Genomic DNA, 108932 nt, shown 5'->3' with positions numbered 1-108932 from the left:
ATCATGAGCTCAGCCCTTCTTCGCGCCGAGCGACGCGGCCCACGGGTGGTAGAGGTACGCCATCGAGGCCGGCGGGCCGGTGAGCTTGTCGCTGAGGGCCAGGGCGGTGGGCGTCTGTGCCACGGGGATCCAGACGGCGGCGTCGGCGAAGCGGCGCTGGATGTCGACGACCAGTGCGGCCCGCTCGGCGTCGTCGAGTGTCCGCTTGGCCTGTTCGACCTTCGCGTCGTAGGCGGCGCTGTGGAATCCGACCCAGTTGTTGGAGTCGCCGGAGACGCCGTTGTCGTAGAAGCCCACGGGGTCGCTCTTGGAGATGTACCAGTCGGCGACCAGCACGTCGATGTCGGCGCGGGCGGACCTGTCGCCGTAGAACTCGCCGTACTCGGCGGAGGGCACGGTCTTGATCCGGGCCTTGAGGCCGATCTGCTGGAGGGCGGCGCGCACGCCGTTGGCGATGACGAGGCGTCCCTGGGTGCTGTCGGTGCCGATGACGATCGGCCCGTCGGGCCGGTGCGCGGCGTTCTGGACGAGTTTCCTGGCCCGGGCGATGTCGGCGGAGGTGGGCGAGGCGGGGGCGCCGGTCAGGTTCTCCTGGGCGGCCGAGAAGACGGACTTCTCGTAGCCCCAGGCGCCGGAGCCGACGGGAGTGGCCCACGGCTGGGCCAGGCCGCCGTAGCCGGACTTGGCTATGCCGGTGCGGTCGAGGCTCAGGGAGAGGGCCTTGCGGATGTCGGGGTCGGCCAGTCCGCCGCGCTCGGTGGGGATGAGGTCGAGGGTCGCGGTGCTGGGCCCGAAGTGCAGGTCGATGCCCTTCTTGCCGTCGAGGGCGGCGGCCGTGCCGACGGAGTCGGTGTAGGCGCCGTCGGCCGCGCCGGTGCGCAGGGCGTTGACCATGGCGCTGTCCTCGGCCCAGCGGAAGACGACCTTCCGGGTCAGTGCCTTGTCGCCCCAGTAGTCGTCGTAGCGCTCCAGGGTGAGGGAGTCGCCCGACTTCCAGGAGGCGAGCCGGTACGGGCCGCTGCACGCGTCGGCCTGGCCCGGTGTGCCGAAGTCCTTTCCTTGCTCCCGCACCCGCTTGTGCTGGTAGACGAGTCCGGCGTCGCCGGCGAGCGCCTTGGTGAACAGGGCGTCGGGCTCCTTGAACGCGACGGTGATCTCGTGGGCGCCGGTCTTCTTCATGGACGTCACGTTCTCGAACTCGTCGGCCTCGGACATGTCCGGGTCCGCGTGCCGGCGCAGGCTGAACAGCACGTCGTCGGCGGTCATGGCGGAGCCGTCGTGGAAGGTGACGCCCTCGCGCACGGTCAGGACCAGGGTCTTGGCGTCCGGCCGGGCGGCCTTGTCGACGAGCCACGGCCGCACGGTCATGTCGGGCTGCAACTGGTACAGGCGCTCGCACACGTTGGTGAGCACCGTGCGGCCCGCGCTGCCGCCCTGGGTGTCGAGGTCCAGGGAGTCGGGTTCGTCCTCCAGCAGCCAGTCGACGCCGTCCACCTCACCGGTGGCGGCGGCCGTGGTCGGGGTGAGCTCCAACTGGGCCACGTCACGGCCCGTGTCCCCGGATCGGCCGGTGTCGGCGCCGCTGCAGGCGGTGGCGAGTACCGTCAGGCCCGCCAGCCCGAGGGCGGCGATCGAGGTCTTCAACTTCATACGGTGGCTCCTGAGCGGGAAGGGTGGTGCGGAGACTGCTCGTTTCTGGGGGGAGGGGTTCTCGGTGACCTTCGATCCGGTCTAATGGGGGGCGTGGGGGCCGTCGTAGAGGTTCCAGGGCAGGTGCTGGTAGTCGCGGTCGCAGGGGGTGCCGGCGGTGACGTGGTAGTCACCGGAGGTCAGGTCGACGCAGGACGAGACGAGTGTCTGCCACTGCCGTACGGGCGACCTGCGCGGGTCGGGATGGGTGCACAGGGACTCGGGGAAGCCGAGGTGGTCCGACATGGCGTACTGGATGGTCTTGCGGGACTCGTCGGGGCCCGTGGAGTCGCGCAGCCGCCGCAGGCCCTGCTCGGCGCGGGGCACCCGGACCAGGGAGTCGGCGGCCAGCGGCCGGTAGTCGGCGGCGAGAGCGGCGGGGATGCCGGCCTGGTAGTGGTTGCCGTGCACCAGCAGGCCGTCGGTGGGATACATCCAGCGGTGTCCGGCCGGGGTGGTCTCCACGTCGATCGCGAAGCCTTCCCGGCAGGTGAGCAGCGCGTTCCCGGCGATGTGGGCGCGGGTCCGGCTCAGCACGCGCAGGGCGTCACTGATGTTGGACTGGTCCAGCACGCTGCGGCGGATCACGGTCTGCGGCAGTCCGACGGTGTCGTCGAAGCGTCCGCCCAGTCCGTTGGCGTTGAGCGCGATGCCGGCCGAGTTGGCGCCCTGACGGCCGATCTGACCGGCCTCCACCTGCATGACGAGGGTCGGCTTCGGGGGCTGGACGACGCGCAGCATCACGACGGTGCCGGTCACCGCGGCCCGCCAGTCCCAGTTCTGTCCGGCCCACACATGGCCGTCGCCGCTCGCCGGTCCGTAGGCCGCGAACGAGGTGCAGCCCTCGGCGGCCTCCTCGTCCTCGGAGAGCCGGCTGAACGTGGAGTCGTAGATGACCTCGCCGCGCGCGTTGAGCGCCAGTACGTCGAGCAGGCCCACGCCCGCTCCGTCGGCGATCCCCTGCATCTCCTCGACCAGTTCCGGGGCGTGGTCGCGCACCGGCTCCAGCCAGAGCCGGGCGCGGGCCGTGACCTGGTCCCAGGAGAGGCCGGACGCCTCACCGAAGGCTTCGGTGTAGTAGCCGACGGCCTCACCGATGCGGGAGCGCACCGCTTCGCCGTACTGCCGCCCGCGTTCCGTCGGTGTCCCGGAGATCTCTATGACCGGCAGGGCGTGGTGCATGACAGGACTCCTCGGGAGGCAACGGTGCTGTAACATCCATTCCAAAGATGAACATCATTGGAACAAGCTGCTCAGAGCGTAACCAGGAAACCGAGTAAGTCAAGAGGCGTAATGGATGTTCCAGAGGCTGGCAGTGTGGGGCCGGGCGGGCTGGCCCGTCTGCGGACCGCGATCCGAGACCTGTGGGAAGAACTTTCCACGTCCGAGCGCACCGTCGCCCAGTACCTCGCGAGTGCGCCCGCGGAGCAGATCATGTTCGCCAGCGCCCAGCAGCTGGGCACCGCAAGCGGCACCAGCAACGCCACCGTCGTCCGCACCCTGCAACACCTGGGGTACGCCGGGCTCCCGGCCCTCAAAAGGGAACTGGCCGCGGACTTCACCGCTTCACAGGCGCCCGAGGTCCGGCTCAAACAGCGCATCTCCCACGTGGGCCAGGACCTGGAGAGCATCTGGGGCGACGTGTTCGACGAGGCGCAGGAACGCATCGAGCAGGCCAGACGCCTGACCGGTACGAAGTCCTTCGAACGGGCCGTCGAAGCGCTGGCCTCGGCCCGCGAGGTCCTCTGTTACGGCGTCGCCGCGTGCGAGTTCGGGGCCCGCCACCTCGCCCTGTCCCTGGGCCGGCTGGGGCGCCGCGCCCGGTTCAGCGGGGCCACCGGGTTCGCCTTCGCCGACGACCTGCTGCCGCTGGCCCAAGGCGACGCGGTGGTCGTCTTCCAGCCGGCCCGGCACCTGCACGAACTGACCGTGCTGGTGGAACGGGCGCGTGCGGTGGGGGCCACCACCGTCTTGGTCACCGACGAACTCGGCGAGACGTTCGGTGACCGCGTCGACGCCGTGCTCACGGCGCCGCACACGCCCACCGGGAACACCAACGAGTCCCTGACCGGCCTGCTGGTCGCCGACGCCCTGCTGCTGGCCCTGACCACCCTGGACGAAACGCGCGCGGTCGAGCACTCGCATCAACTGACGGCTCTGCGGGAGCGGTTGGTACCGCCCCACCGGTGACGCGGAGGAGCCGACGGCCACCGCGGGCGGCCGTCGGCTCTTCGAAGCGGGGCGCTGACGCCCCTTGGCGGTCAGGTCAGTTCGAGTTCACCAGATCGTGCGCCGGTACGGTCACGGTCCGTGCGTCCGGCTTGCCGCCGAGCACGATCTTCCGCAGCGCGCTGTTGTTGTCGAGGCTGGTCTCCTTGAGCCGCTTCTCGGGGTTGGCCAGCACCTGGATGTAGTACGTGCCGTTGGGTACGTCCGTGATGTCGAAGGACTGGCCCGGCAGGTCCTGCGAGTACGTGTCGCCGGAGCCGACGTCGAGCACCTCCCGGACGGAGATGGAGTTCTCCTCGCCGCAGGCGGTGGACAGGTCGGTGTTGTACGGGTGCCAGTTGGCGTTCTTCACCGTGTAGTCGATCGCGTCGGTGTTGGCCAGGCAGAACGCCTCCTTGCCGCTGCGCACGGCCTCCTTCTTGTCCGCCTTCAGCAGCCGGTAGCTGGCGAAGTCGGTGAAGTGCCAGTGCACGTGTCCCGGACGCGGGTCCCATTCCATGGTGCCGGTCGGGGTGTAGCCGACCTGCTTGCCCTTGGCGTCGTAGAAGTACTGGTAGGCGTCCATCTTGGGCTTGCCGGGCGACCGGAAGCCGTCCACCACCAGTTGCGCCGGACCGGCGTTCCACACGTTGGCGCTGAAGGCCAGGTAGTCCTTGCCGGGGATGTCCTTCTCCCCGTCGGTGACGACGATGCCGTAGGCCGGCAGCGAGCGCAGGTCGGGCTTGGGAACGTCCGGCACGGCGGGCTTGCCGGCCGGTCGCTTCGCCAGCGGCTGGAGCGCCGGGGCCTTGCGCGAGCCGTCGGTCTGGCCTCCCTTGTCGCCGACCGCCATGGAGCGTGCGGTCTGCTGCTTCTTCAGCGCCCACGGCAGGGCGGGCGGTGCCGCCTTGAGCGGTCCGTGGCCCACGTTGTACGAGGGGCTCGCCCCGCTGGTGACCGGCGCTGCGGCCTGGGCGGGTGTCGGGGCGTGCCCCGGCCCGTGGCCCGCGTGTCCGGCCGGGGCCTGGTGGGCGGCTTCGTGACCGGCGTGCTCGCCCGCCGTCGCGGACCGGGGCGCGGCCGACCGGGCGGCATTCTGGTCGTCCTCGTAACTCCGCTCCACCACGGTCACCTTGACGCTGGCGGGCTTGTTCGCGATGCCGAACAGGTCGCGGTACTTCTTGGCGACCCCGACCTTGGCGGTGTAGGTCCCGGCCGCCAGCGCGACGGGCTCGGTGTAGGAACCCGCGTAGGTGTTGGCCGCCCACCCCTTCTCGACGCCCCACACCGAACCGAGCGTGAACGGATTGGTGGAGCAGCTCTCCGGATACTTGGAGGTGGCGGGCGCGTCGGGGCGTACCCGGCCGCTGGCGTTGTTCGGGCAGAAGTCCTCGGTCCGGTTGAGGACCTTCTTGCCCGACTTGTCGGTGACGGTGATCTCCGCGAAGCCGGGCAGCCCGGAGAAGTCCTTCACCGTGCCCTTGGGCAGGGTCTTGGCCTTGGCCTTGCCGCCCTCGTACACGGTCTGGGTGACGGTCACCGGGTCCTTGTAGGACTTCCGGGTCACCTTCAGCTCCAGCGGCCTGCCCTCCGCGGTGAGGTAGGTGCCGAGGTCGAGGTAGACGCCCGGATCCTCCTTCCAGGAGGTGAGCGTCAGTGAGTTGGTCGCGGCGATGAGGCTCAGCTTGGGCCCTCTCGCCGCCTTCGCCGGCTCCGCGGTGGCGGCCACGAGTCCGGCGGTCACGGCCATGGCGGCGACGGCCGTGGTGCCTGCGAGCAGTGGACGCCGCAGCCTGGTGGTGCGCGTTCTGGTCATCGATCCCTCGTCCTTCAGGTGCTGGGGGGTGCGGTGGGAAGGAAGCAGGCGGGCACGTTGCTGTGCCCGCGCTGTGAGAGGGAGCGGCCGGATGCTCGGTTGTCCAGAAGGTGCGAAACCGTGGGAGGTTGGCCGGATCGCTGTGTGGTGGACGAAATCAGGCTGAAGTCGGGGATACGGGCCGCCTGACGGCACGCCGTGCGGTAAAAGGCGTGGCCCGCGCCGACCGGGCACCGGCCGCGCCAACCGCGCGGGCCTGTGTGGCTCGAACGACTGACGACTAACGACTCAGGGGCAGTTCGGCGATGCCCTGCCAACCCGTGCGGGTAAGGCCGACCACATGCAAGGTGTTGACCTCCGTGGTGATCGGCAGGGCGGCGGCGGTACGGCGGGCGATGTCGGCGGCGGCCTGCGGGGCCGCGTCCAGGGCGACGGTGACGTGCACGGGCGGACGGGGTCCGAACCGGCCGCCGTAAGGGACCTGCGCCGGAAATGCCGCGCGGACGGCGTCGGCCGCCCGGCTCAGTTCGGGCACCGGGACACCGACGAACCCGCCGGTTCGTTCGACGGCGGCCAGCCTGATGGGGACCGGGCCGGCCGGTAGGGCGACCCGCAGCCGGTGCAGCTGCGCCTCCTCGACCTCGTCGGCTGGCAGCCAGGGATAGAGCAGCGCCGCGTGCGCGGGCACGCCCGGTCGCACCACCAGCCCGTCCACCTCGGCGGCCAACCGCAACAGCGGCTCGGCGTCCGGCAACAGCGCCAGCACCGCCGTCGTCCCTGTCCGGATCATCTTCTCCCTCTCCCCCGCGCCGCCTGGTCCCCCGGTCGAGCCGACCCTACGGCTTCCGGAGTGGCTGGCGCATGGCTGATCGCACCACCCTGGGCTCTGGAAGCCCCGGGTCAGAGGGTGCGTTCGAGTGGATCGAGCTCTACGTCACCGACAGTGGATTTCCCACGGCTTGCGATGATGTGCGGGAACACGACGGAGTACGGATGGCTCAGCCACGGTGCTGGGCCTGGTAAGGGGAATGAGATGGCCAAAGCGGTGCGGGCCTCACTCGGAGAGATGTGGATCACGTGCCAGGTCTGCAAGAGCGATCTCTTCCGCGAACGGGGCGTGAAACTCAACAGCACCGGCGGAGAGTTGTTCAATCTGGCCTGGGCGGATGAGAGCGCCACGGGGCTGATCTGCCTGCGTTGCGGTTTCGTACACCTCTTCGTCAATCGGCAGATACAACTGCACCGGGCCAAGGACTGAAGGCAGGCGCGGCTGCGGGTCGGCGTCCGACCGCGTCACCGCGCGCCTCCCGGACGACGGAGTTGTTCACTTCGGCGGAACCGGCCGCTGAACGACTTCGGCGCTGGTGCAGTCAAGGGGACGGACACTTCCGGCAGGCGCCCCGGCCGACGGCCGCCAAGCTCGTTCCCGCCCGGCACCGGCGAGGTCAGGCGCGGCGTGCGGTGTCGCCCAGGTGGGCCACCGCCGTCCGCCAGGCGGCGGTCACCGCGGTCCTGGCCCGTGCCGTCCGCGCGGCGTGGTCACCGGTCAGCTCCAGCGGCGCGCCCACATGGACGTGCAGAGCGGGTCGGCGTACGGGCGCCGTGACGAGACCTGCGAGTTGCTTGGCCGCGCGGCCCGAGACGACCCGGCGGGCGCCGGCCTGTCCCACGGGCACCAAGGGGGCTCCGGTGCGCTCGACGAGCCTGGCCAGGCCGCTGCGGAAGGGCCCGGGAGGTGCCTCCCCGGCGTCCCTGCGGCGGGGCAGGCCGCCCTCGGCGTAGATGAGGACCAGCCGCCCCCGCTCCAGGGCATCGACTGCCGCGTCCAGCGCGCCTGCGGCACGCCGGTCGCCGCGCACGACGGGTATGTGTCCTTCCCGGTCCAGGGCACGGCCGAGGACCGGGATGCGCCACAGCCCGGCGGCCGCCATGACGACCGGTTCGCCGCCGAGCCGGCGAAGGGCGGCGATCACCAGGGCCGGGTCCGCGAGGGACGTGTGGTTCGCGGCGATGATGCTGCCCGGCGCGAGTTCGGCACTCGGGTCGGCGGTCAACGACAGACGGCCGACGGCGGGCACCAACAGATCCGCGATGCGGCTGAGCATGAGCAGTCTCCCGGTCCAGGCGATGCAGGTCCTCATCGTCGGTGGCGGGGGCCGGTGTCGGCATGAGTCGTCGTACTCATCCTCGGCCCTCGCGGACCGTCCGCACCGGCGGGGTACGGGCTATGCGCCGCCCTCGCCGTCGCCGTCGCCGTCGCGCAGGGAGTGAATCATGCTCCGCAGGCTGCGGAACGCGCTCGCCTGCTCGGCCTCGGTCATGCCGGCCAGCATTCTCACCTCGACGGACCGGACCGCTGCGGTCGCCTTCTCCAGGCTCCGTCGGCCGCGCGGCGTGAGTCGCGCGGGCAGAGCCTTCCCGACGGGCGCCTCCGCGGGCCTGGTCACGTAGCCATCCCGCTCCAGGGTCTGGAGCAGCACGTTCATCGTCTGCCGTGTCACGAACGCACCACGCGCCAGCTCGGAGTTCGACAGGCCCGGCCGTTGGGCCAGCAACTCGAGGCAGGAGTAGTGCGTCACGCTCATCCCGAGCGGCCGCAGCACCTCCTCCATGGCTGCGCGCAGGGCGCTCGAAGCCTCTTTCAGCAGGTAGCCCAGCGATTTGTCCAGGTCGATGCCGGCACCGTTTTGACTCATGTCAGTATTCTGACATACCTTGGCCCATGTCAGAAAACTGACACGATGACAAGGAGCACCACCATGCCCGCCACCGGCCCCGACTTCATCTCGCTCCAGGTACGCGACCTCGATACCTCACAGGCGTTCTACGAGCAGTACCTCGGCCTCGTCCGCTCGCAGGCCGGACCTCCGCACGCCGTCGTCTTCGAGACGAAGCCGATCGCGTTCGCGGTCCGCGACATCGCGCCCGGCACCGACCTCGCCTCCGTCGCCCAGCCCGGCATCGGTGCCGCGATCTGGCTGCACGCCACCGGCGTCCAGGAGATCCACGACGCCCTCGTCGCCGACGGTCACACCATCGTCTCCGCGCCGGTCGACGGCCCCTTCGGCCGGACGTTCACCTTCGCCGACCCCGACGGCTACCACGTCACCCTCCACGACCGCGCCTGATCGCCCCGAGGCACCGCCACGTGCCCGCACCCCCGCCGCACGCCACGCCCGGCGCGCTCGGTCGCGTAGCCGTCGGGCCGCAGGGGGCACCGTTCACCCAGAGACCGGGCGGCGCGCTTTCAGACCGTCGATGAGCAGGCCCAGCCCGTACTCGAAGTGGCGTTCGAAGTCCGTGCTGGCCAGCGCGGACACGGCGGCGTGCAGGTGCGGGTACGAGCCGTCCGTCACCGCGGAGCGCAGCAGCCCGGCGGCGCCCGGTCCGCCGTTCTCCTCCGACCGGGCGGCCTGCTCCTCCAGGGTGTGGCCGACGGTGAAGTTCGACAGCGCGTAGAGCGTCCGGGCCGCGTCGTCCGCGCGGAAGCCCGCGTCGAGCAGGACGCCGACCAGTACGTCCGAAAAGCCGAGGACGTTGCCTCCCGTCGGGTGGGTCCCGGCGAACACCCGCGCGCCGTCGCGGTGATCGAGCAGCGCCGTCCGCAGGGCGCGCGCGAACTCCGCGACCCGCTCGCCCCACGGGGCGCCGTCGGTCGCCAGGACCTGCTCGGTGACGCCCTCCATCATCTGCTCCGACATGGCCGTGAGCAGGTCCTGCTTGGTGGCGTAGTAGCGGTACAGCGCTCCCGCCCGCACCTCCATCGCGTCGGCGAGACGCCGCATGGTCAGGGCGTCGAGGCCCGACTCGTCCAGCAGTTCCAGTGCGGTGCGCAGGGTGCGGGGACTGTCGATGCGCGAGGGGCGCCCCCGCGGCCGGGTTGACGAGGAATTCATGCCTCCCATTATAGTGAACAGCGTTCACGTGAACACCGTTCACTAATTGCGTGAGGCAAGAGAGGGCGATCCTCCATGAAGAACGACGTGATCATTGCGGGCGGCGGCCCCACCGGACTCATGCTCGCCTGCGAGCTGGCCCTGGCGGGCGTGCGGACCCGGATCCTGGAGCGCCGCGTCGAGCCGCAGCGCGATTCCCGGGCGCTGACCCTGCACCCGCGCAGCGTGGAGCTGCTGGATCAGCGGGGCCTGCTCGACCGGTTCCTGCCGCTCGGCCGCGCGGTCCCCGGCTGGCACTTCGCCCAGCTTCCGACGCGGCTCGACTTCTCCCGGCTCGACTCCCGGCACGGCTACACGCTCTTCCTGGCCCAGGCCCGCACCGAGGCGCTGCTGGCGGAACGGGCGGCCGAGCTGGGGGTGCGGATCAGCCGCGGCCACGAGGTTGTCGGCGTGCGGCAGGACGAGGACGGGGTCGAGGTGGAAGTACGGGGGCCGGAAGGCGTCGAGACCGTCCGGGCCCAGTACGCGGTCGGCTGCGACGGCGGACGCAGCGTGGTGCGCCGGGCCGCCGGCATCGGCTTCCCCGGCACCGACGAGACGCTCACCGGAGTCCTCGGCGACTTCGCGGTCATGGACACCGGCCCCGCGGCCCTGGACGCGGCCCGGGCCGCGGGCGTGCTGGTCGCACCGCTGGAAGGCGGCGTCACCCGGCTGGTCCTGGTGGATCCGGAACGGATGCGGGTGCCGTCCGCAGAGCCGGTCGGCCTGGCGGAGTTCCGCCAGATCCTGCTCCGGATGTGCGGCACCGACCTCGGCGTCGCCGACCCCCGCTGGCTCTCCCGTTTCGGCAACGCCACCCGGCTCGCGGACAGCTACCGCGCGGGGCGCCTCCTGGTGGCGGGGGATGCCGCCCACATCCACTTCCCCGCCGCCGGCCAGGGCCTCAACACCGGCCTCCAGGACGCCGTGAACCTCGGCTGGAAGCTGGCCGCCGCGGTCCAGGGCTGGGCCCCGCCGGACCTGCTCGACAGCTACGACGCCGAGCGCCGCCCGGTGGGCCGCGGGGTGACCGAGAACACGGAGATCCAGACCCTGCTCATGGAGCTCACCCTCGTCCCCCGGTACCAGCGTCCCGCCGCCGCCCTGCGGGGCCTGATGGACGAACTCCTCGGCCAGGAAGAGGTCAACCGCACGCTCGCCGGCCGGGTCTCCGCACTGGACACCGCCTACCGTCCCGCGGACCCCGACGCCGGCCCCCTGGCGGGACGACCGGTGCCCGACATCTCGCTGACGGCCGCGGGCTCGTCCGCCACCCGGGTCTACGACCTGCTGCACACCGCCCGGTTCGTCCACCTCGACCTGGCTCCCGGCCCCACGCCGACCGCCGGTCCGGAACCCGACGCGCGTGTCACCACCGCCCTGGTGACCGGCTACGACGACCACCCGGACCTGCGCGGAACGACCGAGATCCTCGTCCGCCCGGACGGTCACGTCGCCTGGACCACCCGCACCACCGACCCGACCGCGCGCCGCACCGAGCGGCTGACCGCCCTCACCCGGGCACTCGGCCGCCGGCGCCCCCTCGGCGCGTGCCCTACCCGTTGAGGCGCCTGCCGATCGCGAGGAACGCCTGGACGAGGGGGACCTGAGGGACCGCCGGGGAGACCACCTGGGAGGCGTAGTGGACGACGACCAGGTCCAGGGCGGGTGAGACGAACAGGCGTTGGCCGTGGATGCCGCTGGCCATGAAGGATCCGTAGGGGTCGTTCAGGATCCACCACAGGTCGTGGTACGAGAGGGTGGCCGGTGAGTCGGGCGGTGCCGCGGGAAGGCGAACGCGGCGCGGATACCCGTCGGGGACGCCCTCGACGACGGCGGTCACGGCTTCCGGCACGATCTGACGGTCGCCGACGGCACCGCCGCAGCGGACGAGTTCGCCCAGGCGGGCCACGTCGCGCGCGGTGGCGCTGAAGCCGCCGCAGGCCGCCTCCGCCCCGTCCGCGTCGACGAGGTAGTAGGCGTCCTCCTCCGCCCCGATGCGGGACCAGATCATCTCGGACATCAGCGCCGAGGTGCTCAGGCCGGTGATCCGTCGCAGGACCTCGGCGAGCGCCTCGACGTTGCCGTTCTCGTAACGGAACTCCGTGCCGGGCTCGCCCGTGGCCCTGGCGGTGGCGAGGTGTTCGCGGATGGTCGCGGGCCCCGAGTAGCCGTAGGGGCGCAGTCGCGGAGCGAGGACGGCGAAGTAGCGCTGCGCCTCCAGGGCCTTGTCGTAGGGGCGCCCGGCGTAGCTCATCCGCGTGCCCATGTGCAGCAGGTGCTCGACCTGGGCGTCGCCGAAGGCGGTGCCGGACAGTTCGGGCACGTACGTGGTGACCTGGGCTCCGCGGTCGAGGTGTCCTTCATGGGCCAGGGTGGCCGCCAGCAGACCGAGGTAGGACTTGGCGGCCGAGGCGTTGAAGTGCGGGACGTGGGCCTCGTAGCCGTGCAGGTACTGCTCGTGGACGAGCCTGCCCCGGTGCAGCACGAGCAGGGCGTCCGTCTCGGCCTCGGCGAGCAGTTCCGACAGCGTGAGCGTACGTCCGTGGGAGCCGGTGACGCTGAGGTCGTCGAGGGCGCCGGGTGGCGAGGCGGGCAGGTCACCGGGGCCGCCCGGGCCCCGCCAGACGCGGCGGCTGGGCATGATCTCCCGGCCTGCCGTCGTGTGTCGTCGCGCCCAGGCCGAGTCCGTGAATCCTCGTGCCCACACAAGGTCCGCCAGTGGGTCCGTGCCGGTCACGTGTCGCTCCGCTCGTTCGGGATCAGCTCATCACGAGATCGATACCGTACACGGTGTTCGGAAACGGAGGAAGGGTGGGACCGCCGGTGATGACTACTGGGGTCCGGCGCCCTGCCCCCCGGGGAGGTCGACGGCCCCGGGAGCGTCCACCGGGGTCAGGCCCGTGGCCCAGACCCTTCCGTAGACGGACAGGTCCCGCAGGTGGGCGGTGATCTGCTCGGCGGTGTACCCCGTGTCGTTCTCGACCCACCAGCTCAGCACCGAGATGAGTTCGCCGGTCCAGGCGCGGGCGACGATGCCGAGCGGGATCCTCGGCTCCACGCCGAGCTGTCCCGCCCGGTCGCGGAAGGCCATCTCGGCGTGCGTGCGGATGAGTTCGGTGAACTCCCGCAGTGCCCGCCCGTCGCCCTCACCCCGCAGGATGACGCGGTAGACGTCCCGTTCCTGGGTGGCGTGTTCGAAGATGTACTTGACCGGCAGGCCGGTGAAGCCCTGGGCGTGCGCCTGGCGAACGGCCGGCAGCAGACGCTCGCGGTCCTGTGCGAGGTCGCGGACGATGCCGACGAGCAGATCCTCCTTGTCCCGGTAGTGCGCGTAGAAGGTGGCCCGGCCGATGTCGGCCCGCTCGGTGATCTCCTCGACGGTGATGGCCTGGAACCCCTTGTCCAGCACCAGTTCGACCAGGGCCTGACGGAGCGCGGCGCGCGTCCGCCGGACCCGGCGGTCCTCGGGCTTCATGTCCACTTCGATTCCTTCTCGTCACGACCGTTGACCTGACCCTAGCGCTGCCCGTACGTTGCCCGACAGCGAGATTGATACTGAACACATTGTTCCGAAACTCTGGAGGTGGCGATGAACCTCGGTCGCTACGTACGCCGGACAGCCGAGCACCACCCGGACGCCGAGGCGGTGGTGTGCGGACCGGTCCGCCTGACCTATGCGGAACTCGACGACCACAGCGACCGGCTGGCGGCCGCGCTCACCGGTTCGGGCCTGAGCCGGGGCGAGCGCGTGGCGACGCTCGCGGCCAACCGCGCGGAACTGGTCGTCACGGAAGTGGCGCTCTACAAGGCGGGTCTGGCCCGGGCGCCGGTCAACGCCCGCCTCGGCGAGGGCGAAGTCGCCCATCTCCTGCGGGAGTCCGACGCCCGTGTCCTGCTCACCGATGCCGCACACCTGGAGACGGCACGGCGGGCCGTACCCGGTTCGGGTGTGAAGGCCGTCATCGGCTACGACGGTCCCGCCGACCTCGGTCCCGGCTACGCGGAGACCCTCGCGGCCGCCTCCCGGGAGGCCGTCGACGTGGAGTGCGCCGAGGACGACATCGCCGTCCTGCACTTCACCTCGGGCTCCACCGGGAAGCTCAAGGCGGCCGTGCAGACGTACGGCAACCGGCTGGCCCTGCTGCGCAAGTCGGTGATGAACCAGGCCACCCGGGTCGGGGCGGGCGACCGGCAGATCCTCGCCGGTCCCGTCACCCACGCCTCCGGCATGCCGCTCATGGGCATCTTCTTCGCCGGCGGATGCGCCGTCGTGCTGCCGCGCTGGGACGCCGCGGAGTTCCTCGCCACCGTGGAACGGGAACGCGCCACCCACGCGTTCCTGGTCCCGACCATGGTCAACACCGTCCTCGCGCTGGAGAACGCCCGCGACCACGACCTCTCCAGTCTCCGCCATCTGCTCTACGGCGCGGCACCCATGTCACCCGCCCGGGTCCGGGCGGCCTGGGACCTCTTCGGCCCCGTGCTCGGCCAGGGCTACGGCTGCGGCGAGACGACCTCCGGCGTGCTGTTCCTCTCCGCGGAGGACCACCGCCGCGCCGTCGAGGGCGAGGACGAGGAACTGCTGCTGTCCTGCGGCCGCCCGCTCGCCGAGGCGGAGGTACGGATCGTCGACGACAGCGGCGTCCCGGTGGCGGACGGCGAGGTCGGCGAGATCGCCGTCCGCGGGCCCGACGTCGTTCCCGGCTACCACAACGAGCCGGAACTGACCGCGCGGAGCTTCCGCGACGGCTGGTTCCTCACCGGCGACCTGGCGCGGCGACGCCGGGACGGCTACGTCTTCATCGTCGACCGCAAGAAGGACATGATCATCTCCGGTGGCTTCAACATCTACGCCGTCGAGGTGGAATCCGTCCTCCACCAGCATCCCGGCGTCTTCGAGGCCGCGGTCGTGGGCGTCCCCGACGAGCAGTGGGGCGAGGCGGTCAAGGCCGTCGTCGTCCCGCGGGCAGGGGTCACGCTCGACGCGGAGGAACTGATCGCCTTCTGCGCCGAACGCCTGGCGCGCATGAAGAAGCCCCGCTCCGTGGACCTCGTCGCCGCGTTGCCCCACAACCCCAACGGCAAGATCGACCGCCGCGCGATACGCGACACCTACTGGTCCGGCGCCGAGCGCCGCGTCCACTGAACAGGGAACACCCCCATGCCCTACACCCTCACTCCCCGCTACGACGACAACCCCCGCCTGGAGGAACTGGTCGGCCGGCTGCGCGCCTATCTGACCGACGAACTCCTCCCCTACGAGCGGGCACACGGCATCACCCCCGAGAGCAGGCTGGACCGGCCCACCCTGGAAGGCGTCTGGAAACGCAGCGCCGAACTCGGCTTCTACGGCATCAGTCTGCCGCCGGAACTCGGCGGCCAGGGACTGAACTTCACCGAACTGTGTGCCCTGAAGGAGGAACTCACCGCCTCCGGGGCGGCCTTGTCCCACTCGGTCCTCGGCGACATGGGCGGACCGCTGCGCGTCGGCGCGATCGTGAAGTACGCCACCGACGAGCAGCGGGAGCGCTATCTCCTCCCGGTCGTCCGCGGTGAGCGCGCCTGCTGCTTCTCCCTCACCGAACAGGACGCGGGTTCGGACGTACGCCGCATGCGGACCACCGCGACGCGCGACGGCGACTCCTACGTGCTGAACGGGCACAAGGTGTTCAGCTCCGCCGCCCCGTTCGCCGACTTCGCGGTCGTCGTCGCCCGGATGGCGGACAGCGAGGAGACGTACAGCGCCTTCCTCGTCGACCTGGACACCCCCGGCTGCCGTGTGCTGGAGGGCGCCGTGCCCATGTCGGGCCAGCGGATGGAAGGCGACCTGGTCTTCGAGGACTGCCGCGTCCCCGTCGCGAACCTGCTGGGCGAGGTCGGCCAGGGGCTGCGCATCGGCATCGGCCGCATCACCCTGAACCGGCTGCTCCACTGCCCCTCCCTGATCGGTGCCGCCCGGCGCGCCTGGGACCTGTCCGTCGCCCACGCCAAGACCCGCGTCGCGTTCGGGCAGCCGCTGCTGGCGCTCCAGGCCATCCAGCACAAGCTCGCCGACATGGCCACCGACCTGTACGCGGCCCGGTCGATGGTCCTCGCCACCGCCGCGAAGGCCGACCGCGGGGAGAACATCGCGGTGGAGGCGAACATGTGCAAGCTGTTCACCGCCGAAGCGTGCTTCCGCACGGCGGACCAGGCCGTGCAGATCCACGGCAAGGACGGCCTGACCCGCGGTCACGAGGTGGAGCAGATCTTCCGGTCCCTGCGCATGTTCCGGATCGTCACCGGCACGACCGAGATCCACAAGAACGCCATCGTCAAGGCACTCGTCTGACCGGCGCCCCGGGGCGGCCGTCCGAGCCGGCACTCCCCGGGGCCTGCTCGGCCCGCATCCGCAGGAGTCACCATGGCACCCCAACCCTCCGCGCCGCCCGCCGACCGCTCGGCGCGTCGGCCCGTCGCCCGTCCGCTCGACCGCCGCCGGGCCTGGCTGGTGACGGCCATGATCGTCACCTTCATGGTCATCAACTTCGCCGACAAGTCGGTCCTCGGCCTCGCCGCCGTCCCGATCATGGACGAGTTGCACATCAGCAACAGCACCTACGGACTGATCTCGAGCTCCTTCTACCTCTTGTTCAGCCTTTCCGGACTGGTCGTCGGATTCTTCTCCTCCCGGATCTCCAGCAGGACCATGCTCTTCGTCATGGCACTGCTGTGGGCGGTCGCTCAGCTGCCGGTGCTGGCCGTGGCGGCCGTCCCGACCCTGATCGCGGGCCGCGTCCTGCTGGGTGTCGCGGAAGGCCCGGCAGCCTCGATGTCCATGCACGCGCTGTACAAGTGGTTCCCGCCCGAGCGGCGCGGGCTGCCCTCGGCTTTGCAGATCGGCGGCGCCGCGATCGGCACGCTGGTCTCCGCGCCCGTACTCACCTGGCTCATCACGGACTTCGGATGGCGGTCGGCGTATGCCGTCCTGGCCGTCGTCAGCCTGCTGTGGGCGCTGGTGTGGCGGCGGACGGGCCACGACGGGCCGTACGACGAGACACGTCCGCCACGAGCCGCCGATCCGCGGCCCGTGAAACACCTGCCCTACCGCCGGCTGCTGCTCACCGGCACCACGGTGGGCAGTATCGCCGGCGCCTTCGGAGCCGCCTGGGCCCTCGCGCTGGCCCACGCCTGGCTGCCCGCCTACCTGAGGACCCAGCTCGGTCTGGGCCCCCAGACGGTGGCGACCGCCATCAGCGGCATCTCCGCCCTCAGCCTCGTGCTGCTGCTGACCGTCTCGCCGCTCATGGACGCCCTCAAGGCACGCGGAGTGTCCAGCCGCTGGTCCAGCGGTGCCGCACAGGGAGCCTCGGTATGTGTCGCCGGCTGCGCCATGGCCGCCTTTCCCTTCACCGACGGGGACGTCGTCCGCCTGCTGCTGATCGGGGTGGCCTTCGGCACGGTCGCCGTCGCGATCCCCTTGCACTACGTGACCGTCGCGGAGGTCGTTCCGGCGGCCCAGCGCGGTGCCGTCTTCGGCATCGTCGCCGCGACGGGCACCCTCCCCGGCCTGATCGCGCCCTTCGTCACCGGCCACCTCATCGACGCGGCGGACACCGCGTCCTCCGGCTACACGACCGCGTTCCTCATCGCGGCGGCGGTGATGCTGCTGGCGGGCGCCTCGGCCATCGCCGCCATCCGGCCGGAGCGGGACGCGCGACGGCTCGGCCTGCTCCGCCCCGCGACCGACCCCGAGAAGGGCGCACCCGCATGAACCCGATGAACCGGCGCGGCTTCGTCGCCGCCGCGGCGGGCGCCGCCGCGGCGACCGTACCGCTGAACCCGCAGGCGTCCGAGGCGTCCCCCGGCCCCCGGTCCGCCACAACCCCGTCCCCCACCCACACCGGCGGTCTCCCCTACGACGACCGAAGCGACTTCGCCGACGCCGACCGCGGCTTCATCGCCGCGTACACCGGCGGACCGATCACCACACCCTCCGGCGGCACCGCCTGGGACCCCGACGCCCACCGCTTCCTCGCCGACGCCACCGGGACCCCGCCCGCGACCGTCGACCCGAGCCTGTGGCGCCAGGCCAGGCTGCTGTCCCGCCAGGGGCTCTACGCGGTCACGGAACGGATCTACCAGGTCCGCGGCCTGGACCTGTCCAACATGACGATCGTCGAGGGCGACACCGGCATCATCGTCATAGACCCCCTGACCTCCGCGGAGACCGCGGCCGCGGCACTCCGGCTGTACCGCGTCCACCGCGGCGACCGCCCGGTCAAGGCCATGATCTACACCCACCCCCACGTCGACCACTTCGGCGGCTGCCGGGGCGTCCTGCCCGACGGCACCGACGGCACACCCGTTCTCGCGCCGCGGGGTTTCATGGAGCACGCGGTCAGCGAGAACGTCTACGCCGGTCCCGCCATGTCCCGCCGTGCGGGCTACATGTACGGCTCCAGCCTGCCCGCCGACGCCGCGGGCCAGGTCGGCTGCGGCCTCGGGCTGGCGGTCTCCACCGGCACCGTCGGCCTGATACCGCCCACCCGCTCCATCGAGGCCACCGGGCAGGAGGTCGTCCTCGACGGGGTGCGGATCCGCTTCCAGATGACTCCCGGTACGGAGTGCCAGGAGGAGATGAACTTCCTCCTCCCCGATCTGCGGGCGGTGTGCATGGCCGAGAACGCCACCCACACGATGCACAACATCCTGACCCTGCGCGGCGCCCAGGTCCGCGACGCGCACGCCTGGGCGGGATACCTGACGGAGTCGATCGGCCTCTACGCGGGCGCGGCCGACGTGGCGTTCGCCTCCCACCACTGGCCCACCTGGGGCAATGACGGCATCGTCGCCCTGCTCACCCGGCAGCGGGACCTCTACGGCTATCTGCACGACCAGACCGTCCGTCTCATCAACCAGGGCCTCAACGGCACCGAGATCGCGGAGAGCCTCCGCCTCCCGCCGCAGCTGGAGCAGGTGTGGGCCAACCGTGGCTACTACGGCTCCCTCAGCCACAACGTCAAGGCCGTGTACCAGCGGTACATGGGCTGGTTCGACGCCAACCCCGCGCACCTGTGGGAGCATCCGCCGGCCGAGGAGGCGCGGCGGTGGGTCGAGTCCCTCGGCGGGCAGGCGGCCGTACGGGCACGTGCCCGGCACTACAGCGACCGGGGCGACCTGCGCTTCGCCGTGACGCTCCTCAACCACGCCGTCTTCAACGACCCGGCCGACACCGGGGCGAGGCGGCAACTCGCCCTGCTCTACATCCGCTTGGGCCGGGCGGCCGAGAACGCGGTGTGGCGCAATTTCTACCTCACCGGTGCCCAGGAGCTCCTGCACGGGATCAAGCCGGTTCCCAAGCCCACCACGGGACCCGATCTGCACCGGGCCCTGACGGTCGGACAGCTCGTCGACGGTCTGGCCGTACGTGTCGACGGACCCGCCGCGTGGTCGCTGCGGCTCGCCCTCGACTGGCACATCGGTGATGTCTACTGGCACCTTCGGCTCGCCAACGGTGTGCTCACCTGGACCAGCGACGCGAGCCCCGCCCCGGACACGGCTCTGACCATGACGATGACCAAGGAGCAGCTCCTCGCGGTGCTCGCGGGCAAGGGCACCGACGGCATCACCATGACGGGTGACCGTTCACAACTGGCGCAGCTCTTGTCGGTCCTGGACACTCCGGACCACCGCTTCCCCGTCGTCACTCCCTCCTGACGATCGCCGGGGCCCGCGGTGACGACCTGCGCGACGGCGGCGCGCACCCGGGCCCCGTCGGTGACGGACACGACCTTCCGGGCGTCGGAGGTCACGGTCACGGACGTCCGCCCCCGGGGCCGGGGGTCAGTACGGCCACGCTGGTGTCGTCACGCAGGGGGCGAGCCGCGCTGCCGGCGTCCCGCAGGACGACCGCGGCCACCAGGGCCGGGTCGTGGGCTTGGAGCGCGGGGTCGTGCGGCGGCTCCCACCGGCTGGGGAGCCCGTCGCTGTGCAGGACGAGCAGGCTGTCCGCCTGCCACGCCTCCTCGTGCACGGGCACCCGCGCGGGGAAGTGCGCTCCGACGATGCCCGGGTGGGACGTGAGGGAGCGCCAGGAGCCGTCCGTGCGGAGCCGGGCGCCGGTGTTGCCGACACCGGCGAAGGAGAGCCGGCCCCTGCTCTCGTCGAGCTGCGCCACGCCTACGGCCGCGCCTCGCGTGTCGTGCAGGGCGGCGTGCAACTGCCTGAGGATCTCGGCCGGTGACCGGTCGGCGGTTACGTGCAGCGCGTGGACGGCGGCGGTGGACGCCCGGGCCGCCGCTTCGCCGTGCCCGAGTCCGTCCGCGAGCATCAGGGTGAGTCGCGGGCCCGAGCGCACCCAGGCGAAGGAGTCTCCGGAGTGCTCGGCGTGGGCGAGTGAGGTGTTGACTCCCCCGGCCCGGGCTCCCGTGGCGGAGCGGACCGGCCGGGACCGGCGGCCGGCGGATGTCACTGACGCGTTGATGCGCGCCATGGCCACGGTGCCTCGGCCCGGTCGGCTGTGGAGGTCGAAGTCGCCGGCTATGCGCAGGCAGGTGCCCAGGCCGGCGCCGAGGGAGACGGCGGAGGTGGTGTAGCCGTCCCGCAGGGTCGCCTGGATGTCGTCGATGCCGGGGCCGTGGTCGAGCGAGATGATCTGCACCTGCGGCACGGTCTCCGCGAGGGTGTCGGAGGGGCCGGTCAGATTGATGATGATGCGTCCGCCGTTGGCGTGTTTGACCAGGTTGGTGGCCAGTTCGGTGGTCACCAGGGCGGCGACCGCCGTGGCGTGCGCGTCCAGGCCGCTGGCGGCGCAGGCGGCTTCCACCGCGACGCGGGCGTCGCGGACCCGTGTGCTGTCCTGGAGCGGGATGTCCCAGACCCTGCTCATGATCCGCCCGTACGGGCGGAGGGGAGGGCGGTGACCCAGTCGGTGAGGGTGACGGTGGTGCCCTGTCCGGGACGGCTGTCGAGGGTGAATTCCTGGACGAGCCGCTTGGCTCCGCTCAGGCCGAGGCCCAGGCCGCCGCCGGAGGTGTATCCGTCGGTCATGGCCAGCTCCAGGTCCGGGATTCCGGGGCCCTCGTCCGTGAAGGCCAGCCGCAGTCCGCGGCGGACACCGTCGTCGAGAGGTGTCATCTCCACGTGTCCGCCGCCGCCGTGCACGAGTGTGTTGCGGGCCAGTTCGCTGGCCGCGGTCACCAGCTTCGTCTGCTGGACCAGGCTGAAGCCGAGGCCGGCAGCGGCCTGGCGTACTTCGTGGCGGACCCAGGCCAGGTCCGCGTCCGAGCCGATGTGCAGACGTGTCGTCGAGGCGGATGGGGCATGCATCACGCACCCCCTTCCGGGTGAACGTGGGGAGCGGGCCGAGGGCCTCGTCCCAACAGGGCCACGGCCGCTTCGACGTCCAGGGCCGTCACCAGGCCGGGCAGGGTCAGACCCAGCTCCACGAGGGTGATGGCCACGGCAGGACGCATCCCGGCCAGGACCGTGCGGGTGGCCAGCAGGCTCGCGGCCGCCGCGATCTCGGCCAGGACGCGGCCGAGGAAGGAGTCGACGATCTCCACGCCGGAGATGTCGATCACCACACCTGCGACCGGTGCCGTGCTGGAGGCGATGCGGTGGGCCACGTCGTCCTGCAGTTGTTCGGCCGCCCCGTCGTGCAGTTCTCCCTGCAGCGTGACCAGCAGGACATCCCCCAGCGCGAGCACCGGCACGTGCACCGGCACCGGCGGGGAGGTGGAGAACCCGGTCACGGCGCGCTCGCTCCCCCGACCGCCCGTGGGGAGACGACGATGCCCTGCCGGGTGAGGGCGTGCGCCAGGGCGTCGGCCAGGGAGGCGCGGGTGGTGATCGACCCGAGGTCGATGCCGAGGTGGACGATGGTCTGGGCGATGGCGGGCCGGATTCCGGAGACGATGCATTCGGCCCCCATGAGACGGGCCGCGGCGACGGTCTTCATCAGGTGCTGCGCCACGAGCGAGTCCACGGTCGGCACACCGGTGATGTCGAGGATGGCGTACCGGGCCCGCTGGGCCACGATCGCTTCCAGCAGGTTCTCCATCACCACCTGGCTGCGGGCGCTGTCCAGGGTGCCGATCAGCGGCACGGCGACGACGCCCTCCCACAGTTGGATGACCGGGGTGGCGACCTCCAGCAGTTGCTCACGCTGGCGAGCGATCAGCTCGTCGCCGGCGTGCACGGTCGTCTGCATCACCACGAGGCGGAGCGTGCCCATGAGAACGGTCAGCGCCAACAGGCTGGCGTTCGCCTGCTCGACGGAGCGCTCCTCGAAGTCGGCCCGCAGCAGGGCACCGACCGGCTCGCGCAGGCCGGCGATCTCCTCGGCGATCTGCGACGGGCTCTGGCCGGCCCGGCTGCGGGAGGCGGACATCCGCCCCAACTGGTCTCTCACGGCGCTGTAACCGGGCGCCGTGACGTCCTCCAGCCGCCCGGTGCGGGCCACGTCCGCCAGGGCGTCCACCACCGCCTTGCCTGCCTCGACCGCCTCGTCTCTCGAGACCGTGAAGACCGTGCGGAACAGTGCGGCGTCCGCCCATCGCTGGGCGATCTGCTCGCGTCGGCGTTCCAGGAAGGCGCCCAGCTCCTGCGCCGTCTCGGGGGCCGTGTCGTGCTCCGCCACCTGCATCGTCTCCCTGCTGCGTCCTGTGGCCCGCCGAATGACGGGCCATCCGGCAATTATTGCCGGATGACAAACGTTAGCGTGACGGAATGAGCCGAACAACACGCGATCGCCACAACTGGCCGGACCCGGCCGTCAGCCGTCCCGCCTTCCGTGCCAGTCCAGACACACGACCAGGGCGTCGTCATCCGGCACGGCCTCGCCGCGGTGGCCGGTCAACTCCCGCAGGATGGCGCGCGGCACCTCCGCGGCGGGCAGCAGCCGGGTCGCGTGGATGGCCCGGGCGAGGGCCACATCGCCGTAGGTCTCTCCCTTCGGAGAGGCCACCGCGTGGACGCCGTCGCTGACGCAGACGAGGCGGTCACCGGGCTCCACGTGGAAGTCCTGCACCACGTAGTCGGTCTCCTCGAACATGCCCAGAGGCAGCTGGGCCTCGAAGGACACACGTTCCACCTTGCCGTCCCGCAGCCGCAGCAGCTGGGGGGAGCCGGCGTCCACCACGCTCGCCCGGCCGGCAGCCAGGTCGAAGTCGAACATGAGGACGGACAGGTAGCAGCGCCCCTGGTAGTGGGCGTAGACCGCCTGATCGGCCAGTGCGGCCTGGTCGGCGATGGAAATGCCGGCGCGGCGCGCGTTGCGCAGGGCGTTGATCACCAGGTTCGTCAGCAGGGACGCCTCCACGCCCTCGCCCATGCCGTTGGTGACGTACAGCATCAGATGGTCGGCGGTGGCGGACCAGTCGAAGTTGTCGCCGTAGATGGCGTAGGCGGGCTCCAGCTGAGCACCCAACTCGTACTCGGGACGCGAGCTGGAACGGCCGGGCAGCAACTGCCACTGCATCTCGGCGGCCAGGGTCAGCCGGTCCCTGCGCCGCGCCTGGAGGTACAGATCGGTGTCGCGTTCCGCCACCATCACCTCGTGCCCCAGCACGGAGGCGATCTCGGCCAGTTCGGACTCCCGCTCCCGGGCGGGGTCGGCCCCGGGCAGCGTGACGCTCAGCACGCCGAGCCGGTCGCCGCGCACACTGACCGGAAGATGCAGGCGCGCCCGCCCGTCCCCGGTGTCCTCGCGATAGGGCTCCTGCGAGCCGAAGGCCCGCCCGGCGGGACTGTTGTGCACCGACACCGGCTCCATGGTGTGCGGGAGCACCGACACCGGCTGAAGCACGGTCAGGCCGTAATCCGCCATGAACAGCTCGACGTCCTCCCCACCGTACTGGTCGGCCAGTACGGCACGGATGGCGTCGAGCAGCTCGTGCGGAGCCGCCGTACGCAGAGCGCGCTCGGCGGCTACGAATCTGTTCATGATGGGATAAACACCTATCTTTCGTCCTACAACGAAACACGTCTCGCTCACGGAGTGGCATCGGTCGCCCCGGACCGTCTGCGCTCGGCGAGCGCGCCTAGTACGCTGGCAGGCACCCCAGCGCCTGCGAGAGTGTGATCGTGACTGCCTTCCGCCGCCCGGAGCCCGACGAGGTCGCGCGTGTGACCACGACGGCCGTCGAGCTGCTGGAAGTCGTGTGGGGCCGGGCCTCCACGGCGCCCACGTCCGCTTCCCAGCTGCGCGTGCTGCACATCCTCGAGCACCACGACGGCATCAACCTGCGCACTCTTGCCGAGTCCCTCGCCTCCACGCCACCGTCCACCAGCCGACTGTGCGACCGCCTGCACGCGGCCGGATTCGTCGAGCGGGTGACGCGTCCGGAGGACAGGCGTGAGGTGCGGCTGCACCTCAGCAGCCGAGGCCGCGCCTTCCTCGCCGACCTGCGCACCCGAAGGGAGAAGGAACTGCGGAAGGTACTCGCGGACATGCCCGCCGCCAAGCGAGTGGCCCTGCTGGAAGGGCTGGAGGCGTTCTGCGACAGCGCGGCAGCGCAGATGCACGATGACGTGACGGACTCCGACAGCCGCACGGCCTGACCCAGCGCTCGCAGCATCTCAGGTCCTCTCCCCTCATACCCGGCACCCCCTGTCCTGACCCCGTCTACCCGCTCGAAGCGAGTTCTGCCGCGACTGTGTGCCATATCGCTCACTTCGGTGACGGACCGGCCGTTCCGGCGGTGCTCCGCACGGAAAGCGCGGCGCTGCCGTGCCGCCGGAGATGCGCCCGTACGGGTGAGCCTGCTCAGGACGTGATGGGGCAGGCGCCCCCGATGGGATTCCTCGAAAGCGAACGCTCCATGGAGCAGTGGGTAAGGAACGTGTGGGGCCGCCTGTCACCGGCTCGGCAGCCGCACGGCGAGGCCCTGACGACGTTATTGCGGCAGTGCGACGAGAACGCCCTGATCGTCGGTCGGCAGCGCGTCGTGGCACCCAACGCCTACGTCATCGAACTGCTTCCGCAGACCCACCGCCTGATCTCGGACAGCCCGGTGCCCGTGGCGCCCGCGCTCGCCGCCCACGTCCGCCGCCATGCGGCCGAGCGGGGGTACACCTTCGCCGGCCCCGTCACGGTTCGCCTGTGCCCCGCGCCGGACGACCGTACCGACCGGTTTCGCGTGCACAGCCGTATTGCTCCGGCGAAAAGGCGATGAGGCGATGAGGCGATGAGGCGCTTCAGGACGGAATCCGTGAACGCGAACGCGGAAGCCTGTGCCCGACTGAAGGCGTAGCCGGTTCCAGGGGTCAACCATCCAATGCCGCCGGGGAGATGTCCCTCGTCGGCCGCGGAAAAGCATGATGCGCATACGCCGCAAGAGGGCGTTACGGGTTGAAATGCCGTCGGGCGGGCACACGCTGGGCCTGCCGGCACAACCGATCAGGACCGGGTGGTAGTGCATGACCGACACCGACACCACACGTACCTTCACCCCCGGGTTTCCGGTCCGTACCGAAGGTGACAGCCCTTGCGGCATCGCTCACGCTCGTGACGTCACTCGTGCCTTCGTCGACGGACTGGACCCGGCCCCGGCCGCCGAGACGGTGGAGACTCTCGTCCTCGTGGTCTCCGAGCTCACCACCAACGCCCTGCGTCATGGCGGCGGCCGGTACACGCTCGAACTCACGGCGACCGCCGACGCGCTCAACGCCGCCGTCAGCGATCCCGACCCCGCGCCCCCACGGGAACGGACCCCCGACCTCGACGGGGGCACCGGCGGGTTCGGATGGCCCATGGTCCGCCGCCTCACCAGCAGGATCGGCGTCACCACGGTCCCCGGACGGGGCAAGACCGTCCACGCCCGCCTGCCGCGCCGGCCCAGGGCCGGCGACTCGCTGGGCTGACCCGCGGCTTCCGGCCGTCCGGGCGAGGCGTGGCGCCGACGGTTCGGCGCCTCCGTGCCGCTACCTTCAAGGGGTAGAAACCGGGGCATTACGGTATGTCTCCGGGGATGGCTCACCGTTGGGAGGCTGGCGTGGCCGTCATGCATCATCTGGCCGCGACGCCGTGGCAGGCCGCCGTACTGGCCGTGGACAAGGTCTCCGAGGGCGACCTCGCCGCGGCCCGGGCGCAGATGGGGTTCTCCCTCGCCTGGCACATCGTCGTCGCGTGTCTCGGTGTGGGCCTGCCCGCGCTCACGCTGATCGCCGAGTGGTACGGCATCCGTACCGGAAACCCCGCCCACCGGCTCCTGGCGCGCAGGTGGGCTCGTGCGATGGGCGTGCTCTTCGCCGTGGGCGCGGTGTCCGGCACGATCCTCAGCTTCGAGATGGGGCTGCTGTGGCCGGGCCTGATGGGGACGTTCGGGCAGGTCGTCGGGCTGCCTTTCGCCCTGGAGGGCATCGCCTTCTTCATCGAGGCGATCTTTCTGGGCATCTACCTCTACGCCTGGGACCGCCTCCCGCCCCGGCGGCACCTGCTCACCGGGCTGCCGATCGTGGTGGCGGGTGTCGCCTCCGCGTTCTTCGTGGTCTGCGCCAACGCCTGGATGAACCAGCCCCGTGGCTTCGTGCTGCGCAAGGGGAAGGTCGTCGACGTGGACCCCTGGGCCGCGATGCTCAATCCCGCGAGCCCGCCGCAGACCGTGCACATGATCCTCGCCGCGTTCATCGTGGCGTCCTTCCTGACGGCCGCGGTCTACGCGGTCGCCCTGCTGCGGGGCCGCCGGGACGCCTACCACAAGGCGGGGTTCTACATCCCTTTCACGCTGGGAGCGGTGGTGACGCCCTTCCAGCTCGTCGTGGGGGACTGGGCCGCGCGGTTCCTGGCGGAGTTCCAGCCGGCGAAACTGGCGGCGATCGAGGGGGTGTTCACCACCGGTTCGCACGTGCCGCTGACCCTCGGCGGCATCGCGCGTGACGACGCCCTGCGCTACGGGCTGGAGATCCCCAACGGCCTTTCCCTGCTGGTCGGCTACTCGCCGGAGACCGTCGTCCAGGGCCTGGACAAGGTACCCCGCGACCAGTGGCCGGCGGTGACGGGCGTGCACTGGGCGTTCGACGTCATGGTGGGGATCGGATTGTTCCTCCTGGCCCTCGGAGCCTGGCTGTTGCTCTCCTGGTGGCGCGGACGCCGGTCCCGGGGTGAGCTGCTCGACCAGCGCGGGTCCCGGCTGTTCCTGACACTGGCCGCGATCGGCGGTCCGGCCTCGGTGATCGCGCTGGAGAGCGGCTGGTGCGTCACCGAACTCGGGCGGCAGCCCTGGATCGTCTGGGGAGTCATGAGCGTGCGTGATGCCGTCAACCCGGCGCCGGGGCTCATGACCGGACTGTGGCTGGTGCTGATCGTCTATGCCGGCATGACCGTCGCGACCGTCTATGTGCTCCGCCGCCTCGCCAAGGGCACCGCCGTGCCCCTGGCACCGCAGGAACAGGACGTCGAGAGCTACCCCGTCGTATGACCGGTCCCCGGCCTCCCGGCGCTCCGCACCGCCCGCCGCGCCCCGAGCACTCCCCCGCCCGCTGCTTCCACCACCCGAACCCCTTCTCGCGCCGCCCAGTCGGCCAGCACCGGAGGTGACCGTGCTCGCAGACACGGCTCTTGCTGTCATGTGGGTGGGCCTCACCTGCTACGCCCTGTTCGGCGGGGCGGACTTCGGGGCCGGCGTGTGGGACCTGCTCGCCGGTGGTTCCCGGCGCGGACTGCCCCAGCGGCGCCTGATCGAGCACAGCATCGGCCCCATCTGGGAGGCCAACCACGTATGGCTCATCTTCGTGATCGTGCTGCTGTGGTCGGCCTTCTCCCCCGTGTTCGCCGCCGTCATGTCCACGCTCTACCTGCCGCTGACGCTCGCTGCCCTGGGCATCATCGCGCGCGGGGCCGCCTTCGCTTTCCGCAAAGCGAGCACCGAACTGTGGCAGCAGCGGCTGTTCGGGGCCTGCTTCGCTCTGTCCTCGCTGATCACGCCGTTCTTCCTCGGCGCCGTCGCGGGGGCGGTCGCCTCCGGACGGGTCCCGCCGGGACTCGCCGCCGGCAACGTGATCACCAGCTGGCTCAATCCGACGTCTGCCCTCGGCGGCGTCCTCGCGGTCACCACCTGCGCCCATCTCGCCGCGGTGTACCTGTGTGCCGACGCCGCCCGCGCCGGCGAGCGGGCGCTCGCCTCGGCCTTCGCCCGTCGCGCCGTCATCAGCGGCCTGGTCAGCGGTGCCGTCGCGGGCGCCGGTATCGCCGTACTGCACGCCGACGCCCCCGTGCTCTTCCACGGGCTGACCCACCGGGCGCTGCCGCTGGTCGTCGTGAGCGTCGTGGCCGGTCTCCTCGGCCTCGCCCTGCTGCACCGCAACCGCTTCGTGCCGGCCCGTCCCGTCTCGGCGCTGGCGGTCGCCGCGATCATTTGGGCGTGGGGCGCGGCGCAGTACCCGGCGATGCTGGTCGGCGGGACGACGGTCGAGCAGGCCGCTTCGGACGGTGCGGTCCTGGCGGCCTGCCTGGTGGTACTGGCCGTGGGAGCCCTCCTGCTCGTCCCCTCGCTGTGGCTGCTGTACGCCACGTTCCAGCGGCGCGCACCTGCCGCCGGGCCCGGCTCCTCCCCCTCTTCCGAGGCGTCGAGCGACTGAGCGACTGAGCGACTGAGCGACTGAGCGACAAGATCAGTCCACGTCGGGCAGCTGGTCCCGTTCCAGGGCCTGCATGGCGTGCGACGCGTTGAACGGCAGGATCGTGACCGCCACGTGCGGCAGTTGCTCCAGCGCTCTGGACATCTTCTCCCCCGTGCCCCGGTGGAGGAGTTTGCCGAGGGCGTTGGCGTACATCCGCCGGGGCACGAGCACCGTCAGGGACGTGTCCCCGTCGTCCGTGGTTCTCACGGCGAGTTCCCGCATCGCGTGACGGAGGCGGCGGTCGGGGCACGCCACCACTTCCAACTCGACCGAGGTCGCGGACGTGGACGCCCAGCGAGCGGACAGCCGGCGCGCGTGTGCCTCGTCGATGGCGAAGTGGACCGCCCTGACGTTGTCGGGCCGCAGCTCGTGGGCGTACCGCAGGGCTTTCAGAGTGGCCAGGTCCAGCGTCTCGACCAGCACGAACACCCGGTGGCGGCGCGTACGCGGCCGGTCCGCGCCCACGGGCAGCCGCTCCAGGGCGGCGGCCTCGCGCCGGTACTCGCGGTTGATCCGGATCAGTACCCAGACCCCGAGTGGGAAGACCACGACGACCAGCCAGGCGCCCTCGGTGAACTTCGTGACGGCGAAGATCAGCACCACGGCGGCGGAGACGACCGCCGCCAGCGCGTTGACCGCGATCTTCACCCGGCGCTGTGACTCGCGCCTGCGCAGGTGGTAGGCGGTGAGACCGGCCCCTGCCATGGTGAAGGCGGTGAACACGCCGATCGCGTAGAGGGCCACCAGCTTGTCCACGTTGGCGCCCGTGCCGAGCAGCAGGGCCAGCGAGAGCGCGGAGAGCGTGACGATGCCGTTGGAGAAGGCCAGCCGGTGCCCGCGCCGGGTGAGCACCCGCGGCAGGAACCGGTCCTGTGCGACGAAGCTGGCCAGGTACGGAAACCCGGTGAAGGGCGTGTTGGCACCCGTGTAGAGGACGAGCGCGGTCGCCAGCTGGACGAGGACCAGACCGATCGTCCCCACGGTGCCGTTCCCGAAGGCGAGCCTCGCCTCCTGTGCGATGACGGTCGGGGTCCCGTCGGTGTACGGGACGGCGTGGGTGAAGTGGGCGAGGGTGGAGACGCCCAGGACCAGGACGGCGAGCACGCAGCTCATGGCGATGAGGGTGTGCCGGGCGTTGCGGCCCTGTGGTTCGCGGAAGGCGGAGATGCCGTTCGAGATCGCTTCGAGTCCGGTGAGGGAGGAGCCGCCGTTGGCGAAGGAACGCAGCACGATGAAGAGCGACGCACCGTAGAGCCAGCCGTCGCCCGGGGTCCCCAGAGGCACGACGCCGGGAGCGTTCAGGTCGGCGTGCGGCAGCCCGCCGCTCAGTCCGCGCACCGCCGCGACGACGAAGACCAGGCCCATCGCGGCGACGAAGAGGTAGGCGGGCAGCGCGAACATCCGGCCCGCCTCGCGCACCCCGCGCAGATTCCCGAACCCCAGCAGCACGATCACCGCCACGGAGACCGGCAACTGGAGGTGATCCAGCCCCGTCCAGCCGTTGCCGACGAGATGGGCGAGTGAGATCAGCGCGCTCGTGCCGGCCGACACCTGGACGGCGACAGTGACGATGTAGTCGACGAGCAGGGCCACCGCGGCGACTTGCGCGATGTTCGGCCCGAAGTTCTCCCGGGCCACCACATAGGAGCCGCCGGCCCGGCTGTAGATCGTGACGACATCGCTGTAGCAGAGTGTCAGCAGCAGCAACACCAGCAGAATCGCCCCGGTCACCGGCATGACCAGCGTGAACGCGGCCGCTCCGGCGACCGGCACGAGGACCCGGAGCATCTCCTCGGAGCCGTAGGCGGACGAACTGATGCAGTCGGAGGCGAGCACCCCGAGGGCCGTCCGGTTGCTCAGTTTCTCCTCGGTGACACGTTCGGTGGTGAGCGGCTTGCCGAGCAGACGCCGCTTGACGCGGTACATCGGCCGATCGAGAGTCATACGGCCATGAGACCGGGTGGCCGGTCCGGAACCGGGTAGACACCACCGGCAGGCACCACGCGCCTACGCCCGCTCAGCGGGTGGGCAGGGCGGTGGGACGGAGGCGGAGGGTGCCCTCCCGCGTGTCATTCCGCCGTCTCCTTCGCCTCGTCCGCGGCGTCGCCGGCGCGCAGCGCCACCAGGGCGTCCGCCTGGGAGAGTCCGCTCTCCTCGACCACGCCGCGCACGCTCTGCGCCTCGCGCACGAGGGCGAAGGCGACCCGTCCGCCGGAATCCGTCCGATAGCCGTAGACGGCGGGCCGTGGCAGGGAGTTGTAGGAGAAGTGCGAGGAGAAGTAGTACGCCCCGGTGTCGTACAGCGCCACCACGTCGCCCGGCTCGACGGCCGGCAGCTCGCGCCCGGTCGCCGTCAGGTCGCCGGCGAAACAGCACGGGCCCGCGACGTCGACGACCTCGGTCGGGCCCTGCTTGGGACGGCCCGTGGCGTCGAACACCCCGACGCGCAGCGGCCAGGCGTCCGGCATGAAGACCGTGCGGGTGGCCACCTGGGCGCCGGCGTGCGTGACCGCGATCCGCCGGCCGCCGGCCGTCTTGGTGTATTCGACGATCGAGCCGATGGTGCCGCTCTTGGCGAGCAGGGAACGGCCGAACTCCGTGATCAGGGCATAGCGGCCGTCGAAGAGGCCGGGTACGGCGGTGCGGAGTTCGGCGACGTAGTCCGCGTACGTCGGGCGGTCGTCATCGCTGTCGAAGTCGACGGGCAGGCCACCGCCGATGTCGAGTCCGGTGATCTGGGCGCGGTCCAGTTCGGTGTTGATGCGCTCGGCCAGTTCGTACGCCGCCCGCACCCCCTGGGCGATGAGCGGCAGCGGGCAGCCCTGGGAGCCCACGTGGGCGTGCAGCCGGTTGAGCCACGGCCGGCGCGCGAAAGCCTCGATCACCGCGTCGACGGCTCCCTCGTCGCGCAGTGCGACGCCGAACTTGGAGGTCGCGGTGGCCGTACTCATCGCACCGATGGCACCGGCGCCGACCTGAGGGTTCACTCGCAGCCCGATGGGCCCGGAGGCCTCTCGGCCGGCCAGCAGGCCGTCGACGCGGGCCATCTCCTGGAAGTTGTCCAGGTTGATCGCGATTCCGTGGGCCAGGGCGAACTCGAGCTCCTCGACCGTCTTGGCGGGGCTGTCGAAGACCAGCCGGTCGTAGGTGAACCCGGCCGCCAGTGCCTGCTCCAGTTCTCCGGGTGAGGCCACTTCGCACCCCATGCCCGCCTCCGCGAGCAGCCGCAGCACGGGCACCAGCCCGCACGCCTTCGCCGCGAACGTGTGCTGTACCGCGGCCGGTCCCTCGAACGCCTCGTTCAGCGCCTCGACGGCGGCAAGCACACCGTCGACGTCGAGGAGACCGACCAGGGGCGCCCGCGGGCCCAGCAGGCCGTCCTCGACGGCCCGGGCGAGGGCGGCTTCACGGGCGCTGCCGCGCTGGTGGGGGGAACCGGAAGTCACTGTCAACACACTCCAGACGCGTCGGTCGTGCACGGCGCTCGTCGGGCGGCCGGCCGTTCTGCCTTGCACAGCTTCGTTCCGCGGAACCCGCCGCGTCTTCGTTCGGTGCGACCACGGTCGAACCAAAATGCTGTGCATCACCACAGTGAGATGATCAATGTCCCGGGCCGCGGTCTCACCCCGTGCGCCGCGCCAGCCGCAGTCCGATGTCCGCCAGGAGCCGTACGGTCGGGTCCGCCAGGTCGATGCCGAACAGCTCCCGGGCCCGCCGCAGCCGGTACCGCAGGGTGTTCGGATGCACGTTCAGACGACCGGCTGCCGTGCCCGTGTCACCGAAGGCGTCGATGTAGGCGGCGACCGACGCGCCGTACTCCGAGCCGTGCGCCCGGTCGTGCTCCACCATCGCGTGCACCGGACCCGACAGGTTCTCCCACAACGGCGCGATCCGGTCGAGCACCCGCAGCGCGGACACCTCGGGAACCAGCTCACCGAACGCCGCCACCGCGGACACCACGTCCGCGGCAGGCAGCCGCGCGGCCCGCTCCCCCAGCACCCGCACCACCAGCTCCGCGGCCTCGCGCGACGCGGGCAGCTCCGACAGGTCGGACGTCACCGGGCCGACGCCCGCGAACACCACACCGCGCGGCACCGAGCGAGCCGCCGCCAGCAGGGCCCGCGCCGGGTCCCTCTCCTCCTCCCCCGCCGGAAGCAGGACGTACAGCCGTCGCCCCGACCGCGCCGTCGCACAGCCCGGCCGGTACGCCGCGGCCTGCAGCGCGAGCACGTCCAGCACCCGCTGCTCGGCGGCTGCTCCCGCTGTCCCGTTGGGCGCACCTGCCAGATCCCGGCCGTCGTAGGCCTCCGCGACCATCACCGTGTACGGCCGGCCCGGCGCGACCCCGGCTTCGTGCGCGACGCGGGCCGCCTGCCCGCTCCCGTCGAGCAGGGCGTGCACCGCGCCCTCGCGCGCCCTGGCCGCGGCCCGGCCCCAGGTCTGGTGGTGGGACAGATGCGGCACGGCGGCCCGCGCCGCCGTGTGCAGCGCCGCCGCCGCGTCCTCGGCCAGCGGCCGGCCGTCGGCGGCGGCCCAGAGCGAGCCGAGGACCTCCGACCCGTGGCGCACCGCGACGGCCAGCCGTTCCGCGTACCGGTCGTCGGCGGGCAGACGTACGACGCCGTCGGTGCTCCACAGGGCCTGGAAGAAGCCGCTCTCGCGCAGTTCGTCCACCCGCCAGCGCGGGACCTCCTGTCCGAGGATCGTCAGCCTGCGCATCGGGTCCGGCTCATGGTCCATTCGCGAGTAGGCGAGCACCCGCGACTGAGGGTCCTCGATGGTGATCGCGCCGCCGACCAGGGCCGCCACCGTGTTGGCCAGTCCTGACAGGTCACCGAGCCGCAGGCCCGCCACCCCGGCCGTTCCGGTCGGGGCGCTGTGCGCCAGGGCGGTGCGCAGCTGGCCGAGCAGCTCCGTCCATCCCTGCCCCGGCCGCCGGGTGAGCAGCGCCGTACGTCCCGAAGCGGCCGCCTCCAGCAGCGCCGTCCGCGGCCCGCGAGCACCCCGCCTCAGCACCACGGCCGCGGCTCCGGCCCGGTCGGCACCGCGCAGCACGTCGACCGCCTCCGGCGAGGCGACGTCCACACCGACCGCGAGCAGGATCAGTCCGGATGCCGCCCAGGCGTCGTCGTCCCGCTCCTCACCCGGGTCGTGCAGCACCACGTCGGCCACTGGCACACCGGAGCCGCGCGGCGCCACGACGACATCCAGCATGCCGGGGGCGATCAGACCGAGGATCTGCTCCAGCGACGGACCGCTGTCGGGCCGGTCGGGTTCCTGTGCTGCCATACGTCCATCATCGTCGGCCGTCGGCCGTGTGCTCACGGTCCGTCTCGGGCCGCCGGGCTGTCGTCGCCCGGCCCGGTGGGACGGCTGGCGAGGTGGTACCGCACGGTCACGTCGCGGTAGTCGTGCCCGGGCTCCACCCGCTGGGGGAGGTTGGTCCGCTCAGTGCGGGACACCGACTCGCGCGCGCCGGTGCCGGGGAAGGAGACCCGGGTCCGTGGTGCCTCCTCGAAGCGCAGACGGCCGCCGCTGACGACCGCGTCGAAGGAGACGGCGGGGGCGGGGCCCGCGAGGTGCCCGGTGGGTGTCTCAGCGGACGGCGACGCCGGCGGGTCCGTTCAGGGCGGCTCCTCGCGCTTCCTGACACCCCGGCGCCCGATGGGCCGCGTGGCCCCGGACTCGTCGTCGCGTGTGCGGCGCCGACGGGCGGAGTCCCCGCCCGAGGCGCCCGGGGAGGCGGTGCGGTGCGTGCCATGGTCCGTGCGAGTGACGGAACCAGCCGTTCCACCGGCCCGGCGAGCGGTCTTCCCGGCTGCCTCCCCGGCCCCGGCCTCCTGCGCGGTGCGGCGAACGCTTCGCCCCGCGGCCCGTCCGGTCTCCAGCGCGGCGTCGCCCGCGCCCACGCCGACCTCGCCGACGCCCTGTGCCACCTCTCCGAGTGCCTCGCCGGCGCTGCCGCCGACGTCCTCGACCGCGGACCCGGCCCCCTCTGCGACGTCCTGCGCGGCGTTCCCGATGCCGCGGGCCAGGTCCTCCAGGATCTGCGGATTGCGGTCGAGCGTGGTGAGGACCCGGTTGATGATCAGCGCGACGTTGTCCAAGCGGACCTTGAGCTGGGCCTGTGCCTCGACGCCTGAGATGCCGAGGTGGACCTGGCCGAGCGCGACGTCGGCGCCCACGTTCAGCTTGAGCAGGTCAAGCACCTCGGCCTGGAGGGACACCCGGGCCCGCAGGTTCTCCACGTCGAGGTCGAGCTCGTCGACCTTGAGCTGGGGGACGTCCAGGAAGACATCGGGGCCGCGCTCCTCCGTGGCATCCGTCGTGTGGTCGTCCTCGTTCTCGGCGTGCTGCTCCATCGCTGCGCCTCCACGAACTCGCCCTTAGGGATTTCACCCCCTTTACACCAGTATGGCGCGGACGTGAGGCGTCAGGCGTCGGTGACCGTCGTGCTCACCGGGGTGCCGATCTCGACGGTCCTGCTCACGGTGCACAGACGGTCATGGGACGCCTTGACCGCGCGGGGCAGGATCGCGCGGGCGCGCTCCGCCCCCTCGTCGTCCGGGAAGGCCACCGTGAACGCGACCTCGAGGTTCGTCATGCGGTTGCCCAGGTCGTCGCTGACCTTGTCCCCCGTGACCGTCACGGAGAACCGGGTGGGCTGCGCGTGCCGGCCGGTCGCGATATCGACGTCCACGGCCGAGCAGCCGCCGATCGCGGCCAGGAACAACTCGACCGGGGTGAACCCGGCGTCCTGCTCGCCGTCCGGAGACGTGCCGAAACGGATCGATGCGCCGCTGGCGTTGGTCGCCACGAACTGGCCGCTGCTGGTGCGTTCGACGACGACGGAACGCTCCGAGTGTTCGCTCATGCCGTTCACATTAGTCACATCGCTCCGGCTGGTCGCGCCCATACAGCGCCACCCGGCTCTGCTGCACGACGGCCGCGGTGAGCCGCTCCTCGTCGTCCGTGGCGAGAAGGTCGAGCAGCGCGCCCCGCAGGACGGCCAGGGCCAGGGTGCGGCGAGCGAGCCCGTCCTCGCCGGCACGTTCGGACGGTGTCTGGAAGCCGGCCAGGACGCCGAGCCAGTCGTCCACCGTCGCACGGGCGAACCCGGCCCAGGCTCCGTCGGGCTGGTTGAGGGAGCGCGCGTAGGCCTCGGCCCACAGCCGCAGCAAGGGCCGGTGCTCCTTCGCGGCGAGCCATGTCCAGACCCGTTCGACGGCCGGCGCCAGTCCCGCGGGGCGATCGGGCCCCCCGGCCCGTTCCAGGAGCGCCAGTTGGTCGGCGCGCGCCCGTGCCAGCAGCGCGCGCAGCAGCCCGTCCTTGCTTTCGAAGAGGAAGAGCAGGACCCGCGGGCTGGAGCCGATGGCCCCGGCCAGGGGGCGCAGGGACAGGCCGGCCAGTCCGTGGGTGAGGGCGTACCGGTAGGCGGCCTCCAGCAGTTCGTTCCGCCGGGCCGAGGGGGTTGGCGCTTCCTGGGACATGCGGCTAGCCTAACTGAAACGACTGTTTCAGTGATGCGGTGATGCAGTGATGCGACGGAATGAACCGCGAAGGCCGGGAGAGCGCCACATGCCGCAACGAGATCAGGAGAACGTCGCCGTACGCCGCGCCGACCGGCCCGGCGACCTGGGGTGGGTGGTGATGGCCCACGGCGAGACCTATGACCAGCAGTTCGGCTGGAACACCGATTTCGAGGCGCTGGTCGCCAGGATCGTCGCCGACTACGCCGCGCGGCACGACCCGGCCCGCGAGGCGGGCTGGATCGCCGAGGCCGACGGCCGGCGCGTGGGCTGCGTCTTCCTCGTCGCGGGCGACCGGCCGGAGGTGGCCAAGCTGCGGATCCTGCTCGTCACCCCGCGGGGCAGGGGCCTCGGCCTCGGAACGCGTCTGGTCGGAGAGTGCCTCGCTTTCGCCCGCGAGGCGGGCTACCAGCAGGTGACACTGTGGACCAACGACGTACTCGTGGCGGCGCGCAGGATCTACCAGAGCTTCGGCTTCACCCTCGCCGACGAGGCGCACCACCACAGCTACGGCCAGGACCTCGTCGGCCAGAACTGGACCCTCGACCTGCGCCCCGGGCCGCCGCGCTGAGCTTCTTCCGCCGGCTCGGCGGCGCGACCGGCGCAGGCACGCCACGGGTCAGTTGTCGACGTCCTCGTTGAAGTCGTCCGCGCAGGCGTCCCGTTCGCTCTGAGTGTCGGCGTGCCGCACACAGTCGTCGAAGTCCTTGAACTCGTCCGAGTTCAGGATCGACGCGCCGATCGCGATGATCACCACGGAACCGATGACCCCGAGCACGCCCAGCACCGCCCCGAAGATGGACATCGTGCGGCGCGGCGCTCTGCCGCCCCGGGCTCTGCGCGCGCCGATGATGCCGAAGACCAGCGCGAGGATGCCGAGCACCACACCGCCGATGACGGTCCAGAAGAGGACCACGGCCAGGATGCCGAGCACGAGCGCGGCGATCGCCATTCCGTTGCCGCGCCCGGCTCCGGCCCCGGGCTGCGTCGAACCGGCGGGCGTTGCGGGGTGTTCGGGGAAGGACACGTCATCACGCTCATCTCTGTGTGCGTCGCGGGGAGTTGTCGTGAACTGCGACTGCCCCGCCGAGCGTGACGGATGCCTGCCGCCGCATACGGGAGTCGGCGGGCCCGGCCCGGACACCTCTGCCGCCGCATCCCGCCGCCCGACGCGGAAGGTGCGGAGCGTACCGCTGACCTGCGATGTCGGTGCGGTGTCGGCGCCTCCGCCGTCACGGGCCCGCGGGTCGGCGCGGACGGCGCCTGGTCACGCGTCCGGCCGCTGCTGTCCGACGCCACTTCCGAGTACATCGGCGACTCGGTCGTCGAGACCTACCTGATCGACCTGTTCAGCGAGAAGGGCCGGTGGACAAGCGGGTCCGACTTGCCGTAACCGCAAGGTTTCGTGCCAGGCGCGACGTGCCCGGCAAGACTGCCGGCGAGGCACCTCGCCACCGTTCCGCTCTCCTCAGGATGAGACGCACATGATCACTGCACAACGGCCGCTGCCGTGCCGCGCCCTGCGAGCCACGCGCGCACGGGCAACCGTCGTCCTCGCCCTCCTGCTCGCGCTGGCCACCGCGGCCTGTTCCACACCGACACCACGTCAGGACGCTCCCGCCCACGCCGCCGCCACGCAGGACGATCCCCGCTTCGAGGGCACCTTCCGTCACGAGTTCGCCGAGGTCGACGGCGTCCGCATGCACTACGTGACCGGCGGCCGGGGCACACCGGTCGTGCTGATCCACGGCTGGCCGCAGACCTGGTACGGCTGGTGGCCGATCATGCCGGAACTCGCCGAACACCACACCGTCTACGCCGTCGACCTCCCCGGGCTGGGCGACAGCACCGGTTCACCGACCGGCTACGACAAGGCCACGCTGGCCCGCTACGTGCACGAGCTGATCGCCGACCGGCTCGGGGTGGACGACGCCCGCGTCATCGGGCACGACTTCGGCGCGGCGGTCGCGTTCCAGTACGCCAGCCGGTTCCCCGACGACACGGCACGGCTCGGCTACTTCGACCTGCCGCTGCCCGGGCCCGCGGTCGACGCGCCCACCTACCGCTCGCTCAGCTGGCACATCGCCTTCCACTCCCAGCGGAAGGTCCCCGAGGCGGTCGTGGGCGACGATGTCCGCGCGTACCTGTCCCTGTTCTACCCCCAGGTCTCCTACGGCGGCACGGCGTTCGGCGGCACCCGTGAACGGTCCCCGTTCACCGGCGCCGAGGTCGACGAGTACGCACGGACCTACAGCCGCCCCGAGGCCCTGACGGGCGGCTTCGAGCTCTACCGCGCCCTCGACGAGGACGTCCGCGACACCGTGGCGGCGGAACCGGTACGTGCCCCGACCCTGCTCATGACCGCCCAGGGTCAGCTCGACGCGATACGACGCACGGTCGCCCCACGTCTGGGCAACATCGTGCGGGCCGTGGACGTTCCGAAGGCGGGGCACTGGCTCGTGGAGGAGAACCCCCGGTTCGTCACCGCGGAGCTCTTGCGCTTCCTCGACGCGTGACCCACGTCCCCGCACTCGCCTCCACCGACGCACAGGAGTACCGCACGATGCACACGTACGACGTCACCGTGACGACCGGCGCCTCGCCGGAGACCGTGTGGAAGCTGCTGGTCGACGCCTCGAGTTGGCCGCTGTGGTCCAAGGTGGACAGCCTGGACACGGCACGGTCGGCCGGCCTCGACCCGGGCGGCGACGACGCCGTCGGGGCTGTCCGGGCCTTCCGGACGGGACGCACCGTGACCGGCGAAAGGCTGACCGAGAAGGTCGAGGGACGCGTGCTGGCCTACGAGGACGCGTTCAACTCCTCGATGCGCAACTATCGCGCGCGCATCGAGCTGACCCCGGCAGCCGGCGGCTCGGGCACGGCCATTCACTGGTACGGCGAGTACGAGACGAGCCGGCTGCTCGGCTGGTTCATGCCTCGCTACCTCCAGAAGTTCATGCGGGGCATGGCGGAGGGGCTGGCCCGCTACGCCGAGGAGCACTCCGTCTGAAGCGGACGGGCACCGCCCGACTTGATAGGCAAGTGCACGCTTGCCTATCATGACGTGGTGGCCGACGAACTCTTCAAAGCCCTGGGCGACCGCACGCGCCGCATCATCCTCGACGAACTCGTGCAGAAGTCCGGACAGACCCTGTTCGAGATCTGCTCGCGGCTGAGCATGAAGCACCGGCTGGCCATCTCCCGCCAGGGGGTCTCCCAGCACCTCGCCGTGCTCGAGGCCGCCGGGCTCGTGGAGTCCCGGCGCGAGGGCCGCTACAAGTACCACGACCTGAACACCGCGCCACTGCGGCACATCACCGAGCGATGGCCGGTCCCCGGCACGTCCGAACCTAAGGAGAACACCCCATGCGGATCCACCTGACCAGCCTCTTCGTCGACGACCAGGCCAAGGCGCTGGAGTTCTACACCGAGGTGCTCGGCTTCGTGAAGAAGCACGACGTACCGGTCGGCGAACAGGACCGGTGGCTGACCGTCGTCTCCCCCGACGAGCCCGGCGGCACCGAACTCCTGCTGGAGCCCGCGGGCCACCCGGCCGTCAAGCCCTACCGCGACGCTCTCGTCGAGGACGGGATCCCCCTCGCCCAGTTCGCCGTCGCCGACGTGCACGCCGAGTACGCGCGCATGAGCGCCCTCGGCGTCCGCTTCACCCAGGAACCCCTGGAGATGGGCCCGGTCACCACCGCCGTCTTCGACGACACCTGCGGCAACCTGATCCAGATCTCCACCGAGCCGCGGTGACGGCCCGCCGCCGTCGCGCGCCCACCTCGACCGCCCGCGCGGCGGCATGCCGGACGGGGCCCGTGCCGAGCCCTGCAGGCAGGGGCACTCAGGTTCGCCAGTCGGGGGCCAGAACCGCCCAGACCTGCTTGTCGTGACGCACACCCGCGTACGGCCACGCCTCGCGTCGTACGCCTTCCAGGGTCATGCCGAGCCTCTCGGCCACCGCGGCACTGCGGTCGTTGTCCGCCCGGCAGTGCCATTCGGCCCGGTGCAGTCCCCGGACCGTGAAGGCCCAGTCCAGCAACAGGCCGCAGGCCCGCGTGACCAGACCGTGGCCCTCGGCCGACGGCTCCAGCCAGCAGCCGATCTCGCAGGTGCCGAAGGCGGCGTCGAAGGCGGTGAACATCACACCGCCGACCAGCGCTTCCTCCCGCCAGATGCCGTACATGCGGGCACCGTCGCCGGCCTGGCGTGCGGCATACCGCTCAAGGGTGGCCCGCGCTCCCTCCACGTCGTCGGTGACGAACGCGGGTCCGACCCAGGGACGGATGTGTTCCCGCGCCCGGTCCAGATGACCGGCGAACTCCTCGGCGTGCCACACCTCCAGCGGACCGAGGCGGGCAGCGCCACCGAGCGACACCGAGAACATGAGACCTCCCCGTTTGCACAACACGTGTTATGTCAATGTAGCGTGGCGGCATGCCACGCACCAAGGGAGATCACGAGGCCCGGCGGCGGGACGTCTCCGCGGCGGTCTGGCAGGTCATGGCCACCCGCGGTTTCGCCGGCCTGACCCTGCGCGCCGTCGCCGCCGAACTCGGTGCGACCACGGGCCTGCTCACGCACTACTTCCCCACCAAGCGCGCCCTGGTCGAGTACGCCCTCGACCTGCTCGAACAGCGCACCCTCTCCCGCCCCCGCCGCCGTGCGGGCGAGGGCCTGGCCGCCCTCAGGGACGCTCTGCTGGACATCCTGCCGCTGACCCCCGAGACCACCGACGGCAACCGCGTCTGGGTCTCGTCCTGGGACGCCGCGCTCTCCGACCCGGCCCTGGCCACCGACTACGCCCGCAAGTACGCCCAGGGCCGCGAGAGGCTGCGCGTGCGGGTGGCCGCCGCGCAGGAACTCGGTGAACTGCCCCCGAGCGACCCCGCACAGCTCGCGGAGGGCGCGCAGTCCTTCGTGCTCGGACTGGTGGTCCAAGCACTCTTCGACCCGTCGACGTTCCCGCCGGAGCGGCAGGTCGAGCTCCTGGACGGCTACCTGGCCGCCTTGGCCGCCGACACGTAGCAGCCGCGCGAGTCCCGTGTCCGGCACCGTGCCGGACACGGCGTCCCGCGACGACGCCTCACTCGCTCACGGGCCTCAGTGCCTCGATCCGGCGCTGCTGGGCCCCCGTGAGGGCGCGGACCATGAGGGCGCAGGCGAGGGCGGCGCCGACCACGGCAGCGTCCGCCACCAGCAACGGGGTGACATCGGAGTAGGCGCGGGCGATGACGGCGTCGGTCGAGTCGGCGTACATCAGACCCACCCCGCTCAGGGCGCCGATCAGCCACAGACCCCACCACAGGTTCACGCTCCGCGGCAGGCGGGCCTCCGGGTCACCGGCACGGTGGACCTCCGCCACGATGCCGCGGGGCACCCAGAAGTTCGCTATGGGGACGACCCAGCCGAGACAGACCCAGGGCAGGCCATAGCGCAACCGCCGCCCGGAGAGCGCACGCGCGTTGTCGCGGACGCGCAGCAACCAGGCCAGAAAGGCTATGGCGCACAGCACCGTGGCAAGGTCACCACAGGTACTGACGAGATGGTAGGCGTTCTCCAAGGTGGTCAGCGGGCGATGCCGGCCGTCTCCCTGGTCCGGCGGACCCGAGACCGGCCGGCCGGCCACGGCCAGTCGGATCTGCCAGATGCCTCTGGCGGTCCAAGCCGCTCCCGCCACGGCGAGCGCCACGACGACGCAGCGGGAGACTCCCCTGACCGGGCTCAGGGCTGGCGGGTCCATGTCACCGTTCACCCGCCCATCCTGCCTCATGGCAGCCGACGCGGTTCCACCTGCCCTTTCCCATGTCCGCCGGTGGCGCCGAAAGCCGGGAACAGGGACCTGTTCACCCGAGTGGTCAGCCCGCCGTGCCGTCGAGCAGCCGGTTGTAGCGCAGCCGCAGAGCCCGTTCCGTGCCGGCCGACAAGGTGATCAGGGTCAGCACGGCGTTGCCGGTGACCGAAAGGTGTACGGGCGAGGTGAGGGCCCCGACCCGCTCGGCCACCGCGGGTACCGCCGTGATGTGTTCGGCGATCTGCGCGGCCAGGCCGGCCAGCGAGACGACGAGCGCGGTCAGCGAGAGGGCGCCGATCCCGCGGCTCAGCGCGGGGTGCGCACGGTCGAGGTGGGCGCGGCGCCCCTCGGCGGAGTCGCGGTCCGGGACCAGCAGCTGCTCGGTGCCCTTGGTGGTGACGTAGTGGCAGCGCCGCAACCCGAATTTGCTCAGCCGCACCTCGACGGTGCCGCCCGGGACCGGGAAGGCGGCGGGAAGCCTCGACCGGGCGTGGTGCCTGCCGTCGAGGTACAGGTCGGCCTTGGCCTGCGCGGAGGTCTGGTCCTGACCGCGTCTGACGTCCACGGCGTAGACCGCCTGCCCGCCGCCACCGTCCGGCAGCCGGAGATAGAACAGGGAGCGGTAGGGCAGCTGCCACCAGCGGAACCGCCGGAGCGGCCGGCCGTCCCCGGGGGTGATCCGCCGGGCGGCACGACGGTTGCGCATCTCCTCGAACATCTCCGGCTCCTTCGTCACTCGCTCACTTGACCGGTCGCGCCGCGCAGGCGAGGTCCCGCGCAGGTCGTTCTCCGGTGGTCAGGAACGTCGTCGCCGCATCGTTGGCGCAGGCGTTGCGGCCGTACGGATACACACCGTGACCGCCCTGGTCGGCGGTCACCAGCGTGGCCCGCCCGCCGAAGGCCCGCCGCAGTTCCCGGGCGCCGGCGAGCGGGGTGCCCGGGTCGCGCTCGTTCTGCAGCATCAGTACGGTGGACGGGCCCCGGTCGGTGATGCGTACCGGCGGTTCCGTCCGCTTCCGCGGCCAGAACGCGCAGGGGTTGATGCTCGCCGTGGAGCCGCCCAGCATCGGGTACCTGAGCCGGTCGACGACGACGTTGCGCCGGTACGCCCGTATCGTCCTCGGCCAGCGCGAGTCGCCGCAGACCACGGCGAAACGCGAGGCCATGAGGTTCTCCAGGTCCGCGGGCGGCTCGGGGAGCGGCAGTTGCGCGCCCGTGTCGGCCGCCTGCCAGAACTCGGCGAGCCGCGGCATGGAGCCGTCCGTGTAGAGCAGTTCGAAGGTGTGCGCGCGGAACGCGGTCCCGTCGACGTCCTGTTGCGGCTTGGCGTCCAGTCGGTCCGCCAGCTCGAAGAACTTGGCCCTGATCTGCTGCGTCGTGGAGCCCAGGCCGTATTCCGGGTGCGCGACGGCGAACGCGGCGAAGTCGGGGAAGCGGTCCTCCAGCCCGCGGGCGAACAGCCGCATGGCCGTGATGTCGTAGCCGCCGGGCCCCATGTTGCTGTCGAGCACGATCCGGTCGCCGCGCCGCGGGTACAGCGTGGTGTAGACCGCGCCGAGGTAACTTCCGTAGGAGGCCCCGAGGTACGACAGCCTCGGCTCGCCCAGCGCCGTCCGGATGCGGTCCATGTCGCGTGCCGTGTTGGCGGTGGTCGTGTGCGGCAGCATCCACGCCGTCCGCGAGCTGTCGCACTGTTCGGCGATCTTCCGCGCGGGCCCGGCCGCCCGTGTGACGTCGGCCGCGGTGTGCGCGTACGGCGGGAAGTTGCCGCGCCACTGCTGCTCCTGCGTCAGGTCGCAGGTCACCGGCGTACTGTGGCCGACCCCGCGCGGGTCGAAGCCGATGATGTCGTAGGAGTCGAGCACCTTCTGGGGCAGCCCGGAGGCGGCGAGCACGGCCGGGTACAGAAGGCCGGAGCCGCCCGGGCCGCCCGGGTTGGTCAGCAGGACGCCACGCCGCTGTGACGGCTTCTCGCTCGCCAGCCGGGAGACGGCGACCTCGATCCGGCGGCCGTCCGGGTGGCGGTAGTCCAGCGGCACCCGGAGCGTCGCGCACTCCAGGCGGGGAGCGGCGGCACCCTCGGGGCACGGGCCCCACCGCAGGGCGCCCGGCGGTGTCGTCGCGGCCGCCGACGACGACGGCAACGCGGTCACCGCCAACGCGGCGGCGGCGAGAGCGAGGGACAGACTTCTGCGCATGAGGTGTCCTCCTGTGGGGGGCGACCTGGACGTGAACGAGTCTGTTCACCGGACGCGGTCGGCACATCGGCCCGGCGGACCGGCTCCGCCTCCGACCGCGGGAGAGGCACCGGTTAGACCTGGGTCGAAGGCGCATCGGTCCTCGGTCTGATCCGCCGGTCGCACGGTGTGGCGACAATGGCCTGGTGAACAACGACGTTGTGCCGCGGCTCGGGGAGTGGCGGCACGCATGGCGGCTGCTGGTGGCCGCGGTCCTGAGCGTGCCGGTCTGGCTCGCGACCGTCGCGCTGGCGCGGAACGGATCCGGCGAGCCGGGGTCCTGGATCCTCGTCGGTGATCCGCTGGTGGCCCTGGGCTGCCTGACGGTGCTCCGGTGGCGGCGGCGATGGCCCCGCACGGTCGCGGTGACGGTCGCGATCGCCTCGGCCGTGTCGGCGCTCGCCACCGGGGCCGCGCTGTTGGCCCTGTGCTCGGTCGCCACCCGTCGTCGCCCGGTGGAGATCGGGGTCGTCGTCGTGGCCTACGTGGCCGCGTCACAGCTCGCCGGCGGGGTCTATCCGGTGCAGGAGGCGGCCGAGGGGTTGTGGTGGGTCCAGGTCGTGGTGTCGGCGCTGACCGCGGGGATCGCGGTGGCCGCCGGCATGGCGGTCGGGGCACGGCGGGTCGAGGTGCGGTCCCTGCGGGAACGGGCGGAGAGCGCGGAACGGGAGCAGCACGCGCGGGCGGCGCAGGCACGGGCCCTCGAACGCAACCGGATCGCCCGCGAGATGCACGACGTCCTCGCGCACCGCATCTCCCTGGTCGCCATGCAGGCCGGGGTGCTCGACCACCGCGGTGATCTCTCCGCCGACGAGAGCCGGGTCCTGGTCCGCGGTATCGCCGAGGGCTCCCACCAGGCACTGGAAGAGCTGCGGGAGGTCCTCGGCGTGCTCCGGGCCGACCCCGGCAGCCCGGAACCCCCGCAGCCCTCCCTCGACCGCATTCCCGACCTGGTGGCCGACACCCGCGCCTCGGGTCTCGACGTCAGGCTCACCGACGCCGTGGCCGGGACCCCGCCCGACGGCGTCGGACGGACCTGCTACCGGATCGTCCAGGAAGCGCTGACCAACGCCGCCAAGCACGCCCCCGGCGCGGTCGTGCGGGTCACCCTCGGCGGCGCCGCGGGCGGCACCCTCGACATCGGCGTCCGCAACGGCCCGGCCCCGCTGCGCCCCGCACGGCCGCCGGCCTCCGGCTTCGGCCTGCTGGGCCTCGGCGAGCGGATCACCGTCGCCGGCGGCGAACTCGGCCACCGTCCCACATCCGACGGCGGGTACCTTCTCACCGCCCGGCTTCCCTGGCCGGACGGCCCCGCCCACCGCCGCGAAAGGGGCGCATGAATGGACACGCGACGTGATCCCGTACGGGTCGTCATCGTCGACGACGAGCAACTGGTGCGCATGGCCCTGCGGCTCGTCGTCGACGGTGAACCGGACCTGACCGTCGTGGCCGAGGCGGCCGACGGGAACGCCGCTCTCGCCGTGGTGGCCGAGCAGCGGCCCGACGTGGTGCTGATGGACGTACGGATGCCGGGCCGGGACGGTCTGGAGACGACCCGGGAGCTGCTCACCCGGCCGGCGCCGCCGCGGGTGCTGATGCTGACCACCTTCGACTCCGACGACCTGGTGCTCGGGGCGCTGCGCGCCGGAGCGCTCGGCTTCGTCCTCAAGGACACCCCGCCCGCGGGGATCCTCGACGCGGTGCGCACCGTGGCGGAGGGTCACCCGGTCCTGTCCCCGGCGGCCACGGTGCGAGTGATCGCCGCGGCCACGGGCCCGGACTCCTCGCACGTCCGTGGCCGTTTTCGCGAGGACGCGCGCGAGCGGCTGTCCGTATTGACGGAACGGGAGCGGGAGACCGCCCGGGCCATCGCGGACGGACTGGGCAATCCGCAGATCGCCGAGCGGCTGCGCATCACCGTCGCGACGGTCAAGGCCCACACCGGCAGCCTGTTCGCCAAGCTGGGGGTCGAGAACCGGGTGCAGATCGCGCTCCTGGTCCGCGACGCGGAGGACCCTCCGGAGGCGTGACCCGGCGGCCGCCGACGCGGCCCTGTCGGACCCGGCGCGGCGGAGGGTGCCTGCCCGTCCTGTGCCCGTCGGCCTCGCCGGCTCCCCACCTCAGCGCGGTCCGTCGGGGCGCGTGAGGTAGCGCAGGAGCAGGGTGCCCTCCTCGGCGAGTGCGGTGGCCAGGTGCAGGTCGGTGGGCCGGACGAGCGGACTGGTCGCGATCCGGCCGGCGGGGCCTGCCGCCAGCAGGGGGGAGACGGTCAGACGGAGTTCGTCGACCAGACCGGCGCCGGTGAGTGCCCCGAACAGGTGGGGTCCGCCTTCGCAGTCGATGCGCCGCAGTCCCCGCCGGGTGAGGGCCGAGACCGCTGCGGCGAGGTCGACCGTGTCCTCGCCCGCGACGACGACCTCCGCTCCGGCCTCCTGCCAGGCCAGGCGGGTGGGCACGGGTACGGACGCGCAGGTGAGGACGAGGGTGGGGACGCGGGCCCGGGTGATGACGGGTGCGTCGGGGGGCAGGGTCCGGCCGGTGGTCACGACGGCGGTGGGCGGGACGTCGGCCAGGCCGTGGCGGCGTCGGCGGTCGAGGGTGTGCTGGTCGGGGTGGACCCCGCGGAAGCCCTCGACCATGGCGGTGGTGGCGCCGATCAGCAGGACGTCGGCGAGGTCGCTGCCGAGCCGCAGCACCTTGCGGTCGGACGGGGTGGACAGGGGCCTGGCCAGGCCGCCGATCTCCACGGCTCCGTCGGCACTGGCGACGAAGTTGACGGCGAGCCAGCGCTCACGGTCCGGGTAGGTGTAGAGGCGTTCCAGTTCGTCGTCGTCGATGGGGCGGGCCTGTTCGGCGGGCCAGATCAGGTGCATCAGGCGATCCAGGTGGCGGTGCGGGCGGGGGGACGGCTGCCGTTGATGCCTGCGGCCATCTCCACGACGTGCCTGGTGGGCCGGACCTGGTGGGCGCGGAAGACGGCGGCGCCGTCCCGAGCGGCGATGGCGGTGGCCGCCAGGGTGCCGGTCAGCCGGTCCTCCAGTTCCACGTCCAGCATCTCGCCCACGAACGCCTTGTTGGACAGGGCCATCAGGACCGGCCAGCCGGTCTGGGTGAACTCGCGGAGGTTGCGGAGCAGCAGAAGATGGTCGGTGGTGTTCTTGCCGTACCCGGTGGCGTCGATGAGGATGCCGCCGCGCGGTACGCCGGCGGCTTCGGCCCGTTCGGCGAGCTGGACGACGAAGTCACGGACGGCGGCCACCACGTCGGGGTAGCCGGGGCGGAAGGGTTCGGCGCGGGGTGTGCGGCCGCCGGTGTGGGTGCACACGTAGCCGGCGCCGTGGGCGGCGGCCACCTCGATCAGTTCGGGGTCGGCGGCGGCCCAGGCGTCGTTGAGGAGGTCCGCGCCGGCCCGGCAGACGGCGTCGCCGACCTCGTGGCGCCAGGTGTCCACGCTGATCAGGAGATCGGGGTAGCGCTCGCGGGCCCATTCCACCAGCGGGACGATGCGGGCGGCCTCCTCGGCGGCCGTGACTTCCTCACCCGGGCCGGCCGCCACTCCCCCGAGGTCGATCATGTCGGCCCCCTCGGCGACGGCCCGGGCGACGGCGGCCTGGGCCGCCTCGGCGGCGAAGGTGGCGCCTCGGTCGTAGAAGGAGTCCGGTGTGCGGTTGACGATCGCCATCACCAGCGGTCGGTCGCCGGTGATGCGGCGGCCGCGGAATTCGAGCTCGATTGCTGCGGTGTGCATGGGGCGTGTGGCTCCTGTCGCTGGTCGGCCGGGGGTCCTCACCGCCGTGGTGCCGCGTCGCCGGTGGTGAGGGTGTGCGGGTCCGCCTCGGTGAGCCGCTGGGCGGAGACCCGGGCGCGGGTGGCGACCAGGGCCGTGAGCGCGTCGCCGTGGTCCCAGGAGTTGACGTTGAGGGCGGCGGTGACGCGTCCGTCGCGCAGCCAGAAGGCGAGGAACTCGCGGGAGGCGGGCTCGCCCCGCAGGACCAGTTCGTCGCGGGCGGGGTCGGCCAGGCCGCGGTACTCGCAGCCGAGGTCGTACTGGTCGGAGAAGAAGTACGGGTCCGCGTCGTAGGCGTCGTGGCCGCCGAGGAGGTTGCCGGCCACGTGGGCGCCCTGCTCCTTGGCGTTGGCCCAGTGCTCGACGCGTACCCGTCCCTCGTACCGCGGGTGGTCGTGGGCGGCGATGTCACCGGCCGCGTAGACGTCGGGGGCGGAGGTGCGCAGTGCGGCGTCGACGGCGACGCCGCCCGCCGCGAGATCGAGGCCCGCGGCTTGGGCGAGTTCGGTGCGGGGCAGGGCACCGACTCCGACGACGACCACGTCGGCGGGCAGTTCGCCGCCGTCGTCCAGGTGCACCGTCCTGCCGCCGTCGCGGGTGCCGGTCGCCTTGACGCCCAGGCGCAGGGTGACGCCGTGGTCGGCGTGCAGATCGCGGAACACCGCCCCGACGCGGTCGCCGAGGACGTGGCGCAGCGGCAGGGGGGCGGGGTCGAGCATGGTCACGTGGGCGCCGTGGGCGCGGGCCGCGGAGGCGACCTCGCAGCCGACCCAGCCGGCCCCGACGATCACCACGCGGGCTCCGTCGGTCAGCTTCTCCCGCAGGGCCAGGGAGTCGTCGAGGGTGCGCAGCGTGTACACGCCGGGTCCGTCGAACCCGGGCAGGGTGCGCGGGCGGGACCCGGTGGCCAGCAGCAGCCGGTCGTATCCGTGTTCCGCGCCGTCGGCGTCGACGATCAGGTGGTCGGCGGGTCGCACGGCGGTGACGGTGGTGTCGCGGCACAGGGCGATGTCGTGGTCGTCGTAGTAGCCCGCTTCCCGGACCAGGTCCGACGCGTCCCGCTCGCCCAGCAGGACGCCTTTGGACAACGGGGGGAGTTCGTAGGGGTCGTGGCCCTCCTGTCCGAACAGGGTGACGTCGCCGTCGAACCCCTGTTCACGCAGGGCGGCGGCGGCCGAGGCTCCGGCCAGGCCGGCGCCGACGATCACGATCCGCCGGGGCGGGCGCTGCGGTGCGGTCATGACGGCCCTCCGAGTCGCTGTGGTGTGACGTGGGGTTGCCCTGCTACCGCTGGACACCGGTGAGGGCGAGGAACTCCTGCCGGGACGCCGCGTCGTCGCGCAGGGTTCCGAGCATGGTGGAGGTGACCGTCCTCGATCCGGTGGCCTGCACTCCGCGCAGGGTCATGCAGGTGTGTTCGGCTTCGACGACCACCCCGACTCCCCGGGGCCGGAGCTGTTCGGCGAGCCAGTCCGCAGTCTGCTTGGTGAGCCGTTCCTGCACCTGGGGGCGGCAGGCGAAGTGCTCCACCACCCGGGCCAGCTTCGACAGTCCGAGGATCCGCGCGCCGGGCAGGTAGCCGACGTGCGCCACCCCCACGAAGGGCAGCATGTGGTGCTGGCAGACCGAGCGCACGGGGATGTCGCGGGCCAGGACCAGTTCGTCGTACCCCTCGTCGTTGGGGAACGTGGTCATCCGGAAGGGGCGCGGGCTGAGCAGCTCGGCATAGCCGCGGGCCATCCGTCCCGGGGTGTCCCCCACCCCCTCGCCGTCCACCACGACCCCGAGCGCTCGCAGGAACTCCCGCGCGGCCCGCTCGGCGGCCTCCAGGTCGGGTCCGGGGACGTCCTCGATCACCTGCAGTGCGACGGTGGCAGTCATCCCCGCGTCCTCCCTGTATCAACAAGGCATGTTGTTTTTACAGGCTGGCCATGTCGCTCGTAATTTGTCAAATCTCATTGGTGTTACATTGACGGCGTGGGTACGAACGAGGACCGTGGCAGGGACGCCATCAGCGAGCTGAGCAGCCTGGACGACCCGGTGCGGCGTCGGCTGTACGAGTACGTGCGGACCCGCGACGAGCCCGTCGGCCGGGAGGACGCCGCGAAGGCGGCCGGGATCAGCCGCACGCTGGCCGCCTACCACCTGGACAAACTGGCCGACGCGGGCCTGCTCGACACCAGCTACGCCCGCGCAGCGGGGCGCGGCGGCCCGGGTGCGGGCCGCCCGGCCAAGCGCTACGCGCGTACCGACGAAGAGCTGTCCGTCAGCGTGCCGCCCCGCGACTACGGCCTGCTGGCCGGGGTGCTGGCCGAGGCCGTCGCCGCCGACGGCTCCGGGGCGGTGCGGGAGGCGGTGGCCGCCGCCGCGCACGCGGCGGGCCGGTCGGCCGGCGGCGCGGACCTGACGGCGGCGCTGCGCGGCTGCGGCTACGAGCCCGCGACGACCGCCGAGGGGGGCGTCGACCTGCGCAACTGCCCCTTCCACCGGCTCGCCCGGGAGCACACGGAACTGGTGTGCTGGCTGAACCTGCACCTGGTACGAGGACTGCTCGAAGCGGGCGGACAGCCGCCCGGACGGGCGGTGCTGGCACCCCGCCCCGGCCGCTGCTGCGTGGTCGTCGACCCGCCCGGCCCCGCGTAATCGGTCCCGTTCACCCCACGGTCCCGGATCTCTTCGCCGTCCAGTGCGCTGCGGTCAGAGCAGGTCCCGCGGCACGGTTTCGTTCCAGGTACGGGAGAACACGCGGCGCCCCGCCTCGTAGCCGTCGAGGGTGGCGTCCACGAAGAAACTCCGCTCGTCGCACCTGAGCCGGGTGTGGGTCACGACGCTGACGTCCCAGTCGTCCCGCCCGAAGCGCATGGTCCACGTCGACTCGCCACGCGCCGAGGTGAAGTCGTCCGCCGTCGCCGCGTACCGCTCGTGAGCCCGGCAACCGACGTCCACGCCGATGTCGTCGCAGCGGATCAGGCCCCGGTCCTTGACGATGTCCAGTTCGGCGTCGTAGCCGATCAGGTCGCGCCTCACCTCCCAGCGTTCCTCCGGAGGCGTCAGCGTGGTCGTCGTCAGCGGCGGAGTCCCCTCCGGGACGCCGAACGGGTCGGCAGGCGTGTCGTCGGGGCGGTGCGCGGGCCGGACGGGGAGGGTGACGGTGCTGGAACGCTCGTGGACGCTCAGCTCGGCGGGCCTCGGCGGCGGCCAGGCGAGCGGCCAGTACGACGTGGACAGGGACAGCCGGATCCGGTGGCCGGGCGGGAAGGACTGCGCCACTCCGTTGAGGTGGACCGTGGCCCGGTAGCGGCGGCCGGGTTCCAGCGGCTCGGGTTGCTCGGTGCTCTCGCAGCGGGTGAGGTTGAGCAGCCCGTAGGTCACCCGGGTCGCGGCTCCGTCGGGGCGCACGTCGGACAGGCGCGCGGCCACCATGGCGACCGGTTCGGCGACCGACAGGTCGAGTTCCACGGTCGGTGAGCCGAGGATCTCCAGCGGTTCGGTGAGCGGATCGGTCTCGAAGACGAGGGAACCGCCGTCCTCCTCACGCTGGTCGTAGGGCAGGTCGGGCGGCGCGTTGTAGGAGGCCCACTTGCCGGCGAACTGGCCGACGGACAACGGCGACCGCACGGTCAGTACGTCGCCCGTCGCGGCCCCCTCACCAGGGTCGGACGACTGCTCCACCGGGTCCTCGATGCGGTGCCGGCTGAGCGGGTGGGTGACCGGGTGGACGTTCGGAGAGGGCCAGGACGGCTCCGCCACCCAGCGCCCCGGCCGTTCCTCGTACGACGTGGACGGCGGCACACTGTCCTGCATCCAGGTGCGCAGCATGGGGCCGTCCATGACGCCGTTGTCGACGCCCTTGAGCCAGTGGTCCCACCAGCGCACCACCTCCTGGAGGTAGCCGATGGCGGGGCCGGGCTCCCCGAGGTGGGGGAACTTGTGCGACCAGGGGCCGATCAGCCCCTTGCGGGGCACGTCGAGGTGGGCGAGCAGCCGGGTGACGGCGTTCGAGTAACCGTCCGCCCACCCGCTGGAGGCGAGGACGGGGCACCGTACGGCCTGGTAGTCCTCGGCGACCGAGGCGTGCCGCCAGTAGTCGTCGCGGCGCTGGTGCCGGAGCCACTCCAGCACCCAGGGCCGGGTGTGCTCCAGGCGTTCGTGCCACATCTCGCGCCAGCGGTCACCGACCACGGCCGGGTCGGGCGGGCAGGTGGCGTAGGCGAACATCGTGCCCGCCTCGGCCAGGTTGTCGGACAGCATCGCGCCGCCCATGTAGTGCATGTCGTCGGCGTGCCGGTCGTCCGTGAACGAGGCGATGACGATGGCCTTGAGGCTCGGCGGCTGCCTGGCCGCCACCTGGAGGGCGGCGAAAGCGCCCCAGGAGATGCCCATCATCCCGGTGCTGCCGTCGCACCAGGGCTGGTCGGCGAGCCAGGCCAGCACCTCCTCGGCGTCGCGCTGCTCCTGCTCCAGGTACTCGTCCCGGAGGACCCCCTCGGACTCACCGGTTCCGCGCAGGTCGACGCGGACGCAGGCGTAGCCGTGCCCCGCGATGTAGGGGTGGTGGACCGAGTCGCGGACGGCGGTGAGGTCCCGTTTGCGGTAGGGGATGTACTCCAGGACCGCGGGCACGGGTTCGTGGTCGGACGACAGGGGCCGCCACACCCGCGCCGACAGGCGGACGCCGTCGGACATCGGGATGACGACGTGCTCTTCTTCCTTCGTCTCGTGGGGCAGTTGGGTCACGTAACGCATGGGTTTTGCGTACTCCTTATCGTCGCGCTCCCGCGTCGGGCTCGTCGATGGTGAGCCCGAGGGCCGCCACGCAGTGGTCGTACTTCTCGCGCATCTCGTCCTCGTCGTTCCCGCCGGTGAAGATGTGCGCGACCTCGTAGCTGTAACTGTCCTGCTGCGAGAGGTCGGACAGGCGTCGGCCCGCCTCGGGCAGGACGTGGATCCGCACCCCCGGTGTCTCCCGCTCGATCCGCGCGATCGTCTCGGGCGAGGGCACGTTGCGCACCTCGCCGTCCGTGAACCAGCGGTAGTACCACTTCGCGGCCATCGCGTAGGGACCCTGCCGGTGCGGCATGGTCGGGTCGGAGCCGAGGGCGAGCGCCAGCATGGGGTGGTGGTTGGGCACCCCGTCGACGTACTGGAACAGCTCGGCGTGCGACTGGGAGTGGCGGGGGTTGATCTCGAGCAGGTTGATCCGCTGGCTGCTCGGGTCGTAGAAGTACTCCACGCTGAAGGTCGCCGACTCGAAGCCGATGCGGCGCATCACGCGCTCGGTGACGTCGTGCAGCCGTCCGATCACCTGCGGGGGGAGGGTGGAGGGGTACTGGTGGCGCAGGAAGCACGCCGAGTCCGGATAGTCGATGGAGTCCAGGGTGCCGTAGACGGTCACCTCGCCCTGGTGCACATAGCCCTCCACGGCGACCTGGATGCCGGAGCACTCCTCCTCGGCGAGGCACACCCGGCCGCCGACGCCGTCCATCTCGGGCGGCAGATCGACGCGGTCGAGGATGCGCTCGAAGGGGCGGCCGACGCGGGAGATGCCGTCCCGGATCTCGGTGACGGCCTTGCGGAACTCCTCCTCGTCGCCGACGCCGAAGGCGAGTTCGGAGGAATAGGACAGTGCGGGCTTGAGCCACATCGGGAAGCGCACGCCGTCCGGCGGGCGTGGCGGGTCGGCCCGCAGGTCCACGCGGTCGAAACGCGGATGGCAGTCGGTGACCTCCCGCTGTTCGAGCCGGCTCCAGTACTTGTGCTCGCACTTGACCACCGACTCCAGGCTGGTGGTGCGGGTGCCGTAACGCTCGCCGAGGATCGGCACCAGGGTGCTGACCGGGAAGTCCCAGTAGCCCACGATGGCGTCGATGCTGCCCTCGAAGGCGTCCAGCTCCCGCTGGGCCTTCTCCAGGATGTCGGGCACCGACACCTCTCCGTCCTGGAGTTCCTCCACCGTCAACAGGCCGTGGAAGCGCAGCGATCGGGCGCCCGGTACGGCCTGGAGCGTCGGCAGGTTCGCCTCGTCGAGACCGACGACGAAGACATTCTTCACATTCTCTTCAGACACGTCTCTCCTCTCAAGATCGGCTGGGTACCCCGCCACGCGCCGGACAACCTCCGGCCCTCGCCACCCGGTACGTTCGCGGGTCGTCGGAGTCGACGTGGTCCCGCGGGGGTACCGGCCCAGGTATGAACGATGCGGTGCAGGCGGGACTGTGGGGATTGCTGGCGGGAGCGGCGCTGCTGCTGGGCGCGGTGATCGGGTTCGGGGTGCGGGTGCCGCAGAAGGTGATCGCCACCGTGATGGCCTTCGGCGCCGGTGTGCTCCTCTCCGCGGTCTCCTACGAACTCGTCGGTGAGGCCTACGAACAGGCCGGACTGGCACCCGCGGCGATCGGCACGATCATCGGCGCGACCGCCTACACCCTCGGCAACGTCTGGCTGGCCCGCCGCGGTGCCCGGCACCGGAAGAGGTCCGGCCACCACGCCGCGCACGCGCAGCCCTCCGAGGCGCAGCAGGGCGGTTCGGGCCTGGCTCTCGCGTTCGGGGCGCTTCTGGACGGGGTGCCGGAATCGGCCGTGATCGGGGTGAGCCTGCTCGACGGCGGCGCGGTCAGCATGGTCACGGTGGCGGCCGTGTTCATCAGCAACGTCCCGGAGGGTCTGTCGAGTTCCGCGGGTATGAAGCGCGCGGGCCGCGGCACGGCGTACGTCTTCGGTGTGTGGGGCGCGATCGCCGCCGCCAGTACCGTGTCCGCGGTCCTCGGCTACACCGTCGTCGGCGCCTTCTCCCCCGCCGTCATCGCCGCCGTGACCGCGGTGGCGGCCGGGGCGATCCTCGCGATGATCGCGGACACCATGATCCCGGAGGCCTTCGAAGACGCCCACCTGGCCATCGGGCTTGTCACGGTCAGCGGCTTCCTCGTCTCCTTCGCGCTCTCCCACGCCTGAAGCACGTCCTCGGGAGGCTCGGAGGCGGTGTCCGACGCGGGTTCCTGGTCGCGGAGTTGACCGTGCCGACGGGTGCCGGTCCGGCCATGGCGTACGCGAGCGGTGCGCACTCCGCCCTGCCGGTCTTCACCTGCCCCTGCGACTTGGGCACCGCGTCGCCGCCTGGGTCGACCGCCTTCCCGTCATCGGTCGGCCAGTCCCCGGAGCAGGGCGCCGAGGACGCGGTCCAGGCGTGGCTCGACCTCGACGACCGCGTGCGCGAGCCGGGGGTCGCTGCGGTAGAGGGTCTGGATGTGCGGACCGGGCGTCGCCATCTGCCACAGGGCGCCCGCCAGGCTGGTGGCCGTCGCGATGACGTCCACCGCCTGGCTCTCCTCGATGCCGAGCAGTCGGCGCAGCTCGGCGACGATGCGGTCGACCTCGTCGAGGGTCACGATCTTGAAGGCGCGCACCGACTCGATGGACACGTTCCGTTCCAGGTTGAGGGGCGCCTGGGCCAGCAGGTCGCAGAACAGGGGCCGAGCCGCCAGGGTGGCCGCGAAGACCTGGCCGACGGCCTCCGGTGCGGCGTCCGGCAGTGCGCGCAGCCGGTCACACAGCTGAGCGGACCACTCCCTCCACCCCTCGGCAGTGATCTTGAGGAAGATCTGCTCGCGCGTCTCGAAGTAGCGCAGCAGCGCTGACTTGTGCATGCCCACGGCGGCGGCGATGTCGGTCAGCGTGATCTCGCGAATGCCCCGCTCGGCGCCGAGCGCGCGGGCCGCTTCGAGGATCGCCTGTTCACGCTGCTGCTTGGCCTGCGCGCTGCGGGCGCGCTGGAATCCGGACCCGGTCATCACCTCAGCATAGGGCAACCGCGTTGCATTAATAACGCAACGGTGTTTCACTATCGGTATGGAAGAACGCAAGCACAGTCAGCGGGTCTGGTTCGTCACCGGCTCCTCACGCGGCCTCGGCCGCGCCCTGGTCACCGCCGCTCTCGACGCGGGCGACCTGGTCGTCGCCACCGCCCGCCGGCCGGAACAGCTCGACGACCTCGTACAGCGGTACGGCGACGACCGCGTCCACCCGGTCGCACTCGACGTCACGGACGCCGCCGGCGCCCGAGGGGCCGTCGACGCGGCGATCCGCCGCTTCGGGCGCGTCGACGTCCTGGTCAACAACGCCGGGTACGCGAACGTGTCACCGATCGAGACGACGGACGACGCCGACTTCCGCGCACAGTTCGAGACCAACTTCTGGGGCGTCTACCACGTCACCCGGGCCGCCCTGCCGGTCCTGCGTGCCCAGGGCGGCGGCACGATCGTCCAGGTCTCCTCGGTCGGTGGACGCGTGGGCGGATCACCCGGCGTCGCCTCCTACCAGGCGGCCAAGTTCGCGGTGGACGGGTTCAGCCGCGTACTCGCCGTGGAGGCGGCACCGTTCGGCGTACGTGTCATGGTGGTGGAGCCGAGCGGATTCGCCACCGACTGGGCCGGATCGTCCATGACGGTGCGGCCGGTGCCCGCGGAGTACGAGGACACCGTCGGCCTCATGAACCGGCGCATGCGACAGAGCGACGCCGGGGCCGCCGGCGACCCGCGGCGCGCCGCCGGCATCATCGTCGAGGCGGTCCGACGCGACAACCCGCCCTCGCACCTCCTGCTCGGCGTCAACGCCGTCGAGATGGCAACGGAGTACTCCCGTCGCCAGCTGGCGGAAGCCACCGCGTGGGAAGGCGTCAGCCGCTCGGCGGACTTCGCCGAGCCCTACCCCGCCCGGATGCCCGCCGACGCGGCAGGAGGCGCACCGCGCCGCTGACCGGGCGGATTTCGACACCTGGCAGACCTCCGTCGGTCCTGGCCCTCGAACGGTCCGGACGGTGACACAGGCGTCCAGCCGCTCCGCCACGACCCGCGCCGTCAGCTCCGTCCTGCCCGCCGCCCGCTCGCGGACGCGGCCTCGCTGTGGCAGCCGGTCCCCGGCGTGCTCCACACCGACGAACGTCCGGTAGACGGCCGGAGGGCAGTGGACCTCATTCCCCGGGCGCCTGGTCCTCGTCGCTCCCCGCGCGACGGAGCTGGTCGGTGCGGCGGGTGAGGGTGTCGATGCGGTCGGCCAGTTCCGGATGGTGCGCGCAGAGGTGCTCACGGGCACCGGACAGCGGCTCGATCAGCCCGGCGGCGTCGTCGTGGCCCAGTGCCCGGACCAGCGGGGCACGGGCCCCGGCCGGGAGGCCCGCGAGTGCGGTGATCTGGCCGGCGAGCTGACGCAGGTCCGCGGCGTTGCCCCGGGCCCAGGTGGTGACGGCGCGGTCGGCGGCGCGGCGGTCGCGGGTGGCCTGGACACGCTGTTCGCCGGTACTGCCGGGGGCGCCGGGACGCAGGCGCAGGTAGCGGCGTTCGGCGGCCTGCCGGCTGGCGACGCCGAGGGGACGGGCGAGGTCGGCCCAGCTCGCGCCCGCCTCACGCGCGGTTTCGATCAGGCCCGTCTCCCACCCGGCGAGCTGGTCGCGCATCCGGCGCAGGAGCAGCAGTGCGGCGAGCGCCTGGTCGGAGCTGACCTCGTCACCGGGCTGCCTTCCGTACCGCGGTGCCTGGGCGCTGTGGACCGCTTCCTCGATCGCCGCCAGCGCTGCCTGGGCGGCGAGGAAGGACACGGGCTGGGGTGCGAATTCCTGGGGGTCTGCGGCCATGGTCACCTCCCGACACGGGTGTCACCCTTCTGACGACACCTTCACTTGTCATCGTTCCGATGACATGCTACAAGAAAAGCAAGAAGCAGCGCATGAGCGGATCCGCTCGAACTGGAGGTGTTTCACGATGCTGATGCGCACCGACCCCTTCCGTGAGCTCGACCGGCTCACCCAGCAGTTGTTCCCCAGCACGTCCGGCACCTGGTCGCGTCCGTCCGCGATGCCCATGGACGCCTACCGCGAGGGGGACGTGTACGTGATCGCGCTCGACCTCCCCGGTGTCGACCGGGACGCGATCGACATCGACGTCGAGCGCAACATGCTGACCGTCCGGGCCGAACGCCGTCCCGCCGCCAGGGGCGACGACGTCCAGATGGAGCTCTCGGAGCGCCCCTTCGGCGTCTTCTCCCGCCAGGTGGTGCTCGCGGACACCCTCGACACCGAGCACATCAGTGCTGACTACGACGCGGGCGTGCTCACCCTGCGCGTCCCGATCGCCGAGCGGGCCAAGCCGCGCAAGATCTCGATCGGCGCCGGCCCGGACCACAAGGAGATCCGCGGCTGAGGCGGAAGCCGCGCTCCGGGCGGGCGGGGGACGGGACGTCCCGTGCCTCCCCTCCCCCGCCCGCCCTACGGGAACGGACTCCCGAGGGAAGGAGAATCCCGATGACCATGCCGTGGAACGTGTTCCTCGACCAGGTGCAGGAACGCGGTGAGTACCCGACCCGTGCCGAGGCCGACCGTGCGGCACGCACCGTGCTGGCCCTCCTGGGCGCCCACCTGGTGGGCGAGGTACGGGCCGAACTGGCCGCGAGGCTCCCGGAGGGCTTCGCCCTGATTCTGCTCAATCCGCTCCAGGCCACCGAGCCGCTGTCCGCCGAACGTTTCGTGCGGGCCACCGCGGCGTGGATCGAGGGGGCCACGGAGCAGACCGCGACCTGGGACGTCGGGGCCGTGCTCAGCGTGGCCGCGGACGCGGCCGGCGAGGAGCTGACACGCCGCGTGCTGTTCCAGCTACCGCCGGGGTACGACCTGCTCTTCGGCCGGCCGCAGGACATCACCGCCCCGAGCCCGGCCCGCACATCCGCAGACTGACCCTCCCGCCCCACGGGACACCGCCACCACCACCGCCCGGACAGGCCGTACCGTCCCACGACTCAGAAAGGCACCCCTCACCGATGCAGTCCCAGACGGCGCCGACGACGATCACCATCGAGCCGGCCATGTCGTTCGTCCAGATGCTGGAGCAGGTCCGGTACCACGGCGCCTATCCCACCCGGCAGCGGGCCGAGGAGGTCGTGTCCGCCGTCCTGGCCGCCCTCGGCCGCCGCGTCACCGGCGAGGAACGCGTCGAGCTGGCCGCCCGTCTCCCCCGCGAGGCGGCCGAGATCCTCGCCGCCCAGATACCGGGCACCGACTCGATGACCGGCTGGGCGTTCGTCAGGGACCTCGCCGCCCGCACCGGCGGCACCCTGGCCACCACGCGCTGGGACGTCGGCTCGGTCCTGGGCGTCGTCGCCCGTCTGGCCGGCCCGGACCTGCTCGACCGCATCCTCGCCCAACTGCCCTCCGGGTACGCGATCCTCTTCGGGCGCGCGGAACTCACCCAGGCGGCCTGACCCCCGCCGGTGACGGTGGCGCCGGCTCAGGGCAGAGGCGTCCCGCCGGTCACGTTCAGGATTTCCGCGGTGACGTATCCGGCCTCCTGAGAGGCGAGATAGACGTACGCCGGTGCCAGCTCGGCCGGTTGCGCGGGACGGCCCAGCGGGCTCTGCTTCCCGAACTCGGCCGTGTCCGGCAGCGTCGCCGGGATCAGCGGCGTCCACACCGGGCCGGGCGCCACCGCGTTCACCCGGATCCCGCGTTCCGCGACCATCTGGGCGAGTCCCTGGGTGAAGGTCACGATCGCGCCCTTGGTCATCGCGTAGTCCAGCAGGTGCGGACTGGGCTTGTACGCCTGCACGGAGGTGGTGTTGATGACGCCGCCGCCCTCCGGAATGTGCGGCAGCGCGAACTTGGTCAGCCAGAACATGCCGTACAGGTTCGTCCGCATCACCCGGTCGAACTGCTCCGTCGTGATCGCTTCGATGCCGTCCGGCTGGGACATCTGGTAGGCCGCGTTGTTCACCAGGACGTCGATGCCGCCGAACTCCGACACGGCCCGGTCGACCAGGGCCCGGCAGTTGCGCTCCTCCCGGATGTCGCACGAGACGGCCACGGCCTTCTGCCCGGCGTCCTCCACCAGACGGGACGTCTCCCGTGCCTCGTCCTGCTCCTGATCGAGGTGGGTGAACAGCACGTCGGCGCCCTCACGGGCGAACGCCAGGGCCACCGCTCGGCCGATGCCGGAGTCTCCGCCCGTGATGACGGTCCTGCGGCCCACCAGGCGCCCCGATCCGCGGTACGACTCCTCACCGTGGTCGGGCGGCGGGTCCATCGGCCCGGTCCAGCCCGGGTGCGGCTGGTCCTGACCGGCGAAGTCCGGACGAGGATACTGATCAGTAGGGTCCTGTTGGCGATGCGGGTCGTCCGCCACGTCGATCTCCCGTATCTCGATACTGCGCGGTCAGCGACCGTGTGCCCTGACCGGGCGCTCCGAAAAGTCCTCCTCAGGCGGAGGAGTCGAGCGGGTTGGCGGCCATTCTCTCCGCGAGTCCCGACCCCACGGCGCCGGCCGCCGAGCTGTCGGGTTTGCGCGCCGCCTGGTCGCGGAAGCACGCCAGGAACGATGTGGCGAGGTCCAGCCTCGGGTAGCGGTCCAGCACCTCGTCGCGGAAGCGGGACGGGTAGGCGTCCGCCTCCTTGCCGACGACCTCGGTCGCGGTGGCGCGGGCCAGCAGGTGGCCCTCGGGGTCGGCGGTGACGTCCACCCGCGGCCACATGTGGCGGACGATCACGTCCGACAGGCGCGCACGGCGCTCGGCAGGCCATCCTGCCCCGGCGGCGAAGACGCGGGCGACGTGTCCGCCCGCCTCCTCGAAGGCGACGGTGTGGCTGTCGAAGACCGGCACCAGCCCGATGTCGTGGAACAGCGCGGCCACGTAGAGGAGTTCCGGGTCGAAGGGGACACCGTCCGCCGTACCGCGGGCCGCCGCCCACAGGTAGGCGCGCAGGGAGTGGTTGAGCAGTGCCGGGGAGAGGTGGGCGGCCGCCACGTCCAGGGCGGCGGCCGCCGTCCGGGTGTCGGGCACGGGAAGGGCGGCGAGCGAGATGTCCTTCACCGGGAACCTGCCGCCGCGGGGGTGTCGGACGCGACGCGGATGATCGTCCTGCCGTGTCTGCCCCGGCCGGGCGCGAAGGCCGCGGGCGCCTCGGCCAGCGGACGCACCTCCCCGACGGCCGGCCGGAGCCGCCCCTCCCTCACCCGCTGCACCAGTTCGGTGAGCCCGGCCCGGTCGGGTTCGACGACGAAGAAGACCGCCCGGCCGTTCTCCGGCCTGACCTCGGGCGGCTCGGCGATGGTGACGAGAGTGCCGCCGGGACGTACGAGCGCGGCCGAGCGGCGGAGGATCTCGCCGCCGATGACGTCGAACACGACGTCGGCCTCTCCCGCGTCCTCCAGCCGCTCGGACTCGAGGTCGAGGAAGACGTCGGCGCCGAGGGCGAGAGCGGTGTCCCGGTCGGCGGAACGACCGGTGGCGATCACCCGTGCGCCCGCCTCGCGCGCGAGCTGGACCGCGACCGACCCTACGCTTCCCGCGGCGCCGTGGATCACGACGGTCTGCCCCGCGGTCAGCCGTGCGTGGTCGAACAGGCCCTGCCAGGCGGTCAGTCCCGAGACGGGCAGCGCGGCGGCCACGGTGTGGTCGACGTCCGCGGGCAGGGGCGCCAGGTTGCGGGCCTCCACGGCGGTGTACTCGGCCAGCGATCCGTTGCGCGTCCAGTCGGCCATGCCGAACACCCGCTGGCCGACGGTGAGGCCGGTGGTGCCGTATCCCAGTTCCTCGACCACCCCCGACAGTTCGTGTCCGGGAACGCTCGGCGTCCGGTCGCGGCCGGCCCGGTCCGTCCAGGTGCCGGGCCAGTCGAGTTCTCCGCGGGTGAAGCCCGCGGCATGCACGCGTACGACGACGTCGTTCTCGGCGGCGTGCGGATGAGGCAGTTCCGTCAGGGCGAGCCCGGCGGCACCTGCCGCGCGGTCGTGGACGGTGATGGCTTGCATGAGGGGTCCTCGGGGGGGGTGCGGCGGTCATCGGTCACACGATGCCCGTGCGCGCTCGCGTGGGCTCACCGTGCGTCGTCTTCTCGACCGTATGCCCCTGCCGCTTGCCCCGTGTGGGCCACTTCGACAGCGGCCGGATGAGCCACTTCCGGACGGTGTCGCAGAGCCTTGGACCTCTCCCTCAGGCCATGTCGGGAGCCAGCGGCAGCAGTCGCGCCACGGCGATGCCGGCCACCACGATGGCCGCCCGGAACGGCCATCGGCTGCGTGCCCCCGACCGCACGGCCGTACCCGCGACGGCGGCGACCACGGCCGCCGCGGTGAGCGTCCAGCCCATGGCCCCGATCGCGCCGGGCGGTCCCGTGACCAGCACGCCCACCGCTGCCAGCATCACGACCGGCGCCAGCCACCGGCAGGTCCGCCGGTGCAGCCGCTGGGGCAGCCCGCGTACACCGGTCGCGAGATCGTCCTCGATGTCCGGCAGCACGTTCGACAGGTGGGCTCCCACGCCGAGCAGGGCAGCCGCGGTCGTGGCCCACCAGGCGGGCCAGGCCGACGCGGGCGGACCGAGGGTGACGAACGCGGGGAGGGATGCGAAGCCCGCGGCGTACGGCAGCGGTGACAGGACCGTGTGCTTCAGCCACAGGTTGTACATCCAGCCGGCGGCCACCCCGCCCAGGTGCACCGCCCCCGCGGCGGCCCCGCACACCAGGGACAGCGGTACGCACAGGAGCAGGGCGGTTCCCGCCGCCACGGCCACCGCCGCGCGCGGAAGGTCCCCGGTGCTGACCGGCTTGTCGCCGCGTCCGCAGGCCGTGTCGCGCCGTGCGTCGACCGCGTCGTTGCACCAGCCGATCGAGAGCTGGCCGGCGAGTACCGCGAGGCTCACGGCCACCGACCCGGCCGGTCCGCGGCCCGCTCCCACGGCCAGGACCGACACGAAGACGGTGACGGCGAGCGTCGGTTCCGGATGGCAGGAGCGCAGGAGCGCCAGGACTCTGCTCGGCGAACGCGGGAGAACCCCGGACGGGTGGACTGACACGTACGCACGGTAGTCGGGTCGCCGGCCGAGGAAGGCATGGACGACATGCGTGTCCCCGTGATCGTCGAGCATGCCCCTCCCCTGTCCGCTTCCCCGTCCGCCGCGCGGAGCGCGCCGCCACCGCCCACCGCGGGGCCCGCCGTCGCCGCCGTGCGGTGCGCACTGCCGCCCCACCGGTACGCCCAGAGCGAGCTCACCGAGCCGATCGGCGACCTGTGCCTGCTCCCGGGCGCGGACCGCGCGCTGCTGCGCCGTATGCACGCGTCCGCGGGGGTGCGTACACGTCATCTCGCTCTGCCGATCGAGCAGTACGCCCTTCTCGGCGACTTCGGGCGCAGCAACGACGCCTGGATCGAGGCGGGCCTCGACCTGGGCGAGGAGGCGCTCATGGGCGCGCTGCACGAGGCGGGACTGGGGCCGGCCGATGTCGACCTGCTGGTGTTCACCTCCGTCACCGGCGTGGCCACTCCGTCGCTGGACGCCCGGCTCGCCGGGCGCGTGGGGCTGCGGCCCGACGTCAAGCGGCTTCCGCTGTTCGGCCTCGGCTGTGTCGCGGGCGCGGCCGGCCTCGCCCGGGTGCACGACCATCTTCGCGGGCACCCCGACGACACCGCGGTGCTGCTCGCCGTGGAACTGTGCTCGCTGACCCTCCAGCGGGGGGACGGCTCGCGTGCCAACCTCGTGGCGGGCGCGCTCTTCGGCGACGGCGCGGCGGCACTCGTCGCCCGCGGCAGTGCGCGGGGCAGCGGCAGCACGGCCGCACCCGAGCCCCGACCGCTGGTGGTCGCCACGCGCAGCCACCTCTACCCGGGGACCGAACGGCTCCTGGGGTGGGAGATCGGCGCCGCCGGCTTCCGCGTCGTGATCGATGCCGGTGTCCCGGACATCGTCAGGGGTCACTTCGGTCGGCATCTGCGCGCGTTCCTGGCCGAGCACGGCCTGACGGTCGACGACATCGGGACCTGGATCTGTCACCCGGGAGGCCCGAGGATCCTGTCCGCGGTGAGCGAGACCCTGGGCCTGCCCGACGACTCCCTCGACTCCGCACGGCGCTCCCTGGCGGCGGTGGGGAACATGTCGTCCGTGTCCGTGCTGCACATCCTGCAGAGCGTCCGGGAACGTCGCCCGCCCGAGCCCGGCACGTGGGGCCTGCTCCTGGCGATGGGCCCGGGGTTCTGCTCCGAACTCGTGCTCCTGCGCTGGTGAGGTGGTCTCATGTCGTGGTACGCGCTGCTCGTGCTCGCCGTCGCCGGCGAACGCGTCGCCGAACTCGTCGTCGCCCGCCGCAACGCGGCGTGGACGCTGGCCCGCTCCGGGGTGGAGCACGGCCGTGGCCACTATCCCGTCATGGTCGCCCTGCACACCGGGTTGCTCCTGTGCTGCCTGCTCGAACCCCTGCTCGCCGACCGCCCGTTCGTTCCCGCTCTGGGGTGGCCCATGCTGGCCCTCGCGCTCCTGGCGCAGGCGCTGCGCTGGTGGTGCATCGCGACGCTCGGGCCGTTCTGGAACACCCGGGTCATCGTCGTCCCCGGAGCACGTCTGGTCGGTGCCGGGCCCTATCGGTTCCTGCGGCACCCCAATTACGTCGCGGTCGTGGTGGAGGTCGCCGCCCTGCCCCTGGTGCACTCGGCGTGGCTCACGGCCGCCGTCTTCTCCCTGGCCAACGCCCTGCTGCTCACCGTCCGCCTCCGCTGCGAGAACACGGCCCTGACCCAGGCGGCGCCCGCGTGAGCGCCCACCCCGACCTGCTGATCGTCGGAGGCGGGCCCGCCGGTCTGGCCACCGCCCTGCACGCCGCGCGCGCCGGTCTCGACGCCGTCGTCGTCGAACCGCGCCCGGCGCCGGTCGACAAGGCGTGCGGCGAGGGCCTGATGCCGGGCGCCGTCCGCTCCCTCGCCGCGCTCGGCCTGGAGGTCCCCGGCGTCCCCCTCACCGGCATCCGGTACGTCCAGGGCGCCCGCCAGGCCCAGGCGGCGTTCCGCCACGGCCCCGGCATGGGTGTCCGGCGCACCGACCTGCACGGCGTGCTGCACCGGGCCGTGCTGGCGGCCGGGGTGCCCGTACTGCCGCTGCGCGTGGCGGAGGTGAGGCAGGACGGCACGGGCGTGAGCGTCCCCGGTACGGGGCTGCGCGCCCGGTGGCTGGTCGCCGCGGACGGCCTGCACTCACGGGTGCGCCGCTCCCTCGGTCTGGAGATGAGCACCCGGGGCGCGCCCCGTTACGGACTGCGCCGGCACTACGCGGTGCCGCCCTGGTCGCCGTACGTCGAAGTGCACTGGGGCAGTGACGCCGAGGCGTACGTCACCCCGATCGGCCCCGGTCTCGTCGGCATCGCTGTGCTGACGACCCGGCGAGCCTCTTTCGCCGCCCAGTTGGAGGACTTCCCCGCTCTGGCCGAGCGTCTCCCGCCGGACCGGGCCGCCACCTCGGTGCGGGGCGCCGGGCCACTGCGGCAGCGGGCCCGCACCCGGGCCCACGGGAGGGTCCTGCTCGTCGGCGACGCCGCCGGATACGTCGACGCCCTGACCGGTGAGGGGGTCGCCCTCGCGCTGATCGGCGCCGAGGCTCTGGTGGCCAACCTGCGCAGGGGCACACCCGGCCGCTACGAAACCGACTGGCGGCAGGCGACCCGCCGGCACCGGCTGCTGACCCAGCTGCTGTTGAGAGCCCGGTCGCAGCCCGCGCTCGCGCCCCACATCATGCCGACGGCCGCTCGCCTGCCCCGCCTGTTCACGGCCGCCGTGAACGCCCTGGCCTGAGCCGGGCCGCGGCGGCCAGTTCGGCGGCGATGCCGTCCAGCAGGGTGTCCAGGACCACCGGGTAGGCGCTGTGCGGCATGCGGGCCGCGAGGCGCTCGGCGGTCGCGGCGATGTGGGGGTGGGACTCGGCGGGCAGCCGGGCATAGGTGGACGCCCACATGTCCTCGTCGGCTCTGCGGGCTTCTTCCGGAAGGGCCAGTGAACCCGCGTCGAGCGCGGCGAAGGCCAGGGTCAGGTCGATGAACGCGTGGTAGAAGCGGACCGCGGCCTCGTCGGCCAGTCCGGCATCCCGCAGGACACCGAGGATCGCCTCGTCCACGGCGATCTCGCGCGCCCGTCCGCTCACCCGGCTGGCGGTGAGCACGGCGGCCTGGGGGTGGGCGAGGTAGGAGGAGTGCAGGGCGAGGCCGAGGGAGCGCAGGCCGGCCCGCCAGTCACGGCCCGCCGTCCATCCGTCCAGGGCCCGCCCCATCAGCTCGTTGCCGACGGCCCGTGCCAGATCGTCCATGCCCGTGAAGTAGCGGTACAGGGTGCTCGGGTCCGCACCGAGCGCCGCGCCCAGCCGCCGGGCGGTCAGCCCGGCGGTGCCGTGCTCGCGCAGTACCCGCAGCGCGGTCTCCACGATGAGGGCCTCCGAGAGCACCGCGCCCTGCCGTGTCGGCCTGCGCCTGCGTCGCGCCTCCTCGGGCACCACCTTCTTCGGCATCCGTCACCTCCGTCCGCGGCCGCGCCGGGCCGCGGCATCCTTATGCCAACACGGTTGACCTTATATCGGGGAGTCCTGTTGCATCGGGGCGATCCGGAGGCAGCGGCCTCCCCTACGGAAGGGTCTCCGTCATGCGAGTGCTTCTCGTCGGCGCGGGCGGTGTCGGCACCGCCGTCACCCGGATCGCGGCCCGCAGAAAGTTTCTGACCCACATGGTCGTGGCCGACTACGACCACTCCCGCGCGCGGGCGGCGGTCGACGCGCTGCCGGGGCGGGGTGACCGGTTCAGCGCCCTGCGCCTCGACGCCGCCGACGAGGGCGCGGTTCGGCAGGCGCTCTCGGAGCACCGGTGCGACGTCCTGCTGAACGCCACTGATCCACGGTTCGTGATGCCCTTGTTCCGGGCGGCCCTCGCCGCCGGGGTCCACTACCTGGACATGGCCATGTCGCTGTCCGCCCCGCACACCTCTCGGCCGTACGAGGAGTGCGGGGTGAAGCTCGGTGACGCGCAGTTCGAACTGGCCGGGCGCTGGGCGGAGTCGGGGCGCCTGGCCCTGGTGGGCATGGGTGTGGAGCCGGGGCTGTCCGACGTCTTCGCCCGGTACGCAGCGGACGAGCTGTTCGACGAGATCGATGAGATCGGCGTCCGCGACGGCGCCGACCTGCGGGTGGAGGGCTACGAGTTCGCCCCCTCCTTCAGCATCTGGACCACGATCGAGGAGTGCCTGAATCCGCCGGTGGTCTACGAGAGGGAACGGGGCTGGTTCACCACCGCGCCGTTCAGCGAGCCGGAGGTCTTCGACTTCCCCGAGGGGATCGGGCCGGTGGAGTGTGTGAACGTGGAGCACGAGGAGGTGCTGCTGATCCCCCGCTGGGTGGACGCCCGGCGGGTCACCTTCAAGTACGGCCTCGGGGACGACTTCATCGCCCGGCTCAAGACCCTTCACGAGCTGGGCCTGGACTCGACCACCGAGGTCACCGTGCCGGGCGCGGACGGACCGGTACGGGTCTCCCCGCGTGACGTGGTCGCCGCGTGCCTTCCCGCCCCCGCGACCCTGGGCGACAGGATGACCGGCAAGACCTGCGCCGGCACCTGGGTCACGGGCACCAGGGACGGCAAGCCCCGCGAGGTCTACCTGTACCACGTGGTCGACAACCAGTGGTCCATGCGCGAGTACGGTTCGCAGGCCGTGGTCTGGCAGACGGCCGTCAACCCGGTCGTCGCCCTCGAACTGCTCGCCACCGGTGCCTGGTCCGGCGAGGGTGTGCTCGGTGCCGAGGCCCTGCCGGCCCGCCCGTTCCTCGACCTGCTCACCGAGTACGGGTCACCCTGGGGCCTGCGCGAGCAGACGTGAGCCGCGCGTCCGTGGGCTGGTGGGACCGGCGATTGCGGGTACAGGTGTGGCCGTCAGAACACCACCCCCTTCTCCCGTGAGGAACCGAGGATGACCGACGACGCCTACCTCGTCCTGCTGGACGACACCGCTTCCGCGCTCGGTGTGCCACTCGCCGCGGTCGCGGACATCGCCTGCCTGGAGACGCCCGCGGTGCGCGCGTGGCTGGACGCACAGGGGGTCACGGTCTCGTCGCCGGGTCTTCGCCTGCTGCCTCCCGAGGAGACGTCGGCCGTCCCCGAGGAGGCCGAACGGCTTCCGGTCCCCCTCAGTGACGAAGAGCTGAGCCGGGTGCGTCACCACGCCGCGCCGGAGGACGTCGCACGGCTGGAGGAGGAACTGCTGGCCTACCGTTCCCTCGTGGAGGGGCACGAGGCGTTGCTCGTGCGTGCGCTGGCGGCCGGTGTGCCGGCCCACCGGGTCGCGGAGCTGACCGGGGAGGACCTGGCCGCCGTGACAGCGATCGCACGCCGCTAGGGCCTGTCTGACGCTTCGCGTCGTCGCCCGAGGCAGACGGGAATCGTCAGACAGGCCCTAGGGGGCGACGGCTGTCACGGCGTTGCGCACCGCGGTGGCGGGGCGTCAGCCGATGTGCCAGGAGAAACTGCCGCCGTTGTTGGCGGCGACGGCGAACATCACGATCATGAGCACGATGTCGACCACTCCCAGACCCAGTGCCCACTTGGCCATCGCGGATCCGGTCCGACGCAGTGCCACGGCGCCGAAGACGATCGCGAGCGGCCCCAGGACGATCGGCAGGATGAAGAGTCCGACGATGCCGCAGACGAGTCCGGCGATCGCCAGTCCACTGGTCCTGCCACCCTTTCGGGTTCCCGTTCCCGTTCTGCTGTAGGTCGACATGATTTCTCCCGGTTTTCCGTGGATCGACTGGTTTCTCCTTCAGTGACCTTCGAGTTGCCCCTCGGGGCCGATTCACACCTACCGGTCGTCAAATGGAGGCGCTGGGCCGGGAGTTCACGGCATCACCCCACGAGTCGGCTCATCTCCGTCGCCGCCGGCAGTTCCAGATGATCGCCCTGGAACCGCCTCCGGAGCGCGCGATCGTGGGTGACCAGCACGACCGCTCCGCGGAACCCGGTCAGCGCCTCCTCCAGTTCCTCCACCAGGGCCGGTGACAGGTGGTTCGTCGGCTCGTCGAGCAGCAGGAGGTCGGCCGGCTCCGAGACCAGTCGGGCCAGGTCCACGCGGCGGCGCTGACCGTACGACAACTCACCCATGCGCAGGCGGAGTTCCACCGGGCGGAAGAGGCCGAGGGCGAGCAGCCCACCGGCGTGCTCGTCGGCGGTACCCACCCGACCCAGCCCGTACGCCTCGGCCACCCTCAGATCCGGCGGCCACGGCGTCCCCTCCTGGCGCAGATGCCCCACTCGGCCCGGCACCCGCACCGAGCCCTCGTCCGGCCGCAGTTCACCGGCGAGCAGCTGCAGCAGCGTCGTCTTGCCGGCTCCGTTGGGGCCGGTGACGAGAAGCCGGCCGCGACGGCCGAGGGTGAGGGAGCCCAGGCGCAGGCGGTCCCCCAGACGTACGTCCGACAGTTGTACGGCGGGGAACTCCTCGGGAGCGTCCCCTGTGGTCGCCATGCCCGCCGTGAAGACCAGCGGGTCCGGCGGCGGCGCCACCGGGTTCTCGGTCAGCCGCTCGGCCCGCTCACGGGCGTTGCGGATGCGGGCCATCGCGCCGTGCGCCCGGCCGCGGGCCCGGAAGCCGCCGTGGCCGAAGTTGGCCAGCGGCGCCTTGCGCGGGATGGCGGCGAGGCGGGCGGCGTGGCCGGTGGCCAGCCGGTCGTTGCGAGCCAGTTCGGACCGCCACTCCTCGTATTCCTGGAGCCTGCGTCGGCGCTCCGCCGCCTTCGCCGTCCGGTAGCCGGTGTAGCCGTCGCCGTAGCGGGTCACCTTTCCCGCCTCGGCCTCCAGAACCGTGGTGGTCAGGCGTTCGAGGAAGAGGCGGTCGTGGGTGACGGCGAGCACCGTGCCGCGGTGCGCCCGCAGTTGGGTCTCCAGCCATTCCACGGCCTGGTCGTCCAGGTCGTTCGTCGGCTCGTCCAGAAGCAGGACTTCCGGACGGCCGGCGAGGACACCGGCGAGGGCGAGACGGGAACGCTCGCCGCCGGACAGGGTGCCGAGCCGGCGCTCGCGGCCGAGTGCCGGCAGGCCGAGGTGGTGCAGCGCGATGTCCACCCGGTGGTCGGCGTCGTAACCGCCCCGGGCCTCGTAGCGCCCGAGGAGCACGGCGTAAGCGGCGAGCGCCGCCGGGTCCTCCCCGTCGCCGAGCGCGTGTTCGGCCCGGCGCAGCTCCGCCTCCAGTGCACGCAGGTCCGCGAGGGCCAGGTCGACGGCGTCCTGGACGGTGGCGGTGTGGGGCAGGGGGATGGTCTGCGGCAGGTAGCCGATTCCGCCGGGGGCGGTCACGGTGACCTCGCCACGGTCGGGGCGCTCCTGACCCGCGATGAGCCTGAGGAGGGTGGACTTGCCCGCGCCGTTGTCACCGACGAGTCCGGCCTTCTCGCCCGGCTTCAGCGTGAAGGAGACCTGGTCCAGGACGGAGCGGCCCGGATAGCGCTTGGTGACGTTGCCAACGGTGAGTTGTGAGGTGTGCAAGATCGGGGTCCCTCCTGGCCGCGCGGGTTTCGGCGCGGGCCGGATCGGGGTGGACGGCTGCACGGCGAGGCGCGGCGACGGCGGAGCGGTGCTCTACGCGGTCGGCGCCGATGATCTCACAGGGAACCCATCCGGAGGACGCTACGCCACCACAGGCGAACCGGCAAGACGATACGTCTCGCCTTGGTGCTGTGCCGAGGCCCCAAAAGCGGCACCCGGTGATCGGCAGCCCCCTAGGCTGCTGCCCCACACGGGTGTCAGCCGGAGGGGGACGTTGTGCCACGGTCCGACGCAGCTGCCAGGACTCGTACACGGCTGCTGTTGATGTACAACCTCACGCCGCAGGTGCAGGTGCCCGACGACATGCTCCGTCCGCTGTCCGAGGCGCTGGGCCTCGGCCGGTTCACCGCACACGTCGAGGCCGCCGAACTGCTGCTGCCCCGGCTGGTGCTGCACGAGCGCGTCCGCGACATCGCGCTGCCGTCGAGCGCGGTCCGGGTCGACGGTGCGGCCGTCACCCTGGCCGTCACGCCTCGCCGGGACCCGCTGCTCTTCCTGGACGTCGACCTCGCGGACGACGCCGACGGTGCGGAGGCGATCGCCGAGACCCTCTACGCCACGTGGCAGAACCGCTCCGCCACACGCGTCGAGGGAGTCCCGCTGACCGAGTGGCTCGACGGGCGGCTGCGGACGTACGGCTTCCCGGACCGGCCCGCCGACCAGCCGCCGCTCGAGTTCGGGCGGAACGTCCACCAGAGCGTGTTTCCCGGAGCGGCCCTCGCCCGCGGGCTGTTGGCCGAGCATGTGCCCGGCGACGCGGTCGGCCAGGACGTGGTGACCATCGTGCTGCGCGGCACGCTGGACAGCGACACCGGCGCCACACTGGGCATTCGGCGGCCCGCGACGCTGAACAACGCCGGCCAGACCATGGTGGCGCACGGCAGGGGCGTGTCGTTGATCGTCGGCTACGCGCCGCCGGTGGAGAACGCGTTCGGGCTGGCCGCCGCCGGCATCCTCACCGCGGTCGCGGCCGTGCACCGTATCCGACGGCAGGCGTTCGAGGCGCTCGAGCTGGACCGGGCGGCCGCGGTCGAGACGACGGACGACGCCCGTGCCCTGGTCGCGCAGCTCTCGCGCCGGCTCAACGATCTCCAGCTCGACCTGAGCTTCAGCGTCGAGGTGTACGCCGACACGATCCTCATACCGGAGCTGCTGGTCGAGAGCTTCCACTCCTCACTGCGCGACGTCTCGTCGCTGGCGGACGCGCTGGCCAACACCTCCCGCATCGTCGAGCGCGTGAACGCCGTGCTCGCCACGCGCCGCGTCGACCTCGAGACGGCGGCCCAGCAGTACGCCGAGGACCGGGACCGGGTGCTGGCCGCGGTGATCGCCGTCGGCTCGCTCATCGCGCTCCCGCCCGCGCTCCTGCTCGCGTACTTCGGCGTCAACAGCAGCGACGTCGACCCGAGCCGGTCGATCCTGGACCTCCACCACTACGGCGTCGCGTACGCGATCGCCTGGTTGCCGTTCCTGCTGCTGATCGCGGTCGGCCTGATCGCCCGCCGCCGTATATCGCTGCGCCTGTCCGACCCGGACGACGGCGCTCCCGAGCGGCGAACCCTGCGTCCCCGGCTCGGACGGTCGCGGCGGCGCGGCCGTGACGAAATCCGGTGAACCGACGGAGATCAACTGATCGGCGCAACACTGAATCGTTTCGCCGGGTGAACGGGGCCACCGTTCATCACAACGGCTTCCCCGAGCTGTGAGTCTGGGCGTCGCATCGGCAACGGATCGGCAGACACCGGCAGTCACGGCTGGCGATCCCCTCACCTCGGGAGCTCTCCTTGTCACTTCGTCGTATCGTCACCAGCGCCCTCGCCTCCCTCGCTCTGGCGCTCGCCTCCGCCGGCGCCGTCCCCCTGACCGCCGGTCCGGCCGCGGCGAATCCCTGCGGTTTCTACGAGACCGCCTCCGACGCCTACTACAACCACTGCACCTCGGACGGGTCGCACATCGTCATCGAGATCGACGACTGGGGTCCCAACAGCGAACGGTGCGTGGTGCCCGGCGTGACCTGGATCGGCTCCAGTTCCGACATCGACGGCGCCTGGTACACCGGCCGCACCTGCTGAGCCGAACAGCGACTACGGCCGGGACGGCCACGCCCCGGTGCAGCTCGGCCCTCCCGGGGGCCGAGCTGTCCTGCCGTTCCCCCACGGCTAGGGTGTGCCGGATGACGTTGGAACTCGTGCAGGTGAACTTCAAGGCCGGGGACGACTCGGCGCTCGGCCGGTTCTGGGCGGAGGCGCTCGGCTGGAGCATGTCGAGCGAAGGACCCGGCGTCACCAACCTGGAACCCGAGGGCTTCGACTGGCCGGACCCGTCCGCCGTCTGCATTGATCTCGTCCGCGTCCCGGACCCGGAGACGGTCGGGTACCGGGTGCACCTCGAACTCGCGACCACCTCCGCAGCCCACCAGGCGGAGCTGGTCGCCCGTCTGGAGCGGCTCGGGGCGACGCACGCCGACGTGGGCCGGGGCGACACGCCGTGGAAGGTGATGGCCGACCCTGAAGGCAACGTGTTCAGCGTCCTGGAGCCCCGCGAGCGCTACCGGGACACGGGGCCGATCGCCTGCGTGGTCGTCGACTGCGCCGACCCACGGGACACGGCCCGGTTCTGGGGCGAGGCGATCGACTCGACCGTCCACCAGCTGACCGGCGACCGCGCTCTGCTGCGCTCCGCCAAGGGCGTGGGACCCTACCTCGAGTTCCGCCGCGCGTCCGACGACGAGGGCGTGTGGAACCGGATCCATCTCGACGTGATGGCGGACCCGGTCGAGGACCAGGCGAGGGAGGTCGCCCGACTCGAAGGTCTCGGCGCGACACGGACCGACGTGGGTCAGGGTGACGTCTCCTGGGTCGTCCTGACCGACCCCGCGGGCAACCAGTTCTGCGTCCTCGGCCGGGGCTGACGACGCCGCCTTCGAGCTTGCCGTTCAGCTTGTCGCGCCCGATGGCCGCGAGCGGTCCGGCAGGGGTGGGTGTGCCGGTGGCACGGGCCGTCCGGAGCCGTGGCGTGAAGCATGGACCGGGTGACCCCGCACTTCGTCGGCTCGGAACCGGCTCGCATCGGCAACGGCCCGCGCTCGGGCCACCGGCTCCTCGGTCCGGAGGAGGACCTGGCCAGGCGGCTGGTTACCAGCCTGCACGGCACCGCGCGGGCGTCGGCGGTCTTCGCCGCCGTGCTGCCGGACGGCATCCTGACCCGGGCCGCTCCGTTCGCCGATCCGGGTCTCCTTCCGGCCGGTCTGGCGTACGACCGCCTGGCACCCGGGCAACAGCACCTGCTGGAGCGTCTGGTGCGCCGGTATCTCGACCGCGCGCCCGCGGCGTACGCGCGGGAGTGCTGGTCGGACGCCGTGGCCCGTGGACTGAGCACCGTCTCCTTCGCCTGGGCCGGCGGCCTCGCACCCGGCGACCGGCACTACTACTGCGTGCGCGCCCCGGACTTCCTGATCGAGTACGACAACACACAGGACGACGGCAATCACGCGCACTCGGTCTGGCGGCACGTCCGCCACGACTGGGGAGCCGACCTGCTCCGCGGGCACTACACGGAGCGGCACGCCTAGAGCGTGTCCCTCCGGACGTCCAGCCGCTCCAGGAGCCGGACGGTCACGGTGTCCCCCGGCTCCTTGCCGATCGCCTTGCGCACCTCCGCTCGGGAGTGACTCGGTGTTCACAGGCAGGACGGCGGACGGGCGGCTCAGCTCACCACCCGATAGGTCACGTGCGTGACCGCGGTCGCCGCCCGCGACGTCACCTGTTCGAGTTCCAGCGGCGGCACGCCCTCGAACAGCCGGGTGCCCGCGCCCAGGGTGAACGGCACGACGTGCAGGCGCAACTCCTCGATCAGGCCTGCCGCCAGGTACTGGTTGACGGTGGTCGCGCCGCCCAGGACCAGGACATCGGCGCCGCCGGCCGCCGCACGCGCCTGTTCCAGTGCCGACTCGATGCCGTCGGTGACGAAGTGGAACGTCGTGCCGCCGTCCATCGGCTGCGGCTCACGCTCGTAGTGGGTGAGTACGAAGACCGGGGCGTGGAAGGGCGGTGGGTCGCCCCACCAGCCGTTCCACGGGCGGTCCCACGCACCCCGCACCGGGCCGAACATGTTGCGTCCCATGACGAACGCCCCGGCGGCGCCCATCCTTTCGAGCTCGGCCCGGTTCTCCTCCGGGTTGTCGAACATCCACCCGTGCAGCCTCTCGCCCGACCCGTCGCCACCGTCGTTCCCGAACGGGCGTTCCTCGGTCTGGTCCGTTCCGGCCGAGCAGCCGTCGGCGGAGATCGTGATGTCGCAGATCACCTTGCCTGTGCGCGCTGTCATGCCCACGGTTCTACACCGTTCCGCCCCCGACTGCTCAGCAGGACATGACCGCACCCTTTTTTATGAGTCAGCATTGACAAAGTTTCACTGCCCCTCATCAATATGTACTCCACGGCCCCACTGGCAAGAGGTGCGGCGCGGATACCGTCGGAGGACAACCATGGGTGGCCGCACCGCAGTTGCGCGACCGCCGGGGCCCGCCCGCCCGGGCGAGCCGCGGTCGATGACGGAACGGCGTCGGTGGAACTCCTCAGCAATGTCCAGCGGCGCGCACGGCAACCCTCGCAGGGAGTACCAGGCATGGTGACGACCGGAACAGACCTGTCCCGGATGCGCGAGATGAACCAGCTGTCCATCGTGTGGGCGCTGCGCGGCAACCCCCCGTCGACGGTCACCGAACTCGCGGGCCGGGCCGGTCTGTCGCGTCCCGCCGTGGACGTACTGGTGCGGGCACTGGTCACCGAGGGCTGGGCCGAGGTGCGGGAGCCCGGGACCGGCAGCGTGGTGGGGCGCCCCGCCCGCCGGTACCGGTTCCGGGCCGACGCCGGCCATGTGCTCGGCCTCGACGTCGGTGTGCACAAGGTGCTGGCGGTCCTCAGCGACCTGGAGGGCAACCTCGTGCGGACGCTGCGCCGGCCGGTCGACCCCGAAGCGCCGCCCGCGGCACGGCTGTCGGAGGTCGACCGGGTCATCGACGACGTCCTCCGGGCCACCGGGATGACACCGGACGACGTCTGGGCGGTGACGGTCGGGGTGACCGGCCCGGTCGACGCCGCGGGCCGGACCAGCCTGTCCACTCCGCTGCCCGGCTGGACCGAGGCCGACCCGGTCGCCCACCTCGCGGCCCGCTTCTCCTGCCCCGTCCGGGTCGAGAACGACTGCAAGCTCTCCGCCGTGGCCGAGCGGTGGAGGGGCGTGGCGCAGGACGCGGACGACATCGTCTTCCTCCTCGCCGGACTGCGTACCGGCGCCGGTCTCATCCTGGACGGCACCCTGCGCCGTGGCCACGGCGGCGCCGCGGGAGAGATCGGCGCCCTCAGGGCGGTGCGCTGGCTCACCGCTCCGGACCACCTCCGGTCCTGCCCCGGTATCCCGGCCACGGCCGCGCCCGGCGAGGCCGCCGCCTGGGTCTTCCAGGCGGCGCGGGACGGCGACCGGGACGCGAGGACCGCGGTCCGCCGCTACACCCGCGACCTCGCGGTGGGGGTCGCCGCGCTGGTGCTGACCCTGGACCCGCAGGTCGTCGTCTACGGCGGCGGCTTCTCGCGCTCCGCCGACGTGGTCCTGGAACCGCTGCGCCGCGAACTGACCAAACACTGCCTGCGCCTGCCGGAACTGCGCGCCTCCACGCTCGGCGACGAGAGCGTGGCCCTGGGCGCGGTGCGCCTCGCGCTGGACGAGGTGGACGACCGGCTGCTGAGCGACGGACTCTCCGCGCCGACCGCGCCACGCCGCTAGGCGCCCGCCGCGTCGGCGCCGGGCCGCCCCGGCGCGCCGGTCCGGCTTGCCCCCCTCCCTCCGCACACCACGACCACCCCTCCCCCGCCGGGAACGAAGGGACAGCACGTGAGCCACCATGACGAGACATCGAGGTCGGAACTGCGCGTCGGCGTGATCGGCGTCGGCCAGCGCGCGCCCCTGGCCGCGTTGGCGAACCGTCCCGGGCTCGCCCGGGTGGTCTCCTGCGCCGATCCGGACCCGCGGGGCCGGAAGGACGCCAGGGCCCTGTTCGGACCGGACGTGGTGCTGCACGAGCGGTACGAGGAGATGGCCGAGGACGGCCTGGACGCCGTGTTCGTCCTCACGCCGGACCACGTGCACACGCGGCCCGCGCTGTTCTTCCTGGCCGCCGGGGTTCCGGTGTTCGTGGAGAAGCCGCTGGCGATCACCGTCGAGGACTGCGACGCCCTGCTGCGGGCCGCGTACGACTCCCGCAGCCGCCTGTACGTGGGCCACAACCTGCGCCATCTCCCGGTGCTGCGGCGGATGCGCGAGCTGATCGACGACGGTGCGATAGGGCAGGTGCGCGCCGTGTGGTGCCGCCACTTCGTCGGGCACGGCGGGGACTACTACTTCAAGGACTGGCACGCCGAGCGGGCCAACACCACGGGGCTGCTCCTGCAGAAGGGCGCCCACGACCTCGACGTGATCCACTGGCTCGCCGGGGGCTACTCCAGGAACGTCGTCGCGCAGGGCGCCCTGTCGGTGTACGGCGGCAACCCGCGGCGCGGGGCCGGCGACCCGGCACCGGCGGGCGGGCGCATGCCCGACTGGTTCGACCCGGAGATCTGGCCGCCGTCCGCGCTGCGGGAACTGAACCCCGTCGTCGACGTCGAGGACATCAGCATGATGCTGACGCGCCTGGACAACGGCGTGCTCGCCAGCTACCAGCAGTGCCACTTCACGCCGGACTACTGGCGCAACTACACCGTCATCGGGGACGAGGGCCGGCTGGAGAACTTCGGCGACGGCATCGAGGGCGATCCGGCGACGATCCAGGTGTGGAACCGGCGCCGCTCCGGCTACCGGCGCGACGCCGACCTCACCGTCCCCGTCCCCACCCCGTCCCAGGACGACCACGGCGGTGCGGACCGGGCGCTGGTCGACGAGTTCCTCCGCTTCGCCGCCGCCGGGGGCCCCACGGACACCTCCCCGGTGGCGGCCCGCGAGGCGGTCGCCGCCGCGGTGGCCGCGACGACCTCGCTGCGCTCGGGCGGCACCCCGGTCGACGTACCCGCACCGCCCGCGGCGATCGCCGACTACTTCCGGCAGCACCAGCCCGCACGGCCTCCGCACCCGCGGCCGCGCCCCTGACCCGCGCCGCATCGCCCACGGTCGGGAGACCGGCCCCGGCACGCGCCCTGCTCCGGGCGCCGGATCACTCGGCGCCGTAGTACAGCCTGAGGAACTCCTCCATCGCCGCGTCGACGCCGGCGCGGTCACCGGTGGCGAGCAGGTCGAGCAGCAGGCCGCGGACGGTGGCCAGCCCCAGCCTGGCGCGGTTCCTGGCCGTGACGGGCGACGCCCCGGTCTCGACCTCGGCAACCACCAGGGGCTCCAGCCAGTCGCTCACCAGCCCTTCGAGGACCGGGGCGGCCTCGGGGCGGCCGCGCAGCGCATGTCCGCAGATCTCGAAGAAGAGCCGCTCCTGACCGGCCACCCCCGGGTCCGTCAGCTGCCGCCACAGCAGCCGCGCCACATCGGCGGGCGAGAGACCGGGCTCCGCGCGGAGCCGGGACAGCAACTCTCGCTGGCGCCGCTCCGCGGTCCGGACGATCTCGACGAGCAGCTGCTCCTTGGAACCGAAGTAGTGGATCAGCATGCGATGGCTGACCCCGATCGCGGCGCCGAGCCCGCGCAGGCTCAGGTCCGCGATGCCGTGTGCCGCGACGTGGTCGACTGCCGCGTCGACCAGCAGCGCGCGCCGGTCTCCCCGCGTCTCCCGTCCGGCGCCGGATGCCGACTGCGAACCGTCCATGGTCACCACGCCATGAGTGTACCCATTGGTACACACCGTGTGTACCGTGTGGTACATGAAGCCTGTCACTGTGTCGATCGACGTGCCCCACCGGCCCGAGCAGGTCTACGACTTCCTCGATGTCATGGCGCATCACGAGCGGTTCACCGATCACTACCTGTCCGGCTGGCACTGCAGCGGCCCCGCCCGTGGCATCGGCTCGCGCGCCTCCGTCACCGCCTCGCTGGGCGGCGCGAAGGCCGGCGTCGACATCGAGGTCGTCCAGGCCGACCTGCCGCGGCGCATCGTCGAACGCAACATCAGCGCGGCCGGGCGGCGACTGGCCCACGGGACCTACACCATCGAACCGCTGGGGACCGGCGGGAGCCACGTCTCGTTCACGTACGCCTGGGTACGCGCCCCGTTCACGGACCGCCTGCTGAGTCCCGTCGTACGCATGACGATGCGGCGCGCCAACCGCACGGCCATGCGCCGGCTCGCCGCCGAGCTGGCCCGCCACGCGTCCGCCACCGGCACCTGACCCCGGCGCGGGCGGTGACACGGTCGGACACCTGTCGCGCACCGGCATACGGGTGTACGGTCACGGCCCGAAGGCTATGGGAGCGCTCCCAAAAATGCGTTCCTATTTGTCATGTCCGCTTCATACGAGGAGGAACGCGTTGAAACGCCTATTGGCCCTGCTCGCGACCGGCGCATCGACCGTCGGCCTCACGGTGCTCGCCGGACCCCCGGCACAGGCCGCAACCGGCTGCGCGGCCGAGTACACGATCACCAGCCAGTGGGAGGGCGGCTTCCAAGCAGGGGTGAAGATCACGAACCTGGGTGATCCGGTCAGCGGCTGGAAGCTCGAGTTCGCGATGCCGGACGCCGGGCAGAAGGTCGTCCAGGGCTGGAACGCGACCTGGTCGCAGTCCGGCTCCAGGGTCACCGCCGGCGGCGTCGACTGGAACCGCACGCTGTCCACCGGCGCCTCGGCCGACCTGGGCTTCGTGGGCTCCTTCACCGGTTCCAACCCGGCGCCCACGTCCTTCGCGCTCAACGGCGTGACCTGTACCGGGTCCGTCACCGGTCCGCCGACGGACCCGCCGACCGATCCGCCCGCGTCCGGCACCCCGGCGGCCGTCAACGGACAGCTGCACGTCTGCGGTGTGCAGCTGTGCAACCAGTACGACCGCCCCGTACAGCTCCGCGGCATGAGCACGCACGGCATCCAGTGGTTCGGCCCCTGCTACAACGACGCGTCCCTGGACGCACTGGCGAAGGACTGGAAGTCGGACCTGCTGCGGGTCGCCATGTACGTGCAGGAGGACGGCTACGAGACCGACCCGGCGGGCTTCACCGACCGGGTGAACTCCCTGGTCGACATGGCCGAGGCACGCGGCATGTACGCCGTGATCGACTTCCACACGCTGACGCCGGGCGACCCGAACTTCAACCTCGACCGCGCCAAGACGTTCTTCGCCTCCGTAGCCGCGCGCAACGCGCACAAGAAGAACGTGATCTACGAGATCGCCAACGAGCCCAACGGGGTGAGCTGGGCGGCCGTCAAGAGCTATGCCGAGCAGGTCATCCCGGTGATCCGGGCCGCCGACCCGGACGCGGTCGTGATCGTGGGCACCCGCGGCTGGTCCTCGCTGGGCGTCTCGGACGGCGCGAACGAGAGCGAGGTGGTCAACAACCCCGTGAACGCGACCAACATCATGTACGCCTTCCACTTCTACGCCGCGAGCCACAAGGACACCTACCGCGCGGCGGTGAGCCGGGCGGCCGCACGACTCCCCCTGTTCGTCTCCGAGTTCGGCACGGTGAGCGCCACCGGCGGCGGCGCGGTGGACCGGGCGAGCAGCGTCGCGTGGCTGGACCTGCTCGACCGGTTGAAGATCAGCTACGCGAACTGGACGTACTCCGACGCCGACGAGGGCAGCGCGGCGTTCAAGCCGGGCACCTGCGGGGGCACCGACTACAGCGGCAGCGGCGTACTGACCGAGTCCGGGGCCCTGGTGAAGAGCCGTATCAGCACCGCCGACGACTTCCCGACGAGTTGACACCCGGCGGGGCTCCGGAGCCGTCCGGGGCCCCGCGCGAATTGACTGATTGGCGGCGGGGCCCGGTGGGCAGGGTGGCAGATGATGTCATGAGCACGACTCCTCTCCCCCACAAGGAGGTCGAGCATGCACGTCCGCACACTGACCGGACACCTCGCCGCCGCCGCACTGCTGTCCCTGCCGCTGCTGAGCGGCGAGGCCGTGGCCGCCGGCGCGTCGGGCGACGCCGCGGGTTCCCCGGCCGCGGCCCGGATCCTCACCTACGACGCCAGCGGCTCCGCGGAGTTCAGGTCCACGGTCGACCGGGGCGCGGCGATCTGGAACGAGAGCGTCGAGGGCGCTGAGCTGCGTCCGGCCACGGCCGGGCAGCGGGCCAACATACGCGTCCTGGCCGACGACGGCTGGCCGCGCGCGCTCACCACCTCCCTGGGCAACGGCACCGTCTGGATCGGCCGTCAGGCGGTGGACGAGGGCTACAACACGGTACGCATCTCGTCCCACGAGCTCGGTCACATCCTGGGGCTGCCGGACCGCAAGCCCGGGCCCTGTTCGAGCCTGATGTCGGGGTCGAGCGCGGGCACCGCGTGCACGAACCCGTACCCGAGCGCGGCGGAGAAGGCGGAGGTCGAGAACAACTTCGGCGGTGCGGCCGTGGGCCCGTCGGCGCTCGCCGCATCGGTACCCGTACTCGCCGTGGACTGACCCGGCGGGGCCGCCGGCGTGCGCCGTGCGGGGAAGCCGTGAAGAGTTCGGGCACACGGCCCGGGCTCCGGCCACGGCAGCGGAAGACTCGAAGGACTCGTTCGGCGCTTCCGTACAAGCAGGGCGCCGACCACGCGTTGGGAGACCGATCAACCATGTTCACTCTGGTACGGAGAAGAGCGCGGACGGCGGCGCTCGCGCTGTCGACCGTCGCGGCCCTCGTCTTCGGCGCGGCCACCGCGACCGGCGCCACATCGGCCCCCGCCCCCGCCTCCGCGAAGCAGGGGCCGACCTCGGTGGCCTACATCGAGGTGAACAACAACAGCATGCTGAACGTCGGCAAGTACACGCTGGAGAACGGGGGCGGCAACGTCTTCGACGTCGCCGTGATCTTCGCCGCGAACATCAACTACGACACGGCCTCGAAGACGGCGTACCTGCACTTCAACGAGAACGTGCAGCGCGTCCTCGACAACGCCGCCACGCAAATACGGCCGTTGCAGCAGAAGGGCATCAAGGTCGTCCTGTCGGTGCTGGGCAACCACCAGGGTGCCGGATTCGCCAACTTCCCCTCCCAGCAGGCGGCGTCGGCGTTCGCGAAGCAACTCTCGGACACCGTGACCGAGTACGGCCTCGACGGCGTCGACTTCGACGACGAATACGCCGAGTACGGCAACAACGGCACCGGCCGGCCCAACGACAGCTCGTTCGTGCACCTGGTGACGGCACTGCGTGCGAACATGCCGGACAAGATCATCAGCCTCTACAACATCGGCCCGGCCGCCTCCCGGCTGTCGTACGGCGGCGTCGACATCTCCTCCACGTTCGACTACGCCTGGAACCCGTACTACGGCACCTGGCAGGTCCCCGGCATCGCGCTGCCCAAGGCGAAGCTGTCACCGGCGGCCGTCGAGATCGGCCGGACCTCGCAGAGCACGGCCGCCGACCTCGCCCGCCGCACCGTCGGCGAGGGGTACGGCGTCTATCTGACGTACAACCTCGACGGCAGCGATCGCAGCGCCGACGTCTCCGCGTTCACCAGGGAGCTGTACGGCAGCGAGGCCGTCTACACGCCGTAAGGCGTCCGCGGGCTTCGACAACGATGTCAGGAGCAGAGCGGACCACTGAGGGCCGGGCACGGGTGTCCGGCCCTCACGGGCGTGGAGGGGCGGCTGCGGGATCGCGGGCCGGCGCCGGACCCCATGGCGCCTCCAGCGCGGCCCGCAGCGCGGCCACCGCGTCCCGCCCGATCCGCTCGGCGAGCGTCTCCTCCAGACGTCGCAGAACGAGGTCGGCCTGCTGATGCGCGCGCTGCCCCTCCGGGGTGCGCCGGATCAGCCGCCGCCGGGCGGAGGCGGGGTCGGGCGCCTGTTCCAGCAGTCCGAGGTGCACCAGGCCGTGGACGGCCTGGTGGGCGGTCTGCCGGGTGACGCCCATCCGCCGGGCCAGCTCCGACACCGTCGTGCCGTCCTCGTCCAGCACGCTGAACAGACCCAGCTGCGTCGGGGAGACGGACGACGCGCCGGCCTCGTCCAGAGCGGCGAGCAGGGCCTCGTCGAACCAGCGCCGGGCGTCACCCAGCAACTGCGGGAGATTGCGGTCAGCGGGATGCATCGGTTCCTCACGGGGTGGTGGGCGGCGGGCCGGCCCGTTGGCCCGCTTGGCGGTCGGCAACCCTATATGTCAGGCTGCCTGACATTGCAGTGCCGCCGACACGGGAGAGCCATGACCATCGAGTACGCCACACGCTACCGGCGCGCCTCGCACATCCCCGCCGAACCGGGCAAGCCGTACTTCATCGAGAAGGGCGAGGGAGACCGCGCCCACCTGTTCGGCGACCTGATCACGATCTACGCCGGCGGGGAGCAGACCGAGAACACCTTCAACTTCTTCACCGTCGAGGGCCCCAGGGGCGACATCATCCCGGCCCATCTGCACACGGACACCCACGAGGTCTTCTACGTCACCCAGGGCGCGGTCCGTCTGTTCGTCGAGGACACCGAGGGCGAGCAGCAGGAGAAGCTGCTCACGCCCGGTGACTTCGGCTTCGTGCCCAAGAACTGCCGGCACGCCTACCGCATGGAACGCCACCACAGCCAGGTCGTCGGTGTCGCCGCCGGCCCGGGCCGCACCTTCGAGCGCTTCTTCGAAAGTCTCGGTACGCCCGCCGAAGCCCTCGGACTGCCGCCCGAGCCCTACGTGCCCGAGCCGGAACGATTCGCCACCGTGCCCCAGGAGTTCGACGTGCGGTTCCTGCCCGACCACCAGTGGCGCACCCCGTGACCGCCGGGCGCCGCCCCCTCCGCGAGCTGATCGCCGCGCCCCATCCGGACGTCGCACCCGTGCCTCCCGCGGCCGGCCCGCGAGTCGGGCACCCGGGTGCTGCGGGGCGTCCCCTTCGCCGAACGCGCGGGAAGCCGGCCGCTGGAGCTGGACCTCTGGCTGCCCGAGAACACCGAGCGGAAGGCGGCATATTCGACCGGTCACTGCGGTTCACCAGGCGCGTCACCCAGCGGGGCGCCGGGGGCCGGTGACGGTCGGTCCAGTACGAAGGTGCCACCGGCGGTTGCCGCCAGGCCGGGCCCGAGGGCGGCCGCCGGCGTCCAGGCCCCCGGCCTGGAGGACCCACCGGCCAGCAGTTCGGTGACCGTGGCGGTGACGTCGGCCGTGTAGCCCATGCCCTCGCCCGCGCGGAGCCATCCCTCGCGCCGGGTACCGTCGGGCCACTCCACGACGGCGTGCCCCCAGGAGTGCGCGCGTGGACGGGGTGCGGCGTTGACCGTCACCCGGCCCAGCAGGCCGACGGCGTGGCGCCGCAGCGCCGGGACGGACAGCAGTCGGCCCAGCAGTGGGAGCACGGCACGCAGCAGCGGAGAGCTCGGGGCGAGGGCGGACGTGGCGGTGACGAACGGCGCTCCGCTCGCCGCGTGCGCCGCGATCAGCTCTCCGGACGCGGCACCTGCCGACTTGGCCGAGGTCCCGTCCGGGAAGATGAGCCGCCGGGGGTCGGCACCGAGGCGCGCGGCCACCGGCCGTCCGTTCTCGTAACGCCGTCCGCCCATGACGAGCGCGTCCACGATGCCGGTCGCCAGGGCGGTGCCGAGTGCCCCCGCCTCCACGTCCACCGAGGCCACGGAGTCGACCCGCACCCGGTGCGGCACAGGGCGCTCCTCGCACAGCTTCGCCACCAGCGCCTCCGTCGCCAGCACACCGAATCCGGCCCCGGTGACCAGGGTGCTGCCCGCCCGTACCGCTTCGTCGTGCAGAGCGAGCAGACCCTCCACGGCGACCACGTCGTTGGCCTGGTCGACGTAGTGGCCGCCGCCGGACATGCAGGCCCGGGCGATGACCGGTGCCGTGACGGCGTAGTCCCCCATCGTGTTCACCACCACCCGCGGGCGCCCCCGGACGACCTCGTCCGCGATCCGCTCGGCCGAGTCGGCGACGACGGCCTTCGCGTCCGCGGGCAGTCCGGCTTCGGCGCCGGCGGCGGCCATCCGCTCCCTGCTGCGCCCCACCGGTACGACCGTCAGTCCCCGCGCGACCAGTCGCGCGGCGACGCCACGGCCCACACGGCCGGTCGCCCCGACGATCCACACCTCGTCGTTCGCCCTGTCCCCGCTCGCCGTCCCATTGGTCTCACCGGTCTCGGTCATGTGTACGTCCCTGCCTGCTCCGGGCCGCACCGGGGCGGACCCCAGTGATGACACACCGTGTCATGACTACAGGCTAGCACTGACGACACAGCGAGACATCACCTGTTAGGGTCGGCCCATGGCAAGGTGGGATCCGGGTGCCGAGCAGCGCCTGAAGCGGGCGGCTCTGGAGCTCTACGCGGAGCACGGCTACGACAACGTGACCGTGACCGACATCGCCGAGCGGGCCGGGCTCACCCGGCGTTCCTATTTCCGCTATTTCCCCGACAAGCGCGAGGTTCTCTTCGGCGGCTCGGAGCGCCTGCCCCCGGCGCTCGCGGAAGCGGTCCTGGCGGCAGACCCCGACGCGGCTCCGCTCACCGCCGCCCTCGACGCGATGTCCCGCGTCGGCACCCGGCTCGCGGCACAGGTGGACGACGCGGCGGAGCGCCGGGCGGTCATCGACGCCAGCCCCGAGCTGCAGGAACGGGAGCGGACCAAGGCGGCCGCGATCACCCGGGCGATCCGCGAGGCCCTGATCGAACGGCAGGTCGAGGCCGACACCGCCGAACTCGTCGCACAGCTTGCCACGGTGGCCTTCGGCAACGCCTTCCGGCACTGGATCGACGCCGGGGGACACACGAGTTTCGGCAGCTGCCTGGACGCGGTGACCGACGGACTGCGGGCCGCCCTCGCCGAAACGTGAGCGGCGGGCAGTCGGACGGGTCAGCGCAGTCCGGCGAAGAGGTCGTTCTCCGGTACGGCCGCGCCGGTGGTGTCCCGGACCCGGACGAAGGTCTCCGTGCCCATCAGCTCACCGAACCTCTCCTTGCCCATCTTGAGGAAGAAGATGTTCTCGCCCTGGCTGGCGTGCGCGGCCAGCGCGTCGAACTTCTGACCGCTGAACGCGGTGGTGTCGACCCAGGTGGTGATCTCGTCGTCGGGGAGTCCGATCTCGGCCATCGCGGCGGCCTCGGCGGGGTCCGGCTCCGGCATGTCCTCACCGAACTCGCGCATGGTCTCGCCGAACCGCTGCATCATCGAGCGGGGCATCGTCGTCCAGTACACCTTCGGCGTCAGCTCCGTCATCTCCAGGGCCGCCATCGTGATGCGGTGGGCCTGAATGTGGTCGGGGTGGCCGTAGAAGCCGTTCTCGTCGTAGGTGACGACCACATCGGGCCGGTAGTGCCGCATGAGTTCCGCGAGCCTCGCGGCGCCTTCCTCGACCGGGGTCCGCCAGAAGGACCCCGGAGCGTCATTGCTCGGCCAGCCCATCATTCCGGAGTCGGCGTAGTCCAGCATCTCCAGATCGCTGATCTTCAGGACCTCGCAGCTCTCCTCGAGCTCCTGACGGCGCATCAGCGCGACGGCTGCCGGGTCGTGCCCCGGATCGCCCGGCTTGACGCCCCCCGGTCCGTCACCGCAACCGCCGTCGGTACACGTCACGAGTACCGTGCGGACGCCCTCCGCCGCATACCGGGCCAGCACCCCGCCGGTTCCGGTGGCCTCGTCGTCGGGATGGGCGTGCACGGCCATGAGCGTCAAGGGTCGGTTCGTCATGAAAAGAGTCCTCCTGCAGGCATACGTCGCGATCCGAGTACAGCGGGGGGCACGGCGCTCCCGGGAAACGGCGCCCGCCCTCCGCCCATGCAACAGCGGGGGCCGGTGCCCCTGTTCCCGACCGCGCCCGCGCCCCCGCCCGGGGCATCGGAGGGGCGGTGACCGGACGGGGGCTGCCGCGGCAGGAGTTCTAGCAGGCCGCCGCTTCGTCCACCGCCGCCCGCACCTCGATGATCGCGTCGACTCCGGTGATCTCCAGGAGGCGCCGCAACTGCTGCGGCGGCGCGGCCACACGGAGGTCGACCGCTCGACGGGTGAGGATCAGCAGGTTCACCAGACTCGAGTCGGCGAAGGCGATGCCGGAAGCGTCCAGAACGACTTTCGCCTGCTCCCGGGCCGCGATGCCCAGCGCCTCCGTCAGGGGCCCGATCGAACTCAGGTCGCACGCACCTCGCGCGGCGACGACCCAGGCGCCGTGCCATGCGTACTGGTCCACCGTGACCTGGTCCACGCCCCGCGGCAGGCCGGCGTCGGCCTCGCCCGTACGCCCTGTGACCGCCTCATGCCAAGACACCTTCAGGTCCTTCCTGTGTCTCCCGCACGCGGGCCCACCGATACACGCAGCCTTTAGCACGAAAAGTATGTCACGTATCTGGTTTCACGCAAGGTGCTCCGTAGAATGCAGCGCATGGTGGAAGTACCTGAATCACACACCGGATGGACGTTCGTCACCAACCACGCCCGCGTGCTGGCGGCCATCGCCGACAACCCGAACATCCGGATCCGTGACATCGCCGTTCGCTGCCGGCTCACCGAGCGCGCCGTCCAACGGATCATCTCCGACCTGGAGCAGGACGGCTACCTCTCCCACACCCGGGACGGGCGCACCAACACCTACCGCATCCAGCCGGACCAGGTCCTGCGCCACCCCGCCGAAGCGGGCCTGACCGTGGCCTCGCTCCTCTCCCTGCTCGTACAGGACGAAACCGACCGCGGACGGCACGGAAGCGTCCCGTCCAGGCCGGTCGGCGGCACCACTCTTCGCCGGGAGGGCCGAGGGTAGGGCCGGGGCCCCCGTCCCTGGCGGCGTGATCCACGGCCGCCGCCGGCCGCCGACCCATGTCGCCCACCGCCGGGCAGGCGGCGTTCAGCTCGGCGCCATCGGGCGGTCGGCGCGGGTGAGCAGCATGCGGGCTGATCCCCTTCCGTCACCCGGTCCGTGGAGCCCCGATGAGCACAGAGGCACAGAGCAGTGGTCGCCGTCATCCCGACAGACGTGTGGTGTTGCGGGCGGCGGTGGCCGTACCGGCGGCCGGTGCCGTGGTCGCCGGTACGGGTACCGTCCCGGCGGGAGCGGTCGAGGCGGCCGGGGGGTCCGGCGGCCGGTTCGACGCCGACAGTCCGCGGTTCGCGCTGGCGGTGCTGCCCGACACCCAGTACCTGTTCGATGCCGACAGCGCCGATCCCGCCCCGCTGCGGGCGACGTTCCGCCACCTCGTCACCGAGCGGGCCGCGGCCAACATCGCGTTCATGACGCACCTCGGCGACGTGACCGAGCACGGCACCGAGGACGAGATCGGACTCGCGGCCGACGCCTTCCGCGTCCTGCACGGCCGGGTCCCGTACAGCGTGCTGGCGGGCAACCACGACATCCGGTCGTCCACCGACGACCAGCGGGGCGACTCCGCCTACCTCTCCGCGTTCGGGCCCGACCGCTACCGGTCCATGCCGACGTTCGGCGGTGCCTCGCCGGACGGCTACAACAGCTACCACGTCCTGCGGGCCGGGGACCGGCAGTGGCTCGTCCTCGCCCTGGACTGGCGGGTCTCCGACCGGGGACTGGCGTGGGCGCAGGGGGTGCTCGACCGGCACCCGACCCTGCCGGCGGTGCTGACCACGCACGACATCGCCTGGTCCGGGGAGGACGGCGAGGCGAGGCTGTCCGACCACGGCCGGCGTCTGTGGGACGGCCTGATCAAGGGCAACGACCAGATCTTCCTGGCGCTGGGCGGGCACTACTGGCCGCCCGGCCGCACGGTGCTGGCCAATGACGCCGGGCACGACGTCCACGTGCACATCACCAACTACCAGGACCGCTACTACGGCGGCGCGGGCATGATCCGCACCTACGGGTTCGACCTGGTGCGCGGGGCCGTCGACGTGGAGACGTTCTCGCCCTGGTTCCTCGCCCGGGACCCCGCGGACCGTTCCCCGCTGGCGGCCGAGACACTCGAACTCACCGGTCCCGCCGACCGGTTCACGCTCACCGTCGACTTCGAGGAGCGGTTCGCCGGCTTCGCGCCCCGACCCGTGCCGAAGCCCCGGCCGGCCCGGGCCGTGATGCCCCGCGGCACGCTCGCCTACTGGCGCTTCGACGCGGCCGGGACCGACGCGGCCCAGCGGCCGGGCGCGCCCCTGGCCGACGGCACCGTGGTCAAGGACCTGACCGGCCGCGGGAACGATCTGACGGTGCGCCGACTGCACGCCAGTGGCGGCGACGCGCTCACCTGGTCGCCGGACCACCACCGCGGGCAGCCCGCGCACGCCAGCCTCCGCTTCGACGGCGGTCAGGGCCCGGACCGCGGCGCCGTCCTCACCACCGCCGAAGGGGCGGCCCTGAACAGCGAGAAGTTCCCGCGCGGGTACACCATCGAGACCTTCGTCCGGCTGCCCGAGCCGTTCGAGGGCAACCACGACTGGATGGGCATCCTCAGCTGGGAGGGCCGCAACGGCGACGCGGGCAAGACGACCGGCTGGTCCCCGCTGGAGCCGACGTGCAGCCTCAACCTCTCCCCCGAGCGGTTCCTCCAGTTCGTGGTCTACCCGCACCGCCAGGACGCCGACCCCACGTCGTGGAGCCACGCGGTGCCGGTCGGGCGCTGGATGCACGTCGCCGTCGTCAACGACGGCCGCCGCACGGTGATGTACGTGGACGGCTCGAAGATCGCGCGCAATCCCACGCAGCCGTCGACCGGCATCGCGACCCTCGGCAAGCCCTTCGTCCTGGGCGGCACGCAGTTCGACGAACGGTTCGGGCAGGGCTTCTACGGCTGGCTGGGCGACACCCGGATCGTCGGACGGCCGCTGCCGGTGCGGGAGTTCCTCACTCCCCCCGGCTGAATTCCGTCACGGTGGCCCCCGTGGGGTCGTTCGGACCCGGCGTGAGGGGCACGGGTCCCAGGGACTCGCCCTCCCAGAGCAGCGCTCGCCATCCCCGGTCGGGCGAGCCGGAGAGGATGACGATCCCGGTGTTCGCCAGGGGGTGCTGCCTGGCGTAGTCGACGTCCACGTTGTCGGCGCGCGCCGCGACCCACATGCGGATCGCGGCGCCGTGGCTGACCAGCGCCGCGGTCTGCGCACCGCTCTCGTGGGCCTCGGCGACGACGGCGTCGAACCGGGCGAGTGCCTCCACCCCGTTCTCGCCCCCGGGCATCCGCAGCCGCACGTCCCCCGCGGACCAGGCGAACGCGGTGTGCATGTAGGTGCGCGCCGCGTCGTCGTCGCCGCGCATTTCCAGGTCGCCGGCGGTCAGCTCCCGGATACCGGCCCGGATCCGGACCTCCAGTCCGGTCGCCGAGGCCAGCGGGGCGGCGGTCAGCTGCGTACGCACGAGCGTCGACGCGTACAGCGCGTCGATCTTCTCGGACGCCAGCGCGTCGGGCAGCGCTGCCGCCTGTTCCTGGCCGAGGGCGGTCAGACCGGGGCCCGGCTCGGCCGTGTCCAGGAGGTGCTTGAGGTTGGACGGGGTCTGGCCGTGCCTGATGAGCAGCAGACGCATGCGACGGGGACCTTCTGCGGGACGACGGGGGGCGTCTCCACTCTGCCACGCGCCACGGGTGTCCCGGTGCCTCACCAATCGTGCACCGTGCCGTCCCCGAGGCGGTTCACGGGCAGGTAGGCGGGCTCGTAGGGGAAGCGGGCCGCGGCCTCGTCGTCGAGTTCGACGCCGAGACCGGGGGCGTCGCCGGGGTGCAGGAGGCCGTCCTCGAAGCGGTAGGAGGTGCGGAAGACCTCCAGGGTCTGGGGGGCGTGGCGCATGTACTCCTGGATGCCGAAGTTGTGCACGGCGAGGTCGAGGTGGAGGGCGGCCGCCATGCCCACGGGTGAGATGTCCGTCGGGCCGTGCATGCCGGACCTGATGCCGTACACGGCGGCCATGTCGAGCAGTTTGCGTACGGCGGTGATGCCGCCGGTGTGGGTCACCGCCGAGCGGACGTAGTCGATCAGCCGTTCCTGGAGCAGCGTGGTGTAGTCGTGGACGGAGTTGAAGACCTCCCCGATGGCCAGGGGTGTGGTGGTGTGCTCCCGGATCAGCCGCAGTGCCCGCTGGTCCTCGCCCGGTGTCGCGTCCTCCAGCCAGAAGAGGTCGTACGGTTCGAGGTCCTTGCCGAGCCGCGCCGCCTGGATGGGTGTCATCCGGTGGTGTCCGTCGTGCAGCAGCGGGAGTTCGGGGCCGAAGGTGTGCCGGACGGCTTCGAACACGGTGGGCATGTGGCGCAGGTAGGCGCGGGTGTCCCAGGTCTCCTCGGTGGGACGCGGGTGGGCGGTGCCGGTGCGCCGGGCGGGCTCGTAGTCGTAGCGGTCCCCGTCGCCCGCGGCGGAGGCGGCGACGCCGTACACGGAGTCGAGGCCGGGGATGCCGCTCTGGATGCGGACGGCCCGGAAGCCGTCCGCCAGGTGCTCGCGCACCGAGTCGAGCAGTTCGGGTATGTCCCGGCCGGAGGCGTGGCCGTAGGCCAGGGCGCCCGTGCGGCAGGCACCGCCGAGGAGTTGGTACACGGGCATGCCCGCCGCCTTGCCCTTGATGTCCCACAGCGCGGTGTCCACGGCGGCGACGGCCGCCATGGTGACCGGGCCCCGGCGCCAGTACGCGCCCCGGTACAGGTACTGCCAGGTGTCCTCGACGGCGTGCGCGTCCCGTCCGAGCAGCAACGGGGCCACGTGCTCGCGCAGGTAGGCCTCGACGGCCAGTTCACGTCCGTTGAGGGTGGCGTCGCCGAGGCCGGTGAGTCCGTCCTCGGTGGTGATGCGCAGGGTGACGAAGTTGCGCCCTGGGCTGGTGACGACGACATCGGCAGCGGTGATCTTCACGGGGGCGGTGCTCCTTCCGAGACGCGAGCCCGGGTGGTCAGGCCGGTGCCGTGATCACGCCGGGTCGACGCGGGAAACCGTACCCCCGATGGCGAGGACGTACAGCTCGCCGTCGCCGCCCTGGGCGAAGGACACGACCTCTCCGCCGTTCACCCCGAGGTCGTGCTCGGCGGTCACCTCGCCGTTCTCGATCTCCAGGGAGCGCAGGGTGCCGTCGCAGTAGTCGCTGTAGACGTACTGCCCCTCGAGGTCCGCGATCGCCTCGCCGCGGTACACGTAGCCGCCGGTGACCGAGCAGCCGAGGCCGGTGCGGTCGTACTCGTGGATCGGCGGAACGTGGTTCGCGGGCTCGGTGCCGCCGCGGAAGGGGTGTGTGCCCTCCATCCGCGACCAGCCGTAGTTCTCGCCGCCGGCGCTGCTCGCGGGCGCCCAGTCGATCTCCTCCCAGTCGCTCTGCCCGACGTCGGCGATCAGCAGGTCGCCCGAGTCGGCGTCGAAGGAGAACCGCCACGGGTTGCGCAGCCCGTACGCCCAGATCTCGCCCTTGGCGTTCGGGTCGCCGGCGAAGGGGTTGTCCTCCGGGATCGCGTAGGGGTCGCCGCCCTGGGGGTCGATCCGCAGCAGCTTGCCGAGCAGGGTGTCGAGCCGCTGGCCGTTGCCCTCGGGGTCGCCGCCGCCCCCTCCGTCGCCGAACGCGATGTAGAGGTGACCGTCGGGACCGAACTCGATGTCGCCGCCGTTGTGGTTGGACTCGGGCTGCTCCTGGGTGAGGACGGTGCGCCGGGTGCCCTCCTGGACCGTGCCGTCCTGGACGGCGAACTCGTCGATGGTGCTGGTTCCCTGGAGGTCGGTGTAGGAGAGGTAGAGGTGCGCGAAGTCCTTGTCGAACGCCATGCCGAGCAGGCCGCGTTCGCCGTCGGTGGTGGTCTCGTCGGAGATGTCGAGCACGGGGTCGCCGAGTCCGTCGCCGTCGAGGACCCGGACGGTGCCCGCGCGTTCGGCGATCCACACCGTGTCCTTCGGTCCCGCGGCTCCGGCCGTCGGGTTCTCGGCCCGGGCCACCTCGGTCAGCGCGATCTGCGCCGCGTCGCCGGGGGCGCGGGACTCGTCGGCGGATGCCGTGGCCAGGGCCAGGGACCCGACGAGTCCCAGCGTGCCGATGATCGCCGATATTCGGGTGCGAACGTTCACCATGGCCTCCCGGAGGCGGTGAGTGGGGGGAAGTTCCGTCGCCGGCCACCACCGAGAATACGGGGCCACGGCGCTCTGGCCTAGACCAATGCGCGCTTCTTCCGGCCGAGTTGGGGCCGTCTAGGACTCGTCCCGGCCGCCGGCCGAGGGCGGCCCGTCCAGGATCGTGGGAACGTACTCCAGCAACTGGAGCCGGCCGTCGAAGGTGCGGCTCTCGACGAGGTCGAGGGTGACGTCCGGGTACGCGTCGAAGATCCGCTCCTTGCCGGTCGCGCCGGTGATGACGGGGAAGACGACCACGCGGAAGCGGTCGACCAGACCGGCTTCGAGCAGCGACCGGCACAGGCTGAGACTGCCGAGGGTGCGCAGGGGCCGCGTCCCGTCCCGCTTCATGTCCCGCACGGCCGCGACGGCGTCGCCCTGGACCAGCTCCGTGTTGTCCCAGGACAACGGGGTCCGGAGGGTCGAGGAGAACACCACCTTGGGCATCGCGGTCAGCCAGGTGAAGCCGGGATCGTCGGGCATCTGGCGAGCGAACCCGGACATCAGCCGGTACGTCGTGGCGCCCATGAGGCTGGTGTGCTGCTTCTCGGCGTCCCCGTCGAGCCAGGCGAGGTACTCGGGGCCCTCCATGCCCCAGAATCCGGGCCAGCCCTCCGCGGACGCGTACCCGTCGAGCGAGATGATGAAGTCGACCATGAGGCTTGATGACATCGGTCTGTCCCTTCCTGCGGCAGCTGTGCCGGGTGCCGGATGTGCCAGGTGTAGGTGTGCCTACCGGATACGACCGGTGCCGGGCCCGAAACTCATCGAAAAGGATTGGACGGGGTGCCGCCCGCATCGGTAGCTTGTCCTGGACCGTGACACTGCCCCAGGAGGTGAGACCCATGAACGCTGTATCGACGTGGGTGCTCCCCCTTCCCGTCATGGCCGGCGACTGACGCAGGTGTCGCCGGGAGCGCCTCGACCACAAGGCACTCCCGAAAGGCCACACCCATGAACTCTGGGCAGTTCACCGCCGAGCCGTCGTCGAACGACCCGGCCGAACGCGAATTCGATGTGATCATCGCCGGTTGCGGACCGACCGGCGCGATGCTGGCCGCCGAACTGCGGCTGCACGACGTGCGGGTACTCGTTCTGGAGAAGGACACCGAGCCCGTGTCGTTCGTCCGCATCGTCGCTCTCCACATGCGCAGCATCGAGCTGATGGCCATGCGCGGACTGCTGGACCGCCTCCTCCAGCACGGACGACGGCGTCCGGTCGGCGGACTCTTCGCCGCCATCCCCGCGCCCGCACCCGCGGGACTCGATTCCCCGTACGCCTATCTGCTGGGCATCCCGCAGCCGGTCGTCGTCCGGCTCCTCGAAGAACACGCCGTCGCCCTGGGCGCCCGGATCCGGCGCGGAGGTGCGGTCGCCGGTTTCCAGCAGGACGACGAGGGCGTCACCGTGGAGCTGGCCGACGGTGAACGGCTGCGTGCGCGCTATCTCGTCGGCTGTGACGGCGGGCGCAGTACCGTGCGCAAGCTGCTGGGCGTCGGCTTCCCGGGCGAGCCCTCGCGGAACGAGACGCTGATGGGCGAGATGGAAGTGGGTGTGCCGCAGGAGGAGATCGCCGCCGGGGTGGCCCAGGTCCGCGCGACCCAGCAGCGGTTCTGGCTGCGCCCCTTCGGCGCCGGGGTCTACAGCGTGGTGGTCCCCGCCGATGGAGTCGGCGACCGCACGGAACCGCCCACCCTCGACGACTTCAGGAAGCAGCTGCACGCCGTCGCCGGTACCGATTTCGGCGTGCACTCCCCGCGCTGGCTGTCCCGCTTCGGGGACGCCACCCGGCTGGCCGAGCACTATCGGATCGGCCGGGTACTGCTGGCCGGTGACGCGGCGCACATCCATCCGCCCACCGGCGGACAGGGGCTCAACCTGGGCCTTCAGGACGCCTTCAACCTCGGCTGGAAACTGGCCGCGCAGATCCGCGGCCGGGCGCCGGACGCCCTGCTGGACACCTACCAGGCCGAACGCCGTCCGGTCGCCGCGGACGTGCTGGACAACACCCGTGCCCAGATGGAACTGCACTCCACCGAACCGGGCCCGCGGGCCGTGCGCAGGCTGCTCACCGAACTGATGGACATCGACGAGGTGAACCGCCGCCTCACCGAGAAGATCACCGCGACCGGCCTCCGTTACGACCTCGGCGAGGGCCCCGACCTGCTCGGCCGCCGCCTGCCGGACATCGAGACGGCGCAGGGCCACCTCTACGGTCTGCTGCACCGCGGTCGCGGCCTGCTGCTGGACCGCACCGGACGCCTGACCGCCGGCGGCTGGTCGGACCGGGTCGATCACCTCGCGGACCCCACCGCGGCGCTGGACGTGCCGTGCGTGCTGCTGCGCCCGGACGGCCACGTCGCCTGGACCGGCGACGACCAGCAGGAGCTGGAGCGGCAGCTCTCCCGGTGGTTCGGCGAGCGCACCGGCTGACGCGGCCCCGGCGGCGGCCGGTGAGGCCGCCGCTCAGCGGGACGGCTGGACCTGGTCGAAGACGGCGAGGGCCGCGGCGGGGTCCGGGCTCACCAGGCGCTCCAGACCGTCCGCCGTGATCCTCGCCCACCGTTCGGCCCGTGCCCACATCCGCTCCTCGAAGGCGCGGACGGCCCCGTCCGGATCCGCGGGGCCGGTGGCGAGGGACTCGGCGAGTTCGGCGCCCTCCAGCAGGGCGAGGTTCGCGCCCGCCCCCAGGGGAGGCATCAGATGGGCGGCGTCGCCCAGGAGCGTCACCCCGGGGACATGGGTCCAGGTGTGGGACACGGGCAGCACGTGCAGGGGGCGGTGGACGAAGGCGGTGCCGCGGCGCAGGAGGTCGAGGACGGGCGCGGCCCAGCCGTCGAACAGGGTCAGCAGGCTCGACCGCACGGCTTCGGCGTCGGTCAGGTCCAGGTGGGTGTGCCAGTCCAGCGGCGCGCGGAACTGGGCGTACGCCTTGACCTGGCCGCCGCTGCCGCGCTGGGCGACGATCGCCCGGTTCGCGCCGTACACGGCCAGGGAACCGTCCCCGACCAGCCGGGCGAGGTCGGGGTGGCGGGTGTCGACGTCGGCCAGGGAGGTCTCGATCGCGGTGACGCCGGTGTAGTGCGGCGTCACCGACGAGACCGCCGGCCGGGTGCGGGACCAGGCGCCGTCCGCGCCGACGACGAGGTCGTACGTCTCCTGCCGCCCGTCCTCGAAGTGGACCCGTACGCCGTCCCGGGCCCCCGGCACCACCTTCGCCACGCCCTGCCCCCACCGGACGTCGAGGGGACCGAGCAGCAGGTCGCGGAGTTGCCCGCGGTCGATCTCGGGATTGGCCCGGTCGTCCGGACCCGGTCGCCAGTCGCGCAGCACGGTCCCGTCCGGGTCCAGGATGCGCATGGCCTGCCCCTCGGGGCGGGACAACGCCTGGAACTCCGCGAGCAGCCCCGCTTTGTCCAGGGCCGACTGGCCCAGCCCTTCGTGCAGGTCGAGCGTGCCGCCCGAGGGGCGGGCGCCGGGGGCTGCATCGCGCTCGAGGACGGCGGCGGGATGGCCGTGGCGGTGCAGCACGCGGGCGAAGGCAAGTCCTGCGGGGCCGCCACCGACCACGGCGATACGTTGTCTCATGTCGATACACCGTATTGTCTCTCTACGATGTATCGCAACAGTACGGTGGGGGCATGACTGTCTGGGACCGGCCGGAGCCGCCGAACCGCCCTGTGCCGCTCGACCGGGAGCGGATCGTCGCCGCCGCGATCGCGCTCGCCGACGAGGGCGGGCTGGCGGCCGTGTCCGTGCGCAAGGTCGCCGCCCGGCTGGACGCCGGGCCGATGCGGCTGTACGGCTACATCTCCACCAAGGACGAGCTGTGGGACCTCATGGTGGACGCGGTGTACGCCGAGATCCTGCCCCAGGAGCGGCCCGGTGACTGGCGGGAGGCGCTGTACGTCCTCGCCCACCGGACCCGGCAGGCCGCCCTGCGCCACCCTTGGCTGGCCGATCTGCTCGGCGGCCGGCCGGCCCTGGGCCCGAACGGCCTCGCCGTGACCGAGGCGACACTGGCCCCCCTCGACGGCCTCGCCGACGTCGACACCGTCATGCGCGCCGTGGAGACGGTCAGCGCCTACTTCACCGGCGCGATCAGGCGCGAGATCGCGGACCTGCGGGCCGAGCGCGCCACGGGCCTGTCCAAGTCCGAGTGGCAGCGCGCCCGTGGTCCCCACGTGACGAGGATGCTGGCCACGGGCCGCTTCCCGGCGCTGGCCAAGGCCGTGCACGACGGCACGCACGTGGACGCCGGGGAGTCCTTCGCGACCGGTCTCGACTGGGTGCTCGACGCCGTGGCCGCCAGACTCACCTGAGCGGCATCGCGATGTAGAGGGCCTGTCCGCCCGACGCGGGCGTGCCGTCGTAGAGCGCCGTGTCCAGTCCGCAGAAGCCCAGTCCCGTACGCCGGTAGGCGTGGATCGCCGGCGCGTTGGGGCTGGTCACCTCCAGCCAACCTACGACGTGCCCGCCCTTACCGAAGCCGGGCGGTACCGGCGGGGACGGGCAGGAGCCGGTAGGTGTCCTCGTGGGTGACGACACGGCCGGCGGTGGGCGGCGCGAAGTGGGTGCCCAGGACGAGGGTGTCCGTGTCGGCGAGCGAGCCGAGCAGCTCGCGGCGGGACGCCTCGGACCGTTCGGGGTCGATGTCGACGCAGGCTCCCACGGCGGGGTGGGCGAGCTGAACGGGGTGGTGGATGCAATCGCCGGTGATCAGGGCGGTCCGGCCGCGGCTGGTCAGCTCCAGGGCGAGGTGGCCGGGCGTGTGCCCGGGGGTGGGGAGCAGGCGCAGGCCCGGGACGGCCTCCAGGCCTTCGGCGGGGACGTCGACGAGGTCGAGCAGCCCCGCCTCCTCCACCGGGAACACGGAGTCGCGGAACATCTGCCTGCGCGCCTCCTCCATGTCGTACCCGGCCCAGAACTCCCGCTCGGTGCGGGAGGTCAGATAGCGGGCGTTGCGGAAGGTGGGGACCCACTTCCCGTTCTCCCGCCGCGTGTTCCAGCCGACGTGGTCGGCGTGCAGATGGGTGAGGATCACCAGGTCGACGGAGTCCGGGGGGAATCCGGCGGCGGTGAGGCGCTGGAGGAAGTCGGTGCGCAGGTCGTGCCAGGCGGGATTGGCCCGCTCCTTGCCGTTGCCGATGCCGGTGTCCACCAGGATGCGCGACCCGCCGACGGTGAACGCGAAGGTGTGGCTGTCGATGCGCAGGGTGCCCTCGTCGTCGGCGAAGTGGGGACGCAGCCAGGGCTGCCCGGCGACGAGGTCCGGGGTGGCGTCGGGCAGCAGCCAGGACCCTGTGGCGGCCGGCAGGGCGACCTCGTCGACGCGGTGCACGCGGACGTCTCCCACCGTCCAGTACGGGACGGCGGCCTGGTCGGCGGACGGGGCGGTGCTCATGATCGGTCGCTTCCTTCGGAGTGCTGTCGGTGGGCGCGGGACTCTCGGCGCTAAACGCAATCTGTTTGCTTTTAGCCACAGTAGGTCCTACAGTCCACCTAACGCAAATACTTAGCTTTTGATCGTTCCCGTTCCGCCCCACCGCCCAGCCCCGAGGAGAGAACGTCCGTGCCCTCCCCCGAACCGACCCCGCCGGAGGCGGCCCGCTGGGCCGCCCGCGCCGGGCTCCCGTTGCCCGCGGACCGCCATGCCGCGGTCGCGGCCACCGCCCATCACATCCACTCCGTCGTCGCCGTCCTGCGGGAGCTGGACTTCGCCGACACCCCGCCCGCCCCCGCCTACCGCGCGGAACAGGAGACGCACGATGCAGCCGTATGAACTGACCCTCAGCGCGGCCGCCGACGCCGTCCGGACCCGGCGCCTGTCCCCCGTCGAGCTGGTGGACTCCGTCCTGGACCGCGTCGGACAGGCCGAGCCGCGCCTTCAGGCCTACGTCACCGTCACCGCGGAGCACACCCGCCGGGCCGCGCGTGCGGCGGAGAGCGACATCGCGGCCGGCCGCCACCGCGGCCCGCTGCACGGCATCCCGATGGGACTGAAGGACCTCATCGACGTCGCCGGCATCGCGACGTCGGCCAGTTCACGGGTCCGCGCCGGCCACCGCGCGGAGGCGAGCAGCACCGTCGCCGCCCGGCTGGAGGCGGCCGGCGCGGCCCTGGTCGGCAAGACCCACACCCACGAGTTCGCCTACGGGCTGACCACGCCGCAGACCAGCAACGCGTGGGACACCGGCCGGGTGGCCGGAGGATCCAGCGGCGGGTCCGCCGTCGCCGTGGCCGCGGGTACCGCCACCTTCGCCCTGGGCACCGACACCGGGGGGTCGATCCGGGTGCCCGCCGCGCTGAACGGGGTCGTCGGCCTCAAGCCGACGTACGGGCTCGTCCCCCGGCACGGCGTCACGTCCCTGTCCTGGTCACTGGACCACGTCGGCCCGATCACCCGCACCGTCGAGGACGCCGCCCTGGTCCTGGACACCCTGGCCGGACGCGATCCCCGTGACCCCGCCTCGCTGACCGCACCCGCCGCGCGGTACCGGCCGGACGCGGACACCGACCTCACGGGGCTGCGCGTCGGTGTGCCGCGCACCTACTACTTCGACCACGTCGACCCGGAGGTGGAAGCCGCCGTCCGGGGCGCGATCGACCGGCTCGAGGAACTCGGGGCGCGTCTCGTCGAGGTCGAGATCCCCATGACCCGCTACATCCAGGCCACGCAGTGGGGTCTGATGGTGCCCGAGGCCACCGCCTACCACGAGCGCACGCTGCGCACCGTCCCCGAGCTCTACCAGGCCGACGTCCGCATCCTGCTCGAGGCCGGCGAACTGATGCCGGCCGGGGACTACCTCCGCGCCCAGCGCGCCCGCACCCTCATGCGCCGGGAATGGGCGGCCATGTTCCGGGAGGTGGACCTGATCGCCGCCCCCAGCGTCCCGGCGACCGCCGTCCGGGCCGGTCAGGAGACGATCACCTGGGCCGACGGCACGGTCGAGGGCGTGTCCGACGCCTACGTCCGCCTGTCGTCCCCCGCCAACATCACCGGCGTGCCGTCCCTGTCCCTGCCGGTCGGCCACGACACGACGGGGCTCCCCATCGGCATGCAGCTGCTCGGACGACCGCTCGGAGAGCGCGTCCTCCTGCGGGCCGGTCACGCCTACGAACAGAGCCGGCCCGCCCGCGGGATCGCACAGGCCGCGTGAACGAGCACCGACCCCCTAGACGCAATGAATTTGCTTTAGGGTGGCTGTCATGAGCAGGCAGATGGTGCGTCCCGGCGGGCGCAGCGCCCGGGTCCAGGCAGCGGTGCACGACGCCGTGCGCGAGCTGGCGTCGGAGGTGGGGCGGGACGCCCTGACCGTACCGCTGGTCGCCCGGCGCGCGGGCGTGACACCGTCGACGATCTACCGGCGCTGGGGAGACCTGCAGGAACTGCTGTCGGACGTCGCGGTCGAGCGGCTCCGCCCCGACACCGCCCCCCAGGACCACGGCACCCTGTACGCCGACCTGACGGCCTGGGCCGAGCAGTTCCTCGACGAGATGGCCTCCCCCGCCGGCCGCGCCTACATCCGCGACGCCCTGCTCGGCGACCCGGACGGCGGCAACGCCGGCCAGTGCTCCGCCTACGCCGCCGAGCAGCTCGGGACCGTGCTCGCCCGCGCGGCCGGACGCGGGGACGACACGCCCGATGTCGAGACCGTCATGGACCGCGTCGTCGCCCCCTTGATGTACCGCATCCTCTTCCGCCCGGACGGGCTCGACGCCGCGTACGCGCGGCGGCTCGTCGCGGAGGTCCTGGGGCGGACCGGCCCCTGACCGGGGGCGCCCGCGCGACATCGGCCGTCTCTCTCGCCCGCGCGCCTCCGGCCCTCCTCCAGGATGTGGCCGGAGGCGGTCCGGAATCCGGGTTCTCGGTGCCTCGCCGTCCTCCGCTGGGTACGGAACCCGGCAACAACGCCTCGACGAGAGACTGGACATGACTGGACACCAGCCCGCTCACCACCCACCCCAACGCGTCGGCGTCGTCGCCGAGTCCTTGCCCGGGGAGACGCGCGTCGCCGCGACGCCCTCGACGGTCCGCCTGCTGCTCGGCCTCGGTTACGAGGTCGTCGTCGAGCCGGGAGCCGGCGCGGCCTCCGGGTTCGGCGACGAGGCGTACGCCGAGGCGGGGGCGAGTCCCGGCGAGGCGTGGGCCGCGGACGTCGTACTCAAGGTCAACGCGCCGACCGACGAGGAGATCGCGCGGCTGCGCGCGGGAACGACGCTGGTGGCGCTCGTCGCACCGGCACAGCGGCCGGAGTTGCTGGAGGCGCTCGCCGCGCGTGACGTCACGGTGCTCGCCCTGGACGCGGTGCCGCGGATATCGCGGGCGCAGTCGATGGACGTGCTCAGCTCCATGGCCAACATCGCCGGGTACCGGGCGGTGATCGAGGCGGCCCATGTCTTCGGACGGTTCTTCACCGGGCAGGTCACCGCGGCGGGCAAGGTACCGCCGGCGAAGGTCCTGGTCGCCGGGGCCGGGGTCGCGGGGCTCGCCGCCATCGGCGCCGCCTCCAGTCTGGGCGCGATCGTGCGCGCCACCGACCCGCGGCCCGAAGTCGCCGACCAGGTGCGGTCCTTGGGCGGTGAGTACCTCGCGGTGGACGTGGCGCAGGAGGAGAGCACCGACGGCTACGCCAGGGCGACGTCGGCCGACTACGACCGCGCCGCGGCCCGGCTCTACCACGAGCAGGCCCGCGATGTGGACGTCGTCGTCACCACCGCGCTGATCCCCGGGCGGCCCGCCCCGCGCCTGGTGACCGCCGCCGACGTGGCGGCGATGAGGCCGGGCAGTGTCATCGTCGACATGGCCGCCGCGCAGGGCGGCAACGTGGAGGGGACCGTCCCGGGCCGGAGCGTGGTGACCGACAACGGAGTGACCGTCATCGGCTACACGGACCTGGCGGCCCGGCTGCCCGCCCAGGCGTCACAGCTGTTCGGCACCAACCTGGCCAACCTGCTGCGGCTGCTCACCCCCGGCAAGGACGGCCGGCTCGTCATCGACTTCGACGACGTGGTGCAGCGGACCGTGACCGTGGTCCGCGCGGGCACGGTCACCTGGCCTCCCCCTCCGGTAACCGTGTCGGCCGCCCCGCCCTCGACCGCGCCGGAGGCGGCGTCCCCCGCCGCACCGGTGGGCGCGAAGCCGTCCGGGATCACCCCGGCGGGACGCTTCGGCCTGATCGGCCTCGGCATGCTGGCGACCTTCCTGCTGGTCGCCTTCGCCCCGGCCCAACTGGCGGAGAACTTCACGGTGTTCGCGCTGTCCGTGGTCATCGGCTACTACGTGATCGGCAAGGTCCACCACTCCCTGCACACCCCGCTGATGTCGGTGACCAATGCCATCTCCGGGATCGTGGTGATCGGTGCCCTCGTGCAGATCGGACACGAGGGCACGCTCGTCACCGTGCTGTCCTCCGTGGCGATCCTGCTGACCAGCGTGAACATCTTCGGCGGTTTCGCCGTCACCCGCCGCATGCTGTCCATGTTCTCGAGAGGCGAGTCCCGATGACGTCCATGACCGCCTCCCGCGCCGCCGACCTGGTGGCCGCCCTGCTGTTCGTCCTCAGCCTCGCCGGTCTGTCCCAGCACCGGACGTCACGCGCCGGCGTCGTCTACGGCATCGTGGGGATGGCCCTCGCCCTGGTCGCCACCGTCGTGGTCTCGGCGCGGAGCGTGTCCGCCGGGCCGGTCGCGCTGATCCTGCTCGCCATGGTGACCGGTGCCGCGCTGGGCCTGTGGCGGGCGCGGCGCGTGGAGATGACGCAGATGCCCGAACTGATCGCGGTGCTGCACAGCTTCGTCGGCCTCGCGGCCGTCCTGGTCGGCTGGAACAGCTACCTGGAGGTCGAGGCCCACGGCTCGCGGGGCCGGATCGCCGGCGATCTGATCGGCATCCACCACGCCGAGGTGTTCATCGGTGTCTTCATCGGCGCGGTCACCTTCACCGGCTCGGTGGTCGCGTACCTGAAGCTGTCCGCGCGGATCAAGTCCCGGCCGCTCACACTGCCCGGCAAGAACGCCCTCAACCTGGGCGCGCTGGCCGTGTTCGCGGTGCTGACGGTCTGGTTCACCGTCAGTCCGGGCCTTCCGCTGATGGTGGCGGTCACGGTGCTGGCGCTCGCCCTGGGGTGGCATCTGGTGGCCTCCATCGGCGGTGGCGACATGCCCGTGGTCGTCTCGATGCTCAACAGCTACTCCGGCTGGGCCGCGGCCGCGGCCGGTTTCCTGCTCGACAACAACCTGCTCATCGTCACCGGGGCGCTGGTCGGTTCGTCCGGTGCGTATCTGAGCTACATCATGTGCCAGGCGATGAACCGTTCCTTCCTCTCCGTCATCGCGGGTGGCTTCGGCATCGAGGCCCCGCCGAGCGGTGCCGACGAGCAGGGCGAGCACCGCGAGATACGGGCGCACGAGGCGGCCGAACTGCTCGCGCGGGCGCGGTCCGTGGTGATCACTCCCGGATACGGCATGGCCGTGGCACAGGCCCAGCATCCGGTCGCGGAGCTGACCCGGCGGCTGCGCGAGCGCGGCATCGAGGTGCGCTTCGGCGTCCACCCCGTCGCCGGGCGGCTGCCCGGGCACATGAACGTGCTGCTGGCCGAGGCGAAGGTGCCGTACGACATCGTCCTGGAGATGGACGAGATCAACGACGACTTCGCGGACACCTCGGTCGTGCTGGTCATCGGTGCGAACGACACGGTCAACCCCTCGGCGACGGAGGACCCCGCCAGTCCGATCGCGGGTATGCCCGTGCTGCGGGTCTGGGAGGCGGAGCAGGTCGTCGTCTTCAAGCGCTCGATGGCCTCCGGCTACGCGGGCGTGCAGAACCCGCTGTTCTTCCGGGAGAACAGCGGCATGCTCTTCGGCGACGCCAAACAGAGCGTCGAGGCGATCCTGGAGGCCCTCGGCCCCGGGGCCGGGCCAGGGCCCACGGCCCCCGCGCAGGGGGTGACGGCGATGCGGTGACCCCGGGCGGTACAGGAGCGTGATGCCCTCTCGAGGTGCTGTCCGCCCGCGAGCCCTCACTCGCGGGCCGTCGTCTCGAAGGCCCGGGCGACGGTGAGGCTGTCCTCGTAGACGTGGTGGCGGGTGATGAGGCCGTTCTCGACGGTGAGGTGGAGGGCGAAGCGGGCGCGGTAGGCGCGTCCGGTGGGGCGGGCGGTCTGGCGGATCTCGCCGAGTACGACCGCGTCGCTCCCGTCGACGAGGATGCGCTCCACCTCGGTGGCGGCCTGCGCGGGGATGTGGTGCTCGGCGAGCAGGCGGTAGTGGGCCGCCGCGTCCGCGCGGGTGGACCGGTGACGGATCCACGGGGTGGCGGGACGGCCGTGCTCGGACTCGGGCCAGTCGAGTCTCCAGTCGGCCTGTTCGGCGTACAGCTCGGCGATGTGCCCGGGGTCGCCAGCGCCGATCCTGCGCAGCAGCTCTGCCACCACGGAGCGGGTGTGCGTCGATGGGGCCGTGGGCATGGCTGACCTCCTCCGGGGACCGCATCCCGTCGATGCGGAGAGAGGGCCCATCCTGTCGACGCGCGCCGGGCGAAGCGATTACCTCCGGGGTAGGGCCGGGCTCGGCCCCCTCTTCAGGTGCCGTCCAGCCACTGGGCCAGGGCGGCCGCCTCGCTGTGGTCCACGTCCTTGGTGGCCGTGAGCAGGGTCACCTTGGCGTCTGCCGAGAGGGCGCGCAGGCGCTCCAGCGCCGGCTGGTGGTCGGGGTCCTCCAGCTCGGCGACGTAGCGGCGCCGGAATTCGTCGTAGCGCCGCGGATCGTGGTGGTACCAGCGCCGCAGACCGGTCGACGGGGCGACGTCGCGCAGCCACTCGTCCAGATCGGCCTTCTCCTTGCTGACGCCACGCGGCCACAGACGGTCGACGAGCACGCGCTTGCCGTCCTGCGGTGTGGGGCTTTCGTAGATCCTCCGGTATCCGAACCGTGTGGCCATGACCCACCTTCCCCAGACGAGAGACGACCCGGGCAGCGCTTCCCTTGCGCCGTCCCGCTCCAGGTGAACCGCCACGGCGGGCCCAAACACAAGCCGACGGCGCCCTCGTCAGGCTCGCACGCGCGGCCAGCCGGCCAGCCCCTCCGTGCCGGGAGGCTGCGCGACGGCCTGCTCCACCGAGTCGTGGAAGGAGTAGACCGTCCCCAGGCCGCCGAGGGCGAAGACGTGCAGGAGCCGCTGGTCGGAGCAGGCGATCCGCAGTGATCCGTCATGGTTCCGGATGCGCTTGGTCACGGCCACGATCATGCCGAGTCCCATGGAGTCGAGGAACGGGGTGTCGCACAGGTCCAGCACGAAGTGCCGGTGGCCGTCGGCGAGGCGTCGTGCCACCTCGGCCCGGACGAGCGGCGCGAAGGCGATGTCGATCTCGTCGTCGGCCCGGACGACCGTCCAGCCGTTCGCCAGGTGGCTGCCGACCGGTACGTGCGGCCCTGCGACGCCTTGCTCACTCACGCTCTCACTCCCCTGCGAGTCTGTCCGGTTTGCCCGTCTCATCCAGGAAACGCGGTACGGCCGTGCTGCCACAAGGGCCCGGATTTCAGATGGTGAGCGAGAGCCCCCGGGACACCCGCTCCGCGGTGGTGAGCAGCGTCGTGACGGCGTCGTCGAGGCGGTCCGTGCGGTTGACGTCCAGCGAGATGCCGAGCGAGCCGATGGTGTCGCCCCGGCGGACGGGGACCGCGACGCACGCGGTGCCCAGGCGGTACTCCTCGATGTCGGTCACGGCCGGGCCGCGCGGGGAGGAGTCCAGGCGCCGCAGCAGCTCGGCACGGTAGGTGACGGTCCGCGGGGTGAGATCGTTCAGCGTGTGGCGGGAGAGGTACTCGGCGCGGGCGTCGGCGTCCAGCTCGCGCAGTACGCTCTTGCCCAGCGCCGTCGCGTGCCCGGCGTCCTCGAAGCCGACCCAGAGATCCACGCGGGGGGCCTTCGGCCCGTCCACGATCTCCGCGACCCGGATCTCGCCCTCCTCGTAGAGGGTCAGATAGGCCGCGGCCGACAGGTCGTCCCGCAGCTCGGTGAGGGTGGGGCGGACCCTGCTGAGCGCCGTCTGGTCGCGGCTGCCCGCGTGCAGCGCGCCCAGCCTCTCGCCCAGGACGAACGTGCCGTCCTCGAGTTTGCGCACGTAGCCGTCGTGGACCATGGTGCGGAGCAGGTGGTAGGTGGTGCCCAGGGCCAGGCCCGTCTCGCGCGCCAGCTGCTTGGCCGGTACGCCGCTCGCGTGGGCGCCCACGGCCTCCATCAGCCGGAACGCTCGCTGCACCGAGGAGATGAGCGTGGGGCCCTCCTGACCGCTCACCCCTCCACCGTGCGCCCCACCGGAGCGGTCGGGCAAGTGCGCTACGGCTTGATGCCGACCCCGGCCCACAGACTGACCTGGGCGTCGGTGGGGGCGTCCGGCCCGGTGGGCTGGGACGGTCGCCAGCGGTGACCGACGGTGACGCCCGGTTCGAGCAGGTCGAGCCCGTCGAAGAAGCGGGTGACGTCCTTCTGCGAGCGGAACCGCACCGGCGTGCCCGCGCCGGTGTAGATGTCCGTGACCTTCTCCCAGGTGGGCGGGTCGAAGTCGGGCGTGCAGTGACTCAGCGCGAGGGCGCTGCCCGCCGGGAGGGCCGCCATCAGCCGGTCGACGATGCCGTACGGGTCGCGGGCGTCCGTGATGAAGTGCATCAGGGCGTTCAGCGACAGGGCGACCGGCTGGGACAGGTCGAGCACCTCGGCCAGCTCGGGCGCGGTCAGCAGGGAGTCGGGGTCGTTGACGTCGGCCTCGATGTAGGTGGTGCGGCCCTGCGGGGTGCTGCGCATCAGGCGCTCGGCGTACTTCAGGACGAGCGGGTCGTTGTCGGCGTACACCACCCGGGCCTCGGGGACCACGGACTGCGCCACCTGGTGCACGTTCGGCTCGGTGGGGATGCCGGTGCCGATGTCCAGCCACTGCCGGATGCCGTGCTCCTGTGCCAGTACCCGAGTGGCGCGATGCATGAAGGCGCGGTTCTCCCGGGCACAGGTGAAGATGCCCGGGTAGGCCTCGGCGACCGCTTCGGCGGCCTGTTCGTCGACCGGGAAGTGGTCCTTGCCACCGAGGTAGTAGTCGTACATGCGGGCCGAGTGCGGCCTGCTGGTGTCGAGGTCCCGCGCGGCGTGGGTGTTGCTCATCCTGTTCCCTTCGGAAGGCCGGCCGTGAGGTGGTCCGCCATGCCCTGCTTGACTCCCCGGACGAACGCGCCGATCTCCTCGGGCGTGTAGATGAGCGCGGGGCCGGACGGGTCTGTGGACTGACGCATCGCGACGCGTCCGTCGGCGAGTTGCTTGGTCTCCACGCACTGGCCGCCGTTGGGTCCGCTCCACGGGCGTTCCCAGCCGCTTTCCCCGAGGTCGCAGGCGGGCATCCCGTTGTACACGGTCTCGTCGGTGGTGCTCATGAGTACTCCTTGCGCATGCGGTTCAGGAGTGCCGTGCTGTCCCGTGCCGAGGTGAGCAGCGACATCCTGTTGTGCGCCTCCAGGTGGGCGACGACGTCGGCCCGTTCGTCCAGGTACATCGACGCGGAGAGGATCTCGCTGTAGACGACGTCGGGCAGCTCCGGCTCCTCGAACCGGAAGTAGGTGAAGGGGGCGCAGGCCCCGACGTGGGCGCCGACGGCGAAGGGCAGGATGTCGATGCTGACGTGCTCCAGCTCGGACACCTCCAGGAGCCGGTCGATCTGCTCGCGCATCACGTCCGGACCGCCGACGACCCGGTGCAGGACCGCTTCCTCCATGACCACCCAGAGGGTGGGGGCGTTCTCCCGCTCCAGCAGGCTCTGCCGGCGCAGCCGCAGCCCGACGCGGCGCTCCAACTCCTCCTCGGAGCCGTTCGGGAAGCCTCCGCCCAGGACGCCGCGGGCGTACGCGGGGGTCTGGAGCAGCCCCGTGACGTAGTGGGGTTCGTAGGTGCGCAGGGTGCCGGCGCCGGTCTCCAGGCTGACGTACGCGGTGAACCAGTTGGGCAGCACGTCGCGGTAGGCGTGCCACCAGCCGGGCCGGTTGGCCTGCTCGGCGAGCGCGACGAACTCGTCCGTCTCCTGCTGTGCTCTTCCGTACGTCTGCAGGAGCTTCTCGACATAGAGGGGTTTGAGGGCGACTTCGGCCTTCTCCAGCCGGCGGATCGTCAGGGGCGTGACCCGGAGTGCCTTGGCGGCGTCGGCCAGTGAGGCGCCCGCGTCCTGCCGCATCTCCTGGAGCCGGCGGCCCAGGATCATGCGCAGCACCGTCGGGGCGCTGGTGCCCGCGCCGGACCGAGCTTCACTCACGCCCCCACCTCCTGACGGGCTGTCACCGGCGCCATTGTGGCAGCGACTTGGTGATGGCACCAGACTGAAGCGGTCTTCCTGAAATTATCAGGGATTCGGTTGCAGCCTGAACCGGACGGCGAGCATAGTTGCGTCCGTGAGCCTGCCCGTCCGACCGCCGTCCCGTCCGCGCCCGCCGAGGCCCGCTCCCCCATCGCGCCCGTCCTGACTGGAAGGCGATCACCGTGACCCCCCACACGAGCCCCTCGCCCGGACTGTTACCGCCGACGCATCCGGACCGGGAACACTGGTTCGACCTTCCCTCGCTGCGGATCAGCGTGCGGACGGCGCGCGACACGGTGCGCCGGCAGCTTCGCGCCTGGCGGCTTCCCGGCGACGTGTGCACCGACGCGGTCCTGCTCGTGTCGGAACTGGCGACCAACGCGGTGATCCACTCGGGCAGTGACCGCATGCTGTGCGGCCTGTCGCTGACCTCGCGCGAACAGCTGCGGATCGAGGTGCACGACGACGGACGCACGTCGGCCCGTCCGGCCGGGTGCCACTCCGGCGCACAGGACGAGGGCGGCCGGGGGCTGCTGATCGTGCAGCAGCTCGCGGACTCCTGGGGCACCGCCCGGTCCGGACGCACCGGGGGCAACACCGTCTGGGCCGTTCTCCGGATCGGGGTCTGAGCCCACCGGAACGCGCCGACGGGAGCGCGCCGACGGGACTGATGAGTACGAGCTGAGTATCCGCGCTCATGTCCCGGCACGTGGCGAGGGCCACACTCCGGGGCATGACGAATCTTCCGCCCCCGGCCGAGGAACTGCGGGTCCTCGACGCCGAGCTGCGGCAACTCGACGTGCGCCGCGCCGTCCTGCTGCGGCGCCGTGCGTGGCTGGTCCACACGCTGCGGACGGCCGCCGCACCGCAGCCCGCCCGGGGGCCCGGTATGCCGCCAGGGGGGTGGCCCACCGGCCCGGGCGCCGGTCCGGTCGCTCACCGTCCGGAGGCCACCGCGCCCGGCGTGCAGAACGTGCTGCTGGTGCTCGGAGGCGTACTGCTGACGGTCGCGGCGATCGCGTTCACCCTCGTCAGCTGGGGTCACCTGGGGATCGCGGGGCGCGCGCTGGTCCTCGGTGCGCTGACCGTGGCCGCACTGGGCGCGCCGGTGGCATTGCTGCGGCGCGGGCTGAGGTCGACCGCCGAGGCCGTGTCCGGGCTGGGGACGGCCCTGACCGTCCTCGACGCCTACGCGCTCCACGAGGTGGCGTTCACCGGCACGGACGGTGTCGGTTACACGGCCGCCGCGTCGGCCGTCCTGACCGCGCTGTGGGCCGCGTACGGTGTGCGCTTCGGGCTCTTCCATCCCCTGCCGCTCGCCGTGGCGACCGCGCACCTTCCCCTGCTGCTGTGGGCGGTCGCGGTCGGCGCGGGTCCGCACACGCTCACCGCCGTGTTGCTGGCGACCGCCGCCGGCGGCACCGCCGTCGCGCTGCGCGCCGCGCCGGCGCCGGTGCGTGTGGTCGCCGTCGTCGGCGCGCTGGGCACAGGCTCCGTCGGGGTGCTGTCGGCCGGGTGGCTCTGCTGGAGCGCGTCCGGCCCCGGCACGGCCGCACGGGC

Annotated in this window: 114 protein-coding genes and 3 pseudogenes (1 of these 117 running past the window's edge); 56 read left to right on the top strand and 61 right to left on the bottom strand. The window is 72.0% G+C overall.

What is annotated here, in order from left to right; translation table 11 throughout:
- The 3 genes from BZZ08_RS04025 to BZZ08_RS04015 form a co-directional block, all read right to left on the bottom strand.
- A protein-coding gene (locus BZZ08_RS04025; RefSeq protein ID WP_104630725.1) for an ABC transporter permease crosses the window boundary here: on the bottom strand, positions 1 to 5 show its start. 949 nt of this gene lie to the left of the window's left edge; 5 of the gene's 954 nt are visible here — the first part of the coding sequence; the start codon lies at positions 3 to 5; the stop codon falls past the left edge of the window.
- A 4-nt stretch (positions 6 to 9) separates the two neighbouring features.
- Positions 10 to 1650: an ABC transporter substrate-binding protein gene (locus BZZ08_RS04020; RefSeq protein WP_104630724.1), complete on the bottom strand. Its 1641-nt coding sequence runs from the start codon at positions 1648 to 1650 to the stop codon at positions 10 to 12.
- A gap of 81 nt (positions 1651 to 1731) precedes the next feature.
- Entirely contained in the window at positions 1732 to 2871 is a 1140-nt protein-coding gene (locus BZZ08_RS04015) for a C45 family autoproteolytic acyltransferase/hydolase (protein WP_104630723.1), read from the bottom strand.
- Between the two features lie 111 nt (positions 2872 to 2982).
- Between BZZ08_RS04015 and BZZ08_RS04010 the strand changes: the two genes are divergently transcribed.
- Positions 2983 to 3879, top strand: coding sequence for a MurR/RpiR family transcriptional regulator (locus tag BZZ08_RS04010; RefSeq protein WP_104630722.1), 897 nt, complete (start codon positions 2983 to 2985; stop codon positions 3877 to 3879).
- A 76-nt stretch (positions 3880 to 3955) separates the two neighbouring features.
- Here BZZ08_RS04010 and BZZ08_RS04005 read toward each other — a convergent pair whose 3' ends face one another.
- Positions 3956 to 5713 carry a lysyl oxidase family protein gene (locus BZZ08_RS04005; protein ID WP_104630721.1) on the bottom strand — a complete coding sequence of 586 codons (1758 nt, stop codon included), beginning with the start codon at positions 5711 to 5713 and terminating at the stop codon, positions 3956 to 3958.
- 280 nt (positions 5714 to 5993) lie between these two features.
- On the bottom strand, positions 5994 to 6503 hold the full coding sequence (locus tag BZZ08_RS04000) for a 2'-5' RNA ligase family protein (protein ID WP_198601273.1): 510 nt from the start codon (positions 6501 to 6503) through the stop codon (positions 5994 to 5996).
- A gap of 243 nt (positions 6504 to 6746) precedes the next feature.
- Between BZZ08_RS04000 and BZZ08_RS03995 the strand changes: the two genes are divergently transcribed.
- On the top strand, positions 6747 to 6971 hold the full coding sequence (locus tag BZZ08_RS03995) for a hypothetical protein (protein WP_104630719.1): 225 nt from the start codon (positions 6747 to 6749) through the stop codon (positions 6969 to 6971).
- Positions 6972 to 7158: 187 nt separating this feature from the next.
- Here the strand turns inward: BZZ08_RS03995 and BZZ08_RS03990 are convergent, their stop codons facing one another.
- Positions 7159 to 7818, bottom strand: a complete 660-nt coding sequence (locus BZZ08_RS03990) for a lysophospholipid acyltransferase family protein (RefSeq protein ID WP_104630718.1) — start codon at positions 7816 to 7818, stop codon at positions 7159 to 7161.
- Positions 7819 to 7938: 120 nt separating this feature from the next.
- Complete coding sequence (locus tag BZZ08_RS03985) at positions 7939 to 8409, bottom strand: MarR family winged helix-turn-helix transcriptional regulator (protein WP_104630717.1); 471 nt, start codon at positions 8407 to 8409, stop codon at positions 7939 to 7941.
- Between the two features lie 63 nt (positions 8410 to 8472).
- On the opposite strand from BZZ08_RS03985, the gene BZZ08_RS03980 reads away from it, so the two are divergent.
- Positions 8473 to 8841 (top strand): VOC family protein, encoded by a 369-nt coding sequence (locus BZZ08_RS03980; protein WP_104630716.1) that lies wholly within the window; start codon positions 8473 to 8475, stop codon positions 8839 to 8841.
- Positions 8842 to 8934: 93 nt separating this feature from the next.
- Here the strand turns inward: BZZ08_RS03980 and BZZ08_RS03975 are convergent, their stop codons facing one another.
- Positions 8935 to 9609 (bottom strand): TetR/AcrR family transcriptional regulator, encoded by a 675-nt coding sequence (locus BZZ08_RS03975; protein ID WP_104630715.1) that lies wholly within the window; start codon positions 9607 to 9609, stop codon positions 8935 to 8937.
- Positions 9610 to 9684: 75 nt separating this feature from the next.
- Between BZZ08_RS03975 and BZZ08_RS03970 the strand changes: the two genes are divergently transcribed.
- The gene (locus BZZ08_RS03970) at positions 9685 to 11214 is read left to right on the top strand and encodes a monooxygenase (RefSeq protein ID WP_104630714.1); all 1530 of its coding nucleotides are present in this window, start codon (positions 9685 to 9687) and stop codon (positions 11212 to 11214) included.
- On the opposite strand, the gene BZZ08_RS03965 is transcribed toward BZZ08_RS03970, so the two are convergent.
- On the bottom strand, positions 11204 to 12292 hold the full coding sequence (locus tag BZZ08_RS03965) for a serine hydrolase domain-containing protein (RefSeq protein ID WP_104630713.1): 1089 nt from the start codon (positions 12290 to 12292) through the stop codon (positions 11204 to 11206). The genes BZZ08_RS03970 and BZZ08_RS03965 overlap by 11 nt on opposite strands.
- Before the next feature lie 189 nt (positions 12293 to 12481).
- Positions 12482 to 13126, bottom strand: coding sequence for a TetR/AcrR family transcriptional regulator (locus BZZ08_RS03960; RefSeq protein ID WP_241965365.1), 645 nt, complete (start codon positions 13124 to 13126; stop codon positions 12482 to 12484).
- A gap of 114 nt (positions 13127 to 13240) precedes the next feature.
- Here BZZ08_RS03960 and BZZ08_RS03955 point away from each other — a divergent pair, with 114 nt between their 5' ends.
- The 4 genes from BZZ08_RS03955 to BZZ08_RS03940 all read left to right on the top strand — a co-directional run bounded on the left by BZZ08_RS03955 (position 13241) and on the right by BZZ08_RS03940 (position 19350).
- Positions 13241 to 14797 carry an acyl-CoA synthetase gene (locus BZZ08_RS03955; RefSeq protein WP_104630711.1) on the top strand — a complete coding sequence of 519 codons (1557 nt, stop codon included), beginning with the start codon at positions 13241 to 13243 and terminating at the stop codon, positions 14795 to 14797.
- Between the two features lie 15 nt (positions 14798 to 14812).
- Positions 14813 to 15982 carry an acyl-CoA dehydrogenase family protein gene (locus tag BZZ08_RS03950; RefSeq protein ID WP_104630710.1) on the top strand — a complete coding sequence of 390 codons (1170 nt, stop codon included), beginning with the start codon at positions 14813 to 14815 and terminating at the stop codon, positions 15980 to 15982.
- 72 nt (positions 15983 to 16054) lie between these two features.
- Complete coding sequence (locus BZZ08_RS03945; protein ID WP_104630709.1) at positions 16055 to 17404, top strand: MFS transporter; 1350 nt, start codon at positions 16055 to 16057, stop codon at positions 17402 to 17404.
- Positions 17401 to 19350 (top strand): alkyl/aryl-sulfatase, encoded by a 1950-nt coding sequence (locus BZZ08_RS03940; protein WP_104630708.1) that lies wholly within the window; start codon positions 17401 to 17403, stop codon positions 19348 to 19350. Before BZZ08_RS03945 ends, BZZ08_RS03940 begins: the two co-directional genes overlap by 4 nt.
- Before the next feature lie 97 nt (positions 19351 to 19447).
- Here BZZ08_RS03940 and BZZ08_RS03935 read toward each other — a convergent pair whose 3' ends face one another.
- The 5 genes from BZZ08_RS03935 to BZZ08_RS03915 form a co-directional block, all read right to left on the bottom strand.
- Positions 19448 to 20521, bottom strand: coding sequence for a SpoIIE family protein phosphatase (locus BZZ08_RS03935; protein ID WP_104630707.1), 1074 nt, complete (start codon positions 20519 to 20521; stop codon positions 19448 to 19450).
- Complete coding sequence (locus tag BZZ08_RS03930; RefSeq protein ID WP_104630706.1) at positions 20518 to 20961, bottom strand: anti-sigma regulatory factor; 444 nt, start codon at positions 20959 to 20961, stop codon at positions 20518 to 20520. The genes BZZ08_RS03935 and BZZ08_RS03930 overlap by 4 nt, the downstream gene beginning before the upstream one ends.
- Positions 20961 to 21386: an STAS domain-containing protein gene (locus BZZ08_RS03925; protein ID WP_198601271.1), complete on the bottom strand. Its 426-nt coding sequence runs from the start codon at positions 21384 to 21386 to the stop codon at positions 20961 to 20963. Before BZZ08_RS03925 ends, BZZ08_RS03930 begins: the two co-directional genes overlap by 1 nt.
- Positions 21383 to 22279 carry an STAS domain-containing protein gene (locus BZZ08_RS03920; protein ID WP_104630705.1) on the bottom strand — a complete coding sequence of 299 codons (897 nt, stop codon included), beginning with the start codon at positions 22277 to 22279 and terminating at the stop codon, positions 21383 to 21385. Before BZZ08_RS03920 ends, BZZ08_RS03925 begins: the two co-directional genes overlap by 4 nt.
- Positions 22280 to 22408: 129 nt before the next feature.
- Positions 22409 to 23578, bottom strand: coding sequence for a PP2C family protein-serine/threonine phosphatase (locus tag BZZ08_RS03915; protein ID WP_104630704.1), 1170 nt, complete (start codon positions 23576 to 23578; stop codon positions 22409 to 22411).
- Between the two features lie 182 nt (positions 23579 to 23760).
- Here BZZ08_RS03915 and BZZ08_RS03910 point away from each other — a divergent pair, with 182 nt between their 5' ends.
- From BZZ08_RS03910 to BZZ08_RS03890, 5 genes are all read left to right on the top strand, one after another.
- Entirely contained in the window at positions 23761 to 24195 is a 435-nt protein-coding gene (locus BZZ08_RS03910) for a MarR family transcriptional regulator (protein WP_104630834.1), read from the top strand.
- A gap of 215 nt (positions 24196 to 24410) precedes the next feature.
- On the top strand, positions 24411 to 24809 hold the full coding sequence (locus BZZ08_RS03905; protein ID WP_104630703.1) for a DUF3662 domain-containing protein: 399 nt from the start codon (positions 24411 to 24413) through the stop codon (positions 24807 to 24809).
- Positions 24810 to 25053: 244 nt separating this feature from the next.
- Complete coding sequence (locus tag BZZ08_RS03900; RefSeq protein ID WP_104630702.1) at positions 25054 to 25497, top strand: ATP-binding protein; 444 nt, start codon at positions 25054 to 25056, stop codon at positions 25495 to 25497.
- Between the two features lie 140 nt (positions 25498 to 25637).
- A complete protein-coding gene (locus tag BZZ08_RS03895; protein ID WP_104630833.1) occupies positions 25638 to 27053 on the top strand; it encodes a cytochrome ubiquinol oxidase subunit I in 1416 nt (471 codons plus the stop codon).
- A gap of 121 nt (positions 27054 to 27174) precedes the next feature.
- Entirely contained in the window at positions 27175 to 28212 is a 1038-nt protein-coding gene (locus tag BZZ08_RS03890) for a cytochrome d ubiquinol oxidase subunit II (RefSeq protein WP_104630832.1), read from the top strand.
- 33 nt (positions 28213 to 28245) lie between these two features.
- On the opposite strand, the gene BZZ08_RS03885 is transcribed toward BZZ08_RS03890, so the two are convergent.
- The 6 genes from BZZ08_RS03885 to BZZ08_RS03855 form a co-directional block, all read right to left on the bottom strand.
- Entirely contained in the window at positions 28246 to 30198 is a 1953-nt protein-coding gene (locus tag BZZ08_RS03885) for an APC family permease (RefSeq protein ID WP_198601270.1), read from the bottom strand.
- A gap of 125 nt (positions 30199 to 30323) precedes the next feature.
- A complete protein-coding gene (locus BZZ08_RS03880) occupies positions 30324 to 31700 on the bottom strand; it encodes a diaminopimelate decarboxylase (protein WP_104630700.1) in 1377 nt (458 codons plus the stop codon).
- Positions 31701 to 31875: 175 nt separating this feature from the next.
- Entirely contained in the window at positions 31876 to 33543 is a 1668-nt protein-coding gene (locus BZZ08_RS03875) for a PucR family transcriptional regulator (RefSeq protein WP_104630699.1), read from the bottom strand.
- A gap of 335 nt (positions 33544 to 33878) precedes the next feature.
- The gene (locus BZZ08_RS39355; RefSeq protein ID WP_241965364.1) at positions 33879 to 34616 is read right to left on the bottom strand and encodes a hypothetical protein; all 738 of its coding nucleotides are present in this window, start codon (positions 34614 to 34616) and stop codon (positions 33879 to 33881) included.
- Between the two features lie 71 nt (positions 34617 to 34687).
- Entirely contained in the window at positions 34688 to 35128 is a 441-nt protein-coding gene (locus tag BZZ08_RS03860; protein ID WP_104630831.1) for an OsmC family protein, read from the bottom strand.
- A 10-nt stretch (positions 35129 to 35138) separates the two neighbouring features.
- Positions 35139 to 35744 carry a TetR family transcriptional regulator gene (locus tag BZZ08_RS03855; RefSeq protein ID WP_104630697.1) on the bottom strand — a complete coding sequence of 202 codons (606 nt, stop codon included), beginning with the start codon at positions 35742 to 35744 and terminating at the stop codon, positions 35139 to 35141.
- An 88-nt stretch (positions 35745 to 35832) separates the two neighbouring features.
- Between BZZ08_RS03855 and BZZ08_RS03850 the strand changes: the two genes are divergently transcribed.
- The gene (locus BZZ08_RS03850) at positions 35833 to 36354 is read left to right on the top strand and encodes a GNAT family N-acetyltransferase (RefSeq protein ID WP_104630696.1); all 522 of its coding nucleotides are present in this window, start codon (positions 35833 to 35835) and stop codon (positions 36352 to 36354) included.
- 48 nt (positions 36355 to 36402) lie between these two features.
- Here the strand turns inward: BZZ08_RS03850 and BZZ08_RS03845 are convergent, their stop codons facing one another.
- Positions 36403 to 36810 carry a DUF4190 domain-containing protein gene (locus BZZ08_RS03845; protein ID WP_104630695.1) on the bottom strand — a complete coding sequence of 136 codons (408 nt, stop codon included), beginning with the start codon at positions 36808 to 36810 and terminating at the stop codon, positions 36403 to 36405.
- Between the two features lie 204 nt (positions 36811 to 37014).
- Between BZZ08_RS03845 and BZZ08_RS40050 the strand changes: the two are divergent.
- The 5 genes and pseudogenes from BZZ08_RS40050 to BZZ08_RS03820 all read left to right on the top strand — a co-directional run.
- Positions 37015 to 37128: pseudogene (locus BZZ08_RS40050) on the top strand (FAD-dependent monooxygenase); the annotation flags it as partial.
- A gap of 139 nt (positions 37129 to 37267) precedes the next feature.
- Positions 37268 to 38299: an alpha/beta fold hydrolase gene (locus BZZ08_RS03835; RefSeq protein WP_104630693.1), complete on the top strand. Its 1032-nt coding sequence runs from the start codon at positions 37268 to 37270 to the stop codon at positions 38297 to 38299.
- Positions 38296 to 38793: an SRPBCC family protein gene (locus BZZ08_RS03830; RefSeq protein WP_241965363.1), complete on the top strand. Its 498-nt coding sequence runs from the start codon at positions 38296 to 38298 to the stop codon at positions 38791 to 38793. Before BZZ08_RS03835 ends, BZZ08_RS03830 begins: the two co-directional genes overlap by 4 nt.
- 57 nt (positions 38794 to 38850) lie before the next feature.
- Positions 38851 to 39165, top strand: a complete 315-nt coding sequence (locus tag BZZ08_RS03825; RefSeq protein ID WP_104630692.1) for an ArsR/SmtB family transcription factor — start codon at positions 38851 to 38853, stop codon at positions 39163 to 39165.
- Positions 39150 to 39542, top strand: a complete 393-nt coding sequence (locus BZZ08_RS03820) for a VOC family protein (protein ID WP_104630691.1) — start codon at positions 39150 to 39152, stop codon at positions 39540 to 39542. The genes BZZ08_RS03825 and BZZ08_RS03820 overlap by 16 nt, the downstream gene beginning before the upstream one ends.
- An 88-nt stretch (positions 39543 to 39630) precedes the next feature.
- On the opposite strand, the gene BZZ08_RS03815 is transcribed toward BZZ08_RS03820, so the two are convergent.
- Entirely contained in the window at positions 39631 to 40173 is a 543-nt protein-coding gene (locus BZZ08_RS03815; RefSeq protein ID WP_104630690.1) for a GNAT family N-acetyltransferase, read from the bottom strand.
- Between the two features lie 50 nt (positions 40174 to 40223).
- On the opposite strand from BZZ08_RS03815, the gene BZZ08_RS03810 reads away from it, so the two are divergent.
- Positions 40224 to 40814, top strand: a complete 591-nt coding sequence (locus BZZ08_RS03810) for a TetR/AcrR family transcriptional regulator (protein ID WP_104630689.1) — start codon at positions 40224 to 40226, stop codon at positions 40812 to 40814.
- Between the two features lie 58 nt (positions 40815 to 40872).
- On the opposite strand, the gene BZZ08_RS03805 is transcribed toward BZZ08_RS03810, so the two are convergent.
- From BZZ08_RS03805 to BZZ08_RS03795, 3 genes are all read right to left on the bottom strand, one after another.
- Positions 40873 to 41529 carry a DUF4328 domain-containing protein gene (locus tag BZZ08_RS03805; RefSeq protein WP_104630829.1) on the bottom strand — a complete coding sequence of 219 codons (657 nt, stop codon included), beginning with the start codon at positions 41527 to 41529 and terminating at the stop codon, positions 40873 to 40875.
- A 115-nt stretch (positions 41530 to 41644) separates the two neighbouring features.
- Positions 41645 to 42298, bottom strand: coding sequence for a hypothetical protein (locus BZZ08_RS03800; protein ID WP_104630688.1), 654 nt, complete (start codon positions 42296 to 42298; stop codon positions 41645 to 41647).
- A 22-nt stretch (positions 42299 to 42320) separates the two neighbouring features.
- Entirely contained in the window at positions 42321 to 43778 is a 1458-nt protein-coding gene (locus BZZ08_RS03795) for an alpha/beta hydrolase (RefSeq protein ID WP_104630687.1), read from the bottom strand.
- 185 nt (positions 43779 to 43963) lie between these two features.
- On the opposite strand from BZZ08_RS03795, the gene BZZ08_RS03790 reads away from it, so the two are divergent.
- Together BZZ08_RS03790 and BZZ08_RS03785 are read left to right on the top strand one after the other, a co-directional pair.
- Positions 43964 to 45157, top strand: a complete 1194-nt coding sequence (locus BZZ08_RS03790) for a sensor histidine kinase (protein WP_446750230.1) — start codon at positions 43964 to 43966, stop codon at positions 45155 to 45157.
- Complete coding sequence (locus tag BZZ08_RS03785; RefSeq protein WP_104630685.1) at positions 45158 to 45847, top strand: response regulator; 690 nt, start codon at positions 45158 to 45160, stop codon at positions 45845 to 45847.
- A gap of 90 nt (positions 45848 to 45937) precedes the next feature.
- Here the strand turns inward: BZZ08_RS03785 and BZZ08_RS03780 are convergent, their stop codons facing one another.
- The 4 genes from BZZ08_RS03780 to folE are packed head-to-tail and all read right to left on the bottom strand — an operon-like array spanning position 45938 to position 49485.
- Positions 45938 to 46690, bottom strand: a complete 753-nt coding sequence (locus BZZ08_RS03780; protein WP_104630684.1) for a pyrimidine reductase family protein — start codon at positions 46688 to 46690, stop codon at positions 45938 to 45940.
- Entirely contained in the window at positions 46690 to 47565 is an 876-nt protein-coding gene (folP, locus tag BZZ08_RS03775) for a dihydropteroate synthase (RefSeq protein ID WP_104630683.1), read from the bottom strand. Before folP ends, BZZ08_RS03780 begins: the two co-directional genes overlap by 1 nt.
- Before the next feature lie 38 nt (positions 47566 to 47603).
- Positions 47604 to 48845 carry an NAD(P)/FAD-dependent oxidoreductase gene (locus tag BZZ08_RS03770; protein WP_104630682.1) on the bottom strand — a complete coding sequence of 414 codons (1242 nt, stop codon included), beginning with the start codon at positions 48843 to 48845 and terminating at the stop codon, positions 47604 to 47606.
- Positions 48846 to 48888: 43 nt separating this feature from the next.
- A complete protein-coding gene (gene folE / locus BZZ08_RS03765; protein ID WP_104630681.1) occupies positions 48889 to 49485 on the bottom strand; it encodes a GTP cyclohydrolase I FolE in 597 nt (198 codons plus the stop codon).
- A 96-nt stretch (positions 49486 to 49581) separates the two neighbouring features.
- On the opposite strand from folE, the gene BZZ08_RS03760 reads away from it, so the two are divergent.
- The gene (locus BZZ08_RS03760; RefSeq protein WP_104630680.1) at positions 49582 to 50247 is read left to right on the top strand and encodes a helix-turn-helix transcriptional regulator; all 666 of its coding nucleotides are present in this window, start codon (positions 49582 to 49584) and stop codon (positions 50245 to 50247) included.
- Positions 50248 to 50301: 54 nt separating this feature from the next.
- Here the strand turns inward: BZZ08_RS03760 and BZZ08_RS03755 are convergent, their stop codons facing one another.
- Both BZZ08_RS03755 and BZZ08_RS03750 read right to left on the bottom strand, forming a co-directional pair.
- Positions 50302 to 52350: a CocE/NonD family hydrolase gene (locus BZZ08_RS03755; RefSeq protein ID WP_104630679.1), complete on the bottom strand. Its 2049-nt coding sequence runs from the start codon at positions 52348 to 52350 to the stop codon at positions 50302 to 50304.
- 16 nt (positions 52351 to 52366) lie between these two features.
- Positions 52367 to 53671, bottom strand: a complete 1305-nt coding sequence (locus BZZ08_RS03750; protein ID WP_104630678.1) for an ATP-grasp domain-containing protein — start codon at positions 53669 to 53671, stop codon at positions 52367 to 52369.
- 122 nt (positions 53672 to 53793) lie between these two features.
- Between BZZ08_RS03750 and BZZ08_RS03745 the strand changes: the two genes are divergently transcribed.
- Positions 53794 to 54555, top strand: a complete 762-nt coding sequence (locus BZZ08_RS03745; protein ID WP_104630677.1) for a ZIP family metal transporter — start codon at positions 53794 to 53796, stop codon at positions 54553 to 54555.
- 182 nt (positions 54556 to 54737) lie between these two features.
- On the opposite strand, the gene BZZ08_RS03740 is transcribed toward BZZ08_RS03745, so the two are convergent.
- Positions 54738 to 55391, bottom strand: coding sequence for a TetR/AcrR family transcriptional regulator (locus BZZ08_RS03740; RefSeq protein ID WP_198601269.1), 654 nt, complete (start codon positions 55389 to 55391; stop codon positions 54738 to 54740).
- A gap of 58 nt (positions 55392 to 55449) precedes the next feature.
- Between BZZ08_RS03740 and BZZ08_RS03735 the strand changes: the two genes are divergently transcribed.
- Entirely contained in the window at positions 55450 to 56355 is a 906-nt protein-coding gene (locus tag BZZ08_RS03735) for an SDR family NAD(P)-dependent oxidoreductase (protein WP_104630675.1), read from the top strand.
- Positions 56356 to 56569: 214 nt separating this feature from the next.
- Here the strand turns inward: BZZ08_RS03735 and BZZ08_RS03730 are convergent, their stop codons facing one another.
- On the bottom strand, positions 56570 to 57229 hold the full coding sequence (locus tag BZZ08_RS03730) for a type III effector protein (RefSeq protein WP_104630674.1): 660 nt from the start codon (positions 57227 to 57229) through the stop codon (positions 56570 to 56572).
- 127 nt (positions 57230 to 57356) lie between these two features.
- Here BZZ08_RS03730 and BZZ08_RS03725 point away from each other — a divergent pair, with 127 nt between their 5' ends.
- From BZZ08_RS03725 to BZZ08_RS03715, 3 genes are all read left to right on the top strand, one after another.
- On the top strand, positions 57357 to 57794 hold the full coding sequence (locus BZZ08_RS03725) for an Hsp20/alpha crystallin family protein (protein ID WP_104630673.1): 438 nt from the start codon (positions 57357 to 57359) through the stop codon (positions 57792 to 57794).
- A gap of 101 nt (positions 57795 to 57895) precedes the next feature.
- The gene (locus BZZ08_RS03720) at positions 57896 to 58324 is read left to right on the top strand and encodes a DUF2267 domain-containing protein (RefSeq protein ID WP_104630672.1); all 429 of its coding nucleotides are present in this window, start codon (positions 57896 to 57898) and stop codon (positions 58322 to 58324) included.
- 83 nt (positions 58325 to 58407) lie between these two features.
- Positions 58408 to 58848, top strand: a complete 441-nt coding sequence (locus BZZ08_RS03715) for a DUF2267 domain-containing protein (RefSeq protein WP_104630671.1) — start codon at positions 58408 to 58410, stop codon at positions 58846 to 58848.
- Between the two features lie 26 nt (positions 58849 to 58874).
- Here the strand turns inward: BZZ08_RS03715 and BZZ08_RS03710 are convergent, their stop codons facing one another.
- The 4 genes from BZZ08_RS03710 to BZZ08_RS03695 form a co-directional block, all read right to left on the bottom strand.
- On the bottom strand, positions 58875 to 59765 hold the full coding sequence (locus tag BZZ08_RS03710; protein WP_104630670.1) for an SDR family oxidoreductase: 891 nt from the start codon (positions 59763 to 59765) through the stop codon (positions 58875 to 58877).
- 73 nt (positions 59766 to 59838) lie between these two features.
- Positions 59839 to 60450, bottom strand: coding sequence for an HD domain-containing protein (locus BZZ08_RS03705; protein ID WP_241965362.1), 612 nt, complete (start codon positions 60448 to 60450; stop codon positions 59839 to 59841).
- Positions 60447 to 61391, bottom strand: coding sequence for an NADP-dependent oxidoreductase (locus BZZ08_RS03700; protein ID WP_104630669.1), 945 nt, complete (start codon positions 61389 to 61391; stop codon positions 60447 to 60449). Before BZZ08_RS03700 ends, BZZ08_RS03705 begins: the two co-directional genes overlap by 4 nt.
- Positions 61392 to 61572: 181 nt before the next feature.
- Positions 61573 to 62433 (bottom strand): UbiA family prenyltransferase, encoded by an 861-nt coding sequence (locus BZZ08_RS03695; protein ID WP_104630827.1) that lies wholly within the window; start codon positions 62431 to 62433, stop codon positions 61573 to 61575.
- Between the two features lie 36 nt (positions 62434 to 62469).
- Here BZZ08_RS03695 and BZZ08_RS03690 point away from each other — a divergent pair, with 36 nt between their 5' ends.
- Genes BZZ08_RS03690 through BZZ08_RS03680 form a run of 3 tightly spaced genes read left to right on the top strand, consistent with a single transcriptional unit; the run spans position 62470 to position 65192 of the window.
- Positions 62470 to 63639, top strand: coding sequence for a type III polyketide synthase (locus tag BZZ08_RS03690; RefSeq protein WP_104630668.1), 1170 nt, complete (start codon positions 62470 to 62472; stop codon positions 63637 to 63639).
- Between the two features lie 9 nt (positions 63640 to 63648).
- Positions 63649 to 64164 carry an isoprenylcysteine carboxyl methyltransferase family protein gene (locus BZZ08_RS03685; protein WP_104630667.1) on the top strand — a complete coding sequence of 172 codons (516 nt, stop codon included), beginning with the start codon at positions 63649 to 63651 and terminating at the stop codon, positions 64162 to 64164.
- Entirely contained in the window at positions 64161 to 65192 is a 1032-nt protein-coding gene (locus tag BZZ08_RS03680; protein ID WP_104630666.1) for an NAD(P)/FAD-dependent oxidoreductase, read from the top strand. Before BZZ08_RS03685 ends, BZZ08_RS03680 begins: the two co-directional genes overlap by 4 nt.
- On the opposite strand, the gene BZZ08_RS03675 is transcribed toward BZZ08_RS03680, so the two are convergent.
- Positions 65164 to 65898: a TetR/AcrR family transcriptional regulator gene (locus BZZ08_RS03675; protein WP_104630665.1), complete on the bottom strand. Its 735-nt coding sequence runs from the start codon at positions 65896 to 65898 to the stop codon at positions 65164 to 65166. The genes BZZ08_RS03680 and BZZ08_RS03675 overlap by 29 nt on opposite strands.
- Before the next feature lie 131 nt (positions 65899 to 66029).
- Between BZZ08_RS03675 and BZZ08_RS03670 the strand changes: the two genes are divergently transcribed.
- A complete protein-coding gene (locus tag BZZ08_RS03670; RefSeq protein ID WP_104630664.1) occupies positions 66030 to 67253 on the top strand; it encodes a saccharopine dehydrogenase family protein in 1224 nt (407 codons plus the stop codon).
- Positions 67254 to 67343: 90 nt separating this feature from the next.
- A complete protein-coding gene (locus tag BZZ08_RS03665) occupies positions 67344 to 67769 on the top strand; it encodes a DUF6003 family protein (protein WP_104630663.1) in 426 nt (141 codons plus the stop codon).
- A gap of 105 nt (positions 67770 to 67874) precedes the next feature.
- Here the strand turns inward: BZZ08_RS03665 and BZZ08_RS03660 are convergent, their stop codons facing one another.
- Both BZZ08_RS03660 and BZZ08_RS03655 read right to left on the bottom strand, forming a co-directional pair.
- Entirely contained in the window at positions 67875 to 68153 is a 279-nt protein-coding gene (locus BZZ08_RS03660) for a DUF4190 domain-containing protein (RefSeq protein WP_104630662.1), read from the bottom strand.
- A 122-nt stretch (positions 68154 to 68275) separates the two neighbouring features.
- The gene (locus BZZ08_RS03655; protein ID WP_104630661.1) at positions 68276 to 69910 is read right to left on the bottom strand and encodes a TlrC/CarA/OleB/SrmB family ABC-F type ribosomal protection protein; all 1635 of its coding nucleotides are present in this window, start codon (positions 69908 to 69910) and stop codon (positions 68276 to 68278) included.
- Positions 69911 to 70234: 324 nt separating this feature from the next.
- Here BZZ08_RS03655 and BZZ08_RS03650 point away from each other — a divergent pair, with 324 nt between their 5' ends.
- From BZZ08_RS03650 to BZZ08_RS03635, 4 genes are all read left to right on the top strand, one after another.
- Complete coding sequence (locus tag BZZ08_RS03650) at positions 70235 to 71584, top strand: hypothetical protein (RefSeq protein WP_198601282.1); 1350 nt, start codon at positions 70235 to 70237, stop codon at positions 71582 to 71584.
- 170 nt (positions 71585 to 71754) lie between these two features.
- Positions 71755 to 72042 carry a DUF6355 family natural product biosynthesis protein gene (locus BZZ08_RS03645; protein ID WP_104630659.1) on the top strand — a complete coding sequence of 96 codons (288 nt, stop codon included), beginning with the start codon at positions 71755 to 71757 and terminating at the stop codon, positions 72040 to 72042.
- Positions 72043 to 72143: 101 nt separating this feature from the next.
- Positions 72144 to 72881: a VOC family protein gene (locus BZZ08_RS03640; protein ID WP_104630658.1), complete on the top strand. Its 738-nt coding sequence runs from the start codon at positions 72144 to 72146 to the stop codon at positions 72879 to 72881.
- Between the two features lie 111 nt (positions 72882 to 72992).
- Positions 72993 to 73541, top strand: coding sequence for a DUF3500 domain-containing protein (locus tag BZZ08_RS03635; protein WP_104630657.1), 549 nt, complete (start codon positions 72993 to 72995; stop codon positions 73539 to 73541).
- A gap of 134 nt (positions 73542 to 73675) precedes the next feature.
- Here the strand turns inward: BZZ08_RS03635 and BZZ08_RS03630 are convergent, their stop codons facing one another.
- On the bottom strand, positions 73676 to 74296 hold the full coding sequence (locus BZZ08_RS03630; RefSeq protein WP_104630656.1) for a dihydrofolate reductase family protein: 621 nt from the start codon (positions 74294 to 74296) through the stop codon (positions 73676 to 73678).
- 300 nt (positions 74297 to 74596) lie between these two features.
- Here BZZ08_RS03630 and BZZ08_RS03625 point away from each other — a divergent pair, with 300 nt between their 5' ends.
- Together BZZ08_RS03625 and BZZ08_RS03620 are read left to right on the top strand one after the other, a co-directional pair.
- Entirely contained in the window at positions 74597 to 75754 is a 1158-nt protein-coding gene (locus BZZ08_RS03625; RefSeq protein WP_104630655.1) for an ROK family transcriptional regulator, read from the top strand.
- 108 nt (positions 75755 to 75862) lie between these two features.
- Positions 75863 to 77110, top strand: coding sequence for a Gfo/Idh/MocA family protein (locus BZZ08_RS03620; protein ID WP_104630654.1), 1248 nt, complete (start codon positions 75863 to 75865; stop codon positions 77108 to 77110).
- A 64-nt stretch (positions 77111 to 77174) separates the two neighbouring features.
- Here the strand turns inward: BZZ08_RS03620 and BZZ08_RS03615 are convergent, their stop codons facing one another.
- Positions 77175 to 77774: a TetR/AcrR family transcriptional regulator gene (locus tag BZZ08_RS03615; RefSeq protein ID WP_241965380.1), complete on the bottom strand. Its 600-nt coding sequence runs from the start codon at positions 77772 to 77774 to the stop codon at positions 77175 to 77177.
- Positions 77775 to 77829: 55 nt separating this feature from the next.
- Between BZZ08_RS03615 and BZZ08_RS03610 the strand changes: the two genes are divergently transcribed.
- From BZZ08_RS03610 to BZZ08_RS03595, 4 genes are all read left to right on the top strand, one after another.
- Positions 77830 to 78294 (top strand): SRPBCC family protein, encoded by a 465-nt coding sequence (locus BZZ08_RS03610; protein WP_104630652.1) that lies wholly within the window; start codon positions 77830 to 77832, stop codon positions 78292 to 78294.
- A gap of 139 nt (positions 78295 to 78433) precedes the next feature.
- Complete coding sequence (locus tag BZZ08_RS03605) at positions 78434 to 79819, top strand: cellulase family glycosylhydrolase (protein WP_198601267.1); 1386 nt, start codon at positions 78434 to 78436, stop codon at positions 79817 to 79819.
- 126 nt (positions 79820 to 79945) lie between these two features.
- Entirely contained in the window at positions 79946 to 80521 is a 576-nt protein-coding gene (locus BZZ08_RS03600; RefSeq protein WP_104630650.1) for a snapalysin family zinc-dependent metalloprotease, read from the top strand.
- Positions 80522 to 80676: 155 nt separating this feature from the next.
- Positions 80677 to 81600, top strand: a complete 924-nt coding sequence (locus BZZ08_RS03595; protein ID WP_104630649.1) for an endo-beta-N-acetylglucosaminidase H — start codon at positions 80677 to 80679, stop codon at positions 81598 to 81600.
- 73 nt (positions 81601 to 81673) lie between these two features.
- On the opposite strand, the gene BZZ08_RS03590 is transcribed toward BZZ08_RS03595, so the two are convergent.
- Positions 81674 to 82135 (bottom strand): MarR family winged helix-turn-helix transcriptional regulator, encoded by a 462-nt coding sequence (locus tag BZZ08_RS03590; protein ID WP_104630648.1) that lies wholly within the window; start codon positions 82133 to 82135, stop codon positions 81674 to 81676.
- 111 nt (positions 82136 to 82246) lie between these two features.
- Here BZZ08_RS03590 and BZZ08_RS03585 point away from each other — a divergent pair, with 111 nt between their 5' ends.
- A complete protein-coding gene (locus BZZ08_RS03585) occupies positions 82247 to 82804 on the top strand; it encodes a quercetin 2,3-dioxygenase (protein WP_104630647.1) in 558 nt (185 codons plus the stop codon).
- A 200-nt stretch (positions 82805 to 83004) separates the two neighbouring features.
- Here the strand turns inward: BZZ08_RS03585 and BZZ08_RS03575 are convergent, their stop codons facing one another.
- Positions 83005 to 84177 carry a saccharopine dehydrogenase NADP-binding domain-containing protein gene (locus BZZ08_RS03575; RefSeq protein ID WP_104630646.1) on the bottom strand — a complete coding sequence of 391 codons (1173 nt, stop codon included), beginning with the start codon at positions 84175 to 84177 and terminating at the stop codon, positions 83005 to 83007.
- Between the two features lie 118 nt (positions 84178 to 84295).
- Between BZZ08_RS03575 and BZZ08_RS03570 the strand changes: the two genes are divergently transcribed.
- The gene (locus BZZ08_RS03570) at positions 84296 to 84862 is read left to right on the top strand and encodes a TetR/AcrR family transcriptional regulator (RefSeq protein WP_104630645.1); all 567 of its coding nucleotides are present in this window, start codon (positions 84296 to 84298) and stop codon (positions 84860 to 84862) included.
- A gap of 20 nt (positions 84863 to 84882) precedes the next feature.
- On the opposite strand, the gene BZZ08_RS03565 is transcribed toward BZZ08_RS03570, so the two are convergent.
- Together BZZ08_RS03565 and BZZ08_RS03560 are read right to left on the bottom strand one after the other, a co-directional pair.
- Positions 84883 to 85716 carry a PIG-L family deacetylase gene (locus BZZ08_RS03565; RefSeq protein ID WP_104630644.1) on the bottom strand — a complete coding sequence of 278 codons (834 nt, stop codon included), beginning with the start codon at positions 85714 to 85716 and terminating at the stop codon, positions 84883 to 84885.
- 190 nt (positions 85717 to 85906) lie between these two features.
- Positions 85907 to 86290, bottom strand: a complete 384-nt coding sequence (locus BZZ08_RS03560) for an STAS domain-containing protein (RefSeq protein ID WP_104630643.1) — start codon at positions 86288 to 86290, stop codon at positions 85907 to 85909.
- Positions 86291 to 86404: 114 nt separating this feature from the next.
- Here BZZ08_RS03560 and BZZ08_RS03555 point away from each other — a divergent pair, with 114 nt between their 5' ends.
- Complete coding sequence (locus BZZ08_RS03555; protein ID WP_104630826.1) at positions 86405 to 86779, top strand: helix-turn-helix transcriptional regulator; 375 nt, start codon at positions 86405 to 86407, stop codon at positions 86777 to 86779.
- A gap of 167 nt (positions 86780 to 86946) precedes the next feature.
- Positions 86947 to 88836 (top strand): LamG-like jellyroll fold domain-containing protein, encoded by a 1890-nt coding sequence (locus BZZ08_RS03550; protein WP_104630642.1) that lies wholly within the window; start codon positions 86947 to 86949, stop codon positions 88834 to 88836.
- Here BZZ08_RS03550 and BZZ08_RS03545 read toward each other — a convergent pair.
- The 4 genes from BZZ08_RS03545 to BZZ08_RS03530 form a co-directional block, all read right to left on the bottom strand.
- A complete protein-coding gene (locus BZZ08_RS03545) occupies positions 88820 to 89494 on the bottom strand; it encodes a histidine phosphatase family protein (RefSeq protein ID WP_104630641.1) in 675 nt (224 codons plus the stop codon). The two genes, BZZ08_RS03550 and BZZ08_RS03545, sit on opposite strands and share 17 nt — an antisense overlap.
- A 71-nt stretch (positions 89495 to 89565) precedes the next feature.
- Entirely contained in the window at positions 89566 to 90807 is a 1242-nt protein-coding gene (gene manD / locus BZZ08_RS03540) for a D-mannonate dehydratase ManD (protein WP_104630640.1), read from the bottom strand.
- Between the two features lie 54 nt (positions 90808 to 90861).
- Entirely contained in the window at positions 90862 to 91998 is a 1137-nt protein-coding gene (locus tag BZZ08_RS03535) for a PQQ-dependent sugar dehydrogenase (RefSeq protein WP_198601281.1), read from the bottom strand.
- 120 nt (positions 91999 to 92118) lie between these two features.
- Entirely contained in the window at positions 92119 to 92712 is a 594-nt protein-coding gene (locus BZZ08_RS03530; RefSeq protein ID WP_104630638.1) for a dihydrofolate reductase family protein, read from the bottom strand.
- A gap of 282 nt (positions 92713 to 92994) precedes the next feature.
- Between BZZ08_RS03530 and rox the strand changes: the two genes are divergently transcribed.
- On the top strand, positions 92995 to 94473 hold the full coding sequence (rox, locus tag BZZ08_RS03525) for a rifampin monooxygenase (RefSeq protein ID WP_104630637.1): 1479 nt from the start codon (positions 92995 to 92997) through the stop codon (positions 94471 to 94473).
- A 33-nt stretch (positions 94474 to 94506) separates the two neighbouring features.
- Here rox and BZZ08_RS03520 read toward each other — a convergent pair whose 3' ends face one another.
- Entirely contained in the window at positions 94507 to 95628 is a 1122-nt protein-coding gene (locus BZZ08_RS03520) for an FAD-dependent oxidoreductase (RefSeq protein ID WP_104630636.1), read from the bottom strand.
- A gap of 53 nt (positions 95629 to 95681) precedes the next feature.
- Here BZZ08_RS03520 and BZZ08_RS03515 point away from each other — a divergent pair, with 53 nt between their 5' ends.
- Complete coding sequence (locus BZZ08_RS03515; protein WP_104630635.1) at positions 95682 to 96362, top strand: TetR/AcrR family transcriptional regulator; 681 nt, start codon at positions 95682 to 95684, stop codon at positions 96360 to 96362.
- Here BZZ08_RS03515 and BZZ08_RS03510 read toward each other — a convergent pair.
- Positions 96355 to 96516 (bottom strand): annotated as a pseudogene (locus BZZ08_RS03510) (GNAT family N-acetyltransferase); the annotation flags it as partial. The gene BZZ08_RS03515 and the pseudogene BZZ08_RS03510 sit on opposite strands and share 8 nt — an antisense overlap.
- A gap of 4 nt (positions 96517 to 96520) precedes the next feature.
- Positions 96521 to 97444, bottom strand: coding sequence for an MBL fold metallo-hydrolase (locus BZZ08_RS03505; protein WP_104630634.1), 924 nt, complete (start codon positions 97442 to 97444; stop codon positions 96521 to 96523).
- A 168-nt stretch (positions 97445 to 97612) separates the two neighbouring features.
- On the opposite strand from BZZ08_RS03505, the gene BZZ08_RS03500 reads away from it, so the two are divergent.
- From BZZ08_RS03500 to pntB, 5 genes are all read left to right on the top strand, one after another.
- Positions 97613 to 97822 (top strand): hypothetical protein, encoded by a 210-nt coding sequence (locus BZZ08_RS03500; RefSeq protein WP_104630633.1) that lies wholly within the window; start codon positions 97613 to 97615, stop codon positions 97820 to 97822.
- Positions 97809 to 99200: an amidase gene (locus BZZ08_RS03495; protein ID WP_104630632.1), complete on the top strand. Its 1392-nt coding sequence runs from the start codon at positions 97809 to 97811 to the stop codon at positions 99198 to 99200. The genes BZZ08_RS03500 and BZZ08_RS03495 overlap by 14 nt, the downstream gene beginning before the upstream one ends.
- Positions 99201 to 99249: 49 nt before the next feature.
- Positions 99250 to 99813, top strand: coding sequence for a TetR/AcrR family transcriptional regulator (locus BZZ08_RS03490; RefSeq protein ID WP_104630631.1), 564 nt, complete (start codon positions 99250 to 99252; stop codon positions 99811 to 99813).
- Positions 99814 to 99973: 160 nt separating this feature from the next.
- A complete protein-coding gene (locus BZZ08_RS03485) occupies positions 99974 to 101548 on the top strand; it encodes a Re/Si-specific NAD(P)(+) transhydrogenase subunit alpha (RefSeq protein ID WP_104630630.1) in 1575 nt (524 codons plus the stop codon).
- Positions 101545 to 103005: a Re/Si-specific NAD(P)(+) transhydrogenase subunit beta gene (pntB, locus tag BZZ08_RS03480; RefSeq protein WP_198601266.1), complete on the top strand. Its 1461-nt coding sequence runs from the start codon at positions 101545 to 101547 to the stop codon at positions 103003 to 103005. The genes BZZ08_RS03485 and pntB overlap by 4 nt, the downstream gene beginning before the upstream one ends.
- Positions 103006 to 103061: 56 nt before the next feature.
- On the opposite strand, the gene BZZ08_RS03475 is transcribed toward pntB, so the two are convergent.
- The 7 genes from BZZ08_RS03475 to BZZ08_RS03445 form a co-directional block, all read right to left on the bottom strand.
- A complete protein-coding gene (locus BZZ08_RS03475) occupies positions 103062 to 103508 on the bottom strand; it encodes a nuclear transport factor 2 family protein (protein ID WP_104630628.1) in 447 nt (148 codons plus the stop codon).
- A 113-nt stretch (positions 103509 to 103621) separates the two neighbouring features.
- Entirely contained in the window at positions 103622 to 103981 is a 360-nt protein-coding gene (locus BZZ08_RS03470) for a DUF488 domain-containing protein (protein WP_104630627.1), read from the bottom strand.
- A gap of 108 nt (positions 103982 to 104089) precedes the next feature.
- Entirely contained in the window at positions 104090 to 104494 is a 405-nt protein-coding gene (locus tag BZZ08_RS03465) for an STAS domain-containing protein (protein WP_104630626.1), read from the bottom strand.
- A gap of 85 nt (positions 104495 to 104579) precedes the next feature.
- Positions 104580 to 105338 carry an IclR family transcriptional regulator gene (locus BZZ08_RS03460; protein ID WP_198601265.1) on the bottom strand — a complete coding sequence of 253 codons (759 nt, stop codon included), beginning with the start codon at positions 105336 to 105338 and terminating at the stop codon, positions 104580 to 104582.
- A gap of 41 nt (positions 105339 to 105379) precedes the next feature.
- Positions 105380 to 106195, bottom strand: a complete 816-nt coding sequence (locus BZZ08_RS03455; protein ID WP_104630624.1) for an SAM-dependent methyltransferase — start codon at positions 106193 to 106195, stop codon at positions 105380 to 105382.
- On the bottom strand, positions 106192 to 106461 hold the full coding sequence (locus tag BZZ08_RS03450) for a DUF397 domain-containing protein (protein WP_104630623.1): 270 nt from the start codon (positions 106459 to 106461) through the stop codon (positions 106192 to 106194). The genes BZZ08_RS03455 and BZZ08_RS03450 overlap by 4 nt, the downstream gene beginning before the upstream one ends.
- The gene (locus BZZ08_RS03445) at positions 106458 to 107330 is read right to left on the bottom strand and encodes a helix-turn-helix domain-containing protein (RefSeq protein WP_104630622.1); all 873 of its coding nucleotides are present in this window, start codon (positions 107328 to 107330) and stop codon (positions 106458 to 106460) included. Before BZZ08_RS03445 ends, BZZ08_RS03450 begins: the two co-directional genes overlap by 4 nt.
- Before the next feature lie 224 nt (positions 107331 to 107554).
- Here BZZ08_RS03445 and BZZ08_RS03440 point away from each other — a divergent pair, with 224 nt between their 5' ends.
- Positions 107555 to 108001, top strand: coding sequence for an ATP-binding protein (locus BZZ08_RS03440; protein WP_198601264.1), 447 nt, complete (start codon positions 107555 to 107557; stop codon positions 107999 to 108001).
- A gap of 104 nt (positions 108002 to 108105) precedes the next feature.
- Positions 108106 to 108932: pseudogene (locus BZZ08_RS03435) on the top strand (SCO7613 C-terminal domain-containing membrane protein); the annotation flags it as partial.

Source organism: Streptomyces sp. MH60 (genome assembly GCF_002939385.1).
Taxonomy (GTDB): domain Bacteria; phylum Actinomycetota; class Actinomycetes; order Streptomycetales; family Streptomycetaceae; genus Streptomyces.
Note: the sequence above shows the minus strand (reverse complement) of the source record. Positions and strands in the feature narration are given on the sequence as shown.

Coding starts and splice junctions, on each gene's coding strand:
- BZZ08_RS03955 (WP_104630711.1), top strand. CDS start 13,241: ATGAACCTCGGTCGCTACGTACGCCGGACAGCCGAGCACCACCCGGAC.
- BZZ08_RS03990 (WP_104630718.1), bottom strand. CDS start 7,818: ATGCTCAGCCGCATCGCGGATCTGTTGGTGCCCGCCGTCGGCCGTCTG.
- BZZ08_RS03920 (WP_104630705.1), bottom strand. CDS start 22,279: ATGCAGGTGGCGGAGCACGACACGGCCCCCGAGACGGCGCAGGAGCTG.
- BZZ08_RS03950 (WP_104630710.1), top strand. CDS start 14,813: ATGCCCTACACCCTCACTCCCCGCTACGACGACAACCCCCGCCTGGAG.
- BZZ08_RS03745 (WP_104630677.1), top strand. CDS start 53,794: ATGAACGATGCGGTGCAGGCGGGACTGTGGGGATTGCTGGCGGGAGCG.
- BZZ08_RS03885 (WP_198601270.1), bottom strand. CDS start 30,198: ATGACTCTCGATCGGCCGATGTACCGCGTCAAGCGGCGTCTGCTCGGC.
- BZZ08_RS03915 (WP_104630704.1), bottom strand. CDS start 23,578: ATGAACAGATTCGTAGCCGCCGAGCGCGCTCTGCGTACGGCGGCTCCG.
- BZZ08_RS03985 (WP_104630717.1), bottom strand. CDS start 8,409: ATGAGTCAAAACGGTGCCGGCATCGACCTGGACAAATCGCTGGGCTAC.
- BZZ08_RS03640 (WP_104630658.1), top strand. CDS start 72,144: ATGACGTTGGAACTCGTGCAGGTGAACTTCAAGGCCGGGGACGACTCG.
- BZZ08_RS03740 (WP_198601269.1), bottom strand. CDS start 55,391: ATGACCGGGTCCGGATTCCAGCGCGCCCGCAGCGCGCAGGCCAAGCAG.
- BZZ08_RS03550 (WP_104630642.1), top strand. CDS start 86,947: ATGAGCACAGAGGCACAGAGCAGTGGTCGCCGTCATCCCGACAGACGT.
- BZZ08_RS03735 (WP_104630675.1), top strand. CDS start 55,450: ATGGAAGAACGCAAGCACAGTCAGCGGGTCTGGTTCGTCACCGGCTCC.
- BZZ08_RS03565 (WP_104630644.1), bottom strand. CDS start 85,716: ATGACGAACCGACCCTTGACGCTCATGGCCGTGCACGCCCATCCCGAC.
- BZZ08_RS03590 (WP_104630648.1), bottom strand. CDS start 82,135: ATGCATCCCGCTGACCGCAATCTCCCGCAGTTGCTGGGTGACGCCCGG.
- BZZ08_RS03570 (WP_104630645.1), top strand. CDS start 84,296: ATGGCAAGGTGGGATCCGGGTGCCGAGCAGCGCCTGAAGCGGGCGGCT.
- BZZ08_RS03685 (WP_104630667.1), top strand. CDS start 63,649: ATGTCGTGGTACGCGCTGCTCGTGCTCGCCGTCGCCGGCGAACGCGTC.
- BZZ08_RS03485 (WP_104630630.1), top strand. CDS start 99,974: ATGACTGGACACCAGCCCGCTCACCACCCACCCCAACGCGTCGGCGTC.
- BZZ08_RS03455 (WP_104630624.1), bottom strand. CDS start 106,195: ATGAGCAACACCCACGCCGCGCGGGACCTCGACACCAGCAGGCCGCAC.
- BZZ08_RS03755 (WP_104630679.1), bottom strand. CDS start 52,350: ATGCGTTACGTGACCCAACTGCCCCACGAGACGAAGGAAGAAGAGCAC.
- BZZ08_RS03770 (WP_104630682.1), bottom strand. CDS start 48,845: ATGACCGCACCGCAGCGCCCGCCCCGGCGGATCGTGATCGTCGGCGCC.
- BZZ08_RS03615 (WP_241965380.1), bottom strand. CDS start 77,774: ATGGACGGTTCGCAGTCGGCATCCGGCGCCGGACGGGAGACGCGGGGA.
- BZZ08_RS03665 (WP_104630663.1), top strand. CDS start 67,344: ATGACCGACGACGCCTACCTCGTCCTGCTGGACGACACCGCTTCCGCG.
- BZZ08_RS03470 (WP_104630627.1), bottom strand. CDS start 103,981: ATGGCCACACGGTTCGGATACCGGAGGATCTACGAAAGCCCCACACCG.
- BZZ08_RS03660 (WP_104630662.1), bottom strand. CDS start 68,153: ATGTCGACCTACAGCAGAACGGGAACGGGAACCCGAAAGGGTGGCAGG.
- BZZ08_RS03575 (WP_104630646.1), bottom strand. CDS start 84,177: ATGACCGAGACCGGTGAGACCAATGGGACGGCGAGCGGGGACAGGGCG.
- BZZ08_RS03670 (WP_104630664.1), top strand. CDS start 66,030: ATGCGAGTGCTTCTCGTCGGCGCGGGCGGTGTCGGCACCGCCGTCACC.
- BZZ08_RS03795 (WP_104630687.1), bottom strand. CDS start 43,778: ATGCGCAGAAGTCTGTCCCTCGCTCTCGCCGCCGCCGCGTTGGCGGTG.
- BZZ08_RS03730 (WP_104630674.1), bottom strand. CDS start 57,229: ATGGCCGCAGACCCCCAGGAATTCGCACCCCAGCCCGTGTCCTTCCTC.
- BZZ08_RS03490 (WP_104630631.1), top strand. CDS start 99,250: ATGAGCAGGCAGATGGTGCGTCCCGGCGGGCGCAGCGCCCGGGTCCAG.
- BZZ08_RS03780 (WP_104630684.1), bottom strand. CDS start 46,690: ATGCACCTGATCTGGCCCGCCGAACAGGCCCGCCCCATCGACGACGAC.
- rox (WP_104630637.1), top strand. CDS start 92,995: ATGAACTCTGGGCAGTTCACCGCCGAGCCGTCGTCGAACGACCCGGCC.
- BZZ08_RS03505 (WP_104630634.1), bottom strand. CDS start 97,444: ATGAGCACCGCCCCGTCCGCCGACCAGGCCGCCGTCCCGTACTGGACG.
- BZZ08_RS03690 (WP_104630668.1), top strand. CDS start 62,470: ATGGACGACATGCGTGTCCCCGTGATCGTCGAGCATGCCCCTCCCCTG.
- BZZ08_RS03475 (WP_104630628.1), bottom strand. CDS start 103,508: ATGCCCACGGCCCCATCGACGCACACCCGCTCCGTGGTGGCAGAGCTG.
- BZZ08_RS03725 (WP_104630673.1), top strand. CDS start 57,357: ATGCTGATGCGCACCGACCCCTTCCGTGAGCTCGACCGGCTCACCCAG.
- BZZ08_RS03700 (WP_104630669.1), bottom strand. CDS start 61,391: ATGCAAGCCATCACCGTCCACGACCGCGCGGCAGGTGCCGCCGGGCTC.
- BZZ08_RS03675 (WP_104630665.1), bottom strand. CDS start 65,898: ATGCCGAAGAAGGTGGTGCCCGAGGAGGCGCGACGCAGGCGCAGGCCG.
- BZZ08_RS03530 (WP_104630638.1), bottom strand. CDS start 92,712: ATGTCATCAAGCCTCATGGTCGACTTCATCATCTCGCTCGACGGGTAC.
- BZZ08_RS03855 (WP_104630697.1), bottom strand. CDS start 35,744: ATGTCCCAGGAAGCGCCAACCCCCTCGGCCCGGCGGAACGAACTGCTG.
- BZZ08_RS03495 (WP_104630632.1), top strand. CDS start 97,809: ATGCAGCCGTATGAACTGACCCTCAGCGCGGCCGCCGACGCCGTCCGG.
- BZZ08_RS03900 (WP_104630702.1), top strand. CDS start 25,054: ATGACCGACACCGACACCACACGTACCTTCACCCCCGGGTTTCCGGTC.
- BZZ08_RS03600 (WP_104630650.1), top strand. CDS start 79,946: ATGCACGTCCGCACACTGACCGGACACCTCGCCGCCGCCGCACTGCTG.
- BZZ08_RS04000 (WP_198601273.1), bottom strand. CDS start 6,503: ATGATCCGGACAGGGACGACGGCGGTGCTGGCGCTGTTGCCGGACGCC.
- BZZ08_RS03555 (WP_104630826.1), top strand. CDS start 86,405: ATGGTGGAAGTACCTGAATCACACACCGGATGGACGTTCGTCACCAAC.
- BZZ08_RS03960 (WP_241965365.1), bottom strand. CDS start 13,126: ATGAAGCCCGAGGACCGCCGGGTCCGGCGGACGCGCGCCGCGCTCCGT.
- BZZ08_RS03940 (WP_104630708.1), top strand. CDS start 17,401: ATGAACCCGATGAACCGGCGCGGCTTCGTCGCCGCCGCGGCGGGCGCC.
- BZZ08_RS03585 (WP_104630647.1), top strand. CDS start 82,247: ATGACCATCGAGTACGCCACACGCTACCGGCGCGCCTCGCACATCCCC.
- BZZ08_RS03650 (WP_198601282.1), top strand. CDS start 70,235: ATGTACAACCTCACGCCGCAGGTGCAGGTGCCCGACGACATGCTCCGT.
- BZZ08_RS03815 (WP_104630690.1), bottom strand. CDS start 40,173: ATGTTCTCGGTGTCGCTCGGTGGCGCTGCCCGCCTCGGTCCGCTGGAG.
- BZZ08_RS03895 (WP_104630833.1), top strand. CDS start 25,638: ATGCATCATCTGGCCGCGACGCCGTGGCAGGCCGCCGTACTGGCCGTG.
- BZZ08_RS03975 (WP_104630715.1), bottom strand. CDS start 9,609: ATGAATTCCTCGTCAACCCGGCCGCGGGGGCGCCCCTCGCGCATCGAC.
- BZZ08_RS03850 (WP_104630696.1), top strand. CDS start 35,833: ATGCCGCAACGAGATCAGGAGAACGTCGCCGTACGCCGCGCCGACCGG.
- BZZ08_RS03805 (WP_104630829.1), bottom strand. CDS start 41,529: ATGGACCCGCCAGCCCTGAGCCCGGTCAGGGGAGTCTCCCGCTGCGTC.
- BZZ08_RS03720 (WP_104630672.1), top strand. CDS start 57,896: ATGACCATGCCGTGGAACGTGTTCCTCGACCAGGTGCAGGAACGCGGT.
- BZZ08_RS39355 (WP_241965364.1), bottom strand. CDS start 34,616: ATGGAGCAGCACGCCGAGAACGAGGACGACCACACGACGGATGCCACG.
- BZZ08_RS03800 (WP_104630688.1), bottom strand. CDS start 42,298: ATGTTCGAGGAGATGCGCAACCGTCGTGCCGCCCGGCGGATCACCCCC.
- BZZ08_RS03835 (WP_104630693.1), top strand. CDS start 37,268: ATGATCACTGCACAACGGCCGCTGCCGTGCCGCGCCCTGCGAGCCACG.
- BZZ08_RS03875 (WP_104630699.1), bottom strand. CDS start 33,543: ATGGCAGCACAGGAACCCGACCGGCCCGACAGCGGTCCGTCGCTGGAG.
- BZZ08_RS03610 (WP_104630652.1), top strand. CDS start 77,830: ATGAAGCCTGTCACTGTGTCGATCGACGTGCCCCACCGGCCCGAGCAG.
- BZZ08_RS03545 (WP_104630641.1), bottom strand. CDS start 89,494: ATGCGTCTGCTGCTCATCAGGCACGGCCAGACCCCGTCCAACCTCAAG.
- BZZ08_RS03630 (WP_104630656.1), bottom strand. CDS start 74,296: ATGACAGCGCGCACAGGCAAGGTGATCTGCGACATCACGATCTCCGCC.
- BZZ08_RS03810 (WP_104630689.1), top strand. CDS start 40,224: ATGCCACGCACCAAGGGAGATCACGAGGCCCGGCGGCGGGACGTCTCC.
- BZZ08_RS03965 (WP_104630713.1), bottom strand. CDS start 12,292: ATGCCCAGCCGCCGCGTCTGGCGGGGCCCGGGCGGCCCCGGTGACCTG.
- BZZ08_RS03625 (WP_104630655.1), top strand. CDS start 74,597: ATGGTGACGACCGGAACAGACCTGTCCCGGATGCGCGAGATGAACCAG.
- BZZ08_RS03450 (WP_104630623.1), bottom strand. CDS start 106,461: ATGAGCACCACCGACGAGACCGTGTACAACGGGATGCCCGCCTGCGAC.
- BZZ08_RS03935 (WP_104630707.1), bottom strand. CDS start 20,521: ATGAGCAGGGTCTGGGACATCCCGCTCCAGGACAGCACACGGGTCCGC.
- BZZ08_RS03515 (WP_104630635.1), top strand. CDS start 95,682: ATGACTGTCTGGGACCGGCCGGAGCCGCCGAACCGCCCTGTGCCGCTC.
- BZZ08_RS04015 (WP_104630723.1), bottom strand. CDS start 2,871: ATGCACCACGCCCTGCCGGTCATAGAGATCTCCGGGACACCGACGGAA.
- BZZ08_RS04010 (WP_104630722.1), top strand. CDS start 2,983: ATGGATGTTCCAGAGGCTGGCAGTGTGGGGCCGGGCGGGCTGGCCCGT.
- BZZ08_RS03945 (WP_104630709.1), top strand. CDS start 16,055: ATGGCACCCCAACCCTCCGCGCCGCCCGCCGACCGCTCGGCGCGTCGG.
- BZZ08_RS03820 (WP_104630691.1), top strand. CDS start 39,150: ATGCGGATCCACCTGACCAGCCTCTTCGTCGACGACCAGGCCAAGGCG.
- BZZ08_RS03980 (WP_104630716.1), top strand. CDS start 8,473: ATGCCCGCCACCGGCCCCGACTTCATCTCGCTCCAGGTACGCGACCTC.
- pntB (WP_198601266.1), top strand. CDS start 101,545: ATGACGTCCATGACCGCCTCCCGCGCCGCCGACCTGGTGGCCGCCCTG.
- BZZ08_RS03995 (WP_104630719.1), top strand. CDS start 6,747: ATGGCCAAAGCGGTGCGGGCCTCACTCGGAGAGATGTGGATCACGTGC.
- BZZ08_RS03785 (WP_104630685.1), top strand. CDS start 45,158: ATGGACACGCGACGTGATCCCGTACGGGTCGTCATCGTCGACGACGAG.
- BZZ08_RS03860 (WP_104630831.1), bottom strand. CDS start 35,128: ATGAGCGAACACTCGGAGCGTTCCGTCGTCGTCGAACGCACCAGCAGC.
- BZZ08_RS03635 (WP_104630657.1), top strand. CDS start 72,993: ATGGACCGGGTGACCCCGCACTTCGTCGGCTCGGAACCGGCTCGCATC.
- BZZ08_RS03930 (WP_104630706.1), bottom strand. CDS start 20,961: ATGCATGCCCCATCCGCCTCGACGACACGTCTGCACATCGGCTCGGAC.
- BZZ08_RS04020 (WP_104630724.1), bottom strand. CDS start 1,650: ATGAAGTTGAAGACCTCGATCGCCGCCCTCGGGCTGGCGGGCCTGACG.
- folP (WP_104630683.1), bottom strand. CDS start 47,565: ATGCACACCGCAGCAATCGAGCTCGAATTCCGCGGCCGCCGCATCACC.
- BZZ08_RS03715 (WP_104630671.1), top strand. CDS start 58,408: ATGCAGTCCCAGACGGCGCCGACGACGATCACCATCGAGCCGGCCATG.
- folE (WP_104630681.1), bottom strand. CDS start 49,485: ATGACTGCCACCGTCGCACTGCAGGTGATCGAGGACGTCCCCGGACCC.
- BZZ08_RS03520 (WP_104630636.1), bottom strand. CDS start 95,628: ATGAGACAACGTATCGCCGTGGTCGGTGGCGGCCCCGCAGGACTTGCC.
- BZZ08_RS03905 (WP_104630703.1), top strand. CDS start 24,411: ATGGGGCAGGCGCCCCCGATGGGATTCCTCGAAAGCGAACGCTCCATG.
- BZZ08_RS03970 (WP_104630714.1), top strand. CDS start 9,685: ATGAAGAACGACGTGATCATTGCGGGCGGCGGCCCCACCGGACTCATG.
- BZZ08_RS04005 (WP_104630721.1), bottom strand. CDS start 5,713: ATGACCAGAACGCGCACCACCAGGCTGCGGCGTCCACTGCTCGCAGGC.
- BZZ08_RS03595 (WP_104630649.1), top strand. CDS start 80,677: ATGTTCACTCTGGTACGGAGAAGAGCGCGGACGGCGGCGCTCGCGCTG.